At 65.8% G+C, this 98,238-nt stretch carries 86 protein-coding genes, 1 pseudogene and 1 riboswitch (1 of these 88 cut by a window edge); of the genes and pseudogenes, 35 read left to right on the top strand and 52 right to left on the bottom strand.

The features are described from left to right. Positions 1 to 390: 390 nt before the first annotated feature. Positions 391 to 693, top strand: a complete 303-nt coding sequence (locus tag F3I62_RS12885) for a hypothetical protein (protein ID WP_160490034.1) — start codon at positions 391 to 393, stop codon at positions 691 to 693. Between the two features lie 326 nt (positions 694 to 1,019). Beyond that, positions 1,020 to 1,712, top strand: coding sequence for a tRNA (N6-threonylcarbamoyladenosine(37)-N6)-methyltransferase TrmO (tsaA, locus tag F3I62_RS12880; RefSeq protein WP_160490033.1), 693 nt, complete (start codon positions 1,020 to 1,022; stop codon positions 1,710 to 1,712). A gap of 258 nt (positions 1,713 to 1,970) precedes the next feature. On the opposite strand, the gene fpr is transcribed toward tsaA, so the two are convergent. Beyond that, a complete protein-coding gene (fpr, locus tag F3I62_RS12875; protein ID WP_160490032.1) occupies positions 1,971 to 2,750 on the bottom strand; it encodes a ferredoxin-NADP reductase in 780 nt (259 codons plus the stop codon). Between the two features lie 216 nt (positions 2,751 to 2,966). On the opposite strand from fpr, the gene F3I62_RS12870 reads away from it, so the two are divergent. Then, positions 2,967 to 3,893, top strand: a complete 927-nt coding sequence (locus F3I62_RS12870; protein WP_160490031.1) for a LysR family transcriptional regulator — start codon at positions 2,967 to 2,969, stop codon at positions 3,891 to 3,893. A 98-nt stretch (positions 3,894 to 3,991) separates the two neighbouring features. Here F3I62_RS12870 and F3I62_RS12865 read toward each other — a convergent pair whose 3' ends face one another. The 3 genes from F3I62_RS12865 to F3I62_RS12855 all read right to left on the bottom strand — a co-directional run bounded on the left by F3I62_RS12865 (position 3,992) and on the right by F3I62_RS12855 (position 5,280). Beyond that, positions 3,992 to 4,351: a PilZ domain-containing protein gene (locus tag F3I62_RS12865; protein WP_160490030.1), complete on the bottom strand. Its 360-nt coding sequence runs from the start codon at positions 4,349 to 4,351 to the stop codon at positions 3,992 to 3,994. A 61-nt stretch (positions 4,352 to 4,412) separates the two neighbouring features. Next, positions 4,413 to 4,838 carry a DUF4124 domain-containing protein gene (locus F3I62_RS12860; protein ID WP_160490029.1) on the bottom strand — a complete coding sequence of 142 codons (426 nt, stop codon included), beginning with the start codon at positions 4,836 to 4,838 and terminating at the stop codon, positions 4,413 to 4,415. Between the two features lie 67 nt (positions 4,839 to 4,905). After that, the gene (locus F3I62_RS12855) at positions 4,906 to 5,280 is read right to left on the bottom strand and encodes a tol-pal system YbgF family protein (protein ID WP_160490028.1); all 375 of its coding nucleotides are present in this window, start codon (positions 5,278 to 5,280) and stop codon (positions 4,906 to 4,908) included. Between the two features lie 144 nt (positions 5,281 to 5,424). On the opposite strand from F3I62_RS12855, the gene pyk reads away from it, so the two are divergent. Beyond that, entirely contained in the window at positions 5,425 to 6,876 is a 1,452-nt protein-coding gene (pyk, locus tag F3I62_RS12850; protein WP_160490027.1) for a pyruvate kinase, read from the top strand. A 58-nt stretch (positions 6,877 to 6,934) separates the two neighbouring features. Here the strand turns inward: pyk and ycaC are convergent, their stop codons facing one another. After that, the gene (gene ycaC, locus F3I62_RS12845; RefSeq protein ID WP_160490026.1) at positions 6,935 to 7,549 is read right to left on the bottom strand and encodes an isochorismate family cysteine hydrolase YcaC; all 615 of its coding nucleotides are present in this window, start codon (positions 7,547 to 7,549) and stop codon (positions 6,935 to 6,937) included. Between the two features lie 191 nt (positions 7,550 to 7,740). Between ycaC and F3I62_RS12840 the strand changes: the two genes are divergently transcribed. After that, positions 7,741 to 8,655, top strand: a complete 915-nt coding sequence (locus tag F3I62_RS12840) for a LysR family transcriptional regulator (protein ID WP_160490025.1) — start codon at positions 7,741 to 7,743, stop codon at positions 8,653 to 8,655. A gap of 204 nt (positions 8,656 to 8,859) precedes the next feature. Here F3I62_RS12840 and F3I62_RS12835 read toward each other — a convergent pair whose 3' ends face one another. The 3 genes from F3I62_RS12835 to F3I62_RS12825 are packed head-to-tail and all read right to left on the bottom strand — an operon-like array spanning position 8,860 to position 11,734. Next, the gene (locus F3I62_RS12835) at positions 8,860 to 9,633 is read right to left on the bottom strand and encodes an enoyl-CoA hydratase (protein WP_160490024.1); all 774 of its coding nucleotides are present in this window, start codon (positions 9,631 to 9,633) and stop codon (positions 8,860 to 8,862) included. A 42-nt stretch (positions 9,634 to 9,675) separates the two neighbouring features. Continuing rightward, entirely contained in the window at positions 9,676 to 10,614 is a 939-nt protein-coding gene (locus F3I62_RS12830) for an iron-sulfur-binding ferredoxin reductase (protein WP_160490023.1), read from the bottom strand. After that, a complete protein-coding gene (locus F3I62_RS12825) occupies positions 10,607 to 11,734 on the bottom strand; it encodes a diguanylate cyclase (RefSeq protein ID WP_160490022.1) in 1,128 nt (375 codons plus the stop codon). The genes F3I62_RS12830 and F3I62_RS12825 overlap by 8 nt, the downstream gene beginning before the upstream one ends. 236 nt (positions 11,735 to 11,970) lie before the next feature. Between F3I62_RS12825 and F3I62_RS12820 the strand changes: the two genes are divergently transcribed. Continuing rightward, positions 11,971 to 13,494, top strand: coding sequence for a fumarate hydratase (locus tag F3I62_RS12820; RefSeq protein WP_160490021.1), 1,524 nt, complete (start codon positions 11,971 to 11,973; stop codon positions 13,492 to 13,494). Between the two features lie 170 nt (positions 13,495 to 13,664). Here F3I62_RS12820 and F3I62_RS12815 read toward each other — a convergent pair whose 3' ends face one another. Together F3I62_RS12815 and F3I62_RS12810 are read right to left on the bottom strand one after the other, a co-directional pair. Continuing rightward, a complete protein-coding gene (locus F3I62_RS12815) occupies positions 13,665 to 15,443 on the bottom strand; it encodes an acyl-CoA dehydrogenase C-terminal domain-containing protein (RefSeq protein WP_160490020.1) in 1,779 nt (592 codons plus the stop codon). A gap of 171 nt (positions 15,444 to 15,614) precedes the next feature. Further along, complete coding sequence (locus tag F3I62_RS12810) at positions 15,615 to 16,559, bottom strand: MerR family transcriptional regulator (RefSeq protein ID WP_160490019.1); 945 nt, start codon at positions 16,557 to 16,559, stop codon at positions 15,615 to 15,617. Between the two features lie 399 nt (positions 16,560 to 16,958). Here F3I62_RS12810 and folM point away from each other — a divergent pair, with 399 nt between their 5' ends. The 6 genes from folM (at position 16,959) to F3I62_RS12780 (ending at position 20,157) form a co-directional block, all read left to right on the top strand. Then, entirely contained in the window at positions 16,959 to 17,669 is a 711-nt protein-coding gene (folM, locus tag F3I62_RS12805; RefSeq protein ID WP_160490018.1) for a dihydromonapterin reductase, read from the top strand. Positions 17,670 to 17,690: 21 nt separating this feature from the next. Then, a complete protein-coding gene (gene folE, locus F3I62_RS12800) occupies positions 17,691 to 18,248 on the top strand; it encodes a GTP cyclohydrolase I FolE (protein WP_160490017.1) in 558 nt (185 codons plus the stop codon). Beyond that, positions 18,249 to 18,620 (top strand): dihydroneopterin triphosphate 2'-epimerase, encoded by a 372-nt coding sequence (folX, locus tag F3I62_RS12795; RefSeq protein ID WP_160079081.1) that lies wholly within the window; start codon positions 18,249 to 18,251, stop codon positions 18,618 to 18,620. A 91-nt stretch (positions 18,621 to 18,711) separates the two neighbouring features. Then, complete coding sequence (locus F3I62_RS12790; RefSeq protein WP_160490016.1) at positions 18,712 to 19,002, top strand: DUF1244 domain-containing protein; 291 nt, start codon at positions 18,712 to 18,714, stop codon at positions 19,000 to 19,002. Further along, positions 19,002 to 19,343, top strand: coding sequence for a HopJ type III effector protein (locus F3I62_RS12785; protein ID WP_160490015.1), 342 nt, complete (start codon positions 19,002 to 19,004; stop codon positions 19,341 to 19,343). The genes F3I62_RS12790 and F3I62_RS12785 overlap by 1 nt, the downstream gene beginning before the upstream one ends. A 226-nt stretch (positions 19,344 to 19,569) precedes the next feature. After that, a complete protein-coding gene (locus F3I62_RS12780) occupies positions 19,570 to 20,157 on the top strand; it encodes a putative glycolipid-binding domain-containing protein (RefSeq protein ID WP_160490014.1) in 588 nt (195 codons plus the stop codon). 57 nt (positions 20,158 to 20,214) lie between these two features. Here the strand turns inward: F3I62_RS12780 and trxB are convergent, their stop codons facing one another. Further along, positions 20,215 to 21,162, bottom strand: coding sequence for a thioredoxin-disulfide reductase (gene trxB, locus F3I62_RS12775; RefSeq protein WP_160490013.1), 948 nt, complete (start codon positions 21,160 to 21,162; stop codon positions 20,215 to 20,217). Between the two features lie 220 nt (positions 21,163 to 21,382). Here trxB and F3I62_RS12770 point away from each other — a divergent pair, with 220 nt between their 5' ends. From F3I62_RS12770 to F3I62_RS12760, 3 genes are read left to right on the top strand one after another with little or no spacing between them, the layout of a single operon-like run. Continuing rightward, complete coding sequence (locus F3I62_RS12770; RefSeq protein WP_160490012.1) at positions 21,383 to 23,347, top strand: diguanylate cyclase domain-containing protein; 1,965 nt, start codon at positions 21,383 to 21,385, stop codon at positions 23,345 to 23,347. Positions 23,348 to 23,389: 42 nt separating this feature from the next. Next, positions 23,390 to 24,139, top strand: a complete 750-nt coding sequence (gene cysZ, locus F3I62_RS12765) for a sulfate transporter CysZ (RefSeq protein WP_160490011.1) — start codon at positions 23,390 to 23,392, stop codon at positions 24,137 to 24,139. A 21-nt stretch (positions 24,140 to 24,160) separates the two neighbouring features. Next, the gene (locus F3I62_RS12760) at positions 24,161 to 25,330 is read left to right on the top strand and encodes a glycosyltransferase family 1 protein (protein WP_160490010.1); all 1,170 of its coding nucleotides are present in this window, start codon (positions 24,161 to 24,163) and stop codon (positions 25,328 to 25,330) included. A 161-nt stretch (positions 25,331 to 25,491) separates the two neighbouring features. On the opposite strand, the gene F3I62_RS12755 is transcribed toward F3I62_RS12760, so the two are convergent. From F3I62_RS12755 to F3I62_RS12735, 5 genes are all read right to left on the bottom strand, one after another. Then, entirely contained in the window at positions 25,492 to 26,601 is a 1,110-nt protein-coding gene (locus F3I62_RS12755) for an NADH:flavin oxidoreductase (RefSeq protein ID WP_160490009.1), read from the bottom strand. 57 nt (positions 26,602 to 26,658) lie between these two features. After that, a complete protein-coding gene (locus F3I62_RS12750; protein WP_160490008.1) occupies positions 26,659 to 27,264 on the bottom strand; it encodes a TetR/AcrR family transcriptional regulator in 606 nt (201 codons plus the stop codon). Between the two features lie 212 nt (positions 27,265 to 27,476). Continuing rightward, positions 27,477 to 28,214, bottom strand: coding sequence for a nitroreductase family protein (locus F3I62_RS12745; protein ID WP_160490007.1), 738 nt, complete (start codon positions 28,212 to 28,214; stop codon positions 27,477 to 27,479). 122 nt (positions 28,215 to 28,336) lie between these two features. Continuing rightward, on the bottom strand, positions 28,337 to 28,819 hold the full coding sequence (locus tag F3I62_RS12740) for a glutathione peroxidase (protein WP_160490006.1): 483 nt from the start codon (positions 28,817 to 28,819) through the stop codon (positions 28,337 to 28,339). Between the two features lie 346 nt (positions 28,820 to 29,165). Then, positions 29,166 to 29,651 carry a peptidylprolyl isomerase gene (locus F3I62_RS12735; protein WP_160490005.1) on the bottom strand — a complete coding sequence of 162 codons (486 nt, stop codon included), beginning with the start codon at positions 29,649 to 29,651 and terminating at the stop codon, positions 29,166 to 29,168. Here F3I62_RS12735 and F3I62_RS12730 point away from each other — a divergent pair. From F3I62_RS12730 to F3I62_RS12715, 4 genes are all read left to right on the top strand, one after another. Then, positions 29,620 to 29,973 carry a DUF3565 domain-containing protein gene (locus tag F3I62_RS12730; protein WP_160490004.1) on the top strand — a complete coding sequence of 118 codons (354 nt, stop codon included), beginning with the start codon at positions 29,620 to 29,622 and terminating at the stop codon, positions 29,971 to 29,973. The genes F3I62_RS12735 and F3I62_RS12730 overlap by 32 nt on opposite strands. Positions 29,974 to 29,975: 2 nt before the next feature. After that, the gene (locus F3I62_RS12725; RefSeq protein ID WP_160490003.1) at positions 29,976 to 31,163 is read left to right on the top strand and encodes an acetate kinase; all 1,188 of its coding nucleotides are present in this window, start codon (positions 29,976 to 29,978) and stop codon (positions 31,161 to 31,163) included. Positions 31,164 to 31,201: 38 nt separating this feature from the next. After that, on the top strand, positions 31,202 to 33,289 hold the full coding sequence (pta, locus tag F3I62_RS12720) for a phosphate acetyltransferase (protein ID WP_160490002.1): 2,088 nt from the start codon (positions 31,202 to 31,204) through the stop codon (positions 33,287 to 33,289). 250 nt (positions 33,290 to 33,539) lie between these two features. Next, a complete protein-coding gene (locus F3I62_RS12715) occupies positions 33,540 to 34,451 on the top strand; it encodes an acyltransferase (protein WP_160490001.1) in 912 nt (303 codons plus the stop codon). Positions 34,452 to 34,508: 57 nt separating this feature from the next. Here the strand turns inward: F3I62_RS12715 and F3I62_RS12710 are convergent, their stop codons facing one another. From F3I62_RS12710 to F3I62_RS12690, 5 genes are all read right to left on the bottom strand, one after another. Further along, positions 34,509 to 36,644, bottom strand: coding sequence for a bifunctional diguanylate cyclase/phosphodiesterase (locus F3I62_RS12710; RefSeq protein WP_160490000.1), 2,136 nt, complete (start codon positions 36,642 to 36,644; stop codon positions 34,509 to 34,511). An 87-nt stretch (positions 36,645 to 36,731) separates the two neighbouring features. Beyond that, positions 36,732 to 40,490 (bottom strand): CHASE domain-containing protein, encoded by a 3,759-nt coding sequence (locus tag F3I62_RS12705; protein WP_160489999.1) that lies wholly within the window; start codon positions 40,488 to 40,490, stop codon positions 36,732 to 36,734. Positions 40,491 to 40,668: 178 nt separating this feature from the next. Next, positions 40,669 to 41,352, bottom strand: a complete 684-nt coding sequence (locus F3I62_RS12700) for an OmpA family protein (protein ID WP_160489998.1) — start codon at positions 41,350 to 41,352, stop codon at positions 40,669 to 40,671. Between the two features lie 85 nt (positions 41,353 to 41,437). Further along, complete coding sequence (locus F3I62_RS12695) at positions 41,438 to 42,085, bottom strand: MBL fold metallo-hydrolase (RefSeq protein WP_160489997.1); 648 nt, start codon at positions 42,083 to 42,085, stop codon at positions 41,438 to 41,440. Between the two features lie 10 nt (positions 42,086 to 42,095). After that, a complete protein-coding gene (locus F3I62_RS12690) occupies positions 42,096 to 43,124 on the bottom strand; it encodes an AraC family transcriptional regulator (protein WP_160489996.1) in 1,029 nt (342 codons plus the stop codon). Between the two features lie 123 nt (positions 43,125 to 43,247). Here F3I62_RS12690 and F3I62_RS12685 point away from each other — a divergent pair, with 123 nt between their 5' ends. Then, entirely contained in the window at positions 43,248 to 44,081 is an 834-nt protein-coding gene (locus F3I62_RS12685; protein WP_160489995.1) for a metal-dependent hydrolase, read from the top strand. Here the strand turns inward: F3I62_RS12685 and F3I62_RS12680 are convergent. The 4 genes from F3I62_RS12680 to F3I62_RS12665 form a co-directional block, all read right to left on the bottom strand. Next, positions 44,078 to 46,816: a LuxR C-terminal-related transcriptional regulator gene (locus tag F3I62_RS12680; protein WP_160489994.1), complete on the bottom strand. Its 2,739-nt coding sequence runs from the start codon at positions 46,814 to 46,816 to the stop codon at positions 44,078 to 44,080. The genes F3I62_RS12685 and F3I62_RS12680 overlap by 4 nt on opposite strands. A 133-nt stretch (positions 46,817 to 46,949) precedes the next feature. Continuing rightward, entirely contained in the window at positions 46,950 to 48,317 is a 1,368-nt protein-coding gene (locus tag F3I62_RS12675) for a DUF1329 domain-containing protein (RefSeq protein ID WP_160489993.1), read from the bottom strand. A gap of 31 nt (positions 48,318 to 48,348) precedes the next feature. Next, positions 48,349 to 50,271 (bottom strand): DUF1302 domain-containing protein, encoded by a 1,923-nt coding sequence (locus F3I62_RS12670; RefSeq protein WP_160489992.1) that lies wholly within the window; start codon positions 50,269 to 50,271, stop codon positions 48,349 to 48,351. Positions 50,272 to 50,489: 218 nt separating this feature from the next. Beyond that, the gene (locus F3I62_RS12665; protein WP_160489991.1) at positions 50,490 to 52,172 is read right to left on the bottom strand and encodes a fatty acid--CoA ligase; all 1,683 of its coding nucleotides are present in this window, start codon (positions 52,170 to 52,172) and stop codon (positions 50,490 to 50,492) included. 172 nt (positions 52,173 to 52,344) lie between these two features. Between F3I62_RS12665 and F3I62_RS12660 the strand changes: the two genes are divergently transcribed. Beyond that, positions 52,345 to 53,520, top strand: coding sequence for an acetyl-CoA C-acyltransferase (locus tag F3I62_RS12660; protein ID WP_160489990.1), 1,176 nt, complete (start codon positions 52,345 to 52,347; stop codon positions 53,518 to 53,520). 54 nt (positions 53,521 to 53,574) lie between these two features. Here F3I62_RS12660 and F3I62_RS12655 read toward each other — a convergent pair whose 3' ends face one another. Further along, positions 53,575 to 54,204, bottom strand: coding sequence for a LysE family transporter (locus tag F3I62_RS12655; protein ID WP_160489989.1), 630 nt, complete (start codon positions 54,202 to 54,204; stop codon positions 53,575 to 53,577). An 80-nt stretch (positions 54,205 to 54,284) separates the two neighbouring features. Here F3I62_RS12655 and F3I62_RS12650 point away from each other — a divergent pair, with 80 nt between their 5' ends. The 4 genes from F3I62_RS12650 to F3I62_RS12635 all read left to right on the top strand — a co-directional run bounded on the left by F3I62_RS12650 (position 54,285) and on the right by F3I62_RS12635 (position 57,671). Further along, positions 54,285 to 55,247 carry a 2-hydroxyacid dehydrogenase gene (locus F3I62_RS12650; RefSeq protein ID WP_160489988.1) on the top strand — a complete coding sequence of 321 codons (963 nt, stop codon included), beginning with the start codon at positions 54,285 to 54,287 and terminating at the stop codon, positions 55,245 to 55,247. A 35-nt stretch (positions 55,248 to 55,282) separates the two neighbouring features. Beyond that, positions 55,283 to 56,281, top strand: a complete 999-nt coding sequence (locus F3I62_RS12645; RefSeq protein WP_160489987.1) for a class I SAM-dependent methyltransferase — start codon at positions 55,283 to 55,285, stop codon at positions 56,279 to 56,281. Between the two features lie 49 nt (positions 56,282 to 56,330). Continuing rightward, positions 56,331 to 56,490, top strand: a riboswitch (yybP-ykoY riboswitch). Positions 56,491 to 56,539: 49 nt separating this feature from the next. Beyond that, the gene (locus F3I62_RS12640; protein ID WP_178122515.1) at positions 56,540 to 57,121 is read left to right on the top strand and encodes a TMEM165/GDT1 family protein; all 582 of its coding nucleotides are present in this window, start codon (positions 56,540 to 56,542) and stop codon (positions 57,119 to 57,121) included. Positions 57,122 to 57,227: 106 nt separating this feature from the next. Continuing rightward, entirely contained in the window at positions 57,228 to 57,671 is a 444-nt protein-coding gene (locus F3I62_RS12635) for an ester cyclase (RefSeq protein WP_160489985.1), read from the top strand. A gap of 51 nt (positions 57,672 to 57,722) precedes the next feature. Here F3I62_RS12635 and F3I62_RS12630 read toward each other — a convergent pair whose 3' ends face one another. Next, the gene (locus tag F3I62_RS12630) at positions 57,723 to 58,544 is read right to left on the bottom strand and encodes a M48 family metallopeptidase (protein ID WP_160489984.1); all 822 of its coding nucleotides are present in this window, start codon (positions 58,542 to 58,544) and stop codon (positions 57,723 to 57,725) included. Between the two features lie 179 nt (positions 58,545 to 58,723). Here F3I62_RS12630 and F3I62_RS20555 point away from each other — a divergent pair. Both F3I62_RS20555 and F3I62_RS20550 read left to right on the top strand, forming a co-directional pair. Continuing rightward, a pseudogene (locus F3I62_RS20555) lies at positions 58,724 to 60,004 on the top strand (HAMP domain-containing protein); the annotation flags it as partial. 15 nt (positions 60,005 to 60,019) lie between these two features. Then, positions 60,020 to 60,862: a methyl-accepting chemotaxis protein gene (locus F3I62_RS20550; protein WP_372240126.1), complete on the top strand. Its 843-nt coding sequence runs from the start codon at positions 60,020 to 60,022 to the stop codon at positions 60,860 to 60,862. A gap of 65 nt (positions 60,863 to 60,927) precedes the next feature. Here the strand turns inward: F3I62_RS20550 and ispD are convergent, their stop codons facing one another. From ispD to rpsB, 23 genes are all read right to left on the bottom strand, one after another. Then, entirely contained in the window at positions 60,928 to 61,638 is a 711-nt protein-coding gene (ispD, locus tag F3I62_RS12620; RefSeq protein WP_160489982.1) for a 2-C-methyl-D-erythritol 4-phosphate cytidylyltransferase, read from the bottom strand. Beyond that, positions 61,635 to 61,916: a cell division protein FtsB gene (ftsB, locus tag F3I62_RS12615; RefSeq protein WP_160489981.1), complete on the bottom strand. Its 282-nt coding sequence runs from the start codon at positions 61,914 to 61,916 to the stop codon at positions 61,635 to 61,637. Before ftsB ends, ispD begins: the two co-directional genes overlap by 4 nt. Before the next feature lie 57 nt (positions 61,917 to 61,973). Further along, positions 61,974 to 63,263, bottom strand: a complete 1,290-nt coding sequence (gene eno, locus F3I62_RS12610) for a phosphopyruvate hydratase (protein WP_160489980.1) — start codon at positions 63,261 to 63,263, stop codon at positions 61,974 to 61,976. Between the two features lie 45 nt (positions 63,264 to 63,308). Beyond that, positions 63,309 to 64,154, bottom strand: a complete 846-nt coding sequence (kdsA, locus tag F3I62_RS12605) for a 3-deoxy-8-phosphooctulonate synthase (RefSeq protein WP_160489979.1) — start codon at positions 64,152 to 64,154, stop codon at positions 63,309 to 63,311. 4 nt (positions 64,155 to 64,158) lie between these two features. Continuing rightward, positions 64,159 to 65,790: a CTP synthase gene (locus F3I62_RS12600; protein ID WP_160489978.1), complete on the bottom strand. Its 1,632-nt coding sequence runs from the start codon at positions 65,788 to 65,790 to the stop codon at positions 64,159 to 64,161. A 160-nt stretch (positions 65,791 to 65,950) separates the two neighbouring features. Next, entirely contained in the window at positions 65,951 to 67,267 is a 1,317-nt protein-coding gene (gene tilS, locus F3I62_RS12595) for a tRNA lysidine(34) synthetase TilS (protein ID WP_178122514.1), read from the bottom strand. Between the two features lie 60 nt (positions 67,268 to 67,327). Next, complete coding sequence (gene accA / locus F3I62_RS12590) at positions 67,328 to 68,278, bottom strand: acetyl-CoA carboxylase carboxyl transferase subunit alpha (protein WP_160489977.1); 951 nt, start codon at positions 68,276 to 68,278, stop codon at positions 67,328 to 67,330. Between the two features lie 115 nt (positions 68,279 to 68,393). Continuing rightward, positions 68,394 to 71,912 carry a DNA polymerase III subunit alpha gene (gene dnaE, locus F3I62_RS12585; RefSeq protein WP_160489976.1) on the bottom strand — a complete coding sequence of 1,173 codons (3,519 nt, stop codon included), beginning with the start codon at positions 71,910 to 71,912 and terminating at the stop codon, positions 68,394 to 68,396. A gap of 163 nt (positions 71,913 to 72,075) precedes the next feature. After that, positions 72,076 to 72,672, bottom strand: coding sequence for a ribonuclease HII (gene rnhB, locus F3I62_RS12580; protein ID WP_160489975.1), 597 nt, complete (start codon positions 72,670 to 72,672; stop codon positions 72,076 to 72,078). Continuing rightward, positions 72,672 to 73,805 carry a lipid-A-disaccharide synthase gene (gene lpxB, locus F3I62_RS12575; protein WP_160489974.1) on the bottom strand — a complete coding sequence of 378 codons (1,134 nt, stop codon included), beginning with the start codon at positions 73,803 to 73,805 and terminating at the stop codon, positions 72,672 to 72,674. Before lpxB ends, rnhB begins: the two co-directional genes overlap by 1 nt. Positions 73,806 to 73,808: 3 nt before the next feature. After that, the gene (lpxA, locus tag F3I62_RS12570; RefSeq protein WP_160489973.1) at positions 73,809 to 74,585 is read right to left on the bottom strand and encodes an acyl-ACP--UDP-N-acetylglucosamine O-acyltransferase; all 777 of its coding nucleotides are present in this window, start codon (positions 74,583 to 74,585) and stop codon (positions 73,809 to 73,811) included. Further along, on the bottom strand, positions 74,582 to 75,022 hold the full coding sequence (gene fabZ / locus F3I62_RS12565; protein ID WP_160489972.1) for a 3-hydroxyacyl-ACP dehydratase FabZ: 441 nt from the start codon (positions 75,020 to 75,022) through the stop codon (positions 74,582 to 74,584). The genes lpxA and fabZ overlap by 4 nt, the downstream gene beginning before the upstream one ends. 47 nt (positions 75,023 to 75,069) lie before the next feature. Continuing rightward, entirely contained in the window at positions 75,070 to 76,131 is a 1,062-nt protein-coding gene (gene lpxD, locus F3I62_RS12560) for a UDP-3-O-(3-hydroxymyristoyl)glucosamine N-acyltransferase (protein WP_160490040.1), read from the bottom strand. After that, entirely contained in the window at positions 76,131 to 76,634 is a 504-nt protein-coding gene (locus F3I62_RS12555) for an OmpH family outer membrane protein (protein WP_160489971.1), read from the bottom strand. Before F3I62_RS12555 ends, lpxD begins: the two co-directional genes overlap by 1 nt. 42 nt (positions 76,635 to 76,676) lie before the next feature. Then, positions 76,677 to 79,076: an outer membrane protein assembly factor BamA gene (gene bamA / locus F3I62_RS12550; protein ID WP_160489970.1), complete on the bottom strand. Its 2,400-nt coding sequence runs from the start codon at positions 79,074 to 79,076 to the stop codon at positions 76,677 to 76,679. 75 nt (positions 79,077 to 79,151) lie between these two features. Beyond that, positions 79,152 to 80,504, bottom strand: coding sequence for a sigma E protease regulator RseP (gene rseP, locus F3I62_RS12545; RefSeq protein WP_160489969.1), 1,353 nt, complete (start codon positions 80,502 to 80,504; stop codon positions 79,152 to 79,154). A 15-nt stretch (positions 80,505 to 80,519) separates the two neighbouring features. After that, complete coding sequence (ispC, locus tag F3I62_RS12540; protein ID WP_160489968.1) at positions 80,520 to 81,710, bottom strand: 1-deoxy-D-xylulose-5-phosphate reductoisomerase; 1,191 nt, start codon at positions 81,708 to 81,710, stop codon at positions 80,520 to 80,522. Continuing rightward, positions 81,707 to 82,522 carry a phosphatidate cytidylyltransferase gene (locus F3I62_RS12535; protein ID WP_160489967.1) on the bottom strand — a complete coding sequence of 272 codons (816 nt, stop codon included), beginning with the start codon at positions 82,520 to 82,522 and terminating at the stop codon, positions 81,707 to 81,709. Before F3I62_RS12535 ends, ispC begins: the two co-directional genes overlap by 4 nt. Further along, positions 82,522 to 83,277 (bottom strand): polyprenyl diphosphate synthase, encoded by a 756-nt coding sequence (uppS, locus tag F3I62_RS12530; protein WP_160489966.1) that lies wholly within the window; start codon positions 83,275 to 83,277, stop codon positions 82,522 to 82,524. Before uppS ends, F3I62_RS12535 begins: the two co-directional genes overlap by 1 nt. A gap of 13 nt (positions 83,278 to 83,290) precedes the next feature. Beyond that, positions 83,291 to 83,848, bottom strand: a complete 558-nt coding sequence (gene frr / locus F3I62_RS12525; RefSeq protein ID WP_160489965.1) for a ribosome recycling factor — start codon at positions 83,846 to 83,848, stop codon at positions 83,291 to 83,293. After that, positions 83,845 to 84,588, bottom strand: coding sequence for a UMP kinase (gene pyrH, locus F3I62_RS12520; RefSeq protein ID WP_160078727.1), 744 nt, complete (start codon positions 84,586 to 84,588; stop codon positions 83,845 to 83,847). The genes frr and pyrH overlap by 4 nt, the downstream gene beginning before the upstream one ends. 179 nt (positions 84,589 to 84,767) lie before the next feature. After that, entirely contained in the window at positions 84,768 to 85,634 is an 867-nt protein-coding gene (gene tsf / locus F3I62_RS12515; RefSeq protein WP_160489964.1) for a translation elongation factor Ts, read from the bottom strand. A gap of 122 nt (positions 85,635 to 85,756) precedes the next feature. Beyond that, positions 85,757 to 86,497: a 30S ribosomal protein S2 gene (gene rpsB / locus F3I62_RS12510; RefSeq protein WP_160489963.1), complete on the bottom strand. Its 741-nt coding sequence runs from the start codon at positions 86,495 to 86,497 to the stop codon at positions 85,757 to 85,759. A gap of 252 nt (positions 86,498 to 86,749) precedes the next feature. Between rpsB and map the strand changes: the two genes are divergently transcribed. The 7 genes from map (at position 86,750) to F3I62_RS12475 (ending at position 94,666) form a co-directional block, all read left to right on the top strand. Beyond that, on the top strand, positions 86,750 to 87,550 hold the full coding sequence (gene map, locus F3I62_RS12505) for a type I methionyl aminopeptidase (protein ID WP_160489962.1): 801 nt from the start codon (positions 86,750 to 86,752) through the stop codon (positions 87,548 to 87,550). 20 nt (positions 87,551 to 87,570) lie between these two features. Beyond that, entirely contained in the window at positions 87,571 to 90,273 is a 2,703-nt protein-coding gene (locus F3I62_RS12500; protein WP_160489961.1) for a [protein-PII] uridylyltransferase, read from the top strand. Between the two features lie 49 nt (positions 90,274 to 90,322). Further along, entirely contained in the window at positions 90,323 to 91,525 is a 1,203-nt protein-coding gene (gene dapC, locus F3I62_RS12495; protein WP_160489960.1) for a succinyldiaminopimelate transaminase, read from the top strand. Further along, on the top strand, positions 91,522 to 91,869 hold the full coding sequence (locus F3I62_RS12490) for an ArsC family reductase (protein ID WP_160489959.1): 348 nt from the start codon (positions 91,522 to 91,524) through the stop codon (positions 91,867 to 91,869). Before dapC ends, F3I62_RS12490 begins: the two co-directional genes overlap by 4 nt. 70 nt (positions 91,870 to 91,939) lie before the next feature. Continuing rightward, positions 91,940 to 92,974 carry a 2,3,4,5-tetrahydropyridine-2,6-dicarboxylate N-succinyltransferase gene (gene dapD, locus F3I62_RS12485; protein ID WP_160489958.1) on the top strand — a complete coding sequence of 345 codons (1,035 nt, stop codon included), beginning with the start codon at positions 91,940 to 91,942 and terminating at the stop codon, positions 92,972 to 92,974. Positions 92,975 to 93,056: 82 nt separating this feature from the next. Then, entirely contained in the window at positions 93,057 to 94,262 is a 1,206-nt protein-coding gene (locus F3I62_RS12480; RefSeq protein WP_160489957.1) for an aminotransferase class V-fold PLP-dependent enzyme, read from the top strand. Further along, complete coding sequence (locus F3I62_RS12475) at positions 94,259 to 94,666, top strand: SufE family protein (protein ID WP_160489956.1); 408 nt, start codon at positions 94,259 to 94,261, stop codon at positions 94,664 to 94,666. Before F3I62_RS12480 ends, F3I62_RS12475 begins: the two co-directional genes overlap by 4 nt. Positions 94,667 to 94,883: 217 nt before the next feature. On the opposite strand, the gene F3I62_RS12470 is transcribed toward F3I62_RS12475, so the two are convergent. After that, positions 94,884 to 95,345, bottom strand: coding sequence for a DUF1456 family protein (locus F3I62_RS12470; protein ID WP_160078717.1), 462 nt, complete (start codon positions 95,343 to 95,345; stop codon positions 94,884 to 94,886). Positions 95,346 to 95,463: 118 nt separating this feature from the next. Continuing rightward, positions 95,464 to 96,276 carry a tRNA cyclic N6-threonylcarbamoyladenosine(37) synthase TcdA gene (gene tcdA / locus F3I62_RS12465; protein ID WP_160489955.1) on the bottom strand — a complete coding sequence of 271 codons (813 nt, stop codon included), beginning with the start codon at positions 96,274 to 96,276 and terminating at the stop codon, positions 95,464 to 95,466. A gap of 253 nt (positions 96,277 to 96,529) precedes the next feature. On the opposite strand from tcdA, the gene F3I62_RS12460 reads away from it, so the two are divergent. After that, positions 96,530 to 98,238 carry the 5' portion of a glycosyltransferase gene (locus F3I62_RS12460; RefSeq protein ID WP_160489954.1) on the top strand. Its footprint extends 889 nt past the window's final position, so the window shows 1,709 of its 2,598 coding nt (coding positions 1–1,709); it begins with the start codon at positions 96,530 to 96,532; its stop codon lies off the right edge, out of view.

Genomic DNA, 98,238 nt, shown 5'->3' with positions numbered 1-98,238 from the left:
AATCGAGAGGACTTGCCCCGGCAAGCCGGGTCAAGCCTCTCATCTCAAACGTTAGGCGCAAGGGCAATATTGGTTCTTGAGCACCGAGCCAGGAAACACAATCACCGCACCGTCGCGGTGTTCCTGAATCGAATGGTCGCCTGGCAGTAGAGGCCGTTATTTGTGGCCAGCAAAGGAGTTGCGTTCAAAGAATGTGCAAATCACAAATAACTGTCCGGGCCAAAATCGACACGCCGTGCGCACCGCCGGTCAAGCGCAGCGCTGGCCTCACTTGCAGCGTACGGCTGGGCAATCTAACAATTGGCTCAAGTCGTTCGCTTCGCTCACTCGGGACCGGCGAAGCCGGCCCCTTAGCCAAACGTTAGGTGCTCAAGGTAGGCCAAAGCAACCATGGAAGAATTAATATCCGCCGCCGCAGCTATAATTTCTGGGTTTGCAGCAATTTACGCAGGCTGGTCCGCGCGCGAAGCCAAGAGAGCAAACAATATTAGCCGCCTAAATGCTCTGCTCGCGCTACGCCAGCACTACCTCGAATTAATGAATCATCAAGCCAAGCTCACCGAACTTCTTAAAAGCTCCGCAAGCGGCACTCAGGCGGCAGGTGAAGCATTAGCGGAGTTAGACACAAAACTACGCGAAGTGAACCATACAATAGAAAGGCACCATCATAATTTAGTCAGTGAGCGCACCTAACAACGTATATGGACTCTCCCCACAAGTAGTGAGCAAAGCTTTGCTTTTGCACCTGTCGTCAGCGCGGTTGCATTCGTATATCCGGCCTGTTTTGGGCTTTACCACCCTGGCCATTCTGTAGTTCGCGCAGCGGGGCCAAGCGCTGCAAGGCCCTCAGGCGTTCCAGGGGGCGTGCCTGGCTGCGATTCTCCGCCAGCAAGCCTGGATCAGTAGGGTGCATACATAAACGTTGCTTCACCGCAGAGGCCTTCGGAATAGCCGCAAACAGTCCGGCCGCCGGCGCTATCGGCTACCATGCGCGCACGCCCTAACCGCCCTGTCCTGCCATGCCCTACTCCGTCACCCCCGTTGGTTTTGTCCGCTCCTGTTTCAAGGAGAAGTTCGCCATTCCTCGACAGCCGCAACTGGCGCCGGCCGCCCGCGGGGTGCTGGAGCTGGTGGCGCCGTTCGACAAGGGTGCGGCCGTTGCGGGACTGGAGCGGGTCAGCCATGTCTGGCTGCTGTTTCTCTTTCACCAGGCCCTGGAAGACAAGCCTCGCCTGAAAGTGCGCCCGCCGCGGCTTGGCGGCAATACGTCGATCGGGGTGTTCGCCAGCCGCGCGACCCACCGGCCCAATGGCATCGGCCAGTCGGTGGTGCGCCTGGACAGGGTCGAGCCCGGGCGGCTGTGGCTGTCGGGCATCGACCTGCTCGACGGCACGCCCGTGCTGGATATCAAGCCCTACGTGCCCTATGCCGACAGCCTCGCCGAGGCGCGCAACGAGATTGCCGAGGCGGCGCCAGTGCCTATCCCGGTGCAGTGGAGCGCCGATGCCCTGGCCCAGGCCCGGCAGCACGCCTTGCGCCTGAACGAGCCGCTGGTCGAGCTGATCGAGCAGTGCCTGGCCCAGGACCCGCGCCCGGCCTATCAGGTACCCGATGCGGAGCGGCGCTATGGCGTGCTGTTCTGGGATGTGCAGGTGCGCTGGCACTATCCGCAGCCGGGACTGATCCGCGTGCTGGAGGTGGTGCGCGACTAGCGCACGCACGCCTGCGCGGACCAGCCAAAGGTACCGGACCGGACCGTTTTGCCTGGGTTTTGCGAGCGCTGGCCCACCCGTTTTCGCGGCTCGGCACACTCGCAGGTTGGCGTTGAGCACCGCGCAGCCCAATAACCAGGACAGGGTTGGTTGGGCTTCGTCGCGGTGCTCCTCAACCCAACCTACGGTTGTCCCGGTACGACGCACAGTTCAACAAAAAACCCGCCGATTGGCGGGTTTTTCCCAGACGGGGGGCGCTTACTTCTCGACGAAGGCGCGCTCGATCAGGTAGTCGCCCGGCTCGCGCATGCGTGCGGAGACTTTCAGGCCGAAGCTGTCGAGCACTGCGCTGGTCTCGTCGAGCATGCTCGGGCTGCCGCAGATCATGGCGCGGTCGTCCTGCGGGTTGATCGGCGGCAGGCCGATGTCGGCGAACAGCTTGCCGCTGCGCATCAGGTCGGTGAGGCGGCCCTGGTTCTCGAACGGCTCGCGGGTCACGGTCGGGTAGTAGATCAGCTTGTCTTTCAGCGCCTGGCCGAAGAACTCGTTCTGCGGCAGGTGCTCGGTGATGAACTCGCGGTAGGCCACTTCGTTCACGTAGCGCACGCCGTGCACCAGGATGACCTTTTCAAAACGCTCGTAGGTTTCCGGGTCCTGGATCACGCTCATGAACGGCGCCAGGCCGGTGCCGGTGCTGAGCAGGTAGAGGTGCTTGCCCGGGTTGAGGTCATCGAGCACCAGGGTACCGGTAGGCTTCTTGCTGATGATGATCTCGTCGCCTTCCTTGAGGTGCTGCAGCTGAGAAGTCAGCGGGCCGTCCGGCACCTTGATGCTGAAGAATTCCAGATGTTCTTCCCAGTTCGGGCTGGCGATCGAGTAGGCGCGCATCAGCGGGCGGCCGCTGGGCTGTTGCAGGCCGATCATGACGAACTGGCCGTTCTCGAAGCGCAGGCCCGGGTCACGGGTGCACTTGAAGCTGAACAGGGTGTCGTTCCAGTGATGCACGCTGACTACGCGCTCGACGTTCAGGTTGCTCATGCGTGGGTTCCTCAAAATACTCTGTTCAGGTTGCCAGCAAAGCCGCTTGTGCATGTTGAGGCAGGTCAACACCAAGGCCTCTAGCACGGCCTGTATGGGGAAGCGGCGGACAAATGTTCGGTCTGCCTGGGGTCGGCAGCATTGCGCGCCATTCTAGTGAAGGCGACAATATCTGTTAAGTGGATTATCAAGATATGGTTTATCGGTTATATCGATATGCGATTTACTCTGCGTCAACTCGAAGTCTTCGTCGCCGTGGCCAAGCAGGAGAGCGTCTCCCAGGCCGCGCAGTCCCTGGCCCTGTCGCAGTCGGCGGCCAGCACCTCACTGAGTGAGCTGGAGCGGCAATCCAATTGCCAGCTGTTCGACCGCGCCGGCAAGCGCCTGAGTCTCAACGCCCTCGGCAAGCAGTTGCTGCCGCAAGCGGTGGCGCTGCTCGACCAGGCCCGCGAGATCGCCCAGCTGCTCAACGGCAAGAGTGGCTTCGGCTCGCTGGCAGTGGGGGCGACGCTGACCGTCGGCAACTACCTGGCCACCCTGCTGATCGGCAATTTCATGCAGCGCCACCCGGAGTGCCGGGTGAAGCTGCATGTGCAGAACACCGCCCACGTGGTGCAGCAGGTGGCGCACTACGAGCTGGACCTGGGCCTGATCGAAGGCGACTGCCAGCACCCGGACATCGAAGTGCAGCCCTGGGTGGAAGACGAGCTGGTGGTGTTCTGCGCGCCCCAGCATCCCTTTGCCCGCAGCGGCCGGGCCAGCCTGGAGGAGCTGACCCGCGAGGCCTGGGTGCTGCGCGAACAGGGCTCGGGCACGCGCCTGACCTTCGACCAGGCCATGCGCCATCACCCGGCGCCGCTGAATATCCGCCTGGAGCTGGAGCATACCGAGGCGATCAAGCGCGCGGTGGAGTCGGGCCTGGGCATCAGCTGCATCTCGCGCCTCGCGCTGCGCGATGCCTTCCGCCGCGGCAGCCTGGTGCCGGTGGAAACGCCGCAACTGGACCTGACCCGGCAGTTCTATTTCATCTGGCACCGGCAGAAGTACCAGACCGCCGCCATGCGCGAGTTTCTCGAACTGTGCCGGGAGCTGACGGCCGGGATCAACCGCAGCGACGAGATCATCCTGCCGCCGATCGCCTGAGGGGCGAGCCGAAGGCACGGCCGCGCGCAGGACAAGGCACAACGCCGCGCCGGTGCCCGCGCGGCGCCGTGTCGATCAACGGGTGAGGCGTTCAGGCGTCAGGCGGAGGCCTGCAAGGGACGAAAGCTGAAGTAGTGGCGCAGCGCATCGACCATCTCGACGTACTCGGCCGGCGGCGCCACCAGGGAAAAACCGGAGTCATAGCTGCCGGGGGTGACATCCTCGCGGCTCCACTGGCAGGTGGCGTAGAAGTCGATGTGATGGACCTGGCCATCGCGGCCGGGGATCTTCAGGCGCATGTCGAAACGCGCATTGACCAGCATCGGCAGCTGGCTGATCAGCATCAGGCCGTCCAGGGAGACATTGCCGATGTAGCCCATCGGTTTGTCGGTGATGCGGTTGAACACCTTGAGGTAATACGGCAACTGGTGGCGTTCGATGTGGCGCTGAATCTGCATGATGGCCAGTCGCTACGGAAGGATGTTTGAGTATGGGCGCAGTCCCCGGCTCACGCCAGGCTCAGCTGCAGCGCTCGGCGATACGGGTCGATAGACGGCTGCGCGCACTGTCCAGCTCCTCGTCGCTGATATAGGTGCGATTGCCCTGCTCATCGCCGACGAAGTAACGCCCGCCGCGCTGGATCTGCGCCAGGTTGTTGCGCAGCTCGCGGCACTCGCTGGCACGTTTTGCCTGGGCTTCGGCGGCTTGCGCCTGGGCCTGGGCGCGCTCCTCGCGCCGGGCGTCGTAGAACTGCTCGGTACGCGCCTCGCGCTCGCGGGTAGCAGCGTCACGCTCGACCACCTGCGGCTTCACTTCCACCGGCTGGGCATTGCTGCCACCCGGCTGCTCGCCGAAATGCACGCGACCCTGGGCATCGGTCCAGCGGTAGATTTGCGCCGAGGCCAGGGCCGGCAGCAACAGGGCACACAACAGCAATAGACGCATGGTTCACTCCTTCGACTGGCAGGGCTGCCGGCGCACAGTCCATGTATGGGGCCCGACCGCGCTCCCGCTAGAGGCTGGCGGGCGAGGCCTTGGCCGGCTCATGCTGCCGATAATGCCCGAGTTGCTCCAGGGTCTCCAGGCGCGCCCGCGCGCGGTAGGCATATTCGCTGGTCGGGTACTGGTTGATGATGAAACGATAGGTCTGCGCCGCATCGACGAACAGGTTCTGCCGTTCCAGGCACTGGCCGCGCAGCAGGGAAATCTCCGGTTGCACGTAACGCCGGGCCCGGCTGGTGCGCTCGGCCTGCGACAGGTCGAGCAGGGCCTGCTCGCAGTTGCCCTGGTCGTAATTACGGTAGGCATCGTTCAGGTGGCCGTCCAGCGCCATGCGGCTGCAGCCGGCCAGGACAACCAGGGTAGAAAGCAGGATCAGGGTACGCATGGTGTTCTCCTCCACTGCGCAGTGTATCGACCGGCGCGGCAATTTCTGCAGAAGCCGGGCAATCTCAAGGTAGTGCAACGGAACAATGACTACAGTGTTTGCCCGTAGTAGCCTCGCGGCACGCCTTGAAACTGGAGTCCCTGCATGACCTTGCGCCGTACCAAAATCGTCGCCACCCTCGGCCCCGCCAGCAACTCGCCGGAAGTCCTCGAACAGCTGATCCTCGCCGGCATCGACGTGGCCCGCCTGAACTTCTCCCATGGCTCGCCGGAAGACCACAAGGCCCGCGCGCAACTGGTCCGCGACCTGGCCGCCAAGCATGGCCGCCACGTGGCGCTGCTGGGCGACCTGCAGGGGCCGAAGATCCGCATCGCCAAGTTCACCAACAAGCGCATCGAACTCAAGGAAGGCGAGCTGTTCCGCCTGTCCTCCAGCCACTCGCGCACCGAGGGCACCCAGGAGGTGGTCGGCATCGACTACCCGGCGCTGATCCAGGACTGCAACGTCGGCGACGAACTGCTGCTGGACGACGGCCGCGTGGTCATGCGCGTCGAACTCAAGGGCGCCGACGAGCTGCACTGCCGCGTGACCATCGGCGGCCCGCTGTCCGACAACAAGGGCATCAACCGCCGCGGCGGCGGCCTGACCGCGCCGGCGCTGACCGACAAGGACATGGCCGACATCAAGCTGGCCGCCGAGATGGATCTGGACTACCTGGCCGTGTCCTTCCCCCGTGATGCCGCCGACATGCAGCTGGCCCGCCGCCTGCGCGACGAGGCCGGCAGCACCGCCTGGCTGGTGGCGAAGATCGAGCGCGCCGAAGCGGTGGCCGACGACGTCACCCTGGACGGCCTGATCCGCGCCAGCGACGCGGTGATGGTGGCCCGCGGCGACCTCGGCGTGGAAATCGGCGACGCCGAGCTGGTCGGCATCCAGAAGAAGATCATTGCCCACGCCCGGCGCCTGAACAAGGCGGTGATCACCGCCACGCAGATGATGGAGTCGATGATCCACAGCCCGATGCCGACCCGCGCCGAGGTCTCCGACGTAGCCAACGCCGCGCTGGACTACACCGATGCGGTGATGCTCTCGGCCGAGAGCGCCGCCGGCGAGTACCCGCTGGAAGCGGTGCAGGCCATGGCCCGCGTGTGCCTGGGCGCGGAGAAGCACCCGACCAGCCAGAAGTCCAGCCACCGCATCGGTCGCACCTTCGAGCGCTGCGACGAGAGCGTGGCCCTGGCGACCATGTACACCGCCAACCACTTCCCCGGCGTCAAGGCGATCATCAGCCTGACCGAGAGCGGCTACAGCCCGCTGATCATGTCGCGCATCCGCTCGTCGATCCCGATCTACGCCTTCACCCCGCACCGCGAGGCGCAGGCCCGCGTGGCGCTGTTCCGCGGCGTCTACACCGTGCCGTTCGACCCGGCCGCCCTGCCGGCCAACAAGGTCAGCCAGGCGGCGGTGGACGAGCTGCTCAAGCGCGGCGTGGTCGAGCCCGGTGACTGGGTGATCCTGACCAAGGGCGACAGCTACCACGGCACCGGCGGCACCAACACCATGAAGATCCTGCATGTCGGCGATCCGCTGGTGTGATGCGGAAAACTGCATGAAAAAGGCCGCTCACTGAGCGGCCTTTTGCATTGCGCTTAACCTACTTCTGGTTGTAGCTCTGGATCAGGTTGGCGTAGGCCGGCAGATGGCCGCCGAGGATGCCGCCGAAGCCTTCAATGTCGTTGCGCCAATCGCGGTGCAGCTCACAGCCGACGCTGAACCAGTTGAGCAACTGCGCACCGGCATGGGCCATGCGCGTCAGCGCCGCATCCCGCACCGAGGTATTGAAGGTGCCGGAAGCATCGGTCACCACGAAGACCTCGTAGCCCTCCGCCAGTGCCGACAGGGTCGGAAAGGCGACGCACACGTCGGTCACCACACCGGCAATGATCAGCTGCTTGCGGCCGGTGGCCTTGATTGCATTGACGAAGTCCTCGTTATCCCAGGCATTGATCTGACCAGGCCGGGCGATATAGGGCGCATCGGGGAACAGGGCCTTGAGCTCCGGCACAATGGGCCCGTTCGGCCCCTGCTCGAAGCTGGTGGTGAGGATGGTCGGCAGTTTGAAGAACTTGGCGATATCGGCCAACGCCAACACGTTGTTCTTGAACTCGTCCGGGCTGTAGTCACGCACCAGCGACAGCAGACCGGCCTGATGGTCGACCAGCAGCACGACGGCATCATCCTTGTTCAAGCGCTTGTAGGTAAAGGACATGGGGCAAACCTCCCTTGGGATTGCGGCGGATAGCTATCGAGGCTCTCTAGCACCTCGATAGACTCCCAGCCTAGCCGCTGGCGGGTCACCTGACGTCCCAGCAATTGGAAAAATGGCTTTTCGGAAAAACCGAACAATCCCGCTACTTGCGAGCGCTATTCTTGCCCTATTTGAAGCCTGGGAGCGGCCCGATGAAACTGGACCTGCAGGAAATCGAAACCTTTCTGCGTGTGGTGGAGCTGGGCGGTGTGAGCCGTGCCGCAGAGGCCCTGGCACTGTCCAAATCGGTGGTGAGCAAGCGCCTAAGCGATCTGGAACAGCACCTGGGGGCCAAGTTGCTGCACCGCTCCACGCGCAAGGTGGCCCCCACGGAGAACGGCCAGCGCTTCTACCAGCAGGCCAAGGGCGCCCTGCGCGAACTGCATGAGGCCGCCGAAGCGGCAACCTTCAACGACAGCGGTCTGCGCGGGCGCCTGCAGATGCTGGCGCCAATGAGCTTCGGCACACTCTGGCTGGCACCGCTCATCGCCGAGTTCATGTGCCTGCACCGGGAACTGGAAGTCACCCTGCACCTCGATGACCGCATCAGTGACTTCGAACGCGAGGGCTACGACCTGTGCGTGCGCATCTCGCGCATCGGAGACAGCGCGCTGATCGCCCGCAAGCTCGCCACGAGCGCGCGAGTGCTCTGCTGCAGCCCTGACTATGCCGCCCTGCATGGAGTGCCAAACCAGATAGAGGAACTCCTGGCACACGACTGCATCGGCTACAGCAACGTCACCTCCGGGCAGTTCTGGTCATTCGAGACCTGCGACTCTGCGGGTGATCTGCTGAGCATTGCGCCACGCGGGCGGTTCGCCAGCAACAACGGGGAAGTGATGTGCGCAATGGCGCTTGCGGGCCAGGGTCTTGCGCTACTGCCGAGCTTCATCGTGCACCGCCACCTGCGCGATGGCTCGCTGATCGAGGTACTGCCGCAGGCTCGCCCCCAGGGCTATGCCATCTACGCCATGTACCCGCGCTCCAGCCGAGCCTCGCGCAAGGTACTGGCGCTGTGCGACTTCCTTCAGCAACGTCTGGCCAACCCGCCCTGGGAAAACGCCTGAGGCCTCAGAACCTGTTCACGATCTTCTGAATTAGAGCCAGACAAGGCGCTACGACCAACGGGAGTAACAGCCAGCGGCTGGCCCGAAGGGTGAGCGCCAGCGAATCAAAGGGCCGAAAAAGCGCAGTTTACGAGCTGTAAATGAGCATTTTGAGGCCACTTTTAACGCGGTATGGCCGCGAGTCAGGAGACCGTAAACAGGCTCTCAGGCGAACTTGGAGAAGTCCGGCTTGCGCCGCTGCATGAAGGCCGACAGCGCCTCGATGGCTTCCGGCGAACGCAGGCGCTGGCCGAACAGGGCGCCCTCCTCCTCGATCACCTGGCGCAGCTCGGCGCGCCCCGGTGCGCGCATCAGGCGCTTGCTGTCGGCCAGCGCCGCAGGGGCCAACTCGAGGAAGCGCTGGGCCATCTCGCGGGCCTTGGCCAGCACCTCGGCGCCACCTTCCAGCGCCGCATTGGCGATGCCCCACTGGGCCGCCTGCTCGCCGCTGAAGCTCTCGCCGAGCAGCAGCAATTCAGCGGCGCGGGCCTGGCCGAGCAGGCGCGGCAAAATCAGGCTGGAGCCGAACTCCGGGCACAGGCCGAGATTGACGAAGGGCATCTTCAATTTGGCCGTGCGGCTCACATAGACCAGATCGCAATGCAGCAACAGGGTGGTGCCGATGCCCACGGCCGGGCCGTTGACCGCGGCGATCACCGGCTTGGCGAAGTCGAACAGCGCGCGCATGAACTGGAACACCGGGCTGTCCGGCCCGGTCGGCGGCGCCTGGAGGAAATCCGCCACGTCGTTGCCACTGGTGAAGCATTCGCTGCCGCCGGTGATCAGCACCGCGCGCACGCTGCGGTCCTCGTTGGCGGCATCCAGCTGGTCGGCCAGCTGGCTGTACATGGCGCGGGTCAGGGCATTCATCTTGTCCGCACGGTTCAGGCACAGGGTCAGCAGGCCGCCTTCGCGCTCGACCAGTACATGCTCGCTCATCACAACTCCTCGCAGATTCGGGGCGCCCCGAACGCAAGCAGGTTATGCGCGGGGCAGAAAGACGTCGGCCAGCACCTGGTTGCGCGGCACGCCGGCCAGGTACAGGCGGCGCGCGAAGCTTTCCACGCTGGCGGGAGAGCCGCAGAGTAAGGCGCGGGTTTGCCGGGAAACAAGCTTCAGTTCCGCCAAAACCGCCGCCAGCTCGGTCGCCGTCAGCAGTTCCACCTGCAGCTGCGGATGGCGCGCGGCCAGGGCCCGCAGCGGTTCGGCCAGGTAATGTTCGCCGCTGTCGTGGGCCACGTGCAGCACGCGGATCGGCCCCTGGTGCTGCTGGCGCAAGGCCTCGCGCAGGATGCCCCAGAGCGGCGCCAGGCCGGTGCCGGACGCCAGCAGCCAGAGCGGCTGGGCCTGCCAGTCCGGGTCATAGTGCAGGGCACCGCCGCGCAGCTCGCCCAGGCGCAGGCTATCGCCGGGTTGCAACCGGCGCGCCGCATCGCTGAATGCGCCGGGGTGGCGGCAGTCCAAGTGGAACTCCAGCCAGGCATCCTCGCCCGGCAGGCTGGCCAGCGAATAGGGCCGCGCCACACCGGCGGCAGTCCACAGCACCAGGTGCTGGCCGGCGCTGTAGCGCAGGGCCTTGTCCGGCTGCAGGCGCAGGCGCAGCACCGTCGGGCTGAGCCAGTCGCAGGCCACGACCCTGGCCGGCAGGCCGTCGCGGGCGGGGTCGAAGACTTCCACACTGAGATCATCCAGCACCCGGCACTGACAGGCCAGGCGCCAGCCGGCGGCCAGGCGCTCGGGGCTCAGGGCATCCGGCGCGGCATTTTCCACCTCGCCGTGCAGGCAGCGCACCAGACAGGCATGGCAGCTGCCGGCGCGGCAACTGTAGGGCACGCGCAGGCCGGCGCCGTTGAGGGCATCGAGCAGGTTGCTACCGCTGGGCACCGACCAGGACTGGCCGGCCACATGGAGTTCAGGCACCGGCACCCTCCCAGGCCGCATCGCAACGGTTGCGCCCGCCGCGCTTGGCCCGGTAGAGCGCCTGGTCGGCCCGCTGCAGGGCTTCGTCGAGGTCGTCGCCCGGGTTGAGCAGGGTCATCCCGGCGGACAGGCTCAGGCTGGACACCTGCACGCCGACCGGCTCGGCGCTGGCGAAGGCTTCGCGCAGGCGCTCGCAGCAGCTGGTCAGGCGATCGGCATCGGCATGCGGCAGGAGCAGGACGAACTCCTCGCCGCCGTAGCGCGCCAGCACGTCACCATCGCGCACACAGGCCCGCGCCACCGCGGCGAAGGTCTGCAGCACGCGGTCACCGGCGGCGTGCCCGTGTACGTCGTTGATCCGCTTGAAGTAATCCAGGTCGATCAGGGCCAGGCCATGCTGGCGGCCGGGGCCGAGGTTGTCCAACTCGCGCAGGGCCAGGCGCAGGAAGTGCCGGCGGTTGAACAGCCCGGTCAGCTCGTCGGTGGCCACCAGGTCTTCGAGCTGGCGCATCATCCCGCGCAGGGTGTCCTGGTGCGCCTGCAGCGCATAGCGGCGCTGGCGCATGCGCTGGCGCAGGGCCTGCACATAGCTGGCGAACAGGCTCTGCCAGACCAGCGCGACGAACAGCGCGCTGCTCTGCAGCAGGGCCAGGCCGGGGTCGGCCAGGCGCAGGTGATAGCCTTCCCAGAGGTTGAGGCTGGCAAAGGCGAAGAAGGCGAAGGCGGCGCAGCGCACGAAGACCCGCGGCTGCAACTGGAACACGCCGAACAGCAGGATGATCACGTAGAACAGCAGCAGGCTGCCGCGCGCACTGTCGAGGTTGGCCAGCAGCAGGGTGTGCAGGAGCAGGGCCACCAGGATCTGCGCTTCGGTCAGGCTGGGGTCGCGGAAACGCAGGTTGAAATTGCTGCGGAACAGGGCCAGGAAGACCAACTGGGTGCCGACCAGCAGGGTGCTGAACAGGATCGCGCCGGGCCAGCCGCCGGTGAACAGGTCGTTCAGCACCGCCACCCAGAACAGCAGCAGAGCCAGGGCGTAGGTCGCCACCGCCATGCCAAAGCGCTTGAACAACAGGCTTTGCAGGCTTCTTTGTGTTGCCCGGGGAGTGGTTGTGCTCATGGGCTCCGTCCCGTACTGGCACCTGGCCTCACTCTACCCCCGCGGCCACAAAAAACCTAGGGAGATTGCCGCGGCCCAACGGAATAAAAGCCGCCGTCCATACGACCTGCGTCGACTGCCGGCGGCTGTGCCCGGGGCCTCTGCCGCGCTATACTGCGGCGCCTTTTTTGTCGCAGTGCGCCGGGTCGTGGTCCGGCGCTTCCCTACCGATGTTCCCGTATTAGAGGAGCGCTTGCATGACCGTGATCAAGCAGGATGACCTGATTCAGAGCGTCGCCGACGCCCTGCAGTTCATCTCCTACTACCACCCCGTCGACTTCATCCAGGCCATGCATGAGGCCTACCTGAAGGAAGAGTCGCCGGCCGCGCGCGACTCCATGGCGCAGATCCTGATCAACTCGCGCATGTGCGCCACCGGCCACCGGCCGATCTGCCAGGACACCGGCATCGTCACCGTGTTCGTCCGCGTCGGCATGGACGTGCGCTGGGACGGCGCCACCATGAGCGTCGACGACATGATCAACGAGGGCGTGCGCCGCGCCTACAACCTGCCGGAAAACGTCCTGCGCGCCTCGATCCTGGCCGACCCGGCCGGTGCCCGCAAGAACACCAAGGACAACACCCCGGCGGTGATCCACTACTCCATCGTCCCCGGCGACAAGGTGGAAGTGGACGTCGCGGCCAAGGGCGGCGGCTCCGAGAACAAGTCGAAGATGGCCATGCTCAACCCGTCCGACTCGATCGTCGACTGGGTGCTCAAGACCGTCCCGGAAATGGGCGCCGGCTGGTGCCCACCAGGCATGCTCGGCATCGGCATCGGCGGCACCGCCGAGAAGGCCGCGGTGATGGCCAAGGAAGTGCTGATGGAGTCCATCGACATCCATGAGCTCAAAGCCCGCGGCCCGCAGAACAAGATCGAGGAAATGCGCCTCGAACTGTTCGACAAGGTCAACCAGCTGGGCATCGGTGCCCAAGGCCTGGGCGGCCTGACCACGGTGCTCGACGTCAAGATCATGGACTACCCGACCCACGCCGCCTCCCTGCCGGTGTGCATGATCCCCAACTGCGCCGCCACCCGCCACGCCCACTTCGTGCTGGACGGTTCCGGCCCGGCCGAGCTGACTCCGCCGCCGCTGGACGCCTACCCGGAAATCGTCTGGGAAGCCGGCCCGAGCGCGCGCCGCGTCAACCTCGACACCATCACCCCGGAAGAAGTGCAGAGCTGGCAGCCGGGCGAAACCGTGCTGCTCAACGGCAAGATGCTCACCGGCCGCGACGCCGCGCACAAGCGCATGGTCGACATGCTGAACAAGGGTGAAGAGCTGCCGGTGGACCTCAAAGGTCGCTTCATCTATTACGTCGGCCCGGTCGATCCGGTCGGTGACGAAGTGGTCGGCCCGGCCGGCCCGACCACTGCGACCCGCATGGACAAGTTCACCCGGCAGATCCTCGAAAGCACCGGCCTGCTGGGCATGATCGGCAAGTCCGAGCGCGGCCCGATCGCCATCGAGGCGATCAAGGACAACAAGGCCGTGTACCTGATGGCCGTCGGCGGCGCCGCCTACCTGGTCGCCCAGGCGATCAAGAAGTCCAAGGTGCTGGCCTTCGCCGAACTGGGCATGGAAGCCATCTACGAGTTCGAAGTGAAGGACATGCCGGTGACCGTGGCGGTCGACACCAAGGGCGAGTCGGTGCACATCACCGGCCCGGCGATCTGGCAGAAGAAGATCCACGACAACCTGGCGGTGGAAATCAAGTAACACCGCACCGCAAGGAACAGCCCGGCCCAGCGCCGGGCTTTTTCATGGGCAAAAAAAGACCCGCCGGGAGCGGGTCATAAAAAGCAGACCGGATAACGGGTCATGCTCAGGGATAAAAAACCGGCAGCCGAAAGGGACGTGGGCAAACGTGGCTACCGGTTGCGCAGAGGTCAGGCGGCGAACTCCTCGTCGCCGAAGGCCATCAGGGTCGCCTTGCCGGCCAGGACTTCGGCCAGCAGGCTGTCGGTTTCAGTCAGCACGCGCGCCATGTAGAAATCCGCCGACTTGAGCTTGGCGCCGTAGAAGGCGGTTTCGCTGCTGCCTGCGGCCAACTTGTGCCGGGCGGTCAGCGCCATGCGCGACCAGAACCAGGCCAGGGTGGTCAGGGCGAACAGGCGCAGGTAGGGCACGGAGGCGGCGCCGGCCTGCTCCGGATCCTTCATGCCTTCGCTGGCGATCCACAGGGTCGCCTGCTGCAGCTGCTTGAGCGCCTTGCCCACGCCAGCGGCATGCGGCGCATCGGCATTGGCCTTGAGCCAGCCTTCGACCAGGGCGAAATAGCTGCGCACCGCACGGCCACCGCCCAGGGCCAACTTGCGCCCGACCAGGTCGAGGGCCTGGATGCCGTTGGTGCCTTCGTAGATGCGGGTGATGCGGCAATCGCGCACCAGCTGCTCGATGCCCCAGTCTTCGGTGAAGCCGGAGCCGCCGAGTACCTGCAGGCCATCGTTGGCGCAGTTGAAGCCTTCGTCGGTGAGGAACGCCTTGACCACCGGCGTCAGCAGCTGCACCAGGTCGTCGGACTGCTGGCGCACCTGGGCATCTTCATGGTCATGGGCCACGTCCAGGTGCATGCCGGTGAAATAGGCCAGGGCGCGGCAACCCTCGATCATCACCTTCTGCCGCAGCAGCATGCGCCGCACATCCGGGTGCACGATGATCGGGTCGGCCGGTTTGTCGGCCGCCTTCGGCCCGGACAGCGAACGGCTCTGCAGGCGCTCCTTGGCGAAACCGAGGCTGATCTGGTAGGCGCTTTCGGCAATGCCGAGGCCCTGCATGCCGACCATCAGGCGCGCCGAGTTCATCATGGTGAACATGCACTTGAGGCCCTTGTTCGGCTCGCCGATCAGCCAGCCGCGGGCGCCTTCGAAGTTCATCACGCAGGTGGCCGAGCCCTTGATGCCCATCTTGTGTTCCAGGCCGCCGCAGAACGCCGGATTGCGCGCGCCGTCTTCGAGGAACTTGGGCACCAGGAACAGCGAAATGCCCTTCACGCTGTCCGGGGCATCCGGCAGCTTGGCCAGCACCAGGTGGACGATGTTGTCGGCCAGGTCATGCTCGCCGCCGGTGATCCAGATCTTGGTGCCGCTGATGGCGTAGCTGCCGTCGGCCTGGGGCAGCGCGCGGGTGCGGATCAGGCCCAGGTCGGTGCCGCACTGCGGCTCGGTCAGGCACATGGTGCCGGTCCACTCGCCGCTGATCAGCTTGGGCAGGTACCGGTCCTGCTGCTCGCGGGTGCCGTGCTCGGTCAGCGCGTTGATCGCGCCATGGGTCAGGCCCGGGTACATGCCCAGCGACAGGTTGGCCGAGCAGACCATCTCCTCGACCATCATGTTCAGCACATGGGGCAGGCCCTGGCCGCCGAACTCCGGGGTACAGGCCAGGGCGGTCCAGCCGCCCTCGGCGAACTGCTTGTAGGCCGCCGCAAAGCCGTCCGGAGTCTTCACCGCCTTGTTCTGCGGGTCGTACTGGCAGCCCTGCTTGTCGCCGGGGCCATTGAGCGGAGCGAGGACGTTTTCCGCCAGCTTGGCGGCCTCCTCGAGTATGGCGCCACCGAGATCGTTGCCGAACTCGCGCTGCGTGGGCAGCGACTGCAGGGTGGCATAAGCGTCGAGCACCTCGTCGAAGACGAAGCGCATGTCACGTAAGGGAGCACGGTAAGCAGGCATTGACTGAACCCTTAAGCTGTACAAGTAAATTTGATGTACAGCTTTTGTACATCAAAAACTCAGCCTGCTGCAAACTTTTTCGGGAGACAGGCGAACAATGACCGCGCCACACCAGCGACGAGGCAAAGTTGTACAAGCGAGACCGCCTGGCGGCGGGCGAGAAGTGCCGGCTCAGGTATCCAGGTGGCCGGCGAGGAACTGCTGCAGACGCTGCTGCATCAGGCGCCCCTCATTGCCCAGGCAGGCAATCGGCGAGCCCCTGAGGTCATCCTCGATCAGGTCGGCGGCATCGCCGGCAAGCAGCAGCGGACAGTGCAGCTCCAGCGCCAGGCGGGTGAGCTGCGCAGGCAGGGCATCGGCCGGCGGCTGGTTGGAGAACAGCACCAGCGCCTGCGGCTGGATCTTCTCGCAGACCAAGGCCAGCTCTTCCAGCGGCTGGCCCAGCGCCAGCACCTGCACGCCAATCTCGGCACTGCCGAGCAGCAGGCCGGCCACCAGCAGCTCCAGTTCGCGGCAGTGCCCGGGCAGCGCGGCCAGCAGCACATCGCCGCGCCCCGTGGTCGCCAGCTGCAGGCGCTGCAGGGCACGGGCACGCAAGAAGGCATCGAGGAACAGCCACTCGCTGCTGCGCCCCACTTCATCACGGTGCAGGAGCAATTCCTGCCAGACCGGCACGAAGATGTCCTGGAACACCACCAGCAGCGGATAGGTGGAAAACACCTGGCCGTAAAGGCGCTCCAGCTGGGCGCCGTCGAAGGCCGCCACGGCCGTGCGGATGCGCGCCTGCCACTCGCTCCACTCGCTGGAGGTGACTTCCACATACACCGGCGCCGGCATCTTGATCGCGCTGCTGCGGGCGAGGATCTTGCCGACCTTGCTCACCGACACGCCACGCTCGATCCAGGCCAGGATGCTGCGTACCGACTCGATGTCCGCCGCCGAGTAGAGACGGTGCCCGCTGTCGGTGCGGGTCGGCTGGATCAGCCCGTAGCGCCGCTCCCAAGCGCGCAGGGTCACCGGATGCACCCCGGTGACCCGCGACACTTCGCGGATGGGGAACAACTCTTCCTGTTTCAAGGAATCGGAGGCTGGAGGGGTGCTGGCGCATTCGGTCATGGAGTGGATCGCCGAAAAATGATGCCTGAGTGTACCCCAGGCAGTGCCCCGCCTTGAAATCCGCTGCCAACCGCCGCACTCGCCACCCGCCGGACAGCCCGGCATCCGCTCACCGACCAGGCGCAGCACCCCGGCGAAGCCCGGACCGCTACCGGCCCAGCGCTCTACAAAACCTGTACATAACTCCAAGAGCTGTACATATGAGAATCGAAAAAACCTTCTCGACATAAGATAAATACCTATATAAAACAGTAACTTATGATAAACACAAGATGAACAGCGCTATTCCCACAGACGGCGCATGGTTGTACAAAGCCAATCACTGGTATAAGTTTATGCAACATAGGCGGTGCCCCTTGCCCACCCGGCCACCGCTCCACCTTCCGCATGCGAGGCGCCATGAGCGGTGCAACTGCCCCCATCCTGATCACCGGCGCCAGCCAGCGTGTCGGCCTGCACTGCGCCCTGCGCCTGCTCGACGCAGGCCAGCCGCTGATTGTCAGCTATCGCAGCGAGCGCGAGGGCGTGCAGCAGCTGCGCGAGCGCGGCGCCATCACCCTGGCGGCCGATTTCGCCAGCGAAGCGGGCATCCTCGGCTTCATCGACGACCTGAAAGCCCACACCGATTGCCTGCGCGCCATCGTGCACAACGCCTCGGACTGGCACACGGAAACCCCGGGCAACGAAGCCGCGGTGTTCCAGCAGATGATTGCCGTGCACATGCTCGCGCCCTACCTGATCAACCTGCACTGCGAGCCGCTGCTGCGCCGCAGCACGCCGGCCGACATCATCCATGTCAGCGATGACGTGGTGCGTACCGGCAGCGCCAAGCGCCCGGCCTACTGCGCCAGCAAGGCCGGCCTGGACAGCCTGACCCTGTCGTTCGCCGCGCGCTTCGCCCCGGCGATCAAGGTCAACGGCATCGCCCCGGCCCTGATCCTGTTCAACCCAGGCGACGACGCGGCCTACCGCGCCAGGCGCCTGGCCGAATCCGCGCTGGGCATCGAACCCGGCGCCGAAGTCATCTACCAGAGCCTGCGCTACCTGCTGGACAACCCCTATGTCACCGGCACCACGCTTGCCGTCAATGGCGGTCGCCACCTCGTCTGAGGGGCCCGCGAGGACCGATCAATGAATCCGCAACTGCCCCACCACTACCGCGAAATCCTCCTCGGCCTGGGTGAGAACCCCGAGCGCGAGGGCCTGCTGGATACGCCCAAGCGTGCCGCCAAGGCCATGCAGTACCTCTGCCACGGCTACCAGCAATCCCTGGAGGAAATCGTCAACGGCGCGCTGTTCGCCTCGGACAACGACGAGATGGTGATCGTCAAGGACATCGAGCTGTACTCGCTGTGCGAGCACCACCTGCTGCCCTTCATCGGCAAGGCGCATGTCGCCTACATCCCCACCGGCAAGGTGCTCGGCCTGTCCAAGGTGGCGCGCATCGTCGACATGTTTGCCCGGCGCCTGCAGATCCAGGAAAACCTGACCAAGCAGATCGCCGACGCCATCCAGAGCGTCACCAACGCCGCCGGCGTGGCCGTGGTGATCGAGGCCAAGCACATGTGCATGATGATGCGCGGGGTGGAGAAGCAGAATTCGGTGATGAGCAGCTCGGTTATGCTGGGTGCCTTCCGCGAGTCGTGCAACACTCGCCATGAATTCCTGCAACTGATACGGAGCAAGTAAATGCCACGACTGGACCCCGGCATGGCGCGAATCCGCGTCAAGGATCTGCGCCTGCGTACCTTCATCGGCATCAAGGAGGAGGAAATCCTCAACAAGCAGGATGTGCTGATCAACCTGACCATCCTCTACCCGGCCCTGGAAGCGGTGCGTGACAACGACATCGATCACGCACTGAACTACCGCACCATCACCAAGGCGGTGATCCGCCACGTCGAGGAAAACCGCTTCGCCCTGCTCGAGCGCCTGACCCAGGAACTCCTCGACCTGGTGATGAGCAACCCGGCCGTGCACTACGCCGAGGTGGAAGTCGACAAGCTGCACGCCCTGCGCTTCGCCGAGTCGGTGTCGATCACCCTCGCCGCCGAACGCTAAACTCCGGCGCCCGCCGCTCTGGCGCCGGGCGTTGCCGGCCCTGCCCCGGCCTTCTATCATCTGCGCCTCCACCGTCGTCCGGGAGCCCGCCATGACCGATCAACAACGCCTCGAACTCGAGGCCGCCGCCTTCCGCACCCTGGTGCAGCACCTGCGCTCGCGCCCCGATGTGCAGAACATCGACCTGATGACCCTGGCCGGCTTCTGCCGCAACTGCCTGTCCAAGTGGTACAAGGCCGCCGCCGACGACCTCGAGGTGGAAGTCAGCGTCGAGCAGGCCCGCGAAGAGGTCTACGGGATGCCCTACGCCGAGTGGAAAGGCAAATACCAGAAAGAAGCCAGCGCCGAACAACAGGCTGCCTTCGCCAAGGGAAAACACTGATGAGCCAGCTGCAAGACTTCCGCGCCCGCCTGCACAACGAGCAGTTCCTGTTTGCCGAGACCCTGGCCTTCATCGCCCAGCACTACGACTACCAGCCCAGCGCCTTTCGCAACGGCAGTGTGGAGAATGCCAGCGGGCAGAACGAAGGCTCGTGCAAGACCCTCGGCCTGGCGCTGCTCGAAGGCCTCAGCCTGGAAGAAACCCTGCGCGCCTTCGGCGAGCATTACCGCGCCGTGCTGGCCAACCCGCACGGCGACGACCACGGCAATATCCGCGCCCTGCAGAACAGCGGCCTGAACGGCGTGCAGTTCGACCGGCAACCGCTCAGCCGCAAGGCCTGAGTCCGGCAAGACCGCTGCCTGGCCCCGGCTCCAGGCGCCTGGAGCCGATCCGCAGCGAAATGGCGGGCAAACTGCGCAAAAACCGGCGCAATTGTCAGCTTTGGCTGACAGACAAGCCGCGCCAAGCGCTCTATCCTGCACCCGCCTGAACGCCGGGATGCCATCAGGAAGACGCCAGCATGATGCCGGCGCGATGCCCCCGGACCTTGATCCGTGGAGTGCAAGGATGCAACAAAGCCTGGTCTGGAAACCCTGGAACCATCCGGGAGTCGAGCACCTCAACCTGGATATCGGCAGCGATGGCATCAATGCCAGCAGCCACCTGATGCAGAGCATCCGTGGCAGCAGCATTGCCGCCACCTACGTGCTCAAGTGCGACGAACGCTGGCGATTTCGCCGCCTCTGGCTGAAGGTCGACAATCAGGGCCAGCGCAGCCTCAGCCTGCGCCGCGACATCCGCGGCAACTGGTTCCTCAATGGCGAACTGCGCGAAGACCTCAGCCAGTGCCAGCAGGTGATGCTCTCCGCCTCGCCGTTCACCCACACCCCCGCCCTGCAGCGCTGCGCCCTGGAAACCGGGCAGAGCGAGCAGCTCGCCGTGGCCTATGTCGACCTGCTCAGCCTGCGCGTCGAGGCCCGTAGCCAGCGCTACCAGTGCCTGCGCCAGGGCGACGGGCAGACGCTGTACCGCAGCGAAGCCGAAGGCCATGCACCCAGCGAGCTGCTGGTCGACCAGCACGCCCTGCTGATGAGCGCCAGCGCCGAATACCAGCGCATCAGCTCGCGCACCCTGCAGTTCAATACCCTGGTCTGAGCCGCCCGCCCCATGAAAAAGCCCCGCCGGAGCGGGGCTTCCGGTTCCGGGCGCGCCTCAGAGCGCGTCCAGGTAGCGCTCCACATCCAGCGCCGCCATGCAGCCGGCGCCGGCCGAGGTGATCGCCTGGCGGTAGACCGAGTCGGCCACATCACCGGCGGCGAACACGCCGGGCACGCTGGTCGCCGTGGTATTGCCGTCGCGCCCGCCGTTGACCACCAGGTAGCCGTCCTTCAGCGCCAGCTGGCCCTCGAACAGCGCGGTGTTCGGGGTATGGCCGATGGCGACGAACAGCCCGTCCACCGCCAGGTCCTCGCGCTGGCCGTCCTGGCGCTTGATCCGCACCGCATTCACCCCCATCGGGGTGCCCAGCACTTCCTCCACTTCGGCATTCAGCCTGAGCACGATCTTGCCCTCGGCCACCCGTGCCTGCAGCTTGTCCTGCAGGATCTTCTCGGCGCGGAAGGTCTCGCGGCGGTGCACCAGGGTCACCTTGCTGGCGATATTGGCCAGGTATAGCGCCTCCTCCACCGCCGTGTTGCCGCCGCCGACCACCGCCACCTCGCGGTTGCGGTAGAAGAAGCCGTCGCAGGTGGCGCAGGCGGACACGCCCTTGCCCATGAACGCTGCCTCGGACGGCAGGCCGAGATAGCGCGCGCTGGCGCCGGTGGCGATGATCAGCGCATCGCAGCTGTAGCTGGCGCCGTCGCCGATCAGGGTGAAGGGCTTAGCGGCCAGGTCCACGGCATGGATATGGTCGAAGACGATCTCGGTCTCGAAGCGCTCGGCATGCGCCTGCATGCGCTGCATCAGCGCCGGGCCGGTGAGGTCGTGGGGGTCGCCTGGCCAGTTGTCGACTTCGCTGGTGGTGGTCAACTGGCCGCCGGCCTGCATGCCGGTAATCAGCAGCGGCTTGAGATTGGCGCGCGCGGCGTACACGGCGGCACTGTAACCGGCGGGGCCGGAACCCAGGATGATCACGCGGGAATGGCGAATGGCGGACATGAGCGACTCCAGAAGGGAAAAGGGCAAGCCAGCGCCCGGGGCCAGGCCGGGCGGAAACGGACAAGCCAAGCAAGGTGAACTGCCGGCAAGGCTACCCAGCGTGACGGGGAGAAGACAGTGCCGATTCTCAATCCCGCCGATAGCCAGCCGCTATGTGACGCCGGACACACTGGTCGGATTGCTATACTGGGCTCATTCCAGGCCCCTGCAGTAATTCCGCATGACCTTGCGCAAACGTCTGTTCTGGCTGTTCGTCCCCCTCCTTGCGCTGGCCTTGGGCATCGCCTTCATCCTCTCGCAGCAGCTCATCCTCAGTCGCTTCGATCGTCAGGACCATGCCCTGCTCAGCGCCGAGGCCGAACGCCTGCGCATCCAACTCGACCACAGCCTCAAGCGCAACCTCGACCTGCTGCTAAGCTTTGCCCAATGGGACGACAGCTACGACTTCATGCAGGGCCTGCACCCCGAGTTCATGCGGCGCAACATGGACCCCGAAGCCCTGCGCCAGATGAATTTCGACTTCATGATCTACCTCGACCTGCAGGGTCGGGTCTACGCCGAGCAATGGCTGCCGCCCGACCTGCCCGACCTGCTGGTGCTCGGCCAGCAGCGGCCGAGCAGCCACCAGGTGCTGCGTGACGGGATCATCCAGCTGGGCCAGCGCCTGCGCCAAAGCAGCGGGATCGACGCCATCAAGGGCCAGGTCGTCGTCGTGCAGGGTGTTCCGGTAGTGCTGGCGATGGGGCCGATCAGCAACAGCCAGGGCAGCATGCCGCCGCTGGGCAACCTGATCGCCGGGCATTTCATCGACGGCGAACGCGCCGAACAGATCCAGTCCGAGATCAACGGCAGCCTGCGCCTGCTCCCGCCCGACGGCGCCCAGGCCGACTGGCGCCGGCTGGCACCCGGCAACGACAGCAGCCTCACCGAGATCCAGATCAGCCCGCGCCGGGTGCTCGACGGGCAGCGCCAGCAGATGCTCCTGCTGCTCGGCAACAACCTCGGCGAACCCGAGCTGCTGCTGGAGCTGACCACCGAGCGCCGCCTGTACCGCGAGGGACGCCAGGCCATCGGGGTGTTCCTGGCCCTGAGCAGCACGGCCGGGCTGCTGGTTCTGCTGTTGATCTACCTGGGGCTGGACCACTGGATCCTGCGCCGGGTCTCGCGGATGAACCAGGAAATCGCCGCCATCGCCCCCAACTCCAGCACCCAGCGCCTCAGCGACAGCAACCATGACGAGATCGGCCAGCTGGCCCGCGAGGCCAATCGCATGCTCGAGCGCCTGGAGCAGAGCGAGACCCGCGACCGACAGATCCTCGACACCATCCAGGACGGCTACTACGAGCTCGACCCGCAGGGCATCATCCTCGCCACCAACCGCGCCCTGTGCCAGATGCTCGGCTACCCGAGCCAGGAACTGCTGCAACACTCCTTCGCCCAGCTGCTCAGCCTCGAAGACAGCCAGCGTGCCCGGCAACTGTTCCTCCAGGCCCGGGAAAGCGGCAAGAGCACCAGCTTCGCCGCACCCTTCCGGCGCGGCGACGGCAGCCTGGGCTACTACGAAACGCGTTTCTCGCTGATGCGCGACAGCCAGGGCCAGCTCAGCGGCTACCGCGGCATCCTGATCGACATCAGCGACCAGGTGGCCTACCAGAACCAGCTGCTCGACATGGCCTATCGCGACCCGCTGACCGGCCTGGGCAACCGCAAGGCCTTCGCCGAGCAGCTGAAGAGCGCCCTCGAGCAGGCGCAGCAGAAGCACGGCCGGCTGGCCCTGCTGTACCTCGACCTGGATCGGTTCAAGGAGGTCAACGACCGCTTCGGCCACGATGTCGGCGACGCCCTGCTGCAGAACATCGCCGAACGCCTGCGCGGCGCCATGCGCCAGCCGGACCGGGTCTACCGCCTGGGCGGGGACGAGTTCACCCTGCTGCTGCAGGACGCCGGCGCCGAGATTGCGGAGAAACTCGCCGAACGCCTGCTCGCCGCCCTCGCCACGCCGGCCGAGCTGAACGGCCTGTGCATCGACTTTGTTACGCCGAGTATCGGCATCGCCCTGTTCCCCGAGCATGCCCAGGACGCGGAAAGCCTGATCAAGGCGGCCGACAGCGCCATGTACGAAGCCAAGCGCACGCGCAACTGCGCCCACCTGCACCGCCCCCCGGCGCTTTCTTCGCCTTCGTAAAGCCGGTAAGGTCGGCGCGTTTGCCACCGACCGGAGCCCCCGATGCCCACTCCCGCCCTCTCTGGCCCGCACTACCTGGGTGAAGGCCTGAAACTGATCCTGAGCCCCGGCCTGCGCCTGTTCGTGCTGCTGCCGCTGGCGGTCAACCTGCTGCTGTTCGTCGGCCTGATCGTCCTCGCGGTGCAGCAGTTCGGCGGCTGGGTCGACGCCTTCATGCCCAGCCTGCCGAGCTGGCTGAGCTTCCTCGAATACCTGATCTGGCCGCTGTTCGTGCTGCTGGTGCTGCTGATCATGTTCTTCAGCTTCACCCTGCTGGCCAACATCATCGCCGCGCCCTTCAACGGCTTCCTCGCGGAAAAGGTCGAGGTGGTGCTGCGCGGGCGCGACGACTTCCCGTCCTTCAGCTGGGCCGAGCTGAGCGCCATGGTGCCGCGCACCATCGGCCGCGAACTGCGCAAGCTGGCCTACTTCCTGCCCCGCGCCATCCCGCTGCTGATCCTCAGCTTCGTGCCGGTGCTCAACCTGATCGCCGCGCCGCTGTGGCTGCTGTTCGGCGTGTGGATGATGGCGGTGCAGTACATCGACTACCCCTGCGACAACAACAAGGTCAGCTGGGACGAGATGCTCGCCTGGCTGCGCGAGAAGCGCTGGCAATCGCTCGGCTTCGGCGGTGCGGTGTACGTGGCGCTGCTGATCCCCTTCGTCAACATCCTGGTGATGCCGGCAGCGGTGGCCGGGGCCACCCTGTTCTGGGTGCGCGAACGCCAGCCGAACGCTGTCACCAGCCGGTAACCGCGGCGTCATCTGCGCTACATGGCAGCGGTCGACACTGCTGCCATGACTGTCACCTCCCTGCATATCGCCCTGATCAGCGAAACCTTCCCGCCGGAAATCAACGGCGTGGCCAATACCCTCGGCCGCCTGTGCCAGGGCCTGCAACAGCGCGGCCATCGCCTGCAGCTGATCCGCCCGCGCCAGGCCGGCGACCTGCAACAGCAGAGCGACGACAACCTGCTGCTGACCCGCGGCTGGCCCCTGCCCGGCTATGCCGGCCTGCAGTGGGGCCAGTCGTCGCTGCACAAGCTGCTGCGGCGCTGGCGGCGCAACCGCCCGGACGTGCTGTACGTCGCCACCGAAGGCCCGCTGGGCCTGTCCGCCATTCGCGCGGCGCGGCGCCTGGGGATTCCGGTGGTCAGCGGCTTCCACACCAACTTCCAGCAGTACAGCGGCCACTACGGCCTGGGCCTGCTGACGCGCCTGCTCACCCACTACCTGCGCTGGTTCCACAACCGCACCCGCACCACCCTGGTGCCCAGCGCCAGCCAGCGGCTGGAGCTGCAGCGCCGCGGCTTCCAGCGCCTGGAGCTGCTCGCCCGCGGGGTCGACAGCCAGCTGTTCCACCCGGCGCGGCGCTCGGCCGAACTGCGCAGCAGCTGGGGCCTGGGCGAGCAGGATATCGCCGTGCTGCATGTCGGCCGTCTGGCCCCGGAGAAGAACCTGGCGCTGCTGCAACGCAGCTTCCGCGTCCTGCAGGCCAGCTACCCGCAGCAACGCCTGCGCCTGGTGCTGGTCGGCGACGGCCCGCAGCGCGCCCAGCTGCAGAGCGCCCTGCCGGATGCCCTGTTCTGCGGCCTGCAACGCGGCGAGAGCCTGGCAGCGCACTATGCCAGCGGCGACCTGTTCCTCTTTCCCAGCCTCTCGGAAACCTTCGGCAACGTGGTGCTGGAAGCCCTGGCCTCGGGCCTCGCCGTGGTCGCCTACGACCAGGCCGCCGCCGCCCAGCACATCCGCCACGGGCACAACGGCGCGCTGGCCATGCCCGGCGACGAGCAGGCCTTCATCGAGGCGGCGCAGTGGCTGCTGGAAGACCGCGAAACCCTGCGCCGGGTACGCCTCAACGCCCGCCAGCACGCCGGCAAGCAGGGCTGGGCGGCGATCGTCGAGCAGTTCGAGGGCCATCTGCTGCAGGCGCGGCTTGCGTAGGAGCGGCTTCTGCCGCGATGCGGGCAAGGCCAGCGGCAGCGCGGATAAATCCGATCCCGCAACACCCCCGTGCCGTCACCGCGCAGACATAAATAAGCCCCGGTGTGCCGGGGCTCGAAGGGTGCGCCGGCAAGCCGGCGCACAGGGGTAAAAAAGGCTGATCAGACCAGCTGCTTGAGGGCTTCGCGGCTGAACGGCAGGATGTCCTGCTCGCGGTTGTCGCGCACCTTCACCGCCCAGTCCGGGTCGACCAGCAGGGCGCGGCCCACGGCCACCAGGTCGAATTCCTGCTTGTTCAGGCGCTCCAGCAGGTTTTCCAGGCTGGCCGGCTCGGCGACCTTGTCGGTGTTGACCATGAACTGCAGGAACTCGCCGTCCAGGCCGACGCTGCCCACGGTGATGGTCGGCTTGCCGGTGAGCTGGCGGGTCCAGCCGGCCAGGTTAAGGTCGGAACCTTCGAACTCCGGCTCCCAGAAGCGGCGGGTCGAGCAGTGGAAGATGTCCACACCGGCGTCGGACAGCGGCTTGAGGAAGGCGCCGAGCTCTTCGGCAGTGGTCACCAGGCGCGCGGTGTAGTCCTGCTGCTTCCACTGCGAGAAGCGGAAGATGATCGGGAAGTCCGGGCCGACGGCGGCGCGCACGGCCTGGATCAGCTCGATGGCGAAGCGCGAACGCTGGGCCAGGTCACCACCGTATTCGTCACTGCGCTGGTTGCTGCCGGCCCAGAAGAACTGGTCGACCAGGTAGCCGTGGGCGCCGTGGATTTCCACGCCGTCCATGCCGATGGCCTGGGCATCGCGGGCAGCCTGGGCGAAGGCGGCGATAACTTCGGCGATGTCCTGCTTGGTCATGCCATGCACGACGACATTACCGTCCTTGATCTTCTCGCTCGGGCCGTAGCCCGGCACGCTGGCGTCCGGCTCGGTGCCCAGCTTGCGCACGTTACCCACGTGCCACAGTTGCGGGACGATCTTGCCACCTTCGGCGTGCACCGCGTCGACCACCTGCTTCCAGCCGGCCAGGGCGTCGGCGCCGTAGAAGCGCGGCACGTGCGGGTAGCCGTTGGCAGCCTTGTGGCCGACGGTGGTGCCTTCGGTGACGATCAGGCCGACACCGGCAGCGGCGCGGCGACGGTAATACTCGACGACCTGGGCATTGGGCACGCCGCCCGGGGAGAAGGAACGGGTCATCGGCGCCATCACCACGCGGGTCGGCAATTCCAGGTTACCCAGGCGGAACGGTTGGAACAGGGCTTGTACGGGGGCGGTCATGGGGACTCCTCAAGCCGGTCGCTCGACCGGTCGTCTCGTTAATCGGGTGTTAAAAAATCAGGGCTGCAGCAGCAGCTCCAGACGGGTGATGAAGGCATCCAGGGCCTGGGTGCTGCGGCCGACCTTGAGTCGCGCCAGCACGCCCTGCCAGGCATTGGCGATGAAGCTGGCGAGGTTGGCGCAGTCTTCCTCGGCACTCAGCTCGCCGGCCTGGCGGGCCTGCTCCAGGCAGCGCTGGAGGATGTCCACCGAGGCCTGCTGAATCGCCTCGACCTGCGCGCCGATGGCCGGCAGCAGCTCGCTCATCTCGAAACTCAGGCTGCCGATGAAGCAGTGGTACTCGGCCTTTTCCTGGCGCAGGAAGTGCGCCTGCAGCTCGCGGTAGTAAGCCAGGATGCGCGCCCGCGGGCTCAGCTCGGGGTTGCCCAGGGCTTCGGCATAACGCTGCAGGCGCGGCTGGTAGACGAACTCCAGGGCCTGCAGGGCGAAGTCTTCCTTGCTGGCGAAGTAGTGGTAGAAGGAGCCCTTGGGGATGCCCGCGGCCTGGACGATTTCCTGCACCCCGGTGCCGTGGTAGCCGCGGCGGGTCATCACCGCCGAGCCCTTGGCCAGGATCAGGTCACGCTTGTCGAATCGGATGCTGGTGTTCATGGCGACGAGCATATGACCGGTCGTCTCGCTTCGCCCAGCACTATTGATTCTGGTGATTTAGCAACAGAAGCGAACACTCGCAGAATCTGTTTAGGATTTTTTGAGCTAGAGCCAGGCAAGGCGAAATGGGGACGAGGACGCGGAGTTTACGAGGTGTAAATGAGCAGTCCGAGTCCCCATTTCAACGCAGCATGGCCGACGATCAAAAGATCCTAAATAGATTCTTACAGCCAGGTGACGTGCTGCTCCAAGGGAAAGCGCAGGCGCGGGTTGTACACGCCCTTCTCGCCCTGGCGGCCCACGGCCAGCAACATGATCGGCAGGGCCTGGCGCGGGATGTCCAGCACCTTGCGCAGGCGCACCTCGTCGAAGCCCTCCATCGGGCAGGTGGCGTAGCCGTGGCTGTGGAAGGCCAGCATCAGGTTCTCGGCGGCCAGGGCGGTGGATTTCACCGCCCACAGGCGCATCTGCGCCCGGCTGTTTGGGGTGCGCATCAGCGGCTTGCGCAGCGCCAGCAGGCGCACCAGCTGGCGCTTGAACAGGCCGAGCAGGCCCAGCGGGCCCTGGTTGTACTGGAATGGCGCAGTCTTGGCGTAGAAGCGGCGGATGCGCGCCGGCACCTCGGGTTCGGGCCAGTAGTCGACGATGTTCCGGCAGGCCTGGCGCCAGGTATCCGGGCGCGCCAGCACGGCGATGATCAGCGGCGCCCTGGCCGCATTCTGGCTCATGCACACCGGATGCAGGCGCGCCAGCAGCGCCGGATCGCGGATCACCTGGAAGCTCCAGGGCTGCAGGTTGCAGGAGTTGGGCGCAAGCACGGCCAGCTCCAGGCAGTCGCGGATCACCGCCTCCGGCACCGCCTCGTCGGTGAAGCGGCGCACCGCACGGCGGCTCTCGATCAGCGCGCGCAAGGCCGCCGGCGAGGCATGGGCCACGGCATCATCCTGGGGAAAACTGGTCATCGCGGCGCTCCTCGGCAAGTCAGCCGATTAAGCAGGGCGCGAATCGGCTCGACAAGCAGGGGGCGTGAAACAGCCGGAGCATTGGCGCATTTGCCCGCTATTGGGCAAATGCATCCGGGCCATCAGCCCAGGGCTTTCTCAATGGCCTGCAGCAGCGCCGGATCATCCGGTGTGGTGCGCGGGGAGAAGCGCGCCAGCACGCGACCGTCGCGGCCGACCAGGAACTTCTCGAAGTTCCAGGTGATGTCGCCGGGAAACTCGGCGCCCTCGCCCGCCAGCAGGCGATACAGCGGATGGCGGCCGGGGCCGTTGACCTCCAGCTTGCTGCCCAGGGGAAAGGTCACCCCGTAGTTGTGGCTGCAGAACTCGCGGATTTCCTCTTCCGTGCCCGGTTCCTGGCCGGCGAACTGGTTGCACGGCAGGCCCAGCACGGTGAAGCCGCGCGCGTGGTAGTCCTGGTGCAGTTTTTCCAGGGCAGCGTACTGCGGGGTCAGGCCGCACTTGGAGGCCACGTTGACCACCAGCACCAGTTGGCCCTTGTAGGGCGCCAATGGCAGATCCTGGCCATCCAGCGCACGCAGATTCAGGTCGTGAAATGCACTCATGACTAACTCCTTGAGCATGCAAACAATTCTGCGCAGGGGACAAAAAAGGCGCCCGTAGGCGCCTTTTCGGTTCACTCAGCTTAGCAGCCAGGATCGCCCGTGGAACGACCATAAGTCGTTTTGCAGGGTTACCAATCAGGCTGTTTATCAGAACCAGTTGAGGATCTTTTGAGCTAGAGCCAGGCAAGGCGAAATTGGGCGAGGACGCGGAGTTTACGAGCTGTAAATGAGCAGTACTCGTTCCACTCGCCCTCCGGGTCGCGCTGAAGCGCGTTAGCGGCAAGCCGCTTTCCGAGCCCAATTTCAACGCAGCATGGCCGACGATCAAGAGATACTCGGCAGGTTCTTAGTGGTGATGACCACCTTCGCCGTGGATATGACCGTGGGCCAGTTCCTCGGCCAGGGCCTCGCGCACGCTGACCACCTTGACCTGGAAGTGCAGGCGCTGGCCGGCCAGCGGGTGGTTGCCGTCGACGATCACGTCGTCGCCGTCGAGGTCACGGATGGTGACGATCTGCATGCCGCCGTCCGGGCCGGAGGCGTGGAACTGCATGCCCACTTCCAGCTCGTCGACGCCTTCGAACATGCTGCGGTTGAGGGTGGCCACCAGCTCGGCGCTGTATTCGCCGTAGGCATCCACCGGCTCGATGGCCACGGTCAGCTCGTCGCCGGCCTGCTTGCCTTCGAGGGCCTTTTCCAGGCCGACGATGATGTTGCCGGCACCGTGCAGGTACGCCAGCGGCGCGCCACCGGCGGAGCTGTCGATCACCTCACCGGCATCGTTGGTCAGGGTATAGTCGATGGAGACTGCCTTGTTAGCGGCGATCAGCATGAGGTGGGACCTTTTGCAAAAGATTGAAGAACGCGCGAGTTTACCTGTGGGCTTGCCCGAAAGCGACCGGCAGCCGGACAAACGGGGCGCCCCACCCAGCCGCCTGGTGGATTTTCGCCAGGACCAAGAAGGCCACTGGGTGGCCGTGCTGTCCTGCGGGCATACTCAGCACCTGCGCCACCTGCCGCCCTGGCAGAGTCGCCCCTGGGTCGTCGATGCCGAGCAGCGCCAGCGCCAGCTCGGCCAACCCTTCGCCTGCGGCTGGTGCGCCGCGGCCCAGGCGGACAGCACAGCCCCGGTGCAGGCACCGGATAAGGAATAGACATGCCGGCACGCAACATCCTGGTAATCAACTGCGGCAGCTCGTCGATCAAGTTCGCCCTGGTCAACGAGGCCCGCGAGGCCTTCATCCTCAGCGGCCTGGCCGAACGCCTCGGCACGGCCGAGGCGGTGCTGCACTGGCAAGGCGACGCCGGCCAGGAGAGCCGGCCACTGCCCGGCGGCGACCACCGTGCCGCCCTCGCCCTGCTGCTGCCGCTGGTGCAGGAGGCTGCCGGCGGCACCCTGCACGGCATCGGCCATCGCGTGGTCCACGGCGGCGAGCACTTCACCGCCGCGCGCCGGCTGGAGCCCGAGGTGATCGCCGCGATCCGCGCCATCGCGCCCCTGGCGCCGCTGCACAACCCGGCCAGCCTGCACGGCATCGAAGCGGCGCTGAGCCTGCACCCGCAGCTGCCGCAGGTGGCGGTGTTCGACACCGCCTTCCACCAGAGCCTGCCGGAACACGCCTACCGCTACGCCGTACCGGACAGCCTCTATCGCCAGCACGGCGTGCGCCGCTACGGCTTCCACGGCACCAGCCACCGCTATGTCAGCCAGCGCGCGGCGCAGCTCAGCGAACTGGCCGTGGACGCCAGCAGCTGGCTGTCGGCGCACCTGGGCAACGGCTGCTCGACCTGCGCCATAGTCGACGGCCAGAGCCGCGACACCAGCATGGGCCTGACCCCGCTGGAGGGCCTGGTGATGGGCACCCGCAGCGGCGACGTCGACCCCAACCTGCACGGTCACCTGGCGCGCACCCTGGGCTGGAGCCTGGAGCGCATCGACCAGCTGCTGAACCAGGAAAGCGGCCTGCTCGGCCTGTCCGGCCTGTCCAACGACATGCGCAGCCTGGAGCAGGCGCGCGCCCAGGGCCATGTCGGCGCGACCCTGGCCATCGAGGTGTTCTGCTACCGCCTGGCCAAGTCCCTGGCCGCCATGAGCTGCGCCCTGCCGCGCCTGGACGGGTTGATCTTCACCGGCGGCATCGGCGAGAACTCGCCGTTGATCCGCAGCAAGACGGTGGCGCACCTGAAGCTGTTCAATCTGGCCCTCGACGAAGCGGCCAACGCCGTCTGCATCCGTGGCGCCGCCGGGGCGATCCACGCCCCGGGCAGTCCACGCGTGCTGGTGGTGCCGACCAACGAGGAGCGGCAGATCGCCCTCGACACCCTGGCCCTGCTCAAGCCCTGATTCCTGCAGCGCCACAGTTCGCCGCACCTGGAGAGAACATGCATACCTTCTTCATCGCCCCCACCGGCTTCGGTGTCGGCCTCACCTCCATCAGCCTCGGCCTGGTCCGCGCCCTGGAGCGCGCCGGCCTGAAGGTCGGCTTCTTCAAGCCGATCGCCCAGCCGCACCCGGGCGACGACGGCCCGGAGCGCTCCACCGAGCTGATCGCCCGCACCCTCGGCCTGACGCCGCCCAAGCCGCTGGAGCTGGCGCGGGTCGAGCACATGCTCGGCGACGGCCAGCTGGACGAGCTGCTGGAGGAAATCATCAGCCTCTACCAGCAGGCGGCCGCCGGCATGGACGTGCTGATCGTCGAGGGCATGGTGCCGACCCGCCACGCCAGCTACGCGGCGCGGGTCAACGTGCACCTGGCCAAGAGCCTGGACGCCGAGATCATCCTGGTCTCGGCGCCGGAAGGCGACTCGGTGCAGGAAATGATCGAGCTGTCTGATCGCATCGAGATCCAGGCCCAGCTGTTCGGCGGGCCGCAGGAGCCGAAAGTGCTCGGCACCATCCTCAACAAGGTGCGCAGCGATGATTTCGCCGCGCGCCTGGCCGAGCACTCCACCCTGCTGAAGAGCGAGACCTTCCGCCTGCTCGGCTGCATTCCCTGGCAGGAGGAACTGAATGCCGCGCGCACCCGCGACATCGCCGAACTGCTCGGCGCGCGGGTGATCAACGCCGGCGACTACGAGCAGCGCCGGGTGGCGAAGATCGTGCTGTGCGCGCGCGCCGTGCCCAACACCGTGCAGCTGCTCAAGCCGGGCGTGCTGGTGGTGACTCCGGGCGACCGCGACGACATCATCCTCGCCGCCAGCCTGGCCGCGATGAACGGCGTGCCTCTGGCCGGCCTGCTGCTGTGCAGCGACTTCGCGCCGGACCCGCGGATCATGGAGCTGTGCCGCGGCGCCCTGGACAGCGGCCTGCCGGTCCTCAGCGTGAGCACCGGCTCCTACGACACGGCGACCAACCTCAACCGGCTGAACAAGGAAATCCCCATCGACGACCGCGAGCGCGCGGAGATGGTCACCGAGTTCGTCGCCAGCCATATCGACCACGAGTGGCTCAAGCAGCGCTGCGGCAATCCGCGCGAGCCGCGCCTGTCGCCGCCGGCGTTCCGCTACCAGCTGATGCGCCGCGCCCAGGCGGCGAACAAGCGCATCGTCCTGCCCGAGGGCAGCGAGCCACGCACCGTGCAGGCCGCGGCCATCTGCCAGGCACGCGGCATCGCCCGCTGCGTGCTGCTGGCCAAGCCGGAAGCGGTGCGGGCGGTGGCCAAGGCCCAGGGCATCGAGCTGCCGCCGGGCCTGGAGATCCTCGATCCGGACCTGATCCGCGAACGCTATGTCGGGCCGATGGTCGAGCTGCGCAAGGGCAAGGGCCTCAACGCGCCGATGGCCAGCGCGCAGCTGGAAGACACGGTGGTCATGGGCACCATGATGCTGGCCCTGGACGAGGTCGACGGCCTGGTCTCGGGGGCCATCCACACCACCGCCAACACCATTCGCCCGGCCCTGCAGCTGATCAAGACCGCGCCCGGCTACAACCTGGTGTCCTCGGTGTTCTTCATGCTCCTGCCGGACCAGGTGCTGGTCTACGGCGATTGTGCGGTGAACCCCGACCCGACGGCCGACGAACTGGCCGAGATCGCCCTGCAGAGCGCCGCCTCGGCCGAGGCCTTCGGCGTGCCGGCGCGGGTGGCGATGATCAGCTATTCCACCGGCGATTCCGGCAGCGGCGCCGAGGTGGAAAAGGTCCGCGAGGCCACCCGCCTGGCCCGCGCGCAGAACCCGCAACTGCTGATCGACGGCCCGCTGCAGTACGACGCCGCCGCCATCGCCAGCGTCGGCCGGCAGAAGGCGCCGGACAGCCCGGTGGCCGGGCGCGCCACGGTGTTCATCTTCCCCGACTTGAACACCGGCAACACCACCTACAAGGCGGTGCAGCGCAGCGCCGACTGCGTCAGCGTGGGGCCGATGCTGCAGGGCCTGCGCAAGCCGGTGAACGACCTGTCGCGCGGCGCCCTGGTCGACGACATCGTCTACACCATCGCCCTCACCGCGATCCAGGCCGCGGCCAGAGGCTGAAGCCGCCACCCGCACCCCGGCGCCACGCCGCGGTGCGGGCCTGGGCGGGCACGCTTGCGCTAGAATTCGCCACGCCTGAAAGCGGCGAAATGCGCCCGGCCGACTGACCCGCAAGTCAGTCGCAGCGCTTGCCGGTCAGTGTACAAGCGTTAACCTTGGCAGCCGACCGCCTCGTGCAAGGGAACTGCCACAGGTACCTCGACCGATCCGGGACCTCAGAATGTCCCCCTGCCAGGAGGCTTTTGCCCCCATGCTGCATTTCCTGCCGGCGCCCTTGCGTGGCGTCATTGCCGGCCTGCTACTGGCCCTGAATACCCTGATCTGCTGCTGGCCGCTGTTCGCCGTGGCCCTGCTCAAGCTGCTCCTGCCGGTGCCGGCGCTGCAGCGCGGGCTGCGCTTCGTCATGCACGGCATCGCCGAGTTCTGGATCGGCGTGAACAAGTTCTGGATGAACCTGGTGTGCCGCACCCGCTGGGATGTCGCCGGCGACCTGAGTTTCGACAACCAGCACTCCTACCTGGTAACCAGCAACCACCAGAGCTGGGTCGACATCCTGGTGCTGCAGTACCAGCTCAACCGGCGCATGCCGCTGCTGAAGTTCTTCCTCAAGCAGGAGCTGATCTGGGTGCCGGTGATCGGCCTGTGCTGGTGGGCGCTGGAGTTCCCCTTCATGAAGCGCTACTCCAAGGCCTACCTGGCCAAGCACCCGGAAAAACTCGGCCAGGACCTCGCCACCACGCGCAAGGCCTGCGCGCGCTACAAAACCAATCCGGTGTCGGTGTTCAACTTCCTCGAAGGCACCCGCTTCACCCAGCACAAGCACGACCAGCAGGACTCGCCGTTCCAGCATCTGCTCAAGCCCAAGGCCGGCGGCATCGCCTTCGTCCTGGATGCCATGGGCGAGCAGCTGCATTCGATCATCAACGTCACCCTGCACTACCCCGGCGGCAACCCGGGCTTCTGGGACCTGCTGTGCGGGCGCCTGGACGAGGTGGTGGTGCGTTTCGAGGAACTGCCGATCCCGGCCGAGTTCATCGGCCAGAACTACGACCAGGACGAAGGCTACCGCCTGGCCTTCCAGCAGTGGGTCAACCAGCTGTGGCAAGCCAAGGATGCCGAACTGCAGCGCCTGCACCAGGAGTTCCTCGGCCGCCGCCGCTAACCGGGGCGGGCCTGACCTGGGCTCGGCACCACCGCGGGTTGCTCAACCGGCGGCCGGTCAGGCCTCGGGCGCCCAGCTATCCCAGTCGAGCCGCGGCGGGAAGGCCGCGGCCTTGTCCACCGCCAGCCCCGGCGCCACCAGGAAGCCCTGCATGGTGGTGCAGCGATGGGCGATCAGCCAGTCGCGCTGGGCGATGGTTTCCACCCCCTCGGCAATCACCTCCAGGCCCAGGTGGTGGCCCAGGTCGATGATGGTGCTGACGATCGCCGCATCCTTGCGCGAATCGAGCATGTTGGCGATGAACAGGCGGTCGATCTTCAGCGTATCCAGCTCGAAATGACGCAGGTAGGCCAGCGACGAATAGCCGGTACCGAAGTCGTCGATGGCGATGCGCACCCCCAGTTCGCGCAGCTGCCGCAACTGCTCGCGGGTGGTGTCGAGGTCCTGCATCAGCGCGCTCTCGGTGACCTCCACCTCCAGCTGCGACGCCTTGAGTTGATGCACCTCCAGCAACCGGCGCAGGTCGCCGACCAGCTGCGGCATGCTGAACTGCACCGGGCTGACGTTGAGGCTGAGCAGCAGCCCTTCGCCGAACGCCTCGCGCCAGGCCCGGCACTGCTGGATGCCGCTCTGGAAGATCCAGTCGCCCAGGCGATTGATCAGCCGGGTTTCCTCCAGCAAGGGGATGAATACCCCAGGCGAGATGGTGCCCGCCACCCGGTGCTGCCAGCGCAGCAAAGCCTCGAAGCCGCGCAGGCGGCCGCTGGCCAGGTCGATCTGCGGCTGGTAGACCAGGACGAAATCGTCCTGCTCGATGGCCGTGCGCAGGCTTTCCTCGAGCATCAGCCGCGAACGCGCGCGGCCGTTCATTTCCGGGGAGAAGAAGCGGTACTGCTGGCGGCCGGCGCGCTTGGCCTCGTACATGGCCATGTCGGCCGCGCGCAGCAGGCCATCCACACTCTGCCCGCATTCGGGGAAGCAGGCGATACCGATGCTGGCGCCGAGGGTGAATTCCAGGCCGTCGATGGCATGCCGCACGGACACCAGCTCGATCAGCTTCTCCGCCACCCGTGCCGCATCCTCCGGATGATCCAGCGAGTCGAGCAGCGCGGTGAACTCGTCGCCGCCCATGCGCGCGAGGATGTCGTAGGGGCGCAGGCAGGTCTTCAGCTGTTCGGCCACGCGACGCAGTATCTGGTCGCCGGCGGCATGGCCGAGGGAATCGTTGACCCGCTTGAAGCCGTCCAGGTCGAGATACAGCACGGCCATGCGCTTGCCGCTGCGATCGATGCGTGACAGCGCCGCCTCCAGCGCCTGGTTGAAGCCGCGGCGGTTGTACAAGCCGGTCAGGGCATCGGTGATCGCCTGCGACTCGAGCTGGGCGTGCAGGTCGCTGACCACCGACATGTCCAGGGCGATCAGCACCATGGCGTCCTGGTACTGCGGCAGTGGCGAGCAGGACAGCGCCACCGGCAGGAAGCCGCCGCTGAAGGTATTGAGTACCGCATCGTGCAGGCGGTAGGTCTGCCCGGCGCGCCATTGCCGGTAGAACTCGGATGCCTGCCAGTCGTCCGGCATGCTCGGCGCCTTCAGGTAGGACAACAGCTGGGTACCCTGCAGGTCGACCACCTCGCCGTGCAGCATGCGCGCCATGGCCGGGTTGGCGAAGCTGATCAGGCCGTCCCGGTCCAGCACCAGGATGCCCTCCGAGGCGTTCTCCAGCACCGAGGCATTGAAGGCCCGTGCGCTGTCCAGCTGCTGGCTGAGCATGAGCAGCTCATGGCGGTGGCGCTCGTGCTCCAGCAGCGCGCTGATCTTGTGCTTGAGCACCTTGGGGTCGAAGGGCTTGAGGATGAAATCCACCGCGCCGATGGCATAGCCATGCAGCACCGAGTCCTCGGTGTGGGCGATGGCCGAGAGAAAGATGATCGGCGTGTGCCGGGTATGCGGGCTGCCGCGCATCAGGCGGGCGACCTCGAAGCCGTCCATCTTCGGCATCTGCACATCGAGCAGGACCAGACCGACCGCCTCGCTGAGCAGGCATTGCAGGGCCGCCTCGCCGGAGCTGACCGTGCGCACGTCCCACTCGCCATCGCCGAGCAGGGCCTCCATCGCCACCAGGTTTTCCTCGCGGTCGTCGACCACCAGCAGCACCTGCTGCTCCACCTGCGTATCAACCTGCATCTGGGCCATGCTGCCCTCCTCCGGCGTCAGCCGGCGCCATTCCAGATGATTGCCCGGCAGCCCAACCGGCCACCGGCATCGACGACATGAATGGGCTCATGCACCACCCTCGGCCCGCCGCAGGGGTTCCGGGGCACTGCTCAGCCAGCGGTGCAGCATCTCCAGCAGGTCCTGGCGGCTGACCGGCTTGGCCAGGTAGTCGTCGGCGCCGGCGGTGATGCACTTCTCCCGGTCACCCTTCATCGCGTGGGCGGTCAGGGCGATCACCGGGACATGGCAGGCGTGCTCCTCCTTGAGCAGGCGGGTGGCGGTGTAGCCGTCCATGCGCGGCATGGCCATGTCCATCAGCACCAGATCGAAGGGCTGGCGGGCGAAGCACTCCAGGGCCTCGACACCATCCTTGGCCGGGGTCACGACCAGGCCCACCTCATCCAGCAGCGCGGTCATCGCATAGATATTGCGCACGTCGTCGTCCACCAGCAGCACGCGCTGGCCCGCCAGGCTCGAGCTGTCGGCCGGCGGTTCGCGCACCAGGGACAGGAAGCCCTGCAACGCGGCACTGAGCGGACGCAGGTCGTCGCCGTTCTTGCGCACCACCACCGCCGAATAGCGGCGCAGGCGCTGCAGGTCCTGGCGGGCGACATCCAGGCCGGTGTTGATCACCACCAGGGTGGAATGCAGCGGACGCTCCCGGTGCAGGGTCTCGAGCAGGTCGAAGCCGTCCTGGTCCGGCAGGTCGAGGTCGATCACCAGCGCGCTGAACCCCTGTGCGGCATAGGCCTGGCAGGCCTGCTGGGCACTGCTCACCGCGGTCACGCTGAAGCCGAGCTGGCTCAGGTGCTCGCGGTAGTGCTCGCGCTCCACCTCGACATCCTCGACCAGCAGCAGCGGGCGGACCGCCTGGCCCAGCCCGGCGAGGTCATGGAACACCTGTTCCAGGTCGCCGCGGCCGATCGGCTTGACCAGGTAGCGCGTGCCGCCGTCCTGCCAGTCCTGCGGCTGCGGCACGCAGGAGATGATGTGCACCGGCACGTCGCGGTAGTGCACCAGGCTGCGCAGGCGCCGGTAGATCTGCCAGCCACTGACGTCCGGCAGGAGGATGTCGAGGATCACCGCGACGAATCGCTCGTTCTGCAGCAGGCCGATGGCCTGCTTGCCGCTGCGGCAGAGCACGCTGGAGAAACCGTGGGCCGTGGCCTCCTCGGCAATCACCGAGGCGAAGTTGGCATCGTCCTCGACGATCAGCAGGGCCGGCCCATGGCCGCTGCGCACCGGTGCGCTGCTCAGCGGCTCGTCGCTCTCCACCTGGGCCAGGGCCACCACCGGCAGCTGCACGATGAAGCTGGAGCCCTGGCCCTGGGTACTCTGCAGGCTGATCCGGCCTCCGAGCACCTCGACCAGCTGGCGGGTGATGGCCAGGCCCAGGCCGGTGCCGCCAAAGCGCCGACTGGTCGACCCGTCGATCTGCTGGAAGGCCTGGAAGATCCGCTCGTGCTGCTCCGCCGCGATGCCGATGCCGGTATCGCGGACGACGATCTGCAGGGTCTCGCGCTCATCGTCCAGGGGCGTCGGCGAACGGCTGATGGACAGCTCCACCTCCCCCGCCTCGGTGAACTTCAGGGCATTGGACAGCAGGTTGCGCAGGATCTGGTGCAGGCGCCCGCGGTCGCTGTGGATTACCCGCGGCACCCCGGGCTCCATGCTGTTGAGCAGGCGCAGGCCCTTGAGTTCGGCCATCGGCCGCAGGCTGGCGTCCAGCTCCACCAGCATGTCGTGCACGTTCAGCGGCTCCAGCTTGAGCTGCACCCGGCCGGCCTCGATCTTGGCCAGGTCGAGCACATCGTTGATCAGCTGCAGCAGGTCGTTGCCGGCCTTGTAGACGATGTCCGCATGCTTGACCTGCTTCTCGGTGAGGTTGCCGGCCATATTCTGCTTGAGCTGCTCGCTGAGGATCAGGATGCTGTTCAGCGGCGTGCGCAGCTCGTGGGACATGTTGGCGAGGAATTCGGACTTGTAACGGTTGGCCAGCGCCAGCTGCTCGGCCTGCTCGCGCAGGCGCTGCTCGGCGGCCTTGCGCTCGCTGATATCGATGATCACCGCCTGCACCAGCATGTCGGAACCGCTGCGCAAAGGCGACAGGCCGACCTCCAGGGGAATCAGCCGGCCATCGCGGTGCTGGCCGAACAGCTCGCGGTTGCCACCCATGCGCCGTGGCGACGGGTCATTGAGAAAGCCCTCGCGCAGGTGCGGGTGCATCTTGCGCAGGGACTCCGGCAACAGCTGCTCGACCGGCTGGCCGAGCAGCTCGTCGCGTGCGTAGCCGAACATCAGCTCGGTCTGCCGGTTGACCATGGCCACCAGGCCCTGGCCGTCGACCAGCACGATGGCATTGGGCGAGGCCTCGACCACCAGGCGAAAACGCTCCTCGGCGGCGCGCCGTTCGCTGATGTCGATGATCACCGCCTGCACCAGCGTCTCGTTGCCGGCGCGGATCGGCGACAGCCCCACCTCCAGCGGGATCAGCCGGCCATCGCGATGCTGGCCGAACAGCTCGCGGTTGCCGCCCATGCGGCGCGGCTCCGGTGCGCTCTGGTAGTCCTCGCGCAGGCCGGCATGGGCCATGCGCATGGACTCGGGCAGCAGCTTCTCCACCGCCTGGCCCAGCAATTCGGCACGGCTATAGCCGAACATCAGCTCGGTCTGCCGGTTGACCATGGCGATATGCCCGCGGCTGTCGGCCAGCACGATGGCATTGGGCGAGGCCTCGACCACCAGGCGGAAGCGTTCCTCGCGCTCGCGCACCCCCTGATTGAGGCGCTCCGCGTTGGCCAGCGCGCGCTCGCGCAGGAACAGGTAGCCGCCGACCAGCAAGGACAGCAGCAGGGCCGCCAGCAGGCCGGTGCCCAGGCCGATGCTCAGGCTGCTGTTGTGCACCGCCTGCTCGTAGCGCGGCGTGCTGCTGACCTTCAGCAGCCAGGTGCGGCCATAGATGTTCAGCGTGCGCTGGGTTTCGAAGCGCGCCACATGGCCCTGCGCCGTGCTCTCGCGCAGCAGCGGATTGGCGGCATTCTGGCTGTCGGTCAGCTCGATGCCGAACAGCTCGCTGCTGCTGCCGAGGATGCCGCGCATCAGGTCGGCCATGCGAAAGGTGCCGGAAACCATGCCCTGCACCGCCGTCCGCCGCTCCTCGATGCTGGCCTGCGGCGCGTTCTGCCGGTACACCGGCAGATACAGCAGCAGGCCGGCCTGCACGTCCTGCTCGGTTTCCTGGCGCAGCTTGAGCGGCCCGGTCAATACCGCCTCGCCGCTGTCACGGGCCTGCACTATGGCCTGCCGGCGAGTCGCCTCGCTGAACATGTCGAAACCCAGGGCGCGGCGGTTGCGCCAGTCCAGCGGGTGGATGAAGTCGACGATCAGGTACTCGTCGCGCGGTCCCGGCGGGTAGGCCTGAAACCCCGTACGCCCACTGGCGCGGGTTTGCTGGATGTAGGGCTCCAGCTCGGCGCCGCGCAGGTAGCGCCCCCAGCTCAGGGCCTGAATGCCCGGGTAGCGTTCCTGCAGTTGCAGCTGGTCGGTCGCCCGCTGCCACTCCTCGTGTGACACGTCGCTGCTGCCCGCCATCAGCCCGGACATGCCGCGCAGCACCAGCTCGTAGGCCAGCATGCGTTCGCGCACGCTCTGCTCGACACCATCCACCGCCAGGGCGAAACGGCCGTCCTGCTCTTCCCGGCTGTTGGCCCCCAGCACCAGCCACTGCCAGGTCACCAGCGCGCTCAAGACGACCAGCAGGAGCAGGGTGACCAGCAGGGGAATCCAGGGTTTTCGCGCGGGGTTAGTAGAGGCGATGTCGTCCATGAGCTCTCCTGATCCATTATCGGCACGGGCTCAAGAAGGCGAGCCGGGCCGCTGCAACCTGCACACGCAAGGCATATGTTGAGCAGTTTAGTCAGGATTTTAAGGCGTACGACTCTCTCGACGGACGGCAGCCGAAATGCAAAAGGCCCCTGAACGGGGCCTTTTGTCTGAACCGGGTTTACTGCTGGCCGGGCAGCGGCCGCAGGTTGATTTCCACCCGGCGATTCTGCGAGCGCCCCGCCTCGCTGGCATTGCTGGCAATGGGCTGGTCCGGGCCGGCGCCACGGGTCGTCACCCGGGCGGCGTTGACGCCCTGCGCCAGCAGGTAGTTGGCCACGCTCTGCGCCCGGCGCTGGGACAAGCCCATGTTGTAGGCATGGCTGCCGGTGCTGTCGGTGTGGCCGACGATCTCGATGCTGTTCTGCTCATACTGGCGGAACGAGGTCGCCAGGTTGTTCAGCGGGGTATAGAAGTTGCTGGCGATGTCCGCCGAGTCGGTGGCGAAGGTGATGTTGCCGGGCATGATCAACTGGATGTTGTCGCCCTGGCGCTCGACCTGCACACCGGTGCCCTCCATGCTGCGGCGCAGTTCGGCCTCCTGCTTGTCCACGTAGTAGCCGTAGCCCGCACCGGCGGCACCGGCCACCGCGGCACCGATCAGCGCGCCCTTGCCGCGGTCGTCATGGTTGATCGCCGCACCGGCAACCGCCCCCGCCAGAGCACCGAGGCCGCCGTACTTGGCGGTCTTGCTCATGCCATCGGAGCCGGTGGAGGTCTGGCTGTCGTAGGGGTTTTGCGAGGCACAGCCGCTCACCAAGGCGACCAGGGTGGCAGTGAGGATCAGGCGTGAAGGGGTGAACATGGTTGCAGCTCCTGAGGCAATTGGCTTTGCCAGTCTTCTGGTTGGCGAAGTTTAGAACAGCGCGCGGGGAGAAAGATTCCCGTAATCAGGCGCGGATAAAGGGATTTTCCCGCATCTCGTCGCCCAGCCGCGTTTGCGGCCCATGCCCGGTGATCACGGTGGCCTCTTCATCCAGGCAGTACAGGCGCTGCCTGATCGAGCGCTCGATGGTGGCGTAATCGCCGCCCCACAGGTCGGTGCGGCCGATGCCACGACGGAACAGGGTGTCGCCGGCGATCAGCAGCTTGTCCTGGGGAAACCAGAAACTCATCGAGCCCGGGGTGTGCCCGGGAGTATGCAACGCCACGCCACAGCCGCAGGCCAGCTCTTCGTCGTCGGCCAGCCACTGATCCGGGGCCGGCACCGGACGGTAGGGCACGCCGAACATGCGGCACTGCATCTCCAGGTTGTCCCAGAGGAACTGGTCTTCCTGGTGCAGGTGCAGGGTCGCACCGGTCAACTCCTTCAGCTGCCCGGAAGCGAGGAAGTGATCCAGGTGGGCGTGGGTGTGAATGATGCTGACCAGTTGCAGACCGTGGGCCTGCAGGCGCGCCAGGATCAGCTCGGGCTCGCCACCCGGGTCGACCACTATGGCCTTCTTGCTGACCGGATCGCCAATCAGGGTGCAGTTGCACTGCAACGGCCCGACCGGGAAGGTTTCGCGGATCAGGCTGGGCGCTGGGCTGGTGGTCATCTGGCAGTCCTCATCGGTGAGCGGGGCCGGCACGATAATCGCTCGGCTGCCGCCCCGTCCATTTGCGAAAGGCCCGGCGAAAATTGGAGGGGTCGCTGTAGCCTAGCAGCACGGCGATTTCGTAGAGCGGCAGGTGCGTGGTGCCCAGGTATTGCAGGGCCAGGCTCCTGCGGACTTGGTCGAGGACCTGCTGGTAGCTGGTGCCGGCGGTGGCCAGGTGGCGGCGCAGGCTGCGCCCGCTGATGTGCAGGGCTCGGGCCGCGCTGTCCAGATCCGGGAAGTCGCCGGGGCGCGCCAGCAGCAGGCGGCGCACCCGGCTGAGCAAGCCATCCTGCACATCGAGGGTGGCCAGCAGCGCCTCGCACTGTTGCTCGCACATCTGCATGGTGGCCGGGTTGGCCAGGGCCATGGGCCGTTCGAGATAGACCTTGGGCAGGGTCAGCCAGTGCCAGGGCTGTTCGAAGGCCGCGGCACAACCGAACACCTCGGCATAGCGCCAGGCATGCTCGGGCGCCGGATAAGCGAAGCCCACGGCCACGCCCTGTGGCAATTCGCCAAGCAGGAACCGGGCAATGCCATAGAGGCTGGCGAACAGCCCTTCGGCGGCAAAGCGGCTGAGACCGGCCAGGGGAATCGACTCGCTGGCCCGCAACTCCAGGCACTCGTCACGTTCGACCAGCTGCAGGTCGAAGGTCAGCCCCAGCACCCGGTAGTACTTCAAGGCAAAGTGGATGGCCTTGTCCAGGGTCGCGCTCGAGAGCAGTGCATAACCGAGGATGCCGTGCGCCGAGGCATTCAGGCGCTGGCCCAGGAGCAGCCCCAGCGCCGGCTCGGCGGTTGCCACCAGGGCAGCACTGGCCAGCTGGTGGAAGTCGGCGAGCGACAGGCGCCCCGTGGGGTTTTGCAGCACCGGCAGGGACACGCCCGCCGCAGCCAGCAGCCGCTCGCGCGGCACCGCGAGGCTGGCGGCCAGCTCGAGCAAGGCCTCGGCATAGGCCAGTGGCACCAGTTCGGCATGGAGGGCAAGGCGCTTGGTCATGAAAGCGTCACCACTGGGCCAATGGCCGGAAATGACCCGAAGATTGGCAGAAGATAACCTTGTCCGCTGAAGACCGGCAAGCCCATAGTCTGGGCAAACAATAACAACCAGATGGGGAACGAAATGCCCAGCCCAACCCCGCCGGACCTGCAGATCAAGCCGCGCCAACCGGCCTTCACCCTGCCCCAGCCCTGGTCCCGCCACTGGCATGGTGGCGATGCCTTCAAGAGCCATTTTTTCGATGCCATGTCGCTGCTATTTCCCGATGGCGAACGCTTCTTCATCGACTCGGTGCGCCATTACCGCGACCAGGTGACCGACCCGCAACTGCAAAAGCAGATCGGCGGCTTCATCGGCCAGGAAGCCCACCATAGCCGCGAGCATGATCGCTACAGCCTGGCTCTGCGCCAGTGCGGCTACGACCTCGACTACCTGGAGCACCGCCTGAAACGGCGCCTGGCCTTCGTGCGCAAGCACCTGCCAGCCAAGGTGCACCTGGCCTCGACCGTGGCGGTTGAGCACTTCACCGCGATCATGGCCGACGCAATTTTGAAGAATCCGCAGTGGCTGGCCGGCGCTGATCCGGACATGGCAAAACTCTGGCGCTGGCATGCCCTGGAGGAAAGCGAACACAAGGCCGTGGCCTTCGATCTCTACCAGCAGGTGCACGGCAGCCCTTGGCTGAGACGGCGCGCCATGCTGCACAGCACGCTGTACTTCTCCCTGGATACCTTCAAGGGTCTGGTCCACATGCTCAAGCGCGACGGCCTGCTGTGGAACTGGCGAATCTGGCGCGACGGCCTGGGCTGGCTGTGGGGCAGTCGCGGCATCCTGCGGCCGCTGGTGCGTACCTATCTGGATTTCTACAAGGCCGACTTCCACCCCTGGCAGCACGACAACCTGCAGCTGATTCTGGACTACCGCCGCGAGTTCGATACCCCGGCCGAGGCGCTCTAGCGCAACAGCCCCAGGCTTTTCGCCCGGGCCACGGCCTGGGTGCGGCGCTCCACGCCCAGCTTGCTGTTGATGTGCCGGGCGTGGGTCTTGACCGTGTGCAGGGAAATGAACAGGCGCTCGCTGATCTGCTGGTTCGAACAGCCCAGGGCGATCAGGCGCAGCACCGCCAGCTCGCGACTGCTCAGGGTCTCCGCCACGCCCAGGGCGGCGAAGTCCTCGGCGACCTCTTCGGCTTGCGGCAGGTGCAACTGCAGGGCTTCACTCAGGGCGCTGGCGGGCATCGCCTGCAACTGCTCCTGCAACCACCCAGGCTGATGCGACAACAGCTCGTGGAACGGCAGCACGCAACCACCGGCAGCGGCCTCCAGGCAGCCGAGCAACTGCTGCTGGGCTTCACGCTCACGCCCGGTCGAATGCAGCAGCAGGGTCAACTGGACCTGGGCGAAACCGCCGATCAGCTGCCCGCCACAGCTCTGGGCCCGCACGATCAGCGCACGCAAGCGCCGCTCGGCGTCGTCCACCAGACCCTGGCGACGCTCCAGGGCGGCCCGGTGAATCTCGATATGCAGGGGCAGCTGAGGGTGGAACTCCGGCGCCGCCGCCGCGTGCTCGCCACCGTAGGTGTCGGCCAGGCGCAGCAGCCAGGCGCTGGCCAGCTCGACCTGGCCCTGGGTCAGCCACAGCTCGCACTTGGCCAGAGTGATCATCGCCAGGTAATACACCGGTGGCACATCCCAGATGTGCATCAGACGCTCGGCCTCGGCCAACTGGGCGAAGGCCTCGGTAAAGCGGCCAGCGCGGCCTTCCTGGCTGGCCAGTACGCAATAGCCGATCAGCAGGCTGATGTCGCGGCAACCACGCGCCTCGGCGATCCCCTGCAGCAGGTAGCGCCTGGCCTCCTCCGGCTGCAGCAACAAGGTCAGCAGCAAACCCTGATACAGGGTAAGGCGGGCACGCACGGCATACAGGCGCTGCGCCGGCAATTCCTGCAGGCGACCCAGGCCATGGCGCACCTCGTCCAGGGCCCGGGTCGCTTCCCCGCGCGCCACCAGCACCCGCGCCCGTTCGTAGTGGCAGAAGCCTTCGAACAGCGGATTGCCCTGGCGCTGCGCCAGCTCCAGGGCCTCGCGGTTGAGCCCGCGCGCGCGCCACAGATCGCCCTTGACCACGGCCAGGTTGGCCAGGGTCGACAGGCACAGCAGACGCGGACCGAAGCGCGTGGCCGGCAGAGTCGCCAGGGCAGCCGTGCAGTACTCCTCGGCACGCTGGCTATCACCGCGACCGCGGGCGATCACCCCGCTGACGGCCAGCCACTGGGCCAGCAGCGACTGCTGTTCCTGGGCCGTCGGCGCCGGCAGGAAACGCATCAGCTGGCCGGCCAGATCTTCTGCCGCATCCAGCTGGCAGGCCAGGGCCAGCACCCAGCTGTACAGCACGATCAGGCGCGGCGTGCTGCTCAGCAGGCTGTCGGGCAGGTCCATCTTCCAACGCAGCAGCATGGCGACATTCTGCTCGGCCAGCAGGTGCTCCTCGGACAGGCTCTGCACCAGACTCGCCGCCACATCCGGCTGGCCGGCACGCAAAGCCTGCTCCACCGCCTCGTCGAGCAGACCCTGGGCGCTGAACCAGCGGCAAGCCCGCAGGTGCAGGCTGGACTGTGGCATGGACATGCCCCGCGCCGGGCTGGCGCGCAGCAGATCGGAAAACAGGTGGTGATAGCGGAACCAGCGGCCCTGCTCATCCAGCGGCACCAGAAACACCTGGTTGGCCTGCAGGTGCTGCAGGATCGCGGCACTGTCATGGCTGTCGCGCAGCGCATCGCAGAGCTCGACGCAGAAGCGTTCCAGGCAGGCGGTGTCGTACAGAAAACCCTGCACCTCGGCCGGCTGGCGCTCGATCACCTCTTCCAGCAGGTAGTCGCGAATCAGCCCCTGGGCACCGTGCAGGTCCTGCGCAAGCTCCTCGGTACCGCCCTCGTCGCTGGCCAGCAGCCAGAGACGCAGGCCGGCCACCCAGCCCTCGCTGCGCTGCAGCAGGTTGTGCAGAGCCTCGCCGGGTAGGCTGGAGCCCTGGCTGCTGAGTAGCTCATGGGTTTCCTCGGGAGTTAAGCGCAGGTCCTGCTCCTGCAGCTCGAGCAGCTGCCGCGACAGGCGCAGACGCGCCAGATGCCAGTCCGGACGCTGGCGGCTGGTGACCAGCAACAGCAGGCCGGTCGGCAGATGGTTGAGAAAGAACTGCAGGCAGCGATCCAGCACCGGCCCCTGGGCCAGGTGGTAGTCGTCCAGCACCAGCAGCAGCGGCGCCGCCGGATCCAGGCGCTGGCCCAGCTCGTCGAGCAGGCCGTCGAGCAGCTCCTCGAAGGCGAACGGCTGATGGCGCTGGCGCATCTTCAGCAGGCCGAGCGCCTCCTCGCCGAGTCCCGGGAACGACTGGCGCAAGCCATCCAGCAGGCGTTCGAGAAAACGCCCGGGGTCGCTATCACGGCGGCTCAGACCCAGCCACAGGCTTTGCCAATGCGCGGGCAGGCGCTCGCAGAATTCGATGGCCAGGGAACTCTTGCCAAACCCCGCCGGAGCGCAGACCAACAGCAGGCGCCCGCTCATGCCCTCGGCCAGCCGTTCGCACAGGCGCGGGCGCAGCACATGGCCGGCGGGCAGTGGCGGACGGAAGAAGCGCCCATCCCCCGAACTGACAGGGAAACAGGCGAGGCTGGGCGAGCGGGACAGATCGGACACGGGGCAGAGGGTGGCTCTTGGCAGACTATGTGCCCGCAGCCTATCCCCTTGTTCCGCGCATTTGAAGCCCGCTGCGTATCCACAAAGAAAAAAGCCGGCACAAGGCCGGCTTTTTCCTGGAGCGGGTCGCGGATTAACGCACGCCAGCCTGACGCAGGGCGGCAGGGGTGTAGTCGCTGGTACCGGCCTTGTAGTTGAAGTCGTAGGATTGTTTTTCCTCGTTCTTCATGCCCAGGGCCAGGTAACGACCGGAGATGATGTCGTACAGGGTTTCCACGGTGTACCACGGTACTTGCTTGTCGTAGTAGTACTGCGAGTGGGCTTCGGCAACACGCCAGAGGGCGCCACGACCGTCGTAGTGGTCGATCACCGCGGCTTGCCAGGTATCCTCATCCATGTACACATCACGCTTGGCGTAGATGTGACGCTCGCCGGACTTCAGGGTACCGGTCACGTGCCACACGCGGTGCAGCTCGTAGCGGCTCAGGTCCTGGTTGATGTGACCGGCCTTGACGATATCGGCGTACTTCAGCTTCGGCGAATCGAGGTCGTAGGTGTTGTACGGGATGTAGATTTCCTTCTTGCCGACCAGCTTCCAGTCGTAACGGTCGGGAGCACCGTTGTACATGTCGAAGTTGTCGGAAGTACGCAGGCCGTCGGCAGCGGTGCCTGGGCCGTCATAGGAAACCTGCGGGGCACGGCGCACGCGACGCTGACCGGCGTTGTACAGCCAGGCCAGACGCGGCTCCTTCACCTGGTTGAGGGTCTCGTGCACCAGCAGCACGTTACCGGCCAGACGCGACGGCGCGGTTACACGCTGCTTGAAGTAGAACAGGATGTTGCTCGGCTTGCTCGGGTCGTAGTCGGTCAGACTGGTCGGGAAGCTGAACTCGTCCTGGAAGTACACCAGGCTGTAGGAACCGTTCTGTTGCGGAGTGGCCTGGGTGACCAGACGACGCACGCTGCCGCCGCGGTAACGGGTGATCTGGTTCCAGATCGCTTCCAGGCCGTTCTGCGGCATCGGGAAGGGGTACGCGGACTTGAAGTTCTCCAGACCGTTGCCACCCTCGACCAGCTTGGTGTTGGCGGCGTTGAACTTGGCATCGTCCTGCACGTTCTGCGGCACGGTGGCGGAACGGTGGGTCGTGTACACCGGAATCTTGTAGCTGTCCGGGTAGCGCTTGAACATCGCCAGCTGGCCGGGGGTCAGCTTGTCCTTGTACTGATCGACGTTCTGCGCGGTGATGGTGAACAGCGGCTTCTCACCAGCGAACGGGTTGGACAGGAAACCGCGGTCATCCGCAGTGCCGGCGTTCTTCGGCAGGCCGCCGGTCCACTCCGGAATGCTGCCATCGGCATTGCCGGCTTTTTCCGCGCCCAGCGGGGTCAGGCTGTTGCCCAGTTTGGCGACTTCGTCGGCCGATACGGCGGCCATCACGCTGGAGGCCAGCAGAGACAAGGCCAGAGCACCGGATTGCAGCAAGAACTTGGTTGTTTTCATTTGCATGTCTTTCCTCAATGATCCTGAGCGCTTAGAAGTTCGCGCCGAAGCTGAGCGCTACGAAGTCACGGTCGATCGAAGTGTTGTAGTCGCCACCGAAGAAGTCGGTGTAGGACAGGTTGGCGGTGTAGGTGTTCTGGTATTCGGCTTCCACCGCCAGACTGACGGCCTTCGCGTCCTCGGTGAACAGGTTGTTCGGACCATAACCGTCCACATCATGGGACCAGGCAATGCTCGGCTTGAGGTTGATACCGGCGAACACGTCCGGGTAATCCCAGATGGCACGAGCTCGATAGCCCCAGGAAGTGGAGGTAACGAAGCCGTCGTCATTGCAGTACTTGCTGACATTCTCAGCTGCCGCGTTGCCCAGAGTACCCACGTTCAGGGCCTCGCAGGTCGGCCGACCGCTAAGGGTGCCTGGCAGCTCGCCCGGGCCATAGATCGGATCGCGGCCATAGCGAACTTCGCTGCTGTCCTCAAGACCGCCAACGTGAGCCACACCGACTTCACCCACCAGAGTCAGACGGGACGCCCCCATGACCTGATCGAAGAAGTGAGTGAAAGTGGTCTGGAACTGGGTGATTTCCTTGCGACGATAGCCATGCAGATCGCTGTCCGCCTGACCATCCAGCAACGACGCATTTGCGTAAACCGGGGTGCCACCAATGCTGATTGGAGCCAGACCAGCATAAAGGATGTCAGTGGTGTTCAATTGCACCGGAGCATTCGGGCGGTAGCTCACCTCACCAGCCCATGCCGTACCAGTGGGCAGCGTGGTGGAGAAGCTCAGACCATAGAGACGGATATCTTCCGGGTACTCCATGAAGTAGCTACCGTTGCCTGCCATGCCAGCCGCCGCCAAACGAGCGGCCGTGGAAACACCCACAAGACCGGCAGCCATAGTGGCAACGGAGTTAATGGTGTCAACCGCCCCCTGGGAAGGACCACCACCACTGAACACCGGGGTGCGGCTGTGGTAGTTCATGAAGTAGGCACCGAACTCGGTATCCAGCGGCTCGGAGAAATAACGCAGGGCCGTACCGAACTGGCCGCTGTCGCGAGCGTCACGATCGCCACCACGACGGACCACGATGCCCTCATTCCAAGGGGAGCTCTGGATACCATAGCCAGCCGGTTCCAGGAAGGTGTTCACGAGGGCGATCGAGGAAGGATTGTTGCTCAGCACCGCCAGGTTCTGGTCGCAACCATCCGCAACAATGTCGGCCTGGGAGAAGAAAGTACCGCAGTTGTCGACTACGGTCTGTTCCCACTCGAGCTGGTAGAAGGCCTCGGCAGACAGGTTCTCGGTCAGACTCTGGGAGACGTAGAACATGTTGACCGGGATCAGGCCTTCCTTGATTTCGGCGCCTGGGCGGCGGAAAGCGGAGACGTCAACCGGGTTGATGGCGTTGATGCTGTTCTGGATGAAGGTACTTTCACCCCAGCTGACCACCTGCTTGCCCAAGCGCACCGAGCCTGGCTGCTCGCCGATGGAGTAGTTGTGGTAGACGAAGGCGTCGAGGATCTCCGCCCCGGAAGCCTGAGCACCTTCCTTGCGATTGGAATCGTCGATGTCCTTGAACAGACGGCTCTCGTCCTTCAGTTCGAAGTCGTACCAGTATTTGCCGCGAACGAAGACGCCGGTGTCGCCGTACTTCAGCTCCAGGTCATGGATGCCCTTGAAGATCTTCGAGAAGGTCTCGCCCTTCTTGAAGTTCATGTGACCGTCATCTGAGGTCTGGGATAGACCGTCACCGCCATTGTTGACCCCGATCAGATCACGATCCGCGCCGCGCACCGACCAACTGGCACCGACAGACAGAGAAGAATCGAGCTGACCCTCGATCTCACCGACATTGAAGGTGACACCGAATGCCGGGGCAGCGAGTGTGGAGGCAAGACTTACGGCCAGCGGCAGCTTGGCCATCCGCCAGAACGGTTGAGTTGTTGTCATCGACGCTACTCCATGTGTTTTTTGTTATGGATGGTGCGGACTATAGCCAGCGGCCTTCTCGGCTTGATCCCCCGAAAGTGTGATTTCCGGGCGCCAACCTCTCTAGACCGCTGAGTCACAAAATCTGGCGCAGGTTGAAAGCCCGTTCTGCGACAGCAATTTATAAGCCAAGCGTTTGCTTGGCTCCGGTAAAAGCATGAAAAGGTACGAAATAGCGGTCACAGGGTCGACAGGAAGGCACTCCCCGAGGCCTGCCACTGGGCGATATCCAGGCGAATGCGTTTCTTGTCCAGCTTGCCGACACTGGTCTTGGGAATATCGGTAACAAGTGCAATCTGGCTGGGTATCGCCCACTTGTTGATATGCCCCTGCTCGACGAAGGGTTTCAGGTGTTCCTTGAGGCCACGCGCATCCAGGCTTTGTCCCTCGCGCAGCACCAGCAGGGCAAAGGGACGCTCGCCCCACTGCGGATCGGGGATACCCACCACCGCCACCTCGCGTACCGCCGGGTGACGACTGATCAGGTCCTCCAGTTCCAGGGAGGACAGCCACTCGCCACCGGTCTTGATCACATCTTTGATGCGATCGCGGATGTCGATGAAGCCGAAGTCGTCCAGGGTGGCGACGTCACCGGTGTGCAGCCAGCCGTGCTGCCACAGCTCGGCGCCCTTCTCCGGCTCGCGGAAGTAGCCCATGGTCAGCCAAGGCGCGCGCAGCACCAACTCGCCCTGGGTCTCGCCATCGGCGGGCAGCAGGCGCCCGTCCGCGGCCATGATAGCCGCCTCGACCAGCGGTACCGGTACGCCGGCCTTGATCCGGTAGGTGGTGCGCTCGTCCTCGCTACCCGCCAGCAGCTCGTCGTTGATATGCGCGCAGGAGATCAGCGGGCAGGTCTCGGACATGCCGTAGGCCGCCGTCAGCTGGATGCCACGCGCCTTGGCCACCTCGTACAGGGCGCGATTCAGTGCGCTGCCGCCGATGATCACCTTCAACCCAGCGAAGTCATAGCCCTGGGCGCTGGGAGCGTTGAGCATCATCTGCAGGATGGTCGGCACGCAATGGGAGAAGGTCACTTTCTCCTCGCGAATCAGCCGGCACAGCATGTCCGGCTCATAGCGACCGGGATAGACCTGCTTGATGCCAAGCATGGTGGCGACGTACGGAATGCCCCAGGCGTGCACGTGGAACATCGGGGTGATCGGCATGTACACGTCGTTGGTGCCGAGCAGGCGTACGCTGTCCAGACTGCCCAGCACGCTGGCTTCGGCCAGGGTGTGCAGCACCAGCTGGCGATGGGTGAAGTACACGCCCTTGGGATTGCCGGTGGTGCCGGTGGTGTAGAAGGTGGTGGCCACCGAGTTTTCGTCGAAATCCGGGAAGTCGTACTGCGCGCTGGCCGCGGCCAGCAGGCGCTCGTACTCGCCCAGCAGGTTGGGCAGCTCGGCGCTCTTCTCGGCGCCATCGGTGAGCAGCAGGGTCTTCTCCACAGTGGTCAGCTGACTGGCAACCGACTGATACAGCGGGACGAACTCGCTGTTGACCAGCACGAACCTGTCCTCGGCATGGTTCATGGTGTAGAGGATCTGCTCGGCCGACAGGCGGATGTTGATGGTGTGCAGCACCGCGCCGATCATCGGAATGGCGAACATGCATTCCAGGTAACGATGGCTGTCCCAGTCCATCACCGCCACGGTGTCGCCCGCCTTCACCCCCGCCGCGCTCAGCACATTGGCCAGGCGCGCCACACGCTCGTTGAAGGTGGCATAGCTGTAGCGCAACTGGTCGCGGTAGACGATCTCGCGGGTCTTCTCGTAGCGGATGCCGGAGAGCAACAGGCGCTTGATCAGCAGTGGCGCTTCGTGCGCGTTGTCAGCCGGTGGAATGACACGGGTCTGCAGCATGGCGGGGTCCTTTTCTTGGAGTTTTTCTATGGCGCTCAATCTAGAGCGGCGCAGGCAGTGCATTAATCAGCCCAAAGAATGATTTTCCTCGTGACTCTTTGGCCTCTTTTGGTCACGGAGTAGAATCACCTCACCTGGCCGTACTTGGCTTCACCAGCAAGAGGTAATACCGATGTCCGATATCGTCATCGTCAGTGGCGCCCGCACCCCGATGGGCGGCTTCCAAGGCAGCCTGTCCAGCGTTCCCGCCGTGGAGCTGGGCGCCATCGCCATTCGCGAAGCCGTGGCCCGCGCCGGCATCCAGCCGGCCGACGTGCAGGAAGTGATCATGGGCTGCGTGCTGCCCGCCGGCCTCAAGCAGGGCCCGGCGCGCCAGGCTTCGCTGAATGCCGGTCTGCCGGCCGCCACCGGCTGCACCACCATCAACAAGCTGTGCGGCTCCGGCATGAAGGCCGTGATGCTGGCCCACGACCTGCTCAAGGCCGGAACCAACAGCGTGATGGTCGCCGGCGGCATGGAAAGCATGTCCAACGCCCCCTACATCCTCGAGAAGGCCCGTAGCGGTCTGCGCATGGGCCATGGCGAGATCAAGGACCACATGTTCCTCGACGGCCTGGAAGACGCCCGCACCGGCCGCCTGATGGGTTCCTTCGCCCAGGAAACCGCCGACCAGTACGGCATCACCCGTGAACAGATGGATGCCTACGCCATCGAGTCGCTGCAACGCGCCCAGGCGGCGATCAAGGACGGCGCCCTGGTCAGCGAAATCGTCCCGGTCAGCGTGACCAGCCGCAAGGGCGAGGTCGTGGTCAAGGACGACGAGCAGCCGCTCAACGCCAACCTGGACAAGATCCCCGACCTCAAGCCGGCGTTCCGCAAGGACGGCAGCATCACCGCCGCCAACGCCAGCTCGATCTCCGACGGCGCCAGCGCCCTGGTCCTGATGACCGCCGAGGAAGCGGCCAAGCGCGGCCACAAGCCGCTGGCCAGGATCGTTGCCCACGCCACCCAGAGCCAGGACCCGAGCGAATTCACCATCGCCCCGATCGGCGCCATGACCAACCTGTTCAAGAAGACCGGCTGGAGCAAGGACGACGTCGACCTGTACGAGATCAACGAAGCCTTCGCCATGGTCACCATGCTGGCCATGCGCGAACACGGCCTGGACCACGCCAAGGTCAACGTCTACGGCGGCGCCTGCGCCCAGGGCCACCCAGTCGGCTCCACCGGCTCGCGCCTGATCGTCACCCTGATCAACGCCCTGCAGAAGAAGGGCGGCAAGCGCGGCGTGGCCTCGCTGTGCATCGGCGGCGGCGAAGCCACCGCGATCGCCATCGAACTGCTGTAACACCAGCAGTAACGAAAAGCCCCGCCTAGGCGGGGCTTTTTTCTGGGCGCCGAATCAACGCAGTTCGGTAAACGCCAGCTTCACGCCCAGGCCCACCAGCACCGCACCCATCAGCCGGTCGAACCAGTGGCCCAGGCGCGCGAAGCCGGCGCGCACGCGTGCCTGGCTGAACAGCATCGCCACCAGGCAGAACCACAGCGCCGTCGCGGCTGCCAGGTAGAGTCCGTAACCGGCCTGCACCGACAGCGGCGTGTGCGGGTTGATCACCACGGTGAACAGCGAGAGGAAGAACAGCGTGGCCTTGGGGTTCAGGCCGTTGGTGATGAACCCGGTCATGAAGGCCGAACGCGGCGAGCGCTCGCCAGCCGCGCCCAACGCCTCCAGCGCTCCCGGGGCCGCCGGGCGCGCACGCAGGGCCTTGATGCCGATATAGAACAGGTAGGCCGCGGCCAGCCACTTCAGTGCGTTGAACAGCACGATCGACTGCGACACGATCAGTCCGATGCCCAGCAGCGAGTAGCCGACATGCACGAAGATCCCCGTGCCGACGCCCAGCGCCGTCCAGGTGCCGGCACGCCGGCCATGGGCCACGCTCTCGCGCACCACGATGGCGAAATCCGGCCCCGGGCTGGCCACGGCCAGCAGATGGATCAAGGCCACGGTGAGAAACTCCGCCCAGTACATGAAACCTCCGAATAGTGGGAAAGACCGCGTCAGACTGGCAACCTTACGCCAATCCCCCTTGCCGACGACAGGTACAGCTGATGCACAACAGCCACGCAGTCTTTCTCGACCACCGTTCGCTCGACCTCGGCGACCTCGACCTGACGCCCCTGCGCCAGGCCTTCGCCAGCCTGACCCTGCATGACGGCAGCACCCCGCAGCAGGTAGTGGAACGCCTGCAGGGCGCCCAGGTGGTGATCAGCAACAAGGTTCGCCTGGACGCCCAGACCCTCGCCGCCTGCCCGCAACTCAAGCTGATCCTGATCGCCGCCACCGGCACCAACAATGTCGACCTGGACGCGGCGCGCCGGCTGGGCATCCGCGCGTGCAACTGCCAGGGCTACGGCACGCCCTCGGTCGCCCAGCACTGCCTGATGCTGCTGCTCGCCCTGGCCACCCGCCTGCCGGACTACCAGGCCGCCGTGCGCGACGGCGCCTGGCAGCACGCCAGCCAGTTCTGCCTGCTGGACTTTCCGATCATCGAGCTGCAGGGCAAGACCCTCGGCCTGCTCGGCCATGGCGAACTGGGCGGCGCAGTGGCCCGTCTGGCCGAGGCCTTCGGCATGCGCGTGCTGCTCGGCGCCCTGCCCGGCCGCCCGGCCCGCGCCGATCGCCTGGCGCTGGCCGAACTGCTGCCGCAGGTGGATGCCCTGAGCCTGCACTGCCCGCTCACCGAGCACACGCGCAACCTGATCGGCGCCGCCGAGCTGGCCCTGATGAAACCCCAGGCGCTACTGATCAATACCGCCCGCGGCGGCCTGGTCGACGAGCAGGCGCTGGCCGATGCCCTGCGCGCCGGCCACCTGGGCGGCGCGGCCTGCGACGTGCTCAGCGAGGAGCCGCCGCGCCACGGCAACCCGTTGCTGGCGGCGGACATCCCGCGCCTGATCGTCACCCCGCACAACGCCTGGGGCAGCCGCGAGGCGCGCCAGCGCATCGTCGGCCAGCTGGCGGAGAATGCCCAGGCCTTCTTCGCCGGTGCAGCGCGGCGAGTGGTCGGCTAAGCTACGCGCCCTTTTTCCCGAGCGGAGAGCCGCCCATGGACCCACGAAGCGAAGTATTGCTGCGCCAGGCGGAGCTGTTCCAAGGCCCGCTGCTGCTCGCCGGGCTGCCGGCCGACGACCTGCTCGACCGGTTGCCGAACGCCCGCGGCTGGAGCTGGCACGCCGGCGAACAGGCCCTGCTGCAGGCCCGTTTCGCCGGGCGCTGCCAGTTCGGCACCGGCACACCGGAGGGCGACTTCGGCGCGGCCGTGCTGTTCCTGCCCAAGTCGCGCGAGCTGACCGACTACCTGCTGCAGGCCCTGGCCGCCCGCCTGGACGGCCGCGAGCTGTTCCTGGTCGGCGAGAAACGCGCCGGCATCGAACGGGCGGCCAAGCAGCTGGCGGCCTATGGCCATGCGCGCAAGCTGGACAGCGCCCGCCACTGCCAGCTGTGGCAGGTCAGCGTGACCCGGGCGCCGGCCAGCCCCGACCTGGAAGGCCTGGCCCGGCACTACCAGCTGCAACTCAGCGACGGCCCGCTGCAGGTGGTCAGCCTGCCCGGCGTGTTCAGCCATGGCCGCCTGGATCGCGGTACCGCCCTGCTGCTAGAACAGCTCGGCGAGCTGCCGGCCGGCCACCTGCTCGACTTCGGCTGCGGCGCCGGCGTGCTCGGCGCCACGCTCAAGCGCCGCTACCCGCACAGCCAGGTCAGCCTGCTGGACGTGGACGCCTTCGCCGTCGCCAGCAGCCGCCTGACCCTGGCCGCCAACGGCCTGCAGGCCGAGGTCATCGCCGGCGACGGCATCGATGCGGCGCCCTGCGAGCTGGCCGCCATCCTCAGCAACCCGCCGTTCCACCAGGGCGTGCATACCAGCTACCAGGCCACCGAGCAGCTGCTGCGCCAGGCCGCCCAGCACCTGCAACCGGGCGGCGAGCTGCGCCTGGTGGCCAACAGCTTCCTCAAATACCCGCCGCTGATCGAGCAGCACCTGGGCGCCTGCCAGACGCTCAAGGATGCCGAGGGCTTCCGCATCTACCGCGCCCGGCGGCGCTAGGCGACTCCGACGCCCGGGCTTGCCCTGGCCGGTGCGGTTCGGCACAATGCCGCCCGTCCTAGGGGAGTAGTCTCCCGTGAGCGCCCGCTCACCCGGCATGCGTCAACACACTTGCTCCACAGAGCATGGCGCATGCGACCTCCGGCCTGCAGCAGGCCTGGGTTTGACAAGACCTATGACACGCACACCTTACCCGGGGCGGGGAGGTCGTACGTGTCATAGCTAACCGTCGAACCCGCCCCTTAGGAATGCCTGATGCTGGAATCCCTGTTCGTCTCCACTGGAATCGTTGCCCTGGCCGAAATCGGCGACAAGACGCAGCTGCTCGCGCTGGTCCTGGCCGCACGTTTCCGCCGGCCCTGGCCGATCATCTGGGGCATCGTCATCGCCACCCTGGCCAACCATTTCGTCGCCGGCGCGGTGGGCCACTGGGTCGCCGGGCTGTTCTCGCCGACCACCCTGAGCTGGATCCTCGCCGCCTGCTTCGCCGCAGTGGCCGTGTGGACCCTGATTCCGGACAAGCTGGACGACGACGAAACCTCTGCCCTCAAGCGCTACGGCCCGTTCCTCACCACGCTGATCGCCTTCTTCATCGCCGAAATGGGCGACAAGACGCAGATCGCCACCGTGATGCTGGCCGCCCAGTACCAGCACCTGTTCATGGTGGTCGCCGGCACCACGCTGGGCATGCTGCTGGCCAACGTGCCGGTGGTCCTGGCCGGGCATTTCGCTGCCGATCGTCTGCCGCTGACGCTCATTCATCGCCTCGCCGCCACCTGCTTCCTGGCCCTGGCGATCTACGCAGCCTGTCAAGCACTGGGCCTGGTCGGCGGTCTCTGAGAAAAAGCCGCACCGGTAGCCGCCGGCAGGGCCAGTCATCGCCCCGAATCAGGCTGGTAAACTGTGCAAGGAGTTGCACAGTCCCCGCCTGACTGAGGAGCAGTACATGTCACTGGAAGAGATGAAGAAGCGCGTGCGCCAGCACATCGACCTGTCATGGAACAAGGGTCGGCTGGCCTTGGCCGAGCAACTGCACAGCCCGGACTTTCTCTACAAGAGTTCGTTCATCGGCCGGCCGCTGGACAGCGCGGCCTATGTGCAGATGGTGCAGGACATCCGCAGCGCCATGCCGGACCTGGAGGTCGTGCTCGAGGAATGCATCGCCGAAGGCAACAAGGTGGTGACCTGGAGCACCCTGATCGGCACCATCCAGAAGCCCGCCCTGGGCTATCCGCCGAGCGACAAGGTGATGAGCATCTCGGCCATGGCCTTCTGGTGCCTGACCTCGACCGGCGATATCCGCGAGATCTGCACCATGTTCGACATGGAAAGCTTCCGCTCCCAGCTCGGCCTGCAGACCCAGCCGTTCACCGAAAAAGCCCTGCCCTGAGCCTGCGACCCGCTCCTGACGACAGCGGCGCCCGGAGGCGCCGCGGTGCTGTTACTGCCGGCCCCTGGCCTGCTGGTACAGCGGCATGACCTTGGGAATCGCCGCCTGCAAGGCCGTAATGCGGCTGCCGGAGGACGGGTGGGTGCTCATGAACTCCGGCGGCGCGCCGCCACCGGCACTGCTCATCTTCTGCCACAGACTGATCGCCGCATTCGGGTCGAAGCCGGCGCGCGCCGCCAGCTCCAGGCCGATGATATCCGCCTCGTTCTCGTTGCCGCGGCTGTTGGGCAGGGTCATGCCGTACTCCACCGCGGCATCGGCCAGGACCATGCTGTTGGAACCCAGCCCCAGCAAGGCACCGGCGCCCTGCTTGGCCAGCTCGATGCCGTAGGCCTTGGACATCGCCTCGCGGCTGTGCTCGCGCAGGGCGTGGGCGATCTCGTGGCCCAGGACCGCGGCGATCTCGTCATCGGACAGCCGCAGCTTCTCGATCAGGCCGCTGTAGAAGATGATCTTGCCGCCGGGGCCGCAGTTGGCGTTCAGCTCCGGGCTGTCGATCAGGTTGACCTCCCACTGCCACTGCGCCGCATCGGCGCGGAAGATCGGCGCCTGGCGGATCAGGCGGCCGGCAATCGCCTGCAGGCGCCGGGCGTTCTGGCTGCTCTTGTCGAGCACGCCCTTGCTCGAGGCCTCGCCCAGGGTTTGCTGGTAGGACTGCGCATACATCTGGTTGACCTGCTGGGTCGACAGCATGCTGAACATGTACTGCTTGCGCTCGACACCCACGGCACCGCCGCTGGTGGTGCTGACTGCCTGACAGGCTGCGAGCAATCCGCAAACAGCCACTCCAGCCAGGCGCAATGGGGTATTCATGGTGTTCCTCCGTCATTACAGGTGGGGCATGCTAGGTCGGCCTCGGCCCAAGAACAACCAGCGCCGCTTGCACTATGACCCTCGGCGATCTTTGCTAGTTGCATGGCCGCGCTAATGCTTTAACCCAAGACGGCCGATAAGCCAGGGACAGGTTACAACTCGACCGTTGTGGAGTCCCCATGCGCTTCAAGTCCATCCAGTTTTCCGTGGTCGTGCTGGCCGGTGCCAGCGTGCTCGCCGTCGTCATCGCCCTGGTGCTGTACGCCCTGTTCGCCGGCTCGCGCACTCAGGAACTGGTGCATGAACGCACCCGGGTATTGCTCGAACAGGTGATCGACCAGCGCCTGATCGCCCTGGCGCAGGCCCAGGTCGGCAGCCTGCAACAACAGTTCGAAGCGCCGATGAACCTGTCCAAGTCCCTGGCCACCCTCAACAGCCAGATGGGCGCCAGCGCCGACGGCACACCCGCCGTCAGCCTGAGCCGGGAAGAGCTGTCCGCCCTGGTCGGCGTCTACCTGGGCGAGCACCCCGAGCTGATCGACCTGTACATCGGCTGGGAGCCCGACGCCTTCGACCAGGACGACGACCTGTACGCCGGGCAGAAGGACAGCGGCTACGATGAGAGCGGCCGCTTCATGCCCTGGTGGTACCGCGACGGCAACGCCCTGAAGCTGGAGCCGCTGACCGTCGGCCTGATGGAAAGCGAGAAGATGCTGCCCACCGGGGTGCGCGAAGGCGAATACTACCTGTGCCCGAAAACCAGCAAGCAGCCCTGCGTGGTCGACCCGGCCGCCTACGATTTCGGCGGCAAGCAGGTGCTGGTCGCCTCCTTCAACGCCCCCATCCTGGTCGACGGCCAGTTCAAGGGCGCGGTGGGCAACGACCTGGCCCTGGACTTCATCCAGGGCCTGCTCGGCCAGGCCAAGAATGGGCTCTACCAGGGCGCCGGGGAGCTGGCGCTGATCGCCGCCAACGGCACCCTGATCGCCGCGACCAAGGATGCCGGCCTGATCGGCCAGCCCGCCAGCAAGGCCCTGCAGGGCGAGTTGCTGGACAAGCTCAAGCAGAGCAGCGACGAACAGCCGATCCTCCACCTCGACGACGACCAGCAGCAGTTCCAGCTGCTGCTGCCATTCAAGGTGGCCGGCACCAGCACGCGCTGGACACTGGCCATCGAGCTGCCGACCGCGGCGGTATTCGCCGACCTGCAGAAGCTGCAGGCCGGCCTGGCCGAGCAGGCTCGGGAAGACACCCTGGGCATGACCCTGGTCGGCCTGCTGGTCGCCGGCCTCGGCCTGCTGGTGATCTGGTTCGTCGGCTACGGCATCGCCCACCCGCTGCGGCAGATGGTCGGCATGCTCGACGATATCGCCAAGGGGGACGGCGACCTGACCAAGCGCCTGCAGGTGGACCGCGCCGACGAGCTGGGGCAGATCGCCAAGGGCTTCAACACCTTCCTCGACAAGCTGCAGCACATGATCCGCGACGTGGTCACCTCGGTGCAGCAGGTCAGCGACTCGTCCGAACACACCGCCGATATCGCCATCCGCACCAACCAGGGCGTGCAGCGGCAGATGGCCGAGATCGACCAGGTCGCCACCGCCGTGCACGAGATGACCGCCACCGCCCAGGATGTGGCGCGCAACGCCACCCAGGCCGCCGAAGCCGCCAACCACGCCGACCGCTCGGCCAACGACGGCAAGCACATCGTGCAGAAGACCTCCAGCGCGATTGCCTCGCTGGCCACCGAGATCAGCCGCGCAACAGGCGTGGTGCAGACCCTGGCCAAGGACAGCGAGAACATCAACGCCATCCTGGTGGCCATCCGCGGCATCGCCGAACAGACCAACCTGCTCGCCCTCAACGCCGCCATCGAAGCGGCCCGGGCCGGCGAGCAGGGCCGCGGCTTTGCCGTGGTCGCCGACGAGGTGCGCAACCTGGCGCAGAAGACCCAGCAGGCCACCGAAGAAATCCAGGCGATGATCCAGCAGCTGCAGCACGGCACCCGCGAAGTGGTCAGCGTCATGGAGCAGAGCCAGGCGCGCACCGACGACAGCGTGCAGCAGGCCGCCGCCGCCGCCCAGGCGCTGGAATCGATCACCCAGGCGGTGTCGGTGATCAACGACATGAACACCCAGATCGCCAGCGCCGCCGAGGAGCAGAGCGCAGTGGCCGAGGACATCAACCGCAACGTCACCAACATCGGCCAGGTGGCCGGGGAAGTGGCCGGCGGCGCCGACGAGGCCAGCCAGGCCAGCGCCGAGCTGACCAAGCTGGCCGAGCAGCAGCGCCGGCTGATCAATCAGTTCCGCGTGTAAGCGAGGCGATGGGCGGGGCGCCCTGCCCTGCCGTCAACATTGGGGCCTAGCGCGCGGGATCGCTCTCAGGCCTTGTGCGCCCAGCGCTGGCGCAGCCAGTCCAGGTCTTCCGGGCGGGTGATCTTCAGATTGTCCGCGCGCCCCTCGATCAGGCGCGGCGCCAGGCCGGCCCACTCCATGGCCGAGGCCTCGTCGGTCACCGCCACGCCGGCGACCAGGGCATCGGCCAGGGCGCGGTGCAGGGCGGCGAAATGGAACATCTGCGGGGTGAAGGCCTGCCAGATCACGCGGCGATCGACCGTCTCCTGCACCCGGCCATCCGCTCCGGCGCGCTTGAGGGTATCGCGGGCCGGCACCGCCAGCAGGCCGCCGACCGGGTCGTCGGCCAGTTCGGCCAGCAGCAGGTCGAGGTCGGCACGCGCCAGGTTGGGCCGCGCCGCATCGTGCACCAGCACCCAGTCGCCCTCCTGCGCGCCCAGTTCGAGCAGCTGCAGCAGGCCATTGAGTACCGAGTCGGCCCGTTCGGCGCCGCCCGCGACCCGCTGGATGCGCGGATCAAGGGCGCCCGGCAGTGCCGGCCAATAGGGATCGTCCGCCGCCAGGCAGAGCACCAGGCCCTTGAGCTGCGGATGATCGAGAAAACAATCGAGGGTGTGTTCGAGAATGCTCCGCCCGGCCAGCTGCAGGTACTGCTTGGGACGGTCGGCGCGCATGCGCGAGCCGATGCCGGCGGCGGGTATCACCACCCAGAACGGCGGCAGGGTCGCGGTGCTCATTCGGCCAGCTGATAGAGGGTCTCGCCCTCTTTGACCATGCCCAGCTCGTGGCGCGCGCGTTCCTCGACGGTCTCGGTGCCCTGCTTGAGCTCCATGACCTCGGCTTCGAGAATGCGATTGCGCTCCAGCAGGCGCTCGTTCTCGCCTTTCTGATCGGCGATCTGGCGCTTCAGCTCGGCCACCTGGGCCAGGCTGCCATCGCCCACCCACAGGCGATACTGCAGGCCGGAAAGCACCAGCAGCAGAGCGAGGAACAACCAGTAGGGAGCTTTAGCCATCGAACTCAGCATCCATAAGCAAAGGGCAGCTTGCGCTGCCCTTTTACCATTCCCGGCTTAGCCGCGGAACTCGGCACGACCCTTGTACGGGGCTTTACCACCCAACTGCTCTTCGATGCGCAGCAGCTGGTTGTACTTGGACACGCGATCGGAACGGCACAGGGAGCCGGTCTTGATCTGGCCGGCGGCAGTGCCTACGGCCAGGTCGGCGATGGTGCTGTCCTCGGTTTCACCGGAACGGTGCGAGATCACCGCGGTGTAGCCGGCGGCCTTGGCCATCTGGATGGCTTCCAGGGTCTCGGTCAGCGAGCCGATCTGGTTGAACTTGATCAGGATCGAGTTGCCGATCTTCTCGTCGATGCCGCGCTTGAGAATTTTGGTATTCGTTACAAACAAGTCGTCACCGACCAATTGCACCTTTTCACCAATTTTATCGGTCAGCACTTTCCAGCCAGCCCAGTCGGACTCGTCCATGCCGTCTTCGATGGAGATGATCGGGTAGCGCTGGGTCAGGCCGGCCAGGTAGTCGGCGAAACCTTCGGCGCTGAATACCTTGCCTTCGCCAGCCAGGTCGTACTGGCCGTCTTCGAAGAACTCGGAGGAAGCACAGTCCAGGGCCAGGGTCACGTCGCTGCCCAGCTTGTAGCCCGCGTTGGCCACGGCTTCGGCGATGGCGGCCAGGGCGTCTTCGTTGGAGGCCAGGTTCGGCGCGAAGCCGCCTTCGTCACCGACCGAGGTGCTCAGGCCACGGGCCTTGAGCACGGCTTTCAGGTGATGGAAGATCTCGGTGCCCATGCGCAGCGCGTCGGAGAAGGTCTTGGCGCCAACCGGCTGGACCATGAACTCCTGGATGTCGACGTTGTTGTCGGCATGTTCGCCGCCGTTGATGATGTTCATCATCGGCACCGGCATCGAGTAGACGCCCGGGGTGCCGTTGAGGTCGGCGATGTGCGCGTACAGCGGCACGCCCTTGGCCTGCGCGGCAGCCTTGGCGGCGGCCAGGGACACGGCGAGGATGGCGTTGGCGCCCAGCTTGCCTTTGTTCTCGGTGCCGTCCAGATCGATCATGGCCAGGTCGAGGGCTTTCTGCTCGCGGGCGTCTTTGCCCAGCAGCAGGTCACGGATCGGGCCGTTGATGTTGGCCACGGCCTTCAGCACGCCCTTGCCCAGGTAACGGCTCTTGTCGCCATCACGCAGTTCCAGCGCTTCGCGCGAACCGGTGGAAGCACCGGACGGCGCGCAGGCGCTGCCGATGATGCCGTTGTCGAGGATTACATCGGCTTCTACGGTGGGGTTGCCACGGGAGTCGAGAACCTCACGGCCCTTGATGTCGACGATTTTTGCCATTCTTGTTAGCTCCAACAGTTGAAAGATGCGATCCGCAAGCGAGGCTTAAGCCGTCTGAATCGGTGCAAAACTCTTGACCAGATCATCCAGCTGCTTGAGCTGGGTGAGGAAGGGTTCCAGCTTGTCCAGGCGCAGGGCGCAAGGGCCGTCGCACTTGGCGTTGTCCGGGTCCGGGTGGGCCTCAAGGAACAGCCCGGCCAGGCCCTGGCTCATGCCGGCCTTGGCCAGGTCGGTGACCTGGGCGCGGCGGCCGCCGGCGGAGTCGGCACGCCCGCCCGGCATCTGCAGGGCGTGGGTGACGTCGAAGAATACCGGGTACTCGAACTGCTTCATGATGCCGAAGCCGAGCATGTCCACCACCAGGTTGTTGTAACCGAAGGAGGAGCCGCGCTCGCAGAGAATCAGCTGGTCGTTACCGGCCTCCTCGCACTTGGCCAGGATGTGTTTCATTTCCTGGGGGGCGAGGAACTGGGCCTTCTTGATGTTGATCACCGCGCCGGTCTTGGCCATGGCCACCACCAGGTCGGTCTGCCGCGAGAGGAAGGCCGGCAGCTGGATGATGTCGCACACCGCGGCCACCGGAGCGGCCTGGTAAGGCTCATGCACGTCGGTGATCACCGGCACGCCGAAGGTCTTCTTCACTTCCTCGAAGATCTTCATGCCCTCTTCCAGGCCCGGGCCGCGGAAGGAGGTGATCGAGGAGCGGTTGGCCTTGTCGAAGCTGGCCTTGAACACGTAGGGGATGCCGAGCTTCTCGGTGACCCGTACATATTCCTCGCAGGCCTTCATCGCCAGGTCGCGCGACTCCATGACGTTGATGCCGCCGAACAGCACGAACGGCTTGTCGTTGGCGATCTCGATGCCGCCAACCTTGATGATCTTCTGTGCCATGTCCTTATGCCTTCTTCGCTTTCTGGGCCAATGCCGCGTTGACGAAGCCGCTGAACAGCGGATGCCCGTCGCGCGGGGTGGAGGTGAACTCCGGGTGGAACTGGCAGGCGACGAACCACGGATGATCCGGCGCCTCGACCACTTCGACCAGGGCACCGTCACCAGAGCGGCCGGAGACTTTCAGGCCGGCGGCCTGCAGTTGCGGCAGCAGCTTGTTGTTGACCTCGTAGCGGTGGCGATGGCGCTCGACGATCACGTCCTGGCCGTAGCAGGCGCGCACCTGCGAGCCGGCTTCCAGCTGGCAATCCTGGGCGCCCAGGCGCATGGTGCCGCCGAGGTCGGAGTTCTCGCTGCGCTTTTCCACTTCGCCGGTGGCGTCTTCCCACTCGGTGATCAGGCCGACCACCGGATGCGCGCTGGCCTGGTCGAACTCGGTGGAGTTGGCGTCCTTCCAGCCCAGCACATTGCGGGCGAATTCGATCACCGCCACCTGCATGCCCAGGCAGATGCCCAGGTAGGGAATCTTGTTCTCGCGGGCGTACTGCACGGTGGTGATCTTGCCTTCCACGCCGCGCAGGCCGAAGCCGCCGGGCACCAGGATGGCATCGACGCCCTCGAGCAGGCCGGTGCCCTTGTTCTCGATGTCCTCGGAGTCGATGTAGCGCAGGTTGACCTTGGTGCGGTTCTGGATGCCGGCATGGCTCATCGCTTCGATCAGCGACTTGTAGGCATCCAGCAGCTCCATGTACTTGCCGACCATGGCGATGGTGACTTCCTTCTCCGGGTGCAGCTTGGCGTCGACCACGCGCTCCCATTCGGACAGGTCGGCACCCTCGCAGTTCAGGCCGAAGCGCTCCACGACGAAATCATCCAGACCCTGGGCATGCAGGATGCCGGGGATGCGGTAGATGGTGTCGGCGTCCGGCAGGCTGATCACCGCACGTTCTTCGACGTTGGTGAACAGGGCGATCTTGCGTCGCGAGGACAGGTCGATCTCGTGGTCGGAGCGGCAGACCAGCACATCCGGCTGCAGGCCGATGGAGCGCAGTTCCTTGACCGAATGCTGGGTCGGCTTGGTCTTGGTTTCGCCGGCGGTGGCGATGTACGGCACCAGGGTCAGGTGCATCAGCATCGCGCGCTTGGCGCCGACTTCCACGCGCAGCTGGCGGATCGCCTCGAGGAAGGGTTGCGACTCGATGTCGCCCACCGTACCGCCGACCTCCACCATCGCCACGTCGGCATCGCCGGCGCCCTTGATGATGCGCCGCTTGATCTCGTCGGTGATGTGCGGGATCACCTGGATGGTCGCGCCCAGGTAGTCGCCACGGCGCTCCTTGCGCAGCACGTCTTCGTAGACGCGGCCGGTGGTGAAGTTGTTGTTCTGGGTCATGCGAGTGCGGATGAAGCGCTCGTAGTGGCCCAGGTCCAGGTCAGTCTCGGCGCCGTCGTGGGTGACGAACACCTCACCGTGCTGGAACGGGCTCATGGTGCCCGGATCGACGTTGATGTAGGGGTCCAGCTTGAGCATCGTGACCTTCAGGCCCCGCGCCTCCAGGATGGCCGCCAGTGAAGCCGAAGCGATGCCTTTCCCCAATGAAGAAACAACACCACCCGTGACGAAGATGTAGCGCGTCATGAAAAATCCTAGAAGTCTGCGTTCAAGCGGTCAGCGCCGCCGGGGTGAAAGCGAGGTCGGCACACTCGGCCAACCTGAAATAAGCAAGCCACTGCGGGTTCCGAGGGAATCCGCAGAAAGCAGTAACAAGACGGGAGCGTAGTCTACCGGAAAGGCCCTTTCAGCTCAAACCTTGCGCGTTCGTCGGTGGCTGCCAGCACAAGCGCCAGTCGCCCAGCTGCGAACCATCGATTCCCGGCAGGTTGGCCACGGCCAGCAGCTCCTCGCCGCGATAGAGCAGCGGCAAACGGCCGCGGACAAACGCCGGTACGCCGCGCTCGTTGAGCAGCCGTTTGAGGTCGCGATGGCCGCGCCCGGGGAGCGCCAGCACTTCGCCGCCGACGCGATAGCGAATCTGCAACCCCTGCTGCGGCCCGCAGCCCTGCAGGCTGACCCAGCCATTGCCGGGCAACGCCAGGGGTTGAGCCGGCGCCGCCCAGCTCCCCGGCGCCAATGGCTGGCGCAGCCAGTCGCCAGCCAACCACCACAACCGTTCGTCGGCGCGCCTGAGTTCGCCGGCAGCCAGGCGCCAGATCGGTGCGGCAGCGCCAGCGGCATCACGCAAGGTGTCCCAGCCGGCCCAGTGGTCGCTGTCCGGCAAGGGCGTCAGGGGCGCCAGCCAGTGGCGCAGGGCATTGCGCTGGCGCGGCGGCGACAACTCGCGCAGCGGCGCCAGCCGCAACGCGGGCAGGTTCAGCCAGACGAACTCGCCCGCCCCCCGCGCAGGCGCCAAGTCGCCGACCGCCAGCTCATCCAGCAGCCCCTGCGACTCGCGCAGGTGGGCGGCGCTGCGCGCCAGATTCTGCTGCGCCTGCGGCCAGTGCCGCCGCAGTTGCGGCAGCACCTCGCGGCGGAGGAAGTTGCGCGCCAGGCGGCTATCCGCATTGGAGGGGTCCTCCACCCAGCGCAACCCCTGCTGCTCGGCATAGGCCTGCAGCTCGGCGCGCGACACGCCCAGCAGCGGCCGCAGCAGCTGGCCGCTGCCCAGCGCCCGCTGCGCCGGCATGCCGGCCAGACCGCGGACGCCCGCACCGCGCAACAGGCGGAAGAGCAGGGTCTCGGCCTGATCATCGCGGTGCTGGCCGGTGAGCAGCAGCTCGCCCACGCCCAGCTGGCGTTCGAACGCGGCATAGCGCGCCTCGCGGGCGGCCCGCTCGAGACTGGCCCCGGCCTCGACCTGGACGTATTCGATGTGCAGCGGCACATCCAGCTCTGCGCACAGCTGCCGGCAGTGCGCCGGCCAGGCATCGGCCGCCGCCTGCAGCCCATGATGGACGTGGATGGCGCCAAGCGCAGGCAGTGACTCGTGCGCACGCAGACGTACCAGCAGGTGCAGCAGCACGGTGGAGTCCAGGCCGCCGGACAGCGCCACCCGCCAGGCCGGTGCCGCCAGCCAGGGTTGCAGTGCTTCGCGCAGTCGGTTTTCGAGAGAGATCATCGGCCTAGCTTAAAACAACAACGGGCCCGAAGGCCCGTTGTGCATCCATTGCCGGATGGCTCAGGCGATGCCGTAGCTCATCAGGCGCTGGTAGCGACGCTCCAGCAGCTTGTCGGTATCCAGCTTCTGCAGGCCCTTGAGCTGCGACAGCAGCTCCTTGCGGATGCTCGCCGCCATGGCTTGCGGGTCGCGGTGGGCGCCGCCCAGCGGCTCGGCGATCACCTTGTCGACGATGCCCAGGCCCTTCAGGCGCTCGGCGGTGATGCCCATGGCCTCGGCCGCTTCCGGCGCCTTCTCGGAGGTCTTCCACAGGATCGAGGCGCAGCCTTCCGGCGAGATCACCGAATAGGTGGAGTACTGCAGCATGTTCAGCTGGTCGCAGACGCCGATGGCCAGCGCCCCGCCGGAACCGCCCTCGCCGATCACGGTGGCGATGATCGGGGTTTTCAGGCGCGCCATCACCCGCAGGTTCCAGGCGATGGCCTCGCTCTGGTTGCGTTCCTCGGCGTCGATGCCCGGGTAGGCGCCGGGCGTGTCGATGAAGGTGAGGATCGGCAGCTTGAAGCGCTCGGCCATCTCCATCAGGCGGCAGGCCTTGCGGTAGCCTTCCGGGCGCGGCATGCCGAAGTTGCGACGCACCTTCTCGCGCACCTCGCGACCCTTCTGGTGACCGATGATCATCACCGGCTGGTCGTCCAGGCGGGCAACACCGCCGACTATGGCCGCATCGTCGGAGAAGTGGCGATCGCCATGCAGCTCGTCGAACTCGCTGAAGATGTGCTCGATGTAGTCGAGGGTGTAGGGCCGGCGCGGATGGCGCGACAGCTTGGAAATCTGCCAGCTGCTGAGATTGCCGAAAATGCTTTCGGTCAGCGTGCTGCTCTTGTCCTGCAGACGGGAGATCTCGTCGCTGATGTTCAGCGCATTGTCGTTACCGACCAGGCGCAGCTCTTCGATCTTGGCTTGCAGGTCGGCGATCGGCTGTTCGAAATCGAGAAAGTTCGGGTTCATAGGCGTCCGTCTTGCGTCGGCGGCCGGGCGGCCGGGCTGGTTCCATCTGGCGCATTACCTTAAGGGATAAGGCGCCCAGGGTCGAGGCCGAGAAGGCAAGCCTGTGGCCTGCCGCTCAGCGGTATTGGAGGAAGACGTTGTCTTTGCCGAACTGGTCACGCAGGGTCTGGATCAGTCCATCGGCCGGGTCGATGCGCCACTGTTCGCCGAACTGCAGCAGGGCCTTGGCCTCGCTGCCACTGTAGTCCAGGGTCAGCGGACAGGCGCCACGGTACTTGCCGAGCAGCTCGCCCAGCCAGCGCAGGCGATCGCCTTGCAGCGCCTCGCGGCTCAGGCGCAGACGCAGGCTCTCGGCCAGGCCGGTGCGCGCCTCCTCCAGGCTCATCACCCGCTTGGCACGCAGGCGCAGGCCGCCGGAGAAGTCATCGTTGCTCACCTCGCCCTCGACCACCACCAGCGCATCGCTCTGCAGCAGCGCCTGGTTGCTGGCGAAGGCGTCGGCGAACAGCGAGGCCTCGATCCGCCCGGAGCGGTCGTCGAGGGTGATGAAGCCCATCTTGTCGCCCTTCTTGTTCTTCATCACCCGCAGGTTGACGATCAGGCCGGCGATGGTCTGGCTCTCGCGGGACGGGCGCAGGTCGATGATGCGCTGGCGGGCGAAACGGCGCACCTCGCCCTCGTATTCGTCGATCGGATGGCCGGTGAGGTACAGGCCGAGGGTGTCCTTCTCGCCTTTCAGGCGTTCCTTCAGCGACAGCTCGCGGGCGTTGCGGTGGTTGACGTAGACGTCCGCCTCGGGCTCGGAAAACAGCCCGCCGAACAGGTCGGCGTGGCCGCTGTCGTGGCTGCGCGCGGCCTGCTCGGCGGCCTGCACCGCCTCCTCCATGGCCGCCAGCAGTACCGCGCGGTTGCGGTCGATGCCGGCCTGGTAGGCCTTGAGTTCGTCATGGAAGTACGGTCCCAGGCGGTCCAGCGCGCCGCCACGGATCAGCGCTTCCAGGGTGCGCTTGTTGATGCGCTTGAGGTCGACCCGCGAGCAGAAGTCGAACAGGTCCTTGAACGGCCCGTCCTGGCGCGACTCGACGATGGCCTCCACCGGCCCCTCGCCCACGCCCTTGATCGCACCCAGGCCGTAGACGATGCGCCCGTCGTCGTCGACGGTGAACTTGAACTCGGAGTTGTTCACGTCCGGGGCGAGGATACGCAGCTTCATGCTGCGGCACTCCTCGATCAGGGTCACGACCTTCTCGGTGTTGTGCATATCCGCCGAGAGCACCGCGGCCATGAACGGCGACGGATGGTGCGCCTTGAGCCAGGCGGTCTGGTAGGAAACCAGGCCATAGGCGGCCGAGTGGGATTTGTTGAAACCGTAGCCGGCGAACTTTTCCACCAGGTCGAAGATGTTGCCCGCCAGGTCGGCATCGATGTTGTTGTTGGCACAACCCTCGATGAAGCCGCCGCGCTGCTTGGCCATCTCCTCGGGCTTCTTCTTGCCCATGGCGCGGCGCAGCATGTCCGCACCGCCGAGGGTGTAGCCGGCCATCACCTGGGCGATCTGCATCACCTGTTCCTGGTACAGGATGATGCCGTAGGTCGGTTTGAGCACCGGCTCCAGGCCGGCGTACTGGTAGTCCGGGTGCGGGTAGGACAGCTGCTCGCGGCCGTGCTTGCGGTTGATGAAGTCGTCCACCATGCCCGACTGCAGCGGGCCGGGGCGGAACAGCGCCACCAGGGCGATCATGTCTTCCAGGCAGTCCGGCTTGAGCTTCTTGATTAGCTCCTTCATGCCGCGCGACTCGAGCTGGAACACCGCGGTGGTCTCGGCCTTCTGCAGCATGTCGTAGGTTTTCTTGTCATCCAGCGGGATGAAGTCGATGTTGACGTCGGGCAGGCCCTTCTTCGCCTGCTCGCGGTTGATCGTCTCCATCGCCCACTTGATGATGGTCAGGGTGCGCAGGCCGAGGAAGTCGAACTTGACCAGGCCGGCCGCCTCCACGTCGTCCTTGTCGAACTGGGTGACCAGGCCGCCGCCCTCCTCATCGCAGGCGATGGGGGCGAAGTCGGTGAGCTTGGTCGGCGCGATCACCACGCCGCCGGCGTGCTTGCCGGTACCGCGGCAGATGCCCTCGAGCTTGAGCGACATCTCCCAGATTTCCGCCGCCTCCTCGTCGACCTTGAGGAAGTCGCGCAGCGGCTCCTCCATCTCGTAGGCCTTTTCCAGGGTCATGCCGACTTCGAAGGGGATCATCTTCGACAGGCGATCGGCCAGGCCGTAGGACTTGCCCTGCACCCGCGCCACGTCGCGCACCACCGCCTTGGCGGCCATGGTGCCGAAGGTGATGATCTGGCTCACCGCGTTACGGCCGTATTTCTCGGCCACGTAGTCGATCACCCGGTCGCGGCCGTCCATGCAGAAGTCGACGTCGAAGTCGGGCATGGAGACGCGTTCGGGGTTGAGGAAGCGCTCGAACAGCAAGTCGTAGGCCAGCGGGTCGAGGTCGGTGATCTTCTGCACGTAGGCCACCAGCGAACCCGCGCCCGAGCCCCGACCCGGGCCGACCGGCACGCCGTTGCTCTTGGCCCACTGGATGAAGTCCATGACGATCAGGAAGTAACCCGGGAAGCCCATCTGGATGATGATATCCAGCTCGAAATTCAGCCGGTCGATGTAGACCTGCTTCTTCGCCTCGTAGTCCGGGGTGTCCTTGGGCAGCAGGACCTGCAAGCGCTCCTCCAGGCCGTCGAAGGAGACCTTGCGGAAGTACTCGTCCATGGTCATGCCGGCCGGCACCGGGAAGTCGGGGAGGAAGTACTTGCCCAGCTGCACCTCGATGTTGCAGCGCTTGGCGATCTCCACGGTGTTGGCCAGCGCCTCGGGGATGTCGCTGAACAGCTCGGCCATTTCCTCCGGGGTCTTCAGGTACTGCTGGTCGGAATAGGTACGCGGCCGGCGCGGATCGTCCAAGGTGCGGCTTTCGCCGATGCACACGCGGGTCTCGTGGGCCTCGAAGTCGCCCTGCTTGAGGAAACGCACGTCATTGGTCGCCACCAGCGGTGCACCGCAGCGCTCGGCCAGGGCCACGGCGGCATGCACATGCTCCTCGTCGTTGATCCGGTTGCAGCGGTGCAGTTCGAGGTAGAAACGCTCGGGGAACACCGCCTGCCACTCGGCCAGCAACGCCTCGGCGCGGGCCTGCTCGCCGGCCAGCAGGGCATGACCGATCTCGCCATCACGGGCGCCGGACAGGGCGATCAGGCCCTCGGCCGCCTCCTTGACCCAGTCGCGCTGGATGATCACCAGGTCGTTGCTCTGCCCGTCGCTCCAGCCGCGGGAAACCAGCTCGGTGAGGTTGCGATAGCCCTTGGGGTTCATCGCCAGCAGGGTCATGCGGGTCAGCGGGCCGTCGTCCTCGGCGCTGGCCAGCCAGATGTCGGCACCACAGATCGGCTTGATCCCGGCGCCCATGGAGGCCTTGTAGAACTTCACCAGCGAGCACATGTTGCTCTGGTCGGTCACCGCCACCGCAGGCATGCCGGCAGCGGCCACCGCCTTGACCAAGGGTTTGACCCGCACCAGTCCATCGACCAGGGAAAACTCGGTGTGCAGACGCAGATGGACGAAGGTGGCGGTCATGACGATCCTGTACAGAACACAAAAACAATAAGGCCCGGATTGTACCGGGCCTCGACTCAAACAACAGCACGGCCCGGATCGGTGATCGAGGCGTAGGGTGGATGTCGTTCTTACATCCACCAAGGCGCCGCTCGGTGGATCGATGAAGCGTGATCCACCCTACCTACTCACCCAACACATTGCGCACCGGGGCGAAGGAGCGCCGGTGGATCGGCGTGGCACCCAGGCGCTTGAGCGCCTCCAGGTGCACCGGCGTGGGATAGCCCTTGTGCCCGGCGATGCCATAGCCCGGGTAGCGCACATCCAGCTCGGCCATCTCGCGGTCGCGGCTGACCTTGGCCAGGATCGAGGCGGCGGCGATCGCCGGCACCTGGCTGTCGCCCTTGACCACCGGCGCACTGGGCACCGCCAGCTTGGGGCAGCGGTTGCCGTCGATCAGCGCCAGGCGCGGCGTCACCTGCAGGCCTTCGACCGCGCGCTGCATGGCCAGCATGGTGGCATGCAGGATGTTCAGGCGGTCGATCTCCTCCACCTCGGCGCGGGCAATGCACCAGGCCAGGGCCTTCTCGCGAATCTCGTCGAACAGCTTCTCGCGGCGCGCCTCGCTGAGTTTCTTCGAGTCGTTGAGGCCGAGGATCGGCCGCAACGGGTCGAGAATCACCGCCGCGGTGACCACCGGGCCGCACAGCGGCCCGCGACCGACCTCGTCGACACCGGCGACCAGCTCCTCGACCAGGCTGAAATCCAGGCCCAGCTGCATCAGGCCTGCCCCGCCAGTTTGAGCACCGCATCGGCGGCCTGCTGCGAGGCATCCTGGCGCAATGCGCGATGAATCACATCGAAGCCTTGCGTCTGCTCCACACCATTGTCGAGCAGCGGCACCAGGGCCTGGGCCAGGGCATCGGGCGTGGCGGCATCCTGGATCAGTTCCGGCACCAGCATGCGCTCGGCCAGCAGGTTGGGCAGGGAGATGTACGGGCTTTTCACCAGGCGCCTGAGAATCCGGTAGGTCAGCGGCGCCACGCGGTAGGCCACCACCATCGGGCGCTTGTACAGCAGCGCTTCCAGGGTCGCCGTACCGGAGGCGATCAGCACCGTATCGCAGGCCGCCAGGGCCTCGTGGGACTGGCCATCGAGCAGCAGCAACGGCAGGTCGCGGCTGGCCAGCAGCGCCTCCAGCTGGGTCCGCCGCTCGGCGCTGGCGCAGGGCAGCACGAACTGCACGCCCGGACGCAGTGCGCGCAGGCGTTGCGCCGTATCGAGGAACAGCTCGCCCAGGCGCGCCACTTCCCCGCCACGACTGCCCGGCAACAGCGCCACCAGCGGCACCTCGGCCGGCACGCCCAGGGCTGCCCGAGCCGCCTGGCGATCGGCCTGCAAGGGAATGGTATTGGCCAACGGATGCCCGACGAAACGCACCGGAACCTGATGATCGAGGTAGAACTTGGCCTCGAAGGGAAACAGGGTCAGCATCAGGTCGCAGGCTTCGCGAATCTTCAGCACGCGCTTCTGCCGCCAGGCCCAGACCGACGGACTGACGTAGTGCACGGTCTTGATGCCGGCCTGACGCAGCCTGAGCTCGAGGGTCAGATTGAAATCCGGCGCATCGATGCCGATGAAGACATCGGGCCTGGCCTCGATCAGGGTATGGATCAGGCGCTTGCGCCGGGCCAGCAGCTCCGGCAAGCGGCCGAGCACCTCGACCAGCCCCATGACCGCCAGACGCTCCATGGGGAAGTAGGAGGCCAGGCCTTCGGCCTGCATGCGCGGGCCGCCGATACCGATGAATTCGACCTGAGGATGCCGCGCCTTGAGCGCCTGCATCAGGCCGGCGCCGAGGATGTCGCCGGAAGCCTCACCGGCGACCAGCGCTATGCGTAGGGGACGGGCCATGACTTAGCGGGTGATGCCGCGGGTCGAGGCCTGGATCGAGTCGCGAAATACCGCCACTTCCGGAAACTGCGCCGATGCCTCGGCCAGCTCGGCCAGGGCCTGCTCGACGGTCAGCCCCTGGCGATACACCACCTTGTAGGCGCGGCGCAGGGCGGCGATGGCCTCGGCACTGAAACCGCGCCGGCGCATGCCCTCGAAGTTCATGCTGCGCGCCTCGGCCGGGTTGCCGAACACGGTGACATAGGCCGGCACATCCTTGCCGATGGCCGTGCCCATGCCGGAGAAGCTGTGCGCGCCGATGCGGCAGAACTGGTGGACCAGGGTGAAGCCGGAGAGGATCGCCCAGTCGTCCATCTGCACATGCCCGGCCAGGGCGGTGTTGTTGACCAGGATGCAGTGGTTGCCGAGCACGCTGTCGTGGCCGATATGCACATAGGCCATCAGCAGGTTGTGGTCGCCGATGGTGGTTTCCGAACGGTCCTGCACGGTGCCGCGGTGGATGGTCACCCCCTCGCGGATCACGTTGTGGTCGCCGATCACCAGGCGCGTCGGCTCGCCGTTGTACTTCAGGTCCGGGGTGTCTTCACCGACCGAGGAGAACTGGTAGATCTTGTTGTGCTTGCCGATCTTGGTCGGACCCTTGACGATCACGTGCGGGCCGACCACTGTGCCCTCGCCAATTTCCACATCGGGCCCAATGATCGACCAGGGGCCGACCTGAACGTCATCCGCCAGCCTGGCCGACGGATCGATAATGGCGCGAGGGTCAATCAAACTCATAGTTTGCGTTCCGCACAGATGATTTCCGCCGAGCAGACTTCCTTGCCATCGACACTGGCCCGGCACTCGAACTTCCAGATGCTGCGCTTGCAGCTGAGGAAGCGCGCTTCCAGGATCAGCTGATCGCCCGGCAGCACCGGCTGGCGAAAGCGTAGCTTGTCCGAGCCGACAAAGTAGTACAGCGTGCCGTCGGCCGGCTTCACGTCGAGCATCTTGAAGCCGAGGATGCCGGCGGCCTGGGCCATGGCTTCGATGATCAGCACACCGGGCATGATCGGGTGCTGGGGGAAGTGGCCGTTGAAGAACGGCTCGTTGATGCTGACATTCTTGTAGGCGCGAATCTTCTTGCCTTCAACATCCAGGTCCACCACCCGATCCACCAGCAGGAAGGGATAGCGGTGCGGCAGATACTCGCGAATTTCGTTGATGTCCATCATGTACGGAAAGCCTGTTCTAAAGAATGGGGACGTGCGTCAGACGCGGATCAGGCATCTGATGAGGCATCGGCGCCCGGGGTCACGGCAGCCAGGCGCTTTTCCAGATCGCGCAGGCGTCGTGCCATATCGTCCAGCTGGCGAATGCGCGCGGCACTCTTTTTCCAGTCGGCCGCAGGTTGCATCGCCGTGCCCGAGGAATAGGCCCCGGGCTCGGTAATCGAACGGGTGACCATGGTCATCCCGGTAACGAACACGTTGTCGCACACCTCGATGTGCCCGACCATGCCGACACCGCCGGCGATCATGCAGTTGCTGCCGATCTTGGTACTGCCGGAAATGCCCACGCAGCCTGCCATCGCGGTGTTGTCACCGACCTGCACGTTGTGCGCGATCATGATCTGGTTATCCAGCTTGACCCCATTGCCGATCTGCGTATCGGCGAGGGCTCCGCGGTCGATGGTGGTGTTGGCCCCGATCTCGACATCATCGCCCAGGGTCACGCCGCCGATCTGCGCGATCTTGCGCCAGACGCCCTTCTCGTTGGCAAAACCGAAGCCTTCGCCACCGAGTACGGCACCGGACTGGATGACCACGCGCTTGCCGATATGCACGTCGTGATACAGGGTCACGCGCGGCGCCAGCCAGCCATTTTCGCCGATGGAGCTGCGCGCACCGATCACGCAATGGGCGCCGATGGTCACGCCAGCACCGATCTGCGCAGCGCTTTCGATCACCGCGTAGGCGCCGATGCTGGCGCTCGCGTCGACCTGTGCATCGGCCGCCACCACGGCCGTCGGGTGCACCCCGGCAGCGGCAACGGGTTTGCGATCGAACAGATGGGACAGCTGGGCATAGGCCAGGTAGGGGTTGGCCACCAGCAGGGCATCGCCCGCGTAGCCTTCCGCATCGGCGGGCGTCAGCAGTACCGCCGCCGCCTCGGTGGCAGCGAGAAACTTGCGGTACTGGGCGTTGGCCAGGAAGCTCAGCTGATCGCCGGCGGCATCCTGCAGGGAGGCCAGGCCACGCACCGGCTTGTCCGCGGCGCCACGCAGGGTGGCACCCAGACGCTCAGCCAGCTGGCCGAGGGTAAACGACACGGCGCTCATGATCAGCGCAGCTTGTTCATGCGCTCGATGACCTGGCGGGTGATGTCGTACTGCGGTTTGACATCGATCACCGCACCGCGCTCCAGCACCAGGTCGAAGCTGCCGCCCTTGATCACTTCTTCGACCGCTTTGTCCAGCTTCGGCTTGAGCTGCTTGAGCATGTCGCGATCGGAAATCGCCTTGGCCTCGTTGAGTTCCTTGGACTGGAACTGGAAATCGCGCGCCTTCTGCTTGAATTCGAGTTCCAGACGCTCGCGCTCGGCCTGCTGCATGCGCTCGCCTTCCTTGACCAGACGGTCCTGGATGCGCTTGGCATCGGTTTCCAGCTGCTTCAGCTTGTTCAGTTGCGGCCCGAACTTCTTCTCGGCATCCACCGCGTATTTCTTCGCTGCGTCAGACTCAAGCAAGGCCATTTGATAGTTCAGTACCGCCACCTTCATCTCGGCAAACGCCGGAGTCGCCACCAAGGCCATGGTGATCAGTACCCATTGAGTCAACTTACGCACGATGCACTCCCGCAACAAAGACTGTTGTCATTTATCAAGCAATTAGAAGGTCTGACCCAGAGAGAACTGGAAGACTTGGGTATCCGCATCATCCGGTTTCTTGATCGGCGCCGCCAGGCTGAAGCTCAGCGGGCCCATGGCCGTGATCCAGGTCACGCCGACGCCGACGGAACTGGCCAACTCGCCAATGTCCAGGTCGCAGGTGTTGCCATTCTCTTTCTGGGCGGTGGAGCAATTGGTGTCGTAGACGTTGCCCACGTCCCAGAACAGCGAGGTGCGCAGGGAACGTTGATCCTTGACAAACGGCATCGGGAACAGCATTTCCACCCCGCCCTGGATCAGCACGTTACCACCGAAGGGCAGCGGATCCTGGTCCGGGTCGGTATAGCGACCATCGGCACCGATGCTGCCGTCGGTGATGACCTTGCCACTGGCGTCACGCGCCACGCTGGGCGTACTGCGTGGGCCCAGCGAGCTGTCCTCGAAACCCCGCACCGAGTTGAAGCCACCGGCGTAGTAGTTCTCGTAGAACGGCAGGTCGGAGGTAGAGCCGTAGCTGTCGCCATAGCCCAGCTCGGTATGGAAGCGCAGGGTGTAGTTGTCGGTCACCGGCTTGAACAGCTGGCCACGGTAGTCCAGTTTGAAGAACGACAGGTCGCTACCGGGCACGGTGCTTTCCAGCACCAGGCTCTGGGAATGACCACGGTTGGCCAGCACGCCACGGTTGAGCGTGGACTCCGACCAGCCGATCGAGCCCTTCAGGTTCAGGTAGTCCTCGCCCTCCTCCTCGAGGAAATCCATGATTTCGTCGACGGTGTAGGAGCCGGTATCGATGCTGTCCTGCTGGATGGTCAGGCCATAGGTCAGACGCGAGATCTCGCTGATCGGGTAACCGATGCTCACCCCGGCGCCATAGCTATCCACCGCATAGCTGGATACGTCGACATCAAGGTCATCGTAGTCGGTGGCGCGGTAGAAGGCGTTGTAGCCCAGGCTGACGCCATCGGCGGTCCAGTAGGGGTCGACGAAGCCGAAGTTGTAGCTGGTCTGGTATTCGCTGCGGGTCAGGCCGAGGCTGACCTTGTTGCCGGTACCGAGGAAGTTGTTCTGGCTGATCGAGCCGCCGAGGATCAAGCCGGCATTCTGAGCGAAGCCGACGCTGGCGGTGATCGAGCCGGAAGCCTGCTCCTCGACGCTGTAGTTGACGTCGACCTGGTCGTCGGTACCGGGTACCTGCGGAGTCTCAACGTTGACTTCCTTGAAGTAGCCCAGGCGCTCGAGGCGGGTCTTGGACTGGTCGATCAGGTAGGTCGAAGCCCAGCCGCCTTCCATCTGGCGCATTTCGCGGCGCAGCACTTCGTCTTCGGTCTTGGTATTGCCACGGAAGTTGATGCGGTTGACATAGGCACGCTTGCCCGGATCGACCACGAAGGTGATGGCGACGGTCTTGTCTTCGTCGTTGGGCTGCGGCACGCCGTTGACGTTGGCGAAGGTGTAGCCCTCGTTGCCCAGGCGGCGGGTGATCAGCTCGGAGGTGGTGGTCATCACCTTGCGCGAGAATACCTGGCCCTGCTTGACCAGCAGCAGCTTCTTGACTTCCTCTTCCGGCACTTTCAGGTCACCGGAGAGCTTGACTTCGCTGACGCTGTACTTGTCGCCCTCGTCGACGTTGACGGTGACGTAGACGTGCTTCTTGTCCGGGGTGATGGATACCTGGGTGGAGGAGATATCCATGTTGATGTAGCCGCGGTCCAGGTAGTAGGAGCGCAGACGCTCCAGGTCACCGGACAGTTTCTCGCGGGCGTACTTGTCGTCGTTCTTGAAGAAGGACAGCCAGTTGGTGGTCTTCAGCTCGAACAGGCCGACCAGGTCCTCATCAGAGAAGACCGTGTTGCCCACCACGTTGATGTGCTGGATGGCGGCAACCGAGCCCTCGTTGATGTCGATCTTCAGTGCCACGCGGTTACGCGGCTGCGGAATCACTTCGGCTTCGATGCTGGCCGAATAGCGGCCTTGGGCCACGTACTGGCGCAGCAGTTCGTTGCGCACGCCTTCGAGGGTGGCGCGCTGGAAGATTTCGCCCTCGGCCAGGCCGGACTGCTCCAGGCCCTTCATCAGGTCTTCGGTGCTGATCGCCTTGTTGCCTTCGATCTCCACGCCGGAGATCGACGGACGCTCGATCACGGTGATCACCAGCACATCGCCATCGCGACCGAGCTGGATATCCTGGAAGAAACCGGTTTTGAACAGCGCACGAGTAGCCTCGACCAGGCTACCGTCATCCGCCTGCTCACCGACGTTGAGCGGCAGGGCGCCGAACAGGCTGCCCGCGGAAACCCGCTGCAGGCCGTTGACGCGAATATCTGAGATGGTGAAGGACTCGGCGTGAACTTCGGCGATCATCAATGCGGCGAGCACCGCAGGTAGCAGCAGACGTTTCATGAAGTCCTTTCTTATTCCAACTGACAATAAAGAAGCCGCCGCAATAGGCGGCAGCTTCGCAATTCAGCGATTTGTTTACAGACGACCCAGGTCGTTGATCAGGGCCAGCAACATCACCCCGAGCACCAGACTGATGCCCACCTGCATGCCCCAACCCTGCACCCGCTCGGACAGCGGGCGACCCCGCACCCACTCGATCAGGTAGAACAGCAGATGCCCCCCATCCAGCACAGGAATGGGCAACAGGTTGAGAACCCCCAAACTAATGCTCAGCAGGGACAGGAAATACAGGAAATCCCCCACTCCCGACTGGGCTGAAGCGCCCGCCACTTTAGCAATGGTTATCGGCCCACTCAAGTTTTTTACCGAGAGCTCACCGACCAGCATTTTGCGCACCGAATCGAAGGTCAGCAGGGTCATGTGCCAGGTGCGCCGCAGCCCCTCGCCCAGCGCATCCAGCGGCCCGTAGCGGACTTCGCGCAGCATCTCTTGCGGCCACTCGACGGCGCCGACGCCGACGCCGAGGTAACCGCCGCGCGCCTCACCCTCGCCACGCACGGCAAGGTTCACCGTGAACGCCAGCTCGCGCCCCTCGCGCTCGACCAGCAGGCGCACCTGCTGCCCCGGCAGCTCGCGCAGCACATCCAACACCTGCTGCCAGTCAGCGATGCGCTGCTCGCCGATCAACAGTAGGCGATCACCCTTGCGCACGCCCGCCGCCTGCGCCGGCCCCTCGGGATCGATTTCCTGCAGAACCGGAGCAATGGCCGGACGCCACGGACGAATACCCAGCGACTGCAGCGGATCTGGCTGCTCGACACCCTTCTGCCAATCACGCAGTGCCAACTGACGAGTGCTCTGCGCCGTCGAATCAGGCTCGCGCAACAACAGCTCGAGCGTGCCGCTCTCGCCGAGACGCCGCACCAGTTGCAGATTGACCGCCCCCCAACCGGCCGTCGGCTCGCCATCCACGGCCAGGATCTCCTGCCCGGCCTGCAGGCCCGCCGCCGCCGCCAGGCTGTCCGCCTGCACGGCGCCGATGACCGGCTTGGCCTGCTGGCTGCCGAGCATGGCCAGGACCCAGAAGAACAGGATGGCCAGCAGGAAGTTGGCAATCGGCCCGGCGGCGACGATGGCGATGCGCTGCCGTACCGACTTGCGATTGAAGGACTGCTCGATCTGCTCGGCCGGAACATCGCCCTCGCGCTCGTCGAGCATCTTCACGTAGCCACCCAGCGGAATGGCGGCCACGACGAACTCGGTGCCCTGGCGATCGTGCCAGCGCAGCAGGGGGCTGCCGAAGCCCACGGAGAAGCGCAGGACCTTGACCCCGCAGCGCCGCGCCACCCAGAAGTGGCCGAACTCGTGGATAGTCACCAGCACGCCCAGCGCAATCAGGGTGCCGAAGAACATGTATAGCGCGCTCATCCTATTCCTCCGGGCTCAACGCCCGTGGCGACTCAACCATTCACCGGCCAGCACCCGCGCCCGGGCATCGGCCGCCAGCACCGCATCGAGGTTTTCGACCGGCGCGACCGCCTCAAGATTCAATACTTCATCGATGATACGCGCGATCTCGGGAAAGCGGATGCGCCGCTCGAGGAAGGCCGCCACCGCCACCTCGTTGGCCGCATTGAGCAGCGCCGGCGCACTGCCACCCGCCTCCGCGGCATGTCGCGCCAGGCGCAGGCAGGGGAAACGCTGCTCGTCCGGACGCTGGAAATCCAGGCGCGCCACGGCGAACAGGTCCAGCGGCGCCACGCCGGAGTCGATGCGCTGCGGCCAGGCCAGGGCATGGGCGATCGGCGTGCGCATATCCGGATTGCCCAACTGCGCCAGCACCGAGCCATCGACATAGTCGACCAGCGAATGGATCACGCTTTGCGGATGGATCACCACCTCGACCTGACTCGGCCTGGCGTCGAACAGCCAGCAGGCCTCGATCAGCTCCAGGCCCTTGTTCATCATGCTCGCCGAGTCCACCGAGATCTTGCGCCCCATCGACCAGTTGGGGTGGGCACAGGCCTGCTCGGGGCTGACCCGCTCCAGCTCGGCCAGCGGGGTTTCGCGGAACGGGCCGCCGGAGGCCGTCAGCAGGATGCGCCGCACCCCGACAGCGCCCAGACCGCGGGCATAGTCACCCGGCAGGCACTGGAAGATCGCATTGTGTTCGCTGTCGATCGGCAGCAGCACGGCACCGCTGCGCCGCACCGCCTGGATAAACAGGTCGCCGGACATCACCAGCGCTTCCTTGTTCGCCAGCAGTACCTTCTTGCCGGCCTCGACCGCCGCCAGGGTCGGTTTGAGACCGGCAGCGCCGACGATCGCCGCCATCACCGCATCGACTTCGGGATGCGCCGCCACTTCGCACAGACCACCCTCGCCCACCAGCACCCGGGTCGGCAGCCCGGCCTGCTGCAGCGCCGCCTGCAATGCCTCGCCGGCCGCCGCATCGGCAACCACGGCATAGCGCGGCCGATGCTTGACGCACAGGGCCTGGAGTTCGGCCAGGCGGGTGAAACCACTGAGGGCGAAGACCTGGTAGCGCTCAGGATGACGCGCGATCACATCCAGGGTGCTGAGCCCGATGGAGCCGGTCGCCCCCAGCACGGTGATCTGTTGCACCCGACTCACAGCGTGCCCCAGCCAGCCAGCCACAGCAGCACGGCAAATACCGGCACGGCCGCCGTCAGGCTGTCGATGCGATCCAGCACGCCACCGTGACCGGGCAGCAGGTTGCTGCTGTCCTTTATCCCGGACTGGCGCTTGAACATGCTTTCGGTCAGGTCACCGACCACCGAGATCAGCACCACCAGCGCCGCGCCCGCCAGGGCCAGGGCAAAACCCTTGCCCTGCCAGCCCTGCTGCAGGCCGACCGCCGCGGTGATCAGCAGGCTGGCCAGCAGGCCGCCATACAGCCCCTCCCAGCTCTTGCCGGGGCTCACCCGCGGCGCCAGCTTGCGCTTGCCGAAGGTCTTGCCGGCGAAATAGGCACCGATATCGGCCCCCCACACCAGCACCATGACGGCGATGATCAGCAGGTTCGCCTGCGGCCACTGCTTGAGCAGGACCAGGCCCTGCCAGGCGGGCAACAGGATCAGCAGGCCGATCAGCAGCTTCCCGGGCAGGCCGCCCCAGTAGCGGCTACTGGCGGGATAGCTCAGCACCAGCAGGGTGGCCAGCACCCACCACAGCACAGCCGCGCCGAGCAACCAGGGTGCCAGGCCCGGGGCGCGATACAGCCCGTAGAGCAGCGCCGCCACGGCGGCGGCATAGGCCACGCGCTGCGCCTGCCCGGCGAAACCGGCCAGGCGTGCCCACTCCCAGGCTCCCAGGGTCACCACCGCACCGATGAACAGGGCGAACAGCCCGCCGTCGAGCAGGAAGAAACCGCACAGTACGACGGGCAGCATCAGCAGCGCCGTGATGATCCGTTGTTTGAGCATCAGCGACGCGCCTCGGCTTCCACCTGTTCACTGGTCTTGCCGAAGCGACGCTGGCGGGTAGAGAAATCGGCCAGCGCCTTGCGCATGGCCTCGTGTTTGAAGTCCGGCCAGAACAGGTCGGAGAAATACAGCTCGGAATAGGCCAGCTGCCACAGCAGGAAATTGCTGATGCGGTGCTCGCCGCCGGTACGGATGCACAGGTCCGGCAACGGCAGATCGCCGGTGGCCAGGCAGCCCTGCAGCAGCTCCGGAGTCAGGTCCTCCGGCTGCAGGTGCCCGGCCTGCACATCGCGCGCCAGGCGCTGCGCGGCCTGGGCGATATCCCACTGGCCGCCGTAGTTGGCCGCCACCTGCAGGACGAAGCGCTTCTCGCCGGCGGTGATCTGTTCGGCCTCGCGCATGGCCGCCTGCAGCTCCGGATGGAAGCGCGAGCGATCCCCGATGATGCGCAGGCTGATGCCGTTTTCCTTGAGCTTCTTCGCCTCGCGGCGCAGCGCCCCGAGGAACAGCTCCATCAGCGCGCCGACCTCTTCGGCCGGGCGCTGCCAGTTCTCGCTGGAGAAGGCGAACAGGGTCAGCACCTCGACCCCCGCCTCGGCACACACCTCAATTACCGCACGCACGGCGTCGACGCCGGCCTTGTGCCCGGCCACGCCAGGCAGCAGGCGCTTCTTCGCCCAGCGGTTATTACCATCCATGATGATGGCCACATGACGCGGCACTATCGCCGGGGCTTCCTGCTTGTTCTTGACCATGGCTAGAGGACCGTCACACCGCCATCAGATCGGTTTCTTTGGCTTCCAGCGCCTTTTCCACCTCGGCGACGAACTTGTCGGTCAGCTTCTGCACCTCGTCGGCGGCGCGACGCTCTTCGTCTTCGCTGATTTCCTTGTCCTTGGACAGCTTCTTCAGCTCGGCCAGGGCATCGCGGCGCACGTTGCGCACGGCCACCTTGGCATCCTCGGCAACGCCACGTGCCTGCTTGGTGTAGCCCCTGCGCGTCTCTTCGGTCAGGGCCGGCATCGGTACCCGAATAGTGGTACCGGCGCTGCTCGGATTCAGCCCGAGATCGGAGGTCATGATGGCCTTTTCGATCGCAGCGCCCAGCGCCTTGTCGTGAGCGACGATCTTCAGCGTACGGGCATCTTCCACGCTGATCGCGGCGACCTGATTCAGCGGCATCTCGCTGCCGTATGCCGGGACCTTGATGCTGTCCAGGATACTGGGATGCGCCCGGCCGGTACGAATGGAGGCCAGGTTGCGCCCCAGGGACTCCAGGGATTTGACCATGCGCTCCTGAGCGTCTTTCTTGATCTCGTTGATCATTGTGCTTCCTCCTCGATCAGGGTTCCTTCCGCGCCGCCCACCACGATATTCAGCAGGGCGCCCGGCTTGTTCATATTGAAGACCCGCAGCGGCATCTTGTGGTCGCGGCACAGACAGATGGCCGTCAGATCCATCACACCCAGCTTGCGGTCGAGCACCTCGTCATAGGTCAGACGCTCGAATTTCTCCGCATTGGGGTCCTTGAAAGGATCGGCAGTGTACACGCCATCGACCTTGGTGGCTTTCAACACCAGATCGGCATCGATCTCGATGGCGCGCAGGCAGGCCGCCGAGTCGGTGGTGAAGAACGGGTTGCCGGTGCCGGCGGCGAAGATCACCACTTCCCCGGTAGCCAGGTGACGCAGCGCCTTGCGCCGGTCGTAGTGATCGGTCACGCCGACCATCGAAATCGCCGACATCACCGTGGCCGGGATGTTCGAGCGCTCCAGCGCGTCGCGCATGGCCAGGGCGTTCATCACGGTAGCCAGCATGCCCATGTGGTCGCCGGTGACCCGGTCCATGCCGGCAGCGGACAGCGCCGCACCGCGGAACAGGTTGCCTCCGCCGATCACCAGCCCGACCTGCACGCCGATGCCGACCAGCTGGCCGACTTCCAGCGCCATGCGGTCCAGCACCTTCGGGTCGATGCCGAACTCTTCCGAGCCCATCAGGGCCTCGCCGCTAAGTTTGAGCAGAATGCGTTTATAGCGAGGTTGGCGACCACTCACCTGCTGAGCCATGCGTATCTCTCCTGCGGCGTTGCTTTCTAGTCGAAGCACTGCGGCTTCATATTTTTACCCGGCAGTCAGACAACTGCCCGGTGAATTGGTGCGGCGCGAGCAACGATTATGCCGCGCTTTGCAAAAGAGGCTGCACGCGTAAGCGGGCAGCCTCTTCGGTACGACAGTGCGGAACCGTCTTACTGCTTGCTGGCGGCAGCCACTTGAGCAGCAACTTCGTCAGCAAAGTTGTCGACCGGCTTCTCGATGCCTTCACCTACGGCGAAACGGGTGAAGGAAACGATTTCAGCACCACCCTGTTTGGCCAGGGCGCCGACGGTGACTTCCGGGTTCTTGACGAACGCCTGCTCAACCAGGCTGGCTTCGGCCAGGAACTTGGTGATGCGACCGGCAATCATCTTCTCGACGATTTCAGCCGGCTTGCCCTTCATCTTGTCTTCGTTCAGGGACAGGAACACGTTCTTCTCGCGCTCGATGGCCTCAGGGGAGACTTGAGTCGGCAGCAGGAATTCCGGGTTGCTGGCAGCCACGTGCATGGCGATGTCCTTGGCCAGCTCGACGGTACCGCCCTTCAGGGCCACGACCACGCCGATCTTGTTGCCGTGCAGGTAGGAACCCAGCACGTCGCCCTCGACACGGGCCAGACGACGGATATTGACGTTTTCACCGGTCTTGCCGACCAGGATCAGACGATCGGCTTCACGGGCTTCGATCAGCGGCTCGACGGTGGTCAGCTTGTCGGCGAAAGCCTGGTCGACGCTGGCGGCAACGAAGGCCTTGAAGTCGTCCTGCAGAGCCAGGAAGTCGGTCTGCGAGTTGACTTCCAGCAGAACGGCGGACTTGCCGTCGTCCTTGATCGCGATGGCGCCTTCGGCGGCAATGTTGCCAGCCTTCTTGGCGGCCTTGATGGCGCCCGAGGCACGCATGTCGTCGATGGCTTTCTCGATGTCGCCGCCGGCCTTGGTCAGGGCCTTCTTGCAATCCATCATGCCTTCGCCGGTGCGCTCGCGCAGTTCTTTAACCAGGGCTGCAGTAATTTCTGCCATGTTCTTGATCCTCTTGAATCGGTAGTCAACCAATCAACCCGGATACCGGGTACAAATTCGTAAGTGGCAAAAAGGGGGCCTAGCCCCCTTCTTGCGCAACGGGTGACCTCGGTCGCCCGCTATCAGCCTTCGCTGGCCTCGGAGGAAGCTTCTTCGACGAACTCGTCGGCGCCGCCGGCAGCATTGTTGCGACCACGGATCACGGCGTCGGCCATGGCACCCATGTACAGCTGGATGGCGCGGATGGCGTCGTCGTTACCCGGGATGATGTAGTCAACGCCTTCCGGGCTGCTGTTGGTATCGACGATGCCGATGACCGGGATGCCCAGTTTGTTGGCTTCGGTGATAGCAATGCGCTCGTGGTCGACGTCGATCACGAACAGGGCGTCCGGCAGACCGCCCATGTCCTTGATACCGCCCAGGCTGCGATCCAGTTTTTCCAGATCACGGGTGCGCATCAGGGCTTCTTTCTTGGTCAGCTTGGCGAAGGTACCGTCCTGGGATTGGACTTCCAGTTCGCGCAGGCGCTTGATCGAGGCACGGATGGTCTTGTAGTTGGTGAGCATGCCGCCCAACCAGCGATGATCGACGTACGGCGAACCGCAACGTGCGGCTTCGTCAGCCACGATCTTGCCGGCGGAACGCTTGGTGCCCACGAACAGAATCTTGTTCTTGCCCGCAGCCAGCTTCTCAACGAAGGACAGAGCCTCGTTGAACATCGGCAGGGTTTTTTCCAGGTTGATGATGTGGATCTTGTTGCGCGCGCCGAAAATGAACTTGCCCATTTTCGGGTTCCAGTAACGGGTCTGGTGGCCGAAGTGCACACCGGCCTTCAGCATATCGCGCATATTGACTTGGGACATGATAGTTCCTTGATAAGTCGGGTTAGGCCTCCACGCATCCCGCTATCCAACCCTTGCAGGCACCCAGGATAACGTGTCGATACGTGTGCGGATTAAAGCTTCACGAGCCCACAGCCCGTAAAGCGGCGCATTTTATATCACAGAACGGCGCCACAAGCTACCCGCCTCGACTCGCCGCGCGCATGGCGCTTATGGCTTGCAGCCCGAAGCTGTTAACATGCGCCCTTGTCCTGCCTGCGCCCGAGAGCCCATATGACCGTTACCATCAAGTCGCCGGAAGAAATCGAAAAAATGCGCATCGCCGGCCGCTTGGCCGCCGAAGTGCTGGAAATGATCGGCGAACACGTCAAGCCCGGCGTCACCACCGAAGAGATCGACCGCATCTGCCACGACTATATCGTCAACGTGCAGAAGGCCATCCCGGCACCGCTCAACTATGGCGCAGCTCCCGGCCGCCCGGGCTTCCCCAAGTCGATCTGCACCTCGCTCAACCACGTGGTCTGCCACGGCATCCCCAACGACAAGCCGCTGAAGGACGGCGACGTGCTGAATATCGACGTCACCGTGATCAAGGACGGCTACCACGGCGACACCAGCAAGATGTTCATGGTCGGCAAGGTCGCCGAGTGGGCGGTCAAGCTGGCCCAGGTCACCCAGGAGTCGATGTACAAGGGCATCGCCCTGGTCAAGCCGGGCGCACGCCTGGGCGACATCGGCGAAGTGATCCAGAAGCACGCCGAGAAGCACGGCTTCTCCGTGGTCCGCGAATACTGCGGGCACGGCATCGGCGCGGTGTTCCACGAAGAGCCGCAGGTTCTGCACTACGGCCGCGCCGGCACCGGCATGGAACTCAAGGCGGGCATGACCTTCACCATCGAACCGATGATCAACCAGGGTCGCCCGGAAACCCGCCTACTCGGCGATGGCTGGACCGCCATCACCAAGGACCGCAAGCTGTCCGCGCAGTGGGAGCACACCGTGCTGGTCACCGAAGACGGCTACGAGATCCTCACCCTGCGCAGCGACGACACCATCGCGCGCACCTCAGCCTGAGCATATAGAAGGTAGGCCGCATGCCGCAGATGGATCCGGAGTTGTTTGATCGCGGCCAGTTCCAGGCCGAACTGGCGCTCAAGTCCAGCCCCATCGCCGCGTTCAAGAAGGCCCTCAAGCAGGCGCGCGAGGTGCTCGACGGGCGCTTTCGCGAAGGCCGCGACATTCGCCGCCTGATCGAGGACCGCGCCTGGTTCGTCGACCAGATCCTGCGCTGCGCCTGGGATCGCTTCGACTGGAGCGAAGACGCCGACATCGCCCTGCTGGCGGTCGGCGGCTACGGCCGCGGCGAGCTGCACCCCAACTCCGACATCGACCTGCTGATCCTGCTCGACAGCGCCGACCACGAAGTCTTCCGCAGCCCCATCGAAGGCTTCCTCACCCTGCTCTGGGACATCGGCCTGGAAGTCGGGCAGAGCGTGCGTTCGGTGGATGAATGCGCCGAAGAGGCGCGCGCCGACCTGACGGTGATCACCAACCTGATGGAAAGCCGCACCATCGCCGGTCCCGAGCGCCTGCGCCTGCGCATGCAGGAGGTCACCAGCGCCGAGTGCATGTGGCCGAGCAAGCACTTCTTCCTGGCCAAGCGCAAGGAACAACAGGCGCGCCACGCCAAGTACAACGACACCGAGTACAACCTGGAGCCCAATGTGAAGGGCTCCCCCGGCGGCCTGCGCGACATCCAGACCATCCTCTGGGTGGCGCGCCGCCAGTTCGGCAGCCTCAACCTGCACTCACTGGTGCAGCAGGGTTTCCTGGTCGACAGCGAGTACGGCATGCTCGCCTCCAGCCAGGAGTTCCTGTGGAAGGTGCGCTACGCCCTGCACATGCTGGCCGGGCGCGCCGAAGACCGCCTGCTGTTCGACCACCAGGGCAAGATCGCCGCCCTGCTCGGCTTCGAGGACGGCGACGGCAAGCTGGCGGTGGAAAACTTCATGCAGAAGTACTACCGGGTGGTGATGGGCGTCGCCGAACTCAGCGACCTGATCAACCAGCACTTCGAGGAAGTGATCCTGCGCGCCGGCGAGCTGGGCCCGGCGCTGCCGCTGAACAGCCGCTTCCAGCTGCGCGACGGCTACCTCGAAGTCACCCATGCCAAGGTGTTCAAGCGCACCCCGTTCGCCATCCTCGAAGTCTTCGTGCTGATGGCCCAGCATCCCGAGATCAAGGGCGTGCGCGCTGACACCATCCGCCTGCTGCGCGACAGTCGGCACCTGATCGACGACGACTTCCGCCGCGACATCCGCAACACCAGCCTGTTCATCGAGCTGTTCAAGTCGACCCAGGGCATCCACCGCAATCTGCGGCGGATGAACCGCTACGGCATTCTCGGCCGCTACCTGCCGGAGTTCGGCCATATAGTCGGGCAGATGCAGCACGACCTGTTCCACATCTATACGGTCGATGCACACACCCTCAACCTGATCAAGCACCTGCGCAAACTCAAGCGCCCGGAGCTGGCGGAGAAATTCCCGCTGGCCAGCAAGCTGATCGACAAGCTGCCCAAGCCGGAGCTGATCTACCTGGCCGGGCTCTACCACGACATCGGCAAGGGCCGTGGCGGCGACCACTCCGAACTCGGCGCGGTGGATGCCGAAGCCTTCTGCGCCCGCCACCAACTGCCGAACTGGGACAGCCGGCTGATCGTCTGGCTGGTGCAGAACCACCTGGTGATGTCGACCACCGCCCAGCGCAAGGACCTGTCCGACCCGCAGGTGATCTTCGACTTCGCCCGGCAGGTCGGCGACCAGACCCGCCTGGACTACCTCTACGTGCTGACCGTGGCCGACATCAACGCCACCAACCCCAGCCTGTGGAACTCCTGGCGCGCCAGCCTGCTGCGCCAGCTCTACACCGAGACCAAGCGTGCCCTGCGCCGCGGCCTGGAAAACCCACTGGACCGCGAGGAGCAGATCCGCCAGACCCAGAGTTCGGCCATCGACATCCTGGTGCGCGGCGGTACCGACCAGGACGACGCCGAGCAGCTCTGGTCGCAACTGGGCGACGACTACTTCCTGCGCCATACCGCCGCCGACGTGGCCTGGCACACCGAGGCGATCCTCCAGCATCCGGCCGGCAAGGACCCGCTGGTGCTGATCAGGGAAACCGCCCAGCGCGAGTTCGAGGGCGCCACCCAGATCTTCATCTACGCCCCGGACCAGCACGACTTCTTCGCCGTGACCGTGGCCGCCATGGACCAGCTCAACCTGAACATCCACGATGCGCGGGTGATCACCTCCACCAGCCAGTTCACCCTGGACACCTACATCGTCCTGGATGCCGACGGCGGGCGCATCGGCGACAGCCCGGCACGCATCAAGCAGATCCGCGACGGCCTGGTCGAAGCGCTGAAGAACCCGGACGAGTACCCGGCGATCATCCAGCGCCGCGTGCCGCGCCAGCTCAAGCACTTCGCCTTCGCCCCGCAGGTGACCATCCACAACGATGCCCAGCGCCCGGTGACCGTGCTCGATATCACCGCGCCGGATCGCCCCGGCCTGCTGGCGCGGATCGGCAAGATCTTCCTGGATTTCGACCTGTCCCTGCAGAACGCCAAGATCGCCACCCTCGGCGAGCGGGTGGAAGACGTGTTCTTCATCACCGACGCCCACAACCAGCCGCTGTCCGACCCCGAGCTGTGCGCGCGCCTGCAGGACGCCATCGTCCAGCAGCTGTCGCAGGCCAATGGGGAAACCGTCGGCCTCGGCTCGATCAGCATATGAACCCGGCCGGGCCCAGCGCCGCCCGGCCCGCACGCGACCAAGAGACGTTATGAACCACGCCCTGACCCAACTGCAGCCCTACCCCTTCGAGAAACTGCGCGCCCTGCTGGCCGGCGCCCAGCCGCCGGCCGACAAGCGCCCGATCGCCCTGTCCATCGGCGAACCCAAGCACAAGTCGCCGGACTTCGTCGCCCGGGCCCTTGCGGACAACCTCGACCAGCTGGCCGTGTACCCGACCACCCTGGGCATCCCGGCGCTGCGCGAAGCCATCGCCGCCTGGTGCGAGCGCCGCTTCGGCGTGCCCGGCGGCTGGCTGGATGCCGCCCGCCACGTGCTGCCGGTCAACGGCACCCGCGAGGCGCTGTTCGCCTTCACCCAGGCCGTGGTGAACCGCGAGAGCAAGGGCCTGGTGGTCAGCCCCAACCCCTTCTACCAGATCTATGAAGGTGCGGCCCTGCTCGCCGGCGCCACCCCGCACTACCTGCCGTGCCTGCAGGAACATGGCTTCAACCCGGATTTCGACGCGGTCAGCGACGACGTCTGGCAGCGCTGCCAGATCCTCTTCCTGTGCTCGCCGGGCAACCCCACCGGTGCGCTGATCCCGCTGGAAACCCTGAAGAAGCTGATCGCCCTGGCCGACAAATTCGATTTCGTCATCGCCGCCGACGAGTGCTACAGCGAGCTGTATTTCGACGAAGACAACCCGCCACCAGGCCTGCTGACCGCCTGTGCGGAGCTGGGCCGCAGCGATTTTGCGCGCTGCGTGGTATTCCACAGCCTGTCCAAGCGCTCCAACCTGCCGGGGCTGCGCTCCGGTTTCGTCGCCGGCGACGCCGACATCCTGAAATCCTTCCTGCTGTACCGTACCTACCACGGCTGCGCCATGCCGGTGCAGACCCAGCTGGCCAGCGTCGCCGCCTGGAACGACGAGGCCCACGTGCGCGCCAACCGCGACCTGTACCGCGAGAAGTTCGCCGCCATGCTCGACATCCTCGGCCCGGTGCTGGACGTGCAGCGCCCCGACGGCGGCTTCTACCTGTGGGCCAGGACCCCGGGCGACGACCAGAACTTCACCCGCGAGCTGTTCGCCCAGCAGCACGTGACCGTGGTGCCCGGCTCCTACCTGTCGCGCGAAGTGGCCGGCGAGAACCCCGGCGCCGGCCGCGTGCGCCTGGCCCTGGTCGCGCCACTGGCCGAGTGCGTGGAGGCCGCCGAGCGCATCCGCGCCTACCTTCAAGGACAGCCCGCATGAGCATCACCCTTTACGGCATCAAGGCCTGCGACACCATGAAGAAGGCGCGCACCTGGCTCGACGAGCACGGCGTGAGCTACGGCTTCCATGACTACAAGACCGCCGCCATCGACCGCGCCAGCCTGCAGCAATGGTGTGCCGAACACGGCTGGGAAACCGTCCTCAACCGTGCCGGCACCACCTTTCGCAAGCTCGACGAGGCACAGAAGAACGATCTCGACCAGGCCCGCGCCATCGAACTGATGCTGGCCCAGCCGTCGATGATCAAGCGCCCGGTCCTCGACCTGGGCGGCAAGACCCTGGTCGGCTTCAAGCCCGAGCTGTACGCCGCCGCCCTGGCCTGATCCACCCCCGAATTCGCCTGGCTGCTTGTGCGCCGGCCTGTCCCAACCTGATTCAGCAAGAGGAATTGCCATGTCTACCCAACTGTTCAGCATCGCCTTCGGTGTCGGCACCCAGAACCGCCAGGGCAACTGGCTGGAAGTCTTCTACGCCCAGCCGCTGCTGCACCCGGCCGCGGCCCTCTCCGACAAGGTCGCGCAGAAGCTCGGCTACACCGGCGGCAACCAGGCCATCGCCTTCACCACCCAGCAGGCCGCCGAACTGGCCGAAAGCCTGAAAGGCATCGACGCCGCCCAGGCCGCCCTGCTCACCCGCCTGGCCGAGAGCCACAAGCCGCTGGTGGCGACCTTCCTCGATGCCGACATCGCCCTGAGCAGCACGCCCGAGGCCTACCTCAAGCTGCACCTGCTGTCGCACCGCCTGGTCAAGCCGCACGGCCTCAACCTGACCGGCATCTTCCCGCTGCTGCCCAACGTGGCCTGGACCAGCCAGGGCGCCGTGGACCTGGCCGAGCTGGCCGAACTGCAGCTGGAAGCGCGCCTGAAGGGCGAGCTGCTGGAAGTGTTCTCGGTGGACAAGTTCCCGAAAATGACCGACTACGTGGTGCCGGCCGGCGTGCGCATCGCCGACAGCGCCCGCGTGCGCCTGGGCGCCTACATCGGCGAAGGCACCACGGTGATGCACGAAGGCTTCGTCAACTTCAACGCCGGCACCGCCGGCCCGGGCATGATCGAAGGCCGCGTCTCCGCCGGCGTGTTCGTCGGCAAGGGCTCTGACCTCGGTGGCGGCTGCTCGACCATGGGCACCCTGTCCGGCGGCGGCAACATCATCATCAGCGTCGGCGAAGGCTGCCTGATCGGCGCCAACGCCGGCATCGGCATCCCGCTGGGCGACCGCAGCACCGTGGAATCCGGCCTGTACATCACCGCCGGCACCAAGGTCGCCCTGCTCGACGAGCAGAACAACCTGGTCAAGGTGATCAAGGCCCGCGAACTGGCCGGCCAGGCGGACCTGCTGTTCCGCCGCAACTCGCAGACCGGCGCGGTGGAGTGCAAGACCAACAAGACCGCGATCGAGCTCAACGAAGCCCTGCACGCACATAACTAAGCGCGTGTCGCGGTGAACAGGCCGGGCCCATGCCCGGCCTGTCTATTTATACTCAGCGGACATTTCTGCGGTGCCGAAGCCCATGTCACTGATTTCCCCCTGGCGCGCCGATTTCCCCGGCATCCTGGCCCTCGACGGCGCAGGCCAGACCTACCTGGACAGCGCCGCCACCGCGCAGAAGCCGCAGGCCATGCTCGACAGCCTGCTGGGCTACTACGCCGGCGGCGCCGCCAACGTGCACCGCGCCCAGCACCAGCCGGGCGAGCGCGCCACCCGCGCCTTCGAGGCCAGCCGCAGCCTGGCGGCGCACTGGCTGAATGCGGCCAGTAGCGAAGAGATCGTCTTCACCCACGGCACCAGCGAAGCCCTCAACCTGCTGGCCTATGGCCTGGAGCATCGGTTCGCCGCCGGCGACGAAATCGCCATCAGCGCCCTGGAGCACCACGCCAACCTGCTGCCCTGGCAGCAACTGGCCCTGCGCCGTGGGCTCAAGCTGGTGGTGCTGCCCCTCGACCGCGACGGACGGATCGACCTGGCCCAGGCCGCCACGCTGATCGGCCCGCGCACCCGCCTGCTGGCGGTGTCGCAGCTGTCCAATGTGCTGGGCTGCTGGCAGCCCGTGCGCGAGCTGATCGCCCTGGCCCAGGCACAGGGCGCGCTGACGGTGGTCGACGGCGCCCAGGGCGTGGTGCATGGCCGGCATGACGTGCAGGCGCTGGGCTGCGACTTCTACGCCTGCTCCAGCCACAAGCTGTACGGCCCGGACGGCGTCGGCCTGCTCTACGGCCACCGGGAGGCCCTGGCGCAGCTGCGCCACTGGCAGTTCGGCGGGGAAATGGTGCTGGAGGCCGACTACCGGCACGCGCGCTTCCGCCCCGCTCCGCTGGGCTTCGAGGCCGGCACCCCGGCGATTTCCAGCGTCATCGCCCTGGGCGCGAGCCTCACCTACCTGGCCGGCCTGGATGGCGCCGCCGTCGCCGGCCATGAGGCCGCCCTGCACGCCAAGCTGCTGGCCGGCCTGAACGCGCGCGAAGGCGTGCGCCTGCTCGGCGCGCCCCAGGTGGCCCTGGCCAGTTTCGTGGTGGACGGCGTGCACAGCGCCGACCTCGCGCACCTGCTCAGCGAGCAGGGCATCGCCGTGCGCGCCGGCCATCACTGCGCCATGCCGCTGCTGAAAAGCCTCGGCCTGCCCGGGGCGATCCGCGTGTCCCTGGGCCTGTACAACGACGGCGAGGACCTGGAACGGCTGTTCTCTGCCCTGGACAAAAGCCTGGAGCTGTTGCGATGAGCCTGCCCGCCGCCGCCCGCGAAGCGCTGGACGCCTTCGGTCAGTGCCCCGGCTGGGAACAGCGCGCGCGCCTGCTGATGCAGTGGGGCGAACGCCTGGCGGCGCTGAGCGAGGAGGAACGGCAGGAAAGCCACCGCGTGCACGGTTGCGACAGCCAGGTCTGGCTGGTCGGCGCCTGTAGCGACGGCCACTGGCAGTTCCGCGCCGCCAGCGACGCCCGCCTCATCCGCGGCCTGCTGGCCGTGCTGCTGGCGCGGGTCAATGGCCTGGACGGCGGCGAACTGCAGGGCGTCGACCTGGCCGACTGGTTCAACCAGCTGGGCCTGGCCCGGCAACTGTCACCGTCGCGCAGCAACGGCCTCAACGCCGTGCTGCAGCGCATGCGCGAGCTGACCCAGAAGTAGGCTGGATCGCGCTTCATCGATCCACCAAGCGGGCTAACAGGCCGTTGAAAAATGTTGGCGAGGCAGCCGAGACAAGGCGATAACGACCGAAAAACGCAGTTTACCTAGTGTAAATGAGCATTTTGAGGCCGTTTTTAACGCAGTATCGGCAACGCAGGTAGTTTTTCAACGGCCTGTTAATGGTGGATGAACACGGCGTCATCCACCCTACCGCGCCTCAGCCGCGCTGGCGCTGGGTCAGGCCACGGAGGAAGTTGCGCAGCACCTGGTCGCCGCACAGGCGGAAGTTCTTGTGTCCCGGCTTGCGGAACAGCGCGCTGAGCTCGGCCTTGGTCATCGGCAGGTCGGCGGCCTGGAGGATGGCGTGCATGTCGTCGTCCTTCAGCTCGAAGGCCACGCGCAGCTTCTTCAGGATGGTGTTGTTGGTCAGGCGCTTCTCCACCGGCAAGGCCGGGCGGCTGTCGTCCTTGCCGCGCTTGAAGAACACCAGGCCATCGAGGAAATGCGCCAGCACCTCGTCGCTGCACGGCGCGTAGCCCTCTTCGTCATCCTTGAGCAGGAAGGCCGCCACATCGGCCTCGGCCAGTGGGTAGTCGGCCAGCTGGCAGATTTCCACCAGCTTGGCGTCGCTGACATCCAGCAGGTAGCGCAGGCTGCGCAGCACATCGTTGTTGATCATGGGAGCATCTCGTTCAGGCCGCAGCCGACATCGGCGGGCTGGGCGCGGGGAATCCGGCAGGCGGGCAAGCGGCGATTATAGGGCCTGGCGCCGCCCCGCGCGGCAGAAAAACCGCGGGTCAGGCCGGTTTGCCCGCCCGTTCCGCCGGGCGCCGGGCCCCGGCCACCAGCTTGTCGATGATTTTCGCCGCGGCGACCATGCCGAAGCTGGCGGTCACCATCATCGCCGAACCGAAGCCGCCGGCGCAGTCCAGGCGCGTGCCGTCGCCCGGCATGACCTTGCTCAGGCACACGCTGCCGTCGGGCAACGGGTAGCGCAGCTGCTCGCGCGAGTAGACGCAGGTGATGCTGTAGGTGCGCCCCGGGGTGCGCGAGAAGTTGTAGTCGCGGCGCAGCAGCGAGCGCACCTTGGCGATCAGCGGGTCGTTGACCGTCTTGTTCAGGTCGGCGATCTCGATCTTGGTCGGGTCGACCTGGCCGCCGGCGCCCCCGGTGGCGACGATCTGGATCTTGCGCCGCTTGCACCAGGAGATCAGCGCCGCCTTGGCCGCCACGCTGTCGATGCAGTCGATCACCGCATCCAGTTCCTCGGTGATGTACTCGGCCATGGTCTCGCGAGTGACGAAATCGGCCACCGCATGCACCACGCAGGCCGGGTTGATGGCGCGGATGCGCTCGGCCATCACCTCGACCTTTGCCTTGCCCACCGCGCCAGTCAGGGCATGTACCTGGCGGTTGGTGTTGGTGATGCAGACGTCGTCCAGGTCGAACAGGGAAATCTCGCCCACCCCCGAGCGCGCCAGCGCCTCGGCCGCCCAGGAGCCCACACCGCCGATGCCGACCACGGCCACATGCGCCGCCTGCAGGCGCTGCAGCCCCTCCAGGCCGTAGAGCCGGGCAATTCCGCCGAAACGCTGATCATCTGTAGCCATGCCACCACCCTCGCAAACCGGCCGGCATTATAAGGGCCCCGGGCGCCAGACTCACCTGCGCCGCAACGCTGTGCGAGTGCGGTGCGCGCCGTGCCCGGCGAATATTTCCGGACGGCTGTTGCCCAACGGCAAAGCCCCGCCAACAGCGGGCCCGGCCGATGCTATACAGGTAACAGGCGGCGGAGTAGCATGCGCGCCGACCGGCGTTCGCCGGAAACTCCCCTGTTCCACCCTGCGGAACCTGAAAACAGCTATGCCAACGCGTAAATTCGGACTCAATCTGGCAGTCTTCGTGGCGGTCGCCGCCCTGTTCACTGGCATCTGGGCACTCTACAACCGCCCGGTCAGCGCACCGGACTGGCCCGAGCAGATCTCCGGCTATTCCTTCTCGCCCTTCCGTGCCGGGCAGAATCCCCAGCAGAACACCTACCCGAGCGATGCGCAGATCCGCGCAGACCTCGAACTGCTGAGCAGCCAGACCGACAACATCCGCACCTATTCGGTGGATGGCGAGCTGGCCAAGATCCCCTACCTGGCCGAAGAGTTCGGCCTGCGCGTGACCCTCGGCATCTGGATCAGCCCCGATCTGGAACGCAACGAACGGGAGATCGCCAAGGCCATCGAGATCGCCAACGACTCGCGCAGCGTGGTTCGCGTGGTGGTCGGCAACGAAGCCCTGTTCCGCCGCGAAGTGACCCCGGAGAACCTGATCGCCTACCTCGACCGGGTGCGCGCCGCGGTCAAGGTGCCGGTGACCACCTCCGAGCAGTGGCACATCTGGCAGGAATACCCCGAGCTGGCCAAGCACACCGATCTGATCGCTGCCCACGTGCTGCCCTACTGGGAGTTCGTGCCGATGGAGGACTCCACCGAGTTCGTCCTCGAACGCGCCAAGGACCTTAAGAAGCTGTTCCCGAAGAAACCCCTGCTGCTCTCCGAAGTGGGCTGGCCGAGCAACGGCCGCATGCGTGGCGGCGCCGACGCCTCCCAGGCGGACCAGGCCATCTACCTGCGCACCCTGGTCAACGCGCTGAACGCCAAGGGCTACAACTACTTCGTCATCGAGGCCTTCGACCAGCCGTGGAAGGCCAGCGACGAAGGCTCGGTGGGCGCCTACTGGGGCGTGTACAACCTCGACCGCCAGGCCAAGTTCGCCTTCGAAGGCCCGGTGGTGGCCATTCCGCAATGGCGCCTGCTGGCCATCGCCTCGGTGGTCCTGGCCCTGCTGACCCTGGCCCTGATGCTGATCGACGGCAGCGCCCTGCGCCAGCGCGGGCGCACCTTCCTGACCTTCGTCGCCTTCGCCGGCGGCTCGGTGCTGGTGTGGATCGGCTACGACTACAGCCAGCAGTACAGCACCTGGTTCAGCACCATAGTCGGCCTGCTGCTGGGCATCGGCGCCTTCGGCGTGTTCATCGTGCTGATCACCGAGGCCCACGAGCTGGCCGAGACCGCCTGGACCCGCACCCGCCGCCGGCCGTTCCTGCCGGTGCTGACCGACACCGCCTACCGGCCCAAGGTGTCGATCCACGTGCCCTGCTACAACGAGCCGCCGGAGATGGTCAAACAGACCCTCGACGCCCTGGCCGCCCTCGACTATCCGGACTACGAAGTCCTGATCATCGACAACAACACCAAGGACCCGGCCGTGTGGGAGCCGGTGCAGGCCTACTGCGAGCAGCTCGGCCCGCGCTTCCGCTTCTTCCACGTGGCGCCGCTGCACGGCTTCAAGGGCGGCGCGCTGAACTACATCCTGCCGCACACCGCACCGGATGCCGAAGTGGTGGCGGTGATCGACTCCGACTACTGCGTCGACAAGAACTGGCTCAAGCACATGGTGCCGCACTTCGCCGACCCGAAGATCGCCGTGGTGCAGTCGCCGCAGGACTACCGCGACGGCAACGAAAGCACCTTCAAGAAGCTCTGCTACGCCGAGTACAAGGGCTTCTTCCACATCGGCAT

Origin of the sequence: Pseudomonas sp. R-28-1W-6 (genome assembly GCF_009799925.1) — a bacterium.
In the GTDB taxonomy this organism is placed as follows: domain Bacteria; phylum Pseudomonadota; class Gammaproteobacteria; order Pseudomonadales; family Pseudomonadaceae; genus Aquipseudomonas.
The sequence above is the reverse complement of the archived record's forward strand: the minus strand, read 5'-3'. Positions and strand labels throughout refer to the sequence as shown.

Excerpts from the sequence above, each read along its gene's own strand:
- F3I62_RS12665 (WP_160489991.1), bottom strand. The coding sequence starts at position 52,172 with ATGCTGCAGACCCGTGTCATTCCACCGGCTGACAACGCGCACGAAGCG.
- tsf (WP_160489964.1), bottom strand. The coding sequence starts at position 85,634 with ATGGCAGAAATTACTGCAGCCCTGGTTAAAGAACTGCGCGAGCGCACC.
- F3I62_RS12745 (WP_160490007.1), bottom strand. The coding sequence starts at position 28,214 with ATGACCAGTTTTCCCCAGGATGATGCCGTGGCCCATGCCTCGCCGGCG.
- F3I62_RS12885 (WP_160490034.1), top strand. The coding sequence starts at position 391 with ATGGAAGAATTAATATCCGCCGCCGCAGCTATAATTTCTGGGTTTGCA.
- map (WP_160489962.1), top strand. The coding sequence starts at position 86,750 with ATGACCGTTACCATCAAGTCGCCGGAAGAAATCGAAAAAATGCGCATC.
- F3I62_RS12725 (WP_160490003.1), top strand. The coding sequence starts at position 29,976 with ATGCCGGCACGCAACATCCTGGTAATCAACTGCGGCAGCTCGTCGATC.
- eno (WP_160489980.1), bottom strand. The coding sequence starts at position 63,263 with ATGGCAAAAATCGTCGACATCAAGGGCCGTGAGGTTCTCGACTCCCGT.
- dapC (WP_160489960.1), top strand. The coding sequence starts at position 90,323 with ATGAACCACGCCCTGACCCAACTGCAGCCCTACCCCTTCGAGAAACTG.
- ycaC (WP_160490026.1), bottom strand. The coding sequence starts at position 7,549 with ATGTCCTTTACCTACAAGCGCTTGAACAAGGATGATGCCGTCGTGCTG.
- trxB (WP_160490013.1), bottom strand. The coding sequence starts at position 21,162 with ATGTCCGCCATTCGCCATTCCCGCGTGATCATCCTGGGTTCCGGCCCC.
- F3I62_RS12770 (WP_160490012.1), top strand. The coding sequence starts at position 21,383 with ATGACCTTGCGCAAACGTCTGTTCTGGCTGTTCGTCCCCCTCCTTGCG.
- rseP (WP_160489969.1), bottom strand. The coding sequence starts at position 80,504 with ATGAGCGCGCTATACATGTTCTTCGGCACCCTGATTGCGCTGGGCGTG.
- F3I62_RS12655 (WP_160489989.1), bottom strand. The coding sequence starts at position 54,204 with ATGTACTGGGCGGAGTTTCTCACCGTGGCCTTGATCCATCTGCTGGCC.
- F3I62_RS12470 (WP_160078717.1), bottom strand. The coding sequence starts at position 95,345 with ATGATCAACAACGATGTGCTGCGCAGCCTGCGCTACCTGCTGGATGTC.
- F3I62_RS12815 (WP_160490020.1), bottom strand. The coding sequence starts at position 15,443 with ATGCCTGCTTACCGTGCTCCCTTACGTGACATGCGCTTCGTCTTCGAC.
- cysZ (WP_160490011.1), top strand. The coding sequence starts at position 23,390 with ATGCCCACTCCCGCCCTCTCTGGCCCGCACTACCTGGGTGAAGGCCTG.
- F3I62_RS12690 (WP_160489996.1), bottom strand. The coding sequence starts at position 43,124 with ATGACCAAGCGCCTTGCCCTCCATGCCGAACTGGTGCCACTGGCCTAT.
- bamA (WP_160489970.1), bottom strand. The coding sequence starts at position 79,076 with ATGAAACGTCTGCTGCTACCTGCGGTGCTCGCCGCATTGATGATCGCC.
- pyk (WP_160490027.1), top strand. The coding sequence starts at position 5,425 with ATGACCTTGCGCCGTACCAAAATCGTCGCCACCCTCGGCCCCGCCAGC.
- ftsB (WP_160489981.1), bottom strand. The coding sequence starts at position 61,916 with ATGGCTAAAGCTCCCTACTGGTTGTTCCTCGCTCTGCTGCTGGTGCTT.
- F3I62_RS12670 (WP_160489992.1), bottom strand. The coding sequence starts at position 50,271 with ATGACAACAACTCAACCGTTCTGGCGGATGGCCAAGCTGCCGCTGGCC.
- pyrH (WP_160078727.1), bottom strand. The coding sequence starts at position 84,588 with ATGGCTCAGCAGGTGAGTGGTCGCCAACCTCGCTATAAACGCATTCTG.
- rnhB (WP_160489975.1), bottom strand. The coding sequence starts at position 72,672 with ATGCAGCTGGGCCTGGATTTCAGCCTGGTCGAGGAGCTGGTCGCCGGT.
- F3I62_RS12630 (WP_160489984.1), bottom strand. The coding sequence starts at position 58,544 with ATGAATACCCCATTGCGCCTGGCTGGAGTGGCTGTTTGCGGATTGCTC.
- F3I62_RS12600 (WP_160489978.1), bottom strand. The coding sequence starts at position 65,790 with ATGACGCGCTACATCTTCGTCACGGGTGGTGTTGTTTCTTCATTGGGG.
- F3I62_RS12740 (WP_160490006.1), bottom strand. The coding sequence starts at position 28,819 with ATGAGTGCATTTCACGACCTGAATCTGCGTGCGCTGGATGGCCAGGAT.
- F3I62_RS12855 (WP_160490028.1), bottom strand. The coding sequence starts at position 5,280 with ATGCGTACCCTGATCCTGCTTTCTACCCTGGTTGTCCTGGCCGGCTGC.
- fpr (WP_160490032.1), bottom strand. The coding sequence starts at position 2,750 with ATGAGCAACCTGAACGTCGAGCGCGTAGTCAGCGTGCATCACTGGAAC.
- F3I62_RS12500 (WP_160489961.1), top strand. The coding sequence starts at position 87,571 with ATGCCGCAGATGGATCCGGAGTTGTTTGATCGCGGCCAGTTCCAGGCC.
- F3I62_RS12810 (WP_160490019.1), bottom strand. The coding sequence starts at position 16,559 with ATGACCGAATGCGCCAGCACCCCTCCAGCCTCCGATTCCTTGAAACAG.
- F3I62_RS12660 (WP_160489990.1), top strand. The coding sequence starts at position 52,345 with ATGTCCGATATCGTCATCGTCAGTGGCGCCCGCACCCCGATGGGCGGC.
- F3I62_RS12645 (WP_160489987.1), top strand. The coding sequence starts at position 55,283 with ATGGACCCACGAAGCGAAGTATTGCTGCGCCAGGCGGAGCTGTTCCAA.
- folE (WP_160490017.1), top strand. The coding sequence starts at position 17,691 with ATGAATCCGCAACTGCCCCACCACTACCGCGAAATCCTCCTCGGCCTG.
- rpsB (WP_160489963.1), bottom strand. The coding sequence starts at position 86,497 with ATGTCCCAAGTCAATATGCGCGATATGCTGAAGGCCGGTGTGCACTTC.
- F3I62_RS12750 (WP_160490008.1), bottom strand. The coding sequence starts at position 27,264 with ATGCTCGTCGCCATGAACACCAGCATCCGATTCGACAAGCGTGACCTG.
- F3I62_RS12475 (WP_160489956.1), top strand. The coding sequence starts at position 94,259 with ATGAGCCTGCCCGCCGCCGCCCGCGAAGCGCTGGACGCCTTCGGTCAG.
- F3I62_RS12675 (WP_160489993.1), bottom strand. The coding sequence starts at position 48,317 with ATGAAAACAACCAAGTTCTTGCTGCAATCCGGTGCTCTGGCCTTGTCT.
- F3I62_RS12840 (WP_160490025.1), top strand. The coding sequence starts at position 7,741 with ATGAAACTGGACCTGCAGGAAATCGAAACCTTTCTGCGTGTGGTGGAG.
- F3I62_RS12635 (WP_160489985.1), top strand. The coding sequence starts at position 57,228 with ATGTCACTGGAAGAGATGAAGAAGCGCGTGCGCCAGCACATCGACCTG.
- F3I62_RS12535 (WP_160489967.1), bottom strand. The coding sequence starts at position 82,522 with ATGCTCAAACAACGGATCATCACGGCGCTGCTGATGCTGCCCGTCGTA.
- F3I62_RS12710 (WP_160490000.1), bottom strand. The coding sequence starts at position 36,644 with ATGGCCCAGATGCAGGTTGATACGCAGGTGGAGCAGCAGGTGCTGCTG.
- lpxA (WP_160489973.1), bottom strand. The coding sequence starts at position 74,585 with ATGAGTTTGATTGACCCTCGCGCCATTATCGATCCGTCGGCCAGGCTG.
- lpxB (WP_160489974.1), bottom strand. The coding sequence starts at position 73,805 with ATGGCCCGTCCCCTACGCATAGCGCTGGTCGCCGGTGAGGCTTCCGGC.
- ispD (WP_160489982.1), bottom strand. The coding sequence starts at position 61,638 with ATGAGCACCGCGACCCTGCCGCCGTTCTGGGTGGTGATACCCGCCGCC.
- F3I62_RS12860 (WP_160490029.1), bottom strand. The coding sequence starts at position 4,838 with ATGCGTCTATTGCTGTTGTGTGCCCTGTTGCTGCCGGCCCTGGCCTCG.
- F3I62_RS12480 (WP_160489957.1), top strand. The coding sequence starts at position 93,057 with ATGTCACTGATTTCCCCCTGGCGCGCCGATTTCCCCGGCATCCTGGCC.
- F3I62_RS12780 (WP_160490014.1), top strand. The coding sequence starts at position 19,570 with ATGCAACAAAGCCTGGTCTGGAAACCCTGGAACCATCCGGGAGTCGAG.
- dnaE (WP_160489976.1), bottom strand. The coding sequence starts at position 71,912 with ATGACCGCCACCTTCGTCCATCTGCGTCTGCACACCGAGTTTTCCCTG.
- F3I62_RS12490 (WP_160489959.1), top strand. The coding sequence starts at position 91,522 with ATGAGCATCACCCTTTACGGCATCAAGGCCTGCGACACCATGAAGAAG.
- F3I62_RS12865 (WP_160490030.1), bottom strand. The coding sequence starts at position 4,351 with ATGCAGATTCAGCGCCACATCGAACGCCACCAGTTGCCGTATTACCTC.
- F3I62_RS12825 (WP_160490022.1), bottom strand. The coding sequence starts at position 11,734 with ATGAGCACAACCACTCCCCGGGCAACACAAAGAAGCCTGCAAAGCCTG.
- F3I62_RS12700 (WP_160489998.1), bottom strand. The coding sequence starts at position 41,352 with ATGTTCACCCCTTCACGCCTGATCCTCACTGCCACCCTGGTCGCCTTG.
- uppS (WP_160489966.1), bottom strand. The coding sequence starts at position 83,277 with ATGGTCAAGAACAAGCAGGAAGCCCCGGCGATAGTGCCGCGTCATGTG.
- kdsA (WP_160489979.1), bottom strand. The coding sequence starts at position 64,154 with ATGGCACAGAAGATCATCAAGGTTGGCGGCATCGAGATCGCCAACGAC.
- F3I62_RS12785 (WP_160490015.1), top strand. The coding sequence starts at position 19,002 with ATGAGCCAGCTGCAAGACTTCCGCGCCCGCCTGCACAACGAGCAGTTC.
- F3I62_RS12755 (WP_160490009.1), bottom strand. The coding sequence starts at position 26,601 with ATGACCGCCCCCGTACAAGCCCTGTTCCAACCGTTCCGCCTGGGTAAC.
- F3I62_RS12685 (WP_160489995.1), top strand. The coding sequence starts at position 43,248 with ATGCCCAGCCCAACCCCGCCGGACCTGCAGATCAAGCCGCGCCAACCG.
- F3I62_RS12870 (WP_160490031.1), top strand. The coding sequence starts at position 2,967 with ATGCGATTTACTCTGCGTCAACTCGAAGTCTTCGTCGCCGTGGCCAAG.
- tcdA (WP_160489955.1), bottom strand. The coding sequence starts at position 96,276 with ATGGCTACAGATGATCAGCGTTTCGGCGGAATTGCCCGGCTCTACGGC.
- F3I62_RS12820 (WP_160490021.1), top strand. The coding sequence starts at position 11,971 with ATGACCGTGATCAAGCAGGATGACCTGATTCAGAGCGTCGCCGACGCC.
- F3I62_RS12790 (WP_160490016.1), top strand. The coding sequence starts at position 18,712 with ATGACCGATCAACAACGCCTCGAACTCGAGGCCGCCGCCTTCCGCACC.
- fabZ (WP_160489972.1), bottom strand. The coding sequence starts at position 75,022 with ATGATGGACATCAACGAAATTCGCGAGTATCTGCCGCACCGCTATCCC.
- F3I62_RS12760 (WP_160490010.1), top strand. The coding sequence starts at position 24,161 with ATGGCAGCGGTCGACACTGCTGCCATGACTGTCACCTCCCTGCATATC.
- tsaA (WP_160490033.1), top strand. The coding sequence starts at position 1,020 with ATGCCCTACTCCGTCACCCCCGTTGGTTTTGTCCGCTCCTGTTTCAAG.
- dapD (WP_160489958.1), top strand. The coding sequence starts at position 91,940 with ATGTCTACCCAACTGTTCAGCATCGCCTTCGGTGTCGGCACCCAGAAC.
- F3I62_RS12730 (WP_160490004.1), top strand. The coding sequence starts at position 29,620 with ATGGAGACTGCCTTGTTAGCGGCGATCAGCATGAGGTGGGACCTTTTG.
- F3I62_RS20550 (WP_372240126.1), top strand. The coding sequence starts at position 60,020 with ATGATCCGCGACGTGGTCACCTCGGTGCAGCAGGTCAGCGACTCGTCC.
- tilS (WP_178122514.1), bottom strand. The coding sequence starts at position 67,267 with ATGATCTCTCTCGAAAACCGACTGCGCGAAGCACTGCAACCCTGGCTG.
- F3I62_RS12715 (WP_160490001.1), top strand. The coding sequence starts at position 33,540 with ATGCTGCATTTCCTGCCGGCGCCCTTGCGTGGCGTCATTGCCGGCCTG.
- accA (WP_160489977.1), bottom strand. The coding sequence starts at position 68,278 with ATGAACCCGAACTTTCTCGATTTCGAACAGCCGATCGCCGACCTGCAA.
- F3I62_RS12835 (WP_160490024.1), bottom strand. The coding sequence starts at position 9,633 with ATGAGCGAGCATGTACTGGTCGAGCGCGAAGGCGGCCTGCTGACCCTG.
- F3I62_RS12695 (WP_160489997.1), bottom strand. The coding sequence starts at position 42,085 with ATGACCACCAGCCCAGCGCCCAGCCTGATCCGCGAAACCTTCCCGGTC.
- F3I62_RS12705 (WP_160489999.1), bottom strand. The coding sequence starts at position 40,490 with ATGGACGACATCGCCTCTACTAACCCCGCGCGAAAACCCTGGATTCCC.
- frr (WP_160489965.1), bottom strand. The coding sequence starts at position 83,848 with ATGATCAACGAGATCAAGAAAGACGCTCAGGAGCGCATGGTCAAATCC.
- F3I62_RS12650 (WP_160489988.1), top strand. The coding sequence starts at position 54,285 with ATGCACAACAGCCACGCAGTCTTTCTCGACCACCGTTCGCTCGACCTC.
- F3I62_RS12735 (WP_160490005.1), bottom strand. The coding sequence starts at position 29,651 with ATGCTGATCGCCGCTAACAAGGCAGTCTCCATCGACTATACCCTGACC.
- pta (WP_160490002.1), top strand. The coding sequence starts at position 31,202 with ATGCATACCTTCTTCATCGCCCCCACCGGCTTCGGTGTCGGCCTCACC.
- folM (WP_160490018.1), top strand. The coding sequence starts at position 16,959 with ATGAGCGGTGCAACTGCCCCCATCCTGATCACCGGCGCCAGCCAGCGT.
- folX (WP_160079081.1), top strand. The coding sequence starts at position 18,249 with ATGCCACGACTGGACCCCGGCATGGCGCGAATCCGCGTCAAGGATCTG.